Source organism: Spiroplasma endosymbiont of Anurida maritima (genome assembly GCF_042465095.1).
Taxonomy (GTDB): domain Bacteria; phylum Bacillota_I; class Bacilli_A; order Mycoplasmatales; family Mycoplasmataceae.
In genome coordinates, this window is sequence record NZ_CP102059.1 from 5,001 (window position 1) to 120,343 (window position 115,343).

Genomic DNA, 115,343 nt, shown 5'->3' on the forward strand with positions numbered 1-115,343 from the left:
CTTTTAAGTATATAAAATATAAAAAATTAAGCAAGCATTTTTTAAAAAAAACTTTTATTTTTTTTAAAAAATTTGCTTAATTTTATCAATGGCTTTTAAATAATCAAAATACCTTATTCTAAGGAGTTAACTCGTTCTGCAATTATTTCGTATATGATACGATCGTTTTCGCTTTTACTATAGCTTTGTAATCTACCTCGAACAGCAACTATGTTACCATCAAATATTTCATCTAAGTCAATTAATGCAATTCATACTTTGACGCAAAGAACATCATACTCAAAAATTCCTTCTTTTGATTTAAAGGGTCTTTTAACACTCACTTTAAACTCAATTAATTTATTATTTTTATCTTTGTTGCTATAAACAACTTTATGGTCACCAACAATGACACCACAAAATATTATTGAATTCATTTTATATTCTCCATCCAATTATTTTAATAAAAAAGTGGAATTAATAAATTTCGACATTTAAAGTTCTTAAATAAATTATTAAACAAGAATCGCCTAAAATGCTTTTTTTATGCAAAAAAATTTTACAAAATAAAGTTTTTTCCTTTTTGGTATTCAAATAATTCTAAGTTTTCAAAATCTAGTTGTCTAACAACCTCATAGGCCACAATACTTACAGAAACAGCTACATTTAAACTTCTTACATCTTTATGCATTGGAATTCTAAATGATGTTTCTTTATTATTAATGATAATGTCTTTTGGAATACCTGTTGATTCCTTGCCAAACAAAATATAGATTTCTTTTTCACTATCAATTTGTTTTTTATAATTAAAATCTGTATGTTTTTTTACACCATATCTAGTAGAACAAAATAAAACTGGATTATTATTTTTATTAATAAATTGACTTCAATCATCATATAAAACAATGTCTGATTGATCTACATAATTAACACTTGCTCTTTTTAAAAATCTGCTATCAAATATAAAACCTGTTGGTTCTATTATGTGTAACTTAGCATTAACAGCTTTGCTTGTTCTAATTATTGCTCCAACATTTTGGGCAATTTCTGGTTCATATAAAACTATATTTATTTTTTTCACAATAACTCCTTATTTTATACTTTTATAAAGCAATATATCATTCTAAAAAACTATTTATTGCTTTTGCTCTATGTGAATATTTATTTTTTTCCGCAGTTGAAAAATCTGCAAAAAATTTATTATGTTTTTCTAAAAAAAANNAGATAGGATCAAAACCAAAAGCATCAGTATATTCTTTATCATTATTTTTTAAAGTTCCAAAAACTTCACCGGTGAATGGTTTTATAACTCTTCTTAGTGGATCAGCATAAGAAATAACACACACAGCTTTGGCATCATAGTTATTAATTTCTTCACATCTTTTTAACAACATTTTATTTTTCACAGAATCATCAAATATTGGATCTGCCCACCTTTTTGTTTTAATCCCGGGAAAACCATTTAGTTTTATTATTTCTAATCCAGAATCATCAGCAATCACAGGTTTTCCAATTAGCTTGCTTAACATTAATGCTTTAATGTTAGCGTTCTCAATATATGTTGAACCATTTTCTTTAATATCTTGAATTTTTTCTGGTAAATCCAACAATGATTTAACAGTTATATTATGATTTTTAAAAAAATATTCAAACTCTTTTACTTTCTTTTTATTGCTTGTGGCAACTCAAATTTCTTTATTCATATCTAAATTTTTCCTTTAAATTATTAATATCTTTATTATAATACATATAAATAAATATTTATAAAATGAGCAAGGCTTGAAACAAATGAAAATAAGTAACCAGGGATTAACGAATAAAATATTAATAGATACAAAAAATAATTTATTCATTAAAGAATCCATAAATAATAATATAAAATTTCTCTTTAAAAAAAATCAAGAAATTTTTTGAAACATTTCAAAAAATGATTTTAAAACTTTACGTCCTGTTGCTTTTTCATTAAAAAATGATTCTTATTGAGAAAAATATACTTTAGAAAAAGACATAAAAAACTTATACGAAGTAAAAATTACAAAAAAAATCATTGAAGATGTTTTCTGAGAAATAAATAAACTTCATAAAATTAAAACTAATGGAAAAATTAGTATTTTTAACCCAAAAGAATATTTAAATATCTTTATAAAGGAAATTAGTAACGATAAACAATATTCAATTATTAATGAAATGGTCAAAAATATTAATTGACAAAAACTTGAAGACTCACAAAAAAGTGAAAACTTAGTTATTTCTCATAATGATTTAAATAGAAACAATATAGTTTTATTAAATAGCAAAATAATGATTATTGATTTTGAGTTTGTAACAATAAATTCAAAATATTTTGATATTGCTTCATTTATGTCTGAGTCTCTTGTGGAACTTGATGATATAAATTATTGAATTCAATTAGGTAATTATAATGAACTAGAAAAAGAATATATAAATGCATGAGTATATTATCAAAATGTTTTATGAAGCGCTTGAGCTTTATACTGTTTTAAAATAACTAATAAAGAAATCTTTTTAGATATATATAATGAAAAAATTAAGAAACTAACTAGTTAGGAATATCAGATTTTTTTAATCTAAAATTTCTTATTAAATTAGATAATATCGAACCGATTAAAGCCGTAATAATTAATCCTAAAATCGAAATTAATGCACGATATATTAATTGATCCAAAGATAATCAAAAACTTGTAGTATAAAATAAAACCAATGTACATATTGTCGCAAAAACATATGTTATCTGATCTTCTTTATGAAAATTAAAAAATACAAAAAGTATTGTTAAAGCTGTTGTTAAAAAAATTAAAAGAAATGCAAACCCAATTGATGCCCCTACTCCATAATTTTTAATTAAGGCAATATCGTTTGATGTTGTTATATAAAGTGCCACAAATGGTAATATAGCTTCTAAAAATAAAAAAATTATACTTTTTCAAAATGGTGTTCTTTGTTTATTAAAGTCATCATTTTCTTCAATATAATTTTTTAAATATTCTTCTTTATTTTTCATGCACACACCTTTTATCTATTATTAATTATAATTTAAAATTACTTTAAAAATAAAAAAAATTGTTTTAAAAAACAATTAATAATGGAGCGGGTGAAGGGAATCGAACCCTCACAGTCAGCTTGGAAGGCTGAAGTTCTACCATTAAACTACACCCGCATATATAATTTACTAACTACATTTATTAAAATACACTAATAAAATAATGTTGTCAATNNAATTAATTTAAAAAAAATGGTACCCACGGCCGGACTTGAACCGGCANNCAGCCAACGACCGACAGATTTTAAGTCTGTTGTGTCTACCTATTCCACCACGTGGGCATGGTCTCCTGTGTAGGACTTGAACCTACGACCCACTGGTTAAAAGCCAGTTGCTCTACCATCTGAGCTAACAAGAGATTTATTGGCTGGGCTAGCTGGATTCGAACCAGCGCATGATGGAGTCAAAGTCCATTGCCTTACCGCTTGGCTATAGCCCAATAANATGGTGGAGGGGGAGGGATTCGAACCCCCGAACCCGAAGGAGCTGAGTTACAGTCAGATGCGTTTGGCCTCTTCGCTACCCCTCCATTTATCGTTGTTTGGTTGTTTTTTAAAAAATTGTATTTTTAAAACCTTTTTTATTCTATAAAATAGAAAGTCAAATGTCAACTAATATTTTAAAAAAAATTAAATAGTATGAAGTTTTTTTAAAAACATATAACTATATAGGGGTTAGTAAATATGTTATATTATTATTATAACTGCATACATTCGTAGTTAGAAAGGAAAATAATGAAAAATTTTAAATTTAGAAGAGGATTTATTGCTGTTATGGCCATTTTTGGATTAATAGTTGGTCTCTTCATGATTGGTGGTTATTTAGATGCATTAATCAAATATACAGACAGTATTGAAGCTCAAGACCCTATGGCAGCATTCTTTGAACAAATCATTATAAGATCTTATGATGAATTAGGTGGTTGAAAAGTTACCGTGTTATTGTTTGTTGTATTTACATTTTCTGCATCAATTATATGTAACTTTGGAATGGCTAAATATGCAATAACAAGTTCAGATGAGGAATTAATTAATAATAAATGAGTTTTAGCTGTATTAAGCTTAAGCATTGGTTCAATTTGAACTGCATTTTTAATAACTGGTTTACCAAACCAAAGCTCAAAGAGCACAAAAAACCCTAGAGTACTAATAGTTAGATATTTAGGGGGTTCATGAATGGCTGGAGCAATAATGTCATTGGCATTTATCGCAATCGTTATGGCTATGTTGCCAGAAGCAAGTAAACAATTTACTAGCGCAAGTTCAGAACAAAACTTTACAATTGTAATGGCTGTATTAGGAGTTATCTCAGCTATTAGCTTAATGTTTGTTGGACCGTTTTATAGTAAAAACATCATTAACCACTTAAAAGCTAAAGGTTTTATTGGAGGATATTTAAGATTTATTTCAACTGTTTACGCAGTTATTGCTTCTTTCTTAATGATATTACAAGTAATTAGTGCTTTCTTACAAATATTTGGAGGAAGAAACGAAGGAAGTAATGGCGGAATATTTGCCTTAATGTATTTAATCGCAAGATTTGCTTACTTCATGATGATGATGTTTATCGTTGGTCAAATACTAAAAGGAATTTGAAGCAAGGAAGATGATTATGAAATAAACATCCCTGTTTACGAATCAACATTATCACAAAACCAACACGCATAATAATAAAAACTTAAACTTTATAAATAAAAAAATCCCTTTCGGGATTTTTTTTATGTATTAATGTTTAATATCAATTGATTGATTACGTATCATAAATAAAGATGTCTTTTTTCAAATGTTAAAGATTTAAATCCTTTGTGATCTAAAAACATACGATATAAGAATTTATCAAATTTATCTACGTGAGATAAACTTGTGACAACAACAATTTTCTTTGTCTTTTTAATAGCTTTTTTATATATTTCATGAATTGTATGATTATCTTGACCAGAAACCAACAGAAAAATAATGTCATTTTCATTAAGTTTTGGCACAACATCAAAATCGTAAGCTCTTGTTACGTTAAAAATTGTGTTAATTTTATTATTAATTAATCACTGATTGAAATATGTTGCAATATCTTGATTTTGATATGAAGATAGTAAAAATACGTTACTTTTACCGCCTTTTATCCCTTTTAATAACTCAGCTGTTCCAATAACGTCATCTTTAAAAACATCAACATAATTTATTAAGTCAATTATTGTGTTTTTTACTAAATGAAAATTTTCATTAATAGAAATGTTTTTTGCTTTTAATTGCTTTTCATAATAAGTTTCAAATTCAATTTTCATTCTTAAAACAAGTTCACGGTACCCACTATATCCAATTATTTTAGAAAATTGTGTAATTTGTGACTCTGAAACACTACAACGAAGACTTAAATTTTTCATACTTAAAAATTTATTCGCATCATAGTTTTTCAATAATTCTTCTGCTAATGTTTTTGTTGTATCTTGCTTTTCTTTTCGACAAATTTCTAATAATTTTTCTCTAATAGATACCATAAAAACCTCTATTCTTCGTGTAAAAAACTTTCATGTTCATTTTCATCTGTTAAGATCTCAATTTCAAACATTATATTTTTACTTGTTAATTTATTTGTTGCTTTTTTATTTATTCTAAAAGCAAAATTTTCATAAACAAAATCTTCTTGATTATCAAAATCTATTTCAATAATTTTTTTACCCGTTACCTCTTCAAATCAAGCACGCAAATTTTTTGCTTTTGATTTTGGTAAAGGTAACTCTAAATATTTTCTAAAAACTGTTTTAAGTGGTGTATTTCCCATAATTCAAAACATGTGATGACCAATTTCTTTAACTTTACCAGCCTCATCAAATTCATCATAAATTTCACCAACAAGTTCTTCTAAAATATCTTCTAACGAAACTATTCCCAAATATTCATTACTATCTTTATTAGGTGTAACAATTCCTAAGTGAAATTGTTCTTGTTGAAACAATTTTAAAGCTTCATCTAATTTAACGTATTTTGAAATAAATAATGGTTTGGACATAATAGATTGAATATCAATGTCCGTGTTTTTGTTTTCTAAAACATTAACTAAAACATCTTTAATATTAATAATCCCTATTATTTCATCTTTACTTTCATCAATAACAGGCATTCTCGTAAACTTATGTGTTTTAAAAAGAGATACCAGATCTTTTCAAGTAGAATCACTTTTAATAACTTCTACTTTATTTCGATTTTGCATAACATTCATGATGTTTTTTTCATCAAATGTAACAGCAGCTGATATTAGTTCTCTTTCATTTTTCTCTAAAACACCTTCAGATTCAATTGTTGATATTAACTCTAGAAGTTCGACTTCTGTTGAACTTACTTGTGACACTTTTTTTCTTGAACCAGCACTTAGAATTCATGCTAGCGGATATACTAAAAATTTAAAAAATCATAAAACAGTATTAGTTATTAGCGCATATTTTTCTGCATCTCTTTTTGCTATTTGTTTTGGCAAAAGTTCTCCAACAAATAATGTTATAAGTCCAATAACAATTGTAGCAACTCATGTTGCAACTCCCTCATTACCTATGACATATATAAAAAATATGGTACCAACGGTCGCTATTGCCGTATTTATCATTGTGTTCATAATCAGAATAACTGCCAATGTGTGATCAAAGTCTTTTACAAGACGATATACCCTTTTAGCTTTTTTTCTAGCTTTTGAAACTTTAAAAGATTTATTTTGTAAATCTTGCTTAGCCATAGATTTTAATCTAATAATATTTATTGATGATAGTGCAACTTCTGAACCTGAAAAAAAGGCCGAAGAAAGTAATAATAGTAATATTGCAGGCAAAAGTATGCCATACGCGGTAAAACTGTCCATTTAATTTCCTTTTCTTAACTTATATTATTTTTTTTATTATATCATATTTGCAAAATTAAAAATTTAGCATAATACATTTTTAGTTTCCATCGTTTGTATGAGTAATAACTACTTCTTTAATGTTTACCATTTGTGGTAAAGAATAAATATAATAACAAAGATCTGCAGTGTTATCAGTTGTTAATCCACCACCAATTGATCATTTTTCATCATTATAATCTTTTAAAATTTCTTTATCATCAGTTCTAGATAAAATATCAGTGTTAACCATTCCTGGTTCAACAGATGAAAATCTAACATTTGAACCAGCAACTTCTTTTCTAACACCTTCTGTTATAGCATTAACAGCAAATTTTGAACCATTATAAATAGCATGATTTCTAAAAATTCATCTTCCACCAATTGATGAAATATTAATAATAGTTCCATCTTTTCTCTTTAACATATCGTTTAAAACAGCATCAATCCCATTTATGACTCCTTTAACATTTACATCTAACATATCATATTTATGTTGTAAGGGTTGTTCATGAAATAAGTTTAAAAACATAATTCCAGCATTGTTAATCATACAATCCACTGGACCATATTTTTTTTCAGCTAATTTAATTGCATTTTTAATTTCATCAATGTTTTGCACATCAACTTTTGCACAAACTTTATCTTTGATATCAAATTTTTCTAAAATTTCAACACGACGTGCCATTAATAAAACTGGGTGTCCTTCTTTTGCAAATTTATAAGCTAAAGCTTTTCCGATTCCAGAACTTGCACCAGTAATAGCGACTAATTTTTTCATATTTACCTCTTTATTTTAAATAATTTCATTTTTAATGTTATATTTCATTAAAAAACAAAACCTAAAGTTTTGTTTTTAAAACTAATTAGTTTCCATCATTTGTATGTGAAAAGATTATTTCTTTAACATTAACCATTTGTGGTAATGAATAAATATAATAACAAAGATCAGCTGTGTCTTCTGATGTTAAACCACCACCAAGTGCTCACTTTCCAGCATTATAGTCATTTAATACTTTTTCATTTTTAGTTAATGATAATAAATTTGTATCTACAATACCTGGTTCCACTAAAGTAAATCTTACATTTGAGCCAGCAGTTTCTTTTCTAACACCTTCTGTAATTGCATTAACAGCATATTTTGAACCATTATAAACAGCATGATTTGGAAAAATTCATCTTCCAGCAATTGAAGAAACATTAAAAATTGTCCCTTCTTTTCTTGAAATCATGTCATTTAATACAGCGTCCATTCCATTAATAACACCTTTAACATTGATGTCCATTGTACTGTATTTATCTTCTAATGATTGATCTTTGTATAAATCTAACGGCATAATTCCTGCATTATTAAATAAACAATCAACTGGTCCATATTTTTNTTCAGCTAGTTTAACTGCATTTTTAATTTCATCAAAGTTTTGTACATCAACTTTTGCACAAACTTTATTCTTGATATCAAATTTTTCTAAAATTTCCACACGACGTGCCATTAATAAAACTGGGTGTCCTTCTTTTGCAAATTTATAAGCTAAAGCTTTTCCAATTCCAGAACTTGCACCAGTAATAGCAACTAATTTTTTCATATTTACCTCTTTATTTTAAATAATTTCATTTTTAAAGTTATATTTCATTAAAAAACAAAACCTAAAGTTTTGTTTTTTAAAACTAATTAGTTTCCATCATTTGTATGTGAAAAGATTATTTCTTTAACATTAACCATTTGTGGTAATGAATATGTGTAATAAGTTGTATCAGCAACAGCTTCTGGTGATAACCCACCTTTTAATTCCTTTTTAAGGTTTTTATAACCATCTAAAATATCTTGATTTTTTGTTAATGATAATAATTCAGTATCAACAATGCCTGGTGCAATTAATGTAAATCTAACATTTGAACCAGCAACTTCTTTTCTAACACCTTCTGTAATTGCATTAACAGCAAATTTTGAACCATTATAAACTGAATGTTGTGGGAAAACATATCTTCCACCAATTGAACCAATGTTTATAATTGTTCCTTCTTTTCTTGAAATCATGTCGTTTAAAACAGCATCAATTCCATTAATAACACCCTTAACATTGATGTCCATTGTACTGTATTTATCTTCTAATGATTGATCTTTGTATAAATCTAATGGCATAATTCCTGCATTGTTAATCATACAATCTACTGGTCCATATTTTTTTTCAGCTAATTTAACTGCATTTTTAATTTCATCAAAGTTTTGTACATCAACTTTTGCACAAACTTTATTCTTGATATCAAATTTTTCTAAAATTTCCACACGACGCGCCATTAATAAAACTGGATGTCCTTCTTTTGCAAATTTATAAGCTAAAGCTTTTCCGATTCCTGAACTTGCTCCAGTAATAGCTATTAATTTTTTCATATATTCTCCTTGTTTATTTTAATCTTTGCCATTAATGATTTTAGGTTTTTTTGAATTAAACCTTAATTTAATACAGCATTATTACTATGTTAACATATGATATATTTTATTTTTTCTGTTTGAAAAAATTATAAACTATATATTAATCAAAATTATGGGGAGCAAATGGTGTAACAACAGGCGAAACAGCTACATCTTCTCTTTTACCCATCATTTCATTTACATTAAAGTAATTTTTTTCATCAAGATAAATTTTGTCAATAAAAGTATTAATCTCATCAATTTCTTCATAATAATCTTGTAAAAATCAATTATAAAAATTATATGTTAAATGATCTTGATTTTTCATTGCAGATTCACATAACTCATTTGTTAGTTTTAAAAATTCTGTTCTTTTTTCTAAATATTCTTCTAGACAATCTAAACCTGTTTTTTTCTTTGAAAAACTAAATTCAATTCCTTTGCGATATATTTGTTCACTATTTTGTAACAAATAATTTGTTATACGCCTTTGATGCAAAGCCTCATCGTGTGATTGCAATTGAAAAAAGTGCGACATTCCTGATAGTTTTAATTCATCTAAATTCATTGCTAAATTCGAACAATAAATTTGCATTTCTAAATGTTTTTCTAAGTAATTTTCTAAATCTTTTTTTTATAATATTTTTTAACATAAAACACCTCTTTTTTATTCTATCATTTTTTATTTATGTTAAAATAAAAAAGATTTTAAATAAGAAAACAAATATAGGAGTATTAAAATGAAAAAAATATTATCGGTTTTATCTTCATTAACAATTGTTGGGGCAACTGTGGCAACTGTTATCGCATGTAGCACTACTGATTATTTTAAAGACTTTGAAAAAAAAGTTAACAATGATGAAACATTTATCATGGCTGTAAGTTCTTCTGAATGCCCTAATTGCCAGATTAATGATTTAACATTAGATTTAATGTATGATAATAAATCTAGTTCAAGTGAAGTTTTTAAAGATGAATTAACAAGTGGAAGTAAATATAATGTAAAAGAATACTATAATTCAAATGGAATCGATGAAGATATCGATCACATAGTTAACTCGACTCTTTTATATACTGGTTCTAACGATGAAAATGATGTTTGAAGTGATTCTTGAGGGGAAGAATTAGGTGATTGAATTCTTAACCAAGAAAGAAATAGAGAAGAAAATTTATTAGAAGACGGAAAAGTTGATCAATCAATTACTAAATCAACTTTAGGAATCGATGGAGTTCCATTCTTTATATATATTCGTAAAGGTGAATATGTTGGTTTTGAAAAAGGAGCTTTTGGTAGCGAACAAGGTGGTGGAGAAGAAGGAAAAGTTCCCTTCTTAGATGCTTTTTGAGAACATATTGTTTTAGGACAATGAATAACACCAGGTAGATAATAATTGTAGATAATAATTTTAAAATAAATATAGAAAAAAGCGCTTATATTAAGCGCTTTTTTGTTTTACATAATTTTTTAAATAAGAAGAAATATAAGAAAATACAATATTGATTTGCAAGTCTTCATTAAATAATTCAAAATCTTTATCTAAAAAAATAAAACGTTCTTTATTTTTGTAATCTGATAAAAAAACATTATGTTTATATATAAAAAATGAATAGTTTATATTTTTAAATATTTTGTGAAAAATATTTTTATTATATCAATCTTCATATACAAAAATAAAAACTGAATTATTTGGAGATACCACTTCTTGATTACAAAATTTTAAAATATCATTAAATTTATTAATTTGTACATTAAAATGCATTTTTTTTAAGTCATCATAAAAGTTTAAAATTGTATTTAAAAACTTACCATCATTAACAATGATAACTTCTTTTGATAAAAGTATTTTGTTTATAACATCGTTTATAGTATTAATATTTTGATAAATTATGTTTTTAAATGCAAAAATGTTTTTAGACAACATATTATTCTTAATAAACAAATTTATATAATTATTATTGATGTGTTTATTTTGTAACATTTTTAAAACATAATGCAGTTCTTTTCATCCGGTAAAGTTACAGTTTTTACAAAATTTAGTTATTGAAGACACACTTGTATTTGAATGTTTTGCAACTAACTTAATATTGATTTTTGTTATATCTTCTTTTTCATAAAAGTGTAATAAACTTGTAGCTATTGCACACTTAATTGAACCCTCTTCTGTATATGTTATATTTTTTAAAACATTTATTATATTATTGTCTTTCTCCATAAATATCCCCTTTAATATTAAAAGTATAAGGGACTAAACAATTTTAAAAATAAAAAATTATTTTTATATTATATAATATTTTCCAAATAATTTTTTATTAAATTTGCCTTAGTTTTAGAATTAATAATTTTAGTTATTTCTTCTAACGAACTTTTTTTAATGTTTTCTGTAGTTTTAAAGTGGTTATATAATTTTTTAACAGTTTGTGGACCAATTCCTTTCAAACTTTCTAAGATAGATTCTAGACTATTTTTATTAAATTTATTATTTAATTTGCTAACAGAAATATTGTGCACTTCAGTTTGCATATAAGATAGAAAATTGTAAAGAACTTTATCATTTTTGATCTCTATTTTTTTATCTTCATAAAGTAAAAATTCTGTTTTGTGATTCTTATCTTTTTGTAAAGCACAAACAGGAATATTAAACTTTGATTCATTTATAGCTTGCTTGGCAAAATCAAGTTGAACTTTACCACCATCTATCACTATTAAATCTGGTAAATCTAATAGCTCTTTCGTAGTTTTTTGATATGAATTTAAGCGTTTTTTAACACTTTCTTTAATTAAATGCACATCCCCTTTTATTTGATTATCTAAATTATAAAATCTTGAATCTTTTTTAGAAATAACTCCATTTTTAAAAACACAACACCCACCAATAACTGTGTCACTTCCATAATTGGCTATATCAAATATCTCTATTTTATATATATCATTTTTAAAATCTAAAATACTTTTTAGTTTTAATAAAGCTTGTTGTTTTGTTAAATCTTTTTGTAAAATGATATTTTTTGTTTTAGAAAGTTCTAATAAATTAGTCGTAGAAATTTCAAATAATTTACTATATATCTCAAAATCTATTTTTTTATTATATAAAAGTTTTAATGAATTATTTATTTTTTCTTCTGGAATACTTATCACATTTCCAATGCTGTTAAAATCATATATCGTCATTATAAAATGTGTAAAAATATCCTCTACTTCTGAAATGTCTACATCCATAAAAACTTCATGGTTTTTTAAAGATATTTGACCATTTCTAAAGAAGATAACAATACAATATAAAGTATTGTTATCATATAAATAATCAAATAAATCAAGACTAATATTTTCATTATTTAAATCAACAAATTGTGGTTTGATTAAATTTTCAATACTAAAAATAAGTTGCTTGTATTTATTAGCGTCTTCAAATTGTAAATTTTTAGCAAGACTTTGCATTTTATCTTTTAATTTATTAATCAAGAAATCAGATTCTCCATCAAAAAATTTCTTAACATTTTTAATATTATCTTTATAAAAATTTTGATCTACTTTTTTAAAACAAGCGCCAGAACACATATCTAATAAATAATAGTTACATGGTTTTTCAGATTTATTTAAACAACGATAAAGAGGAAATATTCTTTGAAAAATCTTTATTAACTGAATAGCTTTAGAACCATCAGGCAATGGGCCGAAGTTATATATAGCATTTTTTATTTTTTTTCTAGAATATTTATAATAAGGATCATTTTTTCCTACAATCGAAATATACGGATATGTTTTATCATCATTTAATAAAATATTATATTTGGGACTATACTCTTTAATAAAATTATGTTCAAAGATTAAAGCTTCTAGTTCATTATTAGTTACATAAAAATTAATATCAATAGCTTCGTTTATCATCTTTCGAGTTTTGTTATTTATATTACTTAAAAAATATTGCGATACTCTTTTATTGATGTTTTTGGCTTTTCCCACATAAATTATTTGTTGATTGCTATTAATATATCAATAACAACCTGGTTTATTGGTTAAATTTTTAACTTTATCTTTTAAACTATTCATAACTATATTTTATATAAAAATAATAAAAAAAATCACAAATGTGATTTTTATTTTATTTCTGGCAAAATATATGCTCCAAGTAAGTTTGCGTCGTTAAAGCCTTTTGCAGCTACAACGTTGAAATGTTTTGGAATATTTAATTTTTCATAAAGTCTTTTACACTCTAAATTTATATTTTTGATATATAAATTGTTTTTACTAATACCACCACCAATTACAAATAGTTCTGGATCAATAACAAAAGAAATATTTACAATCATTTTAGCTGCACTAAAAATAACTGCATCTATTATTTTTTTAGCTACTTTATCGTTATCGTATAGCTCAAAAACTTCTTTTGTAGAAATATTAGTATTTTTTTCTTTATTATATAGTTCAGAAATAGTCTTAGCAGAAGCTGATAGTGAAGTATTGATATATTGTTCACCTTTTATATCTTCTATCATGCAGCCAAATTCACCACCTAATAAATTTTTACCTTTATGTAAATTACCGTTAATTATAACGGCTCCACCAATTCCTGTTCCAATAACAACAAAAGCTACATCTTTAAACCCTTTTGCAGACCCAAAGTGATGTTCGTATAAAGCCGCACAATTTGCATCGTTTTCAACGTATACAGGTAAATCATACTCTTTTAAATCTTTTTTAAAGTTAACAAGTTCAAAGTTTTTAACAGCAGACAATCCGCTAATATCACCTGTTGAAGAGTTAATTATTCCACAAGCAGATATACAAATATCTGTAAACTTATAATCTTTTACATATAAGTTAAGCTTTTCTTTAATTTGCTTTAACAAATCTAATCCATTTGTATAATTTGGATATAATATTTCATCTTTTTTAATAATTTTACCGTTATCCACAACAGCTATTTTAGTAGACATACCACCGATATCAAACGCTATACGCATATCTATTTGACCTCTACTTGATTTATAACATTAAACAAATCTTCTTTGGTATTTGATTCTAATAATTGTTTTCTAAAATCATCAACAACCAATTTACGAGCGATACTACTTAAAATTTTAATATGTTGGTTTTCACCACCACTATCAGGAATTGCTAAAGCAATAGCTACTTTAACTTTTGAATCATCAATTGATTTTCATTCAATACCTTCATTAAAAGTTATAACAAAAACTCCAGGTTTACTAATTTCTTTTATTCTTGCATGAGGAATAGCAATTCCATCATTAAACCCAGTTGTTCCCTCTTTTTCTCTTTTAATTAATCCTTTATACGCTTTTTTTTCATTAGAACAAAATCCTAACTCAAAATATTTTTTAGCCAAAAATTGAAATACTTCTTTTTGAGAACTAAAATCTTGTTTTACAAAAACATGTTCTATATTTAATATATCTTTATTCATTTTTCTCCTTGGTAATTATTATTTTCATAAATATATTGTTGCTATTTGATATGGTTTTAATTTTAATTCATTAATGTTTTTTGATAAAATTTCTTCCAATGAATTTGTAATTGAAAAACTTTTTTCTTTATCATTAATTGAAAAAATTGAATCATTATTTGAATTGTTAAATAATCTAATTATATAACCAGTCTTATCATAAGATTCTTTTACAGATTTTACAATAATATTATCATCTTGATTATCTACTTTAAATAAAGTGTCTAAAGATTTAATTTTAATTTTTTCCTCAATCATTAGAAAACGATCAAATCTTTTTTTNNCTAAGTTATTAAAAGACTGATTTTGATAAAATACTATATTGGTATTTTTTTCTTCTGCAATTTTTCAGATATTTTTATTACTTCTTACATTAAATCAAGCAAAATCAAAATTAAGCTTTGTGTTATCTAAACTTGAATAATATGTGTTAATACTGAATTCAGAAGTCCCAGAAGCTCTTCCTGGTCTTCATAATAAATTATTTTTACCTAATACATTTACAGCCCTATATAAAGTAATATGAATTTCTTTATTGTTTAAAATTTCATACTCATTATTACCTTTTGTAACCATTCCAACTTTACCTTTAACAGATTCAAGATAAACATATGATTCATTTGTTTCAATAGCCACAGGTTTTTCTGGTCAATTTTCATTTTTTCAAATACTTAAATCATTTTTTAAATCTACAGGTCTTTTGATTTCTGAATATGCCTGATTAGCAAATGAATATTTATTATCCATATCACTATCAACTGCAATTCTTCAACGAATTTCACTCGCTTTATTGATTGTTTCAATTTGTACATCCATGGGATTTGATTCAAATATTTTAAATGTTAATTTAAATGTTTGTTTAACTAAATCTTCAGAATTAATTTTTTTAGGAACTTCATATGTATTGTTTATAATTATTTCTTTATAATTTGAAAAATCTTTACATACATGATCTGACTTTAATAATTTAGAAATAACTTTATTTTCTTCTGTAAGAGGAGAATAATCATAAGAGTCTCCTCCATCATGATCTGCATATATTCTAAACTGATTTTTTAAATTAATATTATTTTTTTTATCAAAAATATTTAAAGTTCCATTTTCAACTGAAAACTTATAATAATCATTTTCGATAAAGTTATTTGTTAAGATATGTTTTTGATTTATATCTTTTTGTTCAATAAAGTCGAGTTTTATAAAACTCATAGCACTTGTTTTCAATCCTAAAAATCTAATAGTTGTAGAATAAAAACCTTTTGCTTCTTGATATGTTTCTCCATTTTCCGTTGCATTAACTATCATTCCATCATTGTGAAAGTTTTGTTTAATAACTGCAAAGTCAACATTCTTATTATTGTGTTTAATTTTAAAGTTTTTAAATGGTGTAAAAACTTTAATTTCTTTTTGAAGATAAACATCACTAGTCATTGGATTAAATAATAATACAGATAAATCTTTTAATTTGATTTTTTTAGAAATAGTTTTAATAATTTTTGTAATTTCAGAATCAATTAAATTTTTTGCCTTTGATAAACGATTATGAATATCAGAGTTTGTATCATCACTGTTACATCCACCGATACTATCATGGGCTTGTGAAATTAATATTCACTTCATAGCTTGAGTAATAGTTTCGGTAGGGTACCTCCCCCTAAGCTATTNTCAATATACTCCCAATGGTTCTAAGTTATTGTATAAATTATATTCTGTTTCTTTCATTAATTTTTTAATATCATATCTTTGAGAATTAATTGTCTTATGAATTCTAGCCATTGAAGGAGATTTTAACTCCCCTTCTACAACTTTCAATGGCGCATCTTTTACTTGAGCAAAAAATTCATCATAGTCACTCATAATTCATTCATCATCACTAATCTCATTAACTTTTTCAAAAAATTCTGGTGTTAAATTAGCAATTGGGGCTTGATCACCTCCCAAAGGAAGCAAAATATTGTTGTTTGTGTTTGTTGTTTTGTTTTTTAATTGTTCCAAAATAGGTGTAAAGTTTTCTAAAAATGTTTTTGCATCTTTTTTNNTCATAGTTTTTTTATTTAAATTTAAGTATGGAAAAAATGAACCCATAACTCAATATCCAAAATAAAAATTATATGCTGTAATTTCTGTTCCATCAACACCCTTTCATGAGTGCAATGTATTTTTTTTCTATAANNTTTCATTTTTTCTAACACCTCTTCAATAAATAAAATTATCTAAACTAAATGATTTATATATCTGAGGCATTTGACTATTGTGCCCAAACGAATCTGGAACATATGCTGTTTTTAAATAATCAGCTTCATATTTTTTAGAAATATTTATACCGTAAAGTAAATTTCTAATAACAGATTCTGATGTAATGTTAAAAAAGTCTGGTTGTGTATATCACGGACCTACAATTAACTTTTTTGCTTTTGCTAATTTTTTAATTTTATTTAAATCTTCTGGATAGTAATTTATATGATCATCTATCACAGAAATTTGTCCATCATACGTAAAACTTTTGTACTTCTTGTCTTTTCCCAAAATTTTAATGATATTTTTTATATTTGAAGAAAGCAAGATATCGCTATCTTGCTTTGTAAAATATCATTCTTTATCTCAGTGTGTATGAGGCACAATAAAAATTTTTCATTTCATTACTTTTACCTTGCTCACTTTTTTTATTAATTGATTATTTTTTTTTATTAATTGATTATTTTTTTGGTTTTTTAAATATACGTTTAATTCTTAAACCAAAGTCTTTTGTTGCTACTCATTTACCAATAAAGTAATTTTTTGTACCGTTATAAGCTCAAACTCAATATTTTTTCTGTTCACCAAATCAGTTGCTAAATGCTTTTTTAAATCATTGTCCAATTTTTACAAAAACAACATTTGGCTTTTTAAAGAATAATTTTGTATTTTCTCTTAAACGTTTGTTACGTTCTTTTTTATGTTTCTTTTCAAGTAAGAATTCTTCATAATCAGCACCTTTTATTCGACGTTTTGTAAATCCAACAATTAATGCTGTTGTTAGAATACCTAAAGCAATTGGAATAATTCATCCAAATGGTCAACCTAAGAAGCCATCAATTCTAATTAATCCTAAGAATACACCTAATGGAGAACCAATTCCCGCCGCAAATTTAGCGTTCATTAAAGTTACACCAACACCGGCAACAGCTGCCCCAACTACGTTAGCAAAAATAACTCTTAATGGATCTGAGGCCGCAAATGGAATTGCTCCTTCAGTAATACCCATAGCCCCTTGTCCAAGTGCGGCTTTTCCCATAGTTCTTTCACTTCTTGTAAATTTATTTTTAAACATAATAGTTGCTAATCACATTCCTAACGGAGGAACAGAAATAGCAGCTTGTGTTGCTGTTCCTGGCACAAAGTTAGCATCTCAGTAACCTCCACCATTTGCCATAGCAGTTGCTAATGATTGATAGAAGATAACTGTCCCAAAAACTAGAGCAGTTTTATTAAATGGACCACCTAAGTCTAAAGCAATCATAATTGATACAACCAAAGCTATTATGATGGAAGTACCAGCAAACTTCATTTGTAGTTCTGTTAATCCATCAAATAATCCCATAACTAAGTTAGCTATTGGTTCTCCAATAACAAATTTTGTAAATGTTGCCATAATAAATACAGCAATAACTGGAATAATCATTAAAGGTACTACTGGTTTTAAAAATTTAGGTCATGGTAATACTTTTAACAATGAAACTAAGTAACCAGATAATAATCCAATTACAATCGCTCCTAAGAATCCAGCACCTGGTTCAATTACTGAGTTAGGAGAAACAGGAACTGATACACCTAACATTTCATTATCGTTAATAATTCATCCAGCAATTAACGCTGGTGCTATTCCCGGTCTATCAGCAATTGAATAAGCAATGAAAGCTGCAAACAGCGGAATCATTAATTTAAATCCTAATCCCCCAATATCCATTAAAAATTGTGGTAATTTTCTAGTTCATAATACTCAATTTTCTGTATAATCACCAACAGCATCGTAGTATTCTGTTTGGAAGGCAAATAAATTGGCAATCGCCATCAATAGTCCCCCAGCAATTGTTAATGGTAAAATTCAAGATATACCTGTCATCATATGTGAAAGTACACCTTTTTTCTTTGTAGCTCCAATTGTGAAAGCTCCAACTTTTGTTCCTTTTGACCCCTGAATAATACCTTTTTCTCAAGCTGTATTAATTAATTTTTCAGGATTTTTTATTGCATCATTAACACCTGTTAAAAATACTTTTTTNNTACCGTTAAAACGAGATACATCTATTTTTACATCAGCTGCAATAATAATTAAATCAGCTTTTGCTAGTTGTTCATCCGTTATAACATTTTCAGAACCAATAGTACCTTGTGTTTCAACGTTAACATTGATGTTCATTTTTTTAGCTGCTTTTTCAATTGAATCAGCGGCCATATATGTATGAGCTACTCCAGCTGCACAAGCTGTTATAGCCACAATGTTATTCAATCCACTTATAGTACTTTGGTTTGAATCTATAGAATTATCATCTGTACTTGTATCTTTAAGTTCTTTGATGTTATCTTCTTTACTCATAACTATTTCCTTTCTAATTGCTTATAATTTTACATATCTACAGATACATAAAAAGCAACTGGTTCTGAATCTTTATGAATTGATGTATTTGGGTTAAAAGAAATTAAAAAATAAGCTTTTGAAATTGTTCCTTCAAATCCATATTCATCAGTTACATAATGATCTAGTTGATTTTGATTAATTATTGATACATTTTCCGCAGTTTTAATGTTACTTCCATCATCTAATTTATCACTATTAGTAAAACTTGCGTTTTTTAATTGTTTTTTATCGTCCCCGTGACCAAAGTCCGCTTCCTCAACATAACTATTTTCTTCAGTATCATGTGTTGAAAGTCATTCTGTTGCTAATGTTTCTGAACCCGAATCAGGTAATGTTATTTGATAGTCAGCCAATCTCGCTGTAAAATAAATTGAATTAAATACTTCTAAATACTTATACAAATCATTGTCTTCTTCAATTAAACTTGTTTCTCCGTCAAATGAAATACCTGACATAACTAATGATGTAAAACTAGTTGCAATTGCTGCATTTATTGGATCAACAATATTTCTTGAAGCTTCTGAAATAAGTGATTGATCAACATTTTCATCTTTTAGTTTACGTAAGTTAACAATTGAATCTGTTGAAAATGAAGCCCCAGTACCTTCTAATGAAATTACATCTGCACTATTTTTGGCATCTTCACTATATACTTGTAAAATATCTGTAATTTTATCAACTGGTATTGGAGGCACTTTATAAGAAGCACAAGCAACAACCGTTGCAGCTGATATAGCTGTAATTCCTAAAGCTCCAAATATCGATAATAATTTTTTCATATATACACCTTTCATATACTTAATAAATTGTTACTACATTTATATTGTATATATAAAAAAAAAATAAAAAATATGTTCTTCATATTTTTTATTTTTTGGAATATTATTCTAATTCTTTTCATATATTCAAGAATGCATTTCTTCACGGAAATCTTTAATAGTTTTATACTTTTCTTTATTCATTATATACAATAGTGTTTTTATGTAATTATTAAAAAAGATAAATGAATTTAAAGGAGACAATAATAGATCTTTGTCTAAAATATCAATTCTCTTCATAATGTTATCGATTTCAATATAACTATCAACAATTTTAATTAATTGCGATTTAGTATTTGATGTAATTAAAAATATTTTTACTTGATTCTCTGTAAGTTTTTTAATTCTTTTTGTTCAATTTATTACATTTTTATCGATCCCACGTAAAGAATAAACTATTACAATATCTCCTTTTGTAATTTCTTTGATTCTTGTTGCATCTTCATATCGTTCATTGTTTACTAAATTGAATGTAATGTTTAATTTTGTAAATAAGCCTGAAATATCTTTGATCGCTAATTTTGAATAGCCAAATCCCAATCCATAAATATTATTAGCTTTTGTAATGTGATTTATTAAATCAGTTATTTTATCAAATTGTTTTTCTAATAGTAATCTGTTAACAATATTTGATTCTTTAGTTATTTTGTGTAAAGCATAATTGGGATTAATGTCTACATTTTGATTATTCATTTTTTGAATAAATTCTTCACCATTATTAAAACCTAAATAAAATATAAATTCACGAGAGTTATTAAATCCTAACTTTTTAAAAAAAGTATATACAAAACTAACACCAACTCCATATAACTTTGCAATTTCTGGAATGGGTTTTTCTAAAAATATATTAATATTCTTTGTCGCAAAATTATAAAATTCTATTTGATTTTTATTTAAAGAACCTAAATTAATTTTTCTATCTTTATCAATGTTCATTTTACTCCTCAAAAAATATTAATTTAATATAAAAAAAATCATCAATGATGATTTTAGTTTTTAATGTTTAAAACTTTTTTCACTTCATCAACAATACTTTTAAATTCTGTTGGGTTGTGAATTGCTAATTCAGATAACATTTTTCTGTTAATTTCAATGTTAGCTTTGTGAATTCCGTCCATGAATTTTGAATATGATAATCCATGTTCTCTCACAGCAGCGTTAATTCTTTGAATTCATAATGATCTGAATTCTCTTTTTCTTTGTTTACGATCTCTATAAGCATATGCTAAAGATTTCATAACTTGTTCATTAGCTTTTTTATAAAGTTTAGATTTTGCACCATAATAACCACTCGCTTGTTTAATTATTTTTTTCTTCTGCGTCTAGTTTTATAGCCACCTTTTACTCTTGCCATAATTTATTACTCTCCTTTTTTTCTTAAACTAAATCTTTTAATCTTGATTGATCAGATTTGCTTACCAATCCCGCTTTACTTAAGTGACGTTTTTGTTTAGTACTTTTGTTTTGTGCTAAATGTGATGTAAAAGCATTGTGTCTTTTTCACTTACCAGTTCCAGTAACTTTAACTCTTTTCTTTAAAGCACTTTTTGTTTTCATTTTAGGCATGATAAACCTCCTCTTATAATTTTATATATTTTACTATTTGCTAGTTTTAGGTACGATGTACATATCCATGAAAGGTCCACTTAATTTGGGAGCACTGTCAATTTTTGCAATATCTTCTAAATAAGAAAAGAACTTATTCAATGTTTCAATACCATATTGTGGTTTAGCAATTTCTCTACCTCTGAACTTTAAAGAAATCTTTACTCTAGAACCATCTTCAATAAAACCACGAACTTTTTTTGCTTTAAATTCAATATCGTGATCACCAATTCCATTACGTAAACGCATTTCTTTGATATCAACAACGTGTTGATTTTTTTTAGATTCTTTTAATTTCTTTTTACTTTCATATTTTCATTTACCGTAATCTAATATTTTAGCTACGGGCATGTTTGAGTTTGCCGAAACAATTAATAGATCCAATCCTAGTTCACCAGCTATCGTCATAGCTTCTTGTTTAGAAACAGGACCTTTTCTTTCACCATCAGGTAAAACAATTAACATTTCTTTAAATCTAATATTCTCATTTACAAGATCTTTATTTTTAACGTTTTTAACGTTTTTCTGCACAGTTAATATACCTCCATAAAAAAAGAAAAGCATTATCGTGAAGATAGCTTTTCTTTTTTTATTCAAATGAATAAAATTTGAAAACAACCAAATACCACATTTAAGGGCTTATAGGCGAGCTATACAGCTTCTTCATATTTAATTCCTTTTAATAATAATATAATAATTAATAAAAATCAATCTTTTTAGATTAAATAAAATAAAAGATTTTAAACAAAGTTTAAAATCTTTTATTAGTTCTAGCGATTTTTTTTAAGTGCTTTTAACTTATAAATGCGCTTTTCTTTTTTTGACATAAAGTGCTCTCTTTNTTTAGCTTCTTTTCTTTTTACAGAAGAGATTTTACTAAAACGTTTCAAAGCTTTGTCTAGCGTTTCGCCATCTTTTACGATAACAGTAGCCATTTTTTATCACCCCAATATCTATTAAATACTTGATAATAATAACATATTTTTTTAAAAAATAATATTAATATGATACTTCTTTATTTGAAGTTCCAACTTTTTCAAAAATGTCATTTTCGAATTTTTTAGTTCCATTAATAACACATAGTAATGGTTCATCAGCTACCCTAACTGGTAATGAAAGAGTTTCTGAAATATAACGATCAATATTTTTGATTTTAGCACTTCCACCACAAAGTGTAATTCCATTACGGAAAATGTCTCCAGCCAATTCTGGTGGTGTTTGTTCTAATATTTTAACAATTAACTCAATAATTTTTGTTATCGGAACTTTTAATACTTCTCTAATTTCACTTGGTGAAACTTCAATTTCTCTTGGTAATCCAGAAACAACATCACGTCCATAAACTTTAATTTTTCTTTCATCATTATATTTAACTAAAGAACCAATTTCAGTTTTAATTTGTTCAGCTGTTCTTTCACCAATTTCCAATCCGTGTTGTGAACGAATGTATTTTAAAACTTCTAATGTTAAGAAATTACCAGCAACTTTTACAGAATCAGAAACTACTAAATCACCTGATGTAATAACAGCAATATCAGTTGTTCCCCCACCCATATCAACAATAAATTGTCCTGTTGGTTTATTAATATCAATGTTAGCTCCTAAAGCTGACATTTTTACTTCTTCTTCAATATAAACATGTTTTGCTCCAAAACTATGTCCAATTTTAACTAATGCTTTTTTTTCAAGTTCTGTACAAACAGATGGACTAGCCATTAAAATCACTGAATTTTTTAAATCTTTTTTTAAACCTAATCTTGTGAAAATATAGTTTAATTGCGCTTGAGTAGCTCTAACATCTGTAATAACACCATCAACCATTGGTCTTACAACTCTAATTGATTTATTACCTTTACCTACTAATTTTGCAGCTTCTTTACCTACTGCAAAAATTTTGTTTTCTTTAATATTATAAGCAACAATTGATGGTTCATTATAAATAACACCGATTCCACTTAAATAAACAAGTGTATGTGCTGTCCCTAAATCAATTGATATATACTTCATTTTGTTACTTCCTGTATTTATTATAGCCATTTTATCTCCTTACATGCTTAAAAACTTCTACAACTATTATTATATACAAAATTTATTTTTTTTACATAGAAATTTTATAATTAGATATAAGTTTTAGTATAAAAATTCTATATTTTTAACATCGAATTCCCTTAAATAAACCAAAAAGGAAAGTTTATGTAGTATTATTTTTATAGAGTTTATAAAAATAAGAGGTGTAAAATGAACAAAATAATTAAGGAAAATATTAAATTAGAAAAAATAAGACAAAACAAACACATAGAACTTATAGCTTCTGAAAACTATACATCTAAAAGTGTAAGAAAAATTACAGGAAGTATACTAACTAATAAATATGCTGAGGGTTATCCTGGAAGACGTTATTATGGTGGATGTGAATTTATAGATAAAATTGAACAATTAGCAATTGATAAAGCGAAAGAATTATTTAATGCAGAATATGCAAACGTACAACCCCACTCAGGAACTCAAGCAAATACAGCAGTTTATTTAGCTGTATTAAAACCAAAAGATAAGGTTGTTGGAATGAGTTTAAATTCTGGTGGTCACTTAACACACGGAAGTAAAGTAAATATTTCTGGAATATTATATGATTTTGCAGGATATGATGTTGATCCAAAAACACAAGAACTTGATTATGAACAAGTTGAAGAATTATGTTTAAAAGAAAAACCAAAATTAATTATTGCTGGAGCAAGTGCGTATTCATTAAAAATTGATTTTAAACGTTTTAGAGAAATTGCCGATAAATGTGGCGCATATTTAATGGTAGATATGGCGCATATTGCGGGATTAGTTGCAGCTGGATTACATCAAAATCCATGTGAATTTGCTGATTTTGTAACAACCACTACTCACAAAACTTTAAGAGGTCCTCGTGGGGGATTAATTTTAGCTAAAAAAGAACATGCAAAGATGATTAATAGCGCAGTCTTTCCGGGAACACAAGGTGGGCCTTTAGAACATATAATTGCTGCAAAAGCACAATGTTTTATTGAAGCTTTAGAACCTGAATTTAAAACTTATCAACAACAAGTTGTTGATAATGCCAAAGCCTTTTGTGATGAGTTTACAAAATTAGGTGTAAAAGTTATTGCTAATGATACAGAAAACCACCAATTTTCTGTTAATGTTAAATCATCTTATGGAATTACTGGAAAAGATGCTGAAGATTTATTAACTGAAATTAATATTATTTGTAATAAAAATATGATCCCGTTTGATGATGAAAAACCAGCTAAATGTTCTGGAATTCGTTTAGGAACACCAGCAATGACAACTAGAGGAATGAATGAAAATCATTTTATAAAATTAGCTAATATAATGAATGAAACATTAAAAAATCATACAGATAAAAACATTATTTTAAATAATAGAAAAGCTGTTGATAAATTAATTAAAAAATTAAAAACTATAAAATAAAAAAAGCACTTAAGTGCTTTTTTTATTTTAATTTATTTTGTTATATTACCCTTTTTTTACTAATCAAAGAATAGCTCCAATTAATGTAATAATGTATGAAATTAATAATACTACTAAAATACCTGTGTTTGTTCCGTTTGGATTTGGAATTAAAACTCCTAAAAATGATAATACTAATCCTACTAAAACAATTATTGATGCTACATATTTTGTAATTCTTCCTTTAAAAAGAATTGCAAAGATAATTTGTACTAATGCGATAAATTGTATTGCTCCTGTACCCTTTGCTCCACTTAATCCGAATCATGAAACGTTACTAAACATTCCTCCAAATAAAGCTGTTAAAAGAGTTAAAACTCCTCCTAAAAAGATTAATCATGCTCCAGCGCTTAATCCTAATGATAAATTTCCTAATTTTCCTTTTGCCATAAATTTATGCCTCCACTAATAATAGAATACCAAAAATATTATTATTTTAAAATAAAAGTTAGTAAAAAACACTTTTTTTTAAGTTAGTAAAAAAAAGAACCATTTATCGGTTCTTTTTTATGCTTTTATTTTTTAGCTTCTGTAAATATTTCATCATATACTTGGTTGTATTGAGAAACTGGGATAATTTTTAAATCTTTTTGAACTTCTTTTGGAATTTCATCTAGATCTTTTAAGTTCTTTTGCGGAATTAAAATTGTTTTTAATCCACTTCTATGAGCTGAAATAGATTTTTCTTTTAATCCACCAATTGGTAAGACATTCCCACGAAGAGTAATCTCTCCTGTCATTCCAACAAAGTTTGATACTTTTTTATGGGCAATCGCACTAATTAAAGCTGTTGTAATTGTAATTCCAGCTGAAGGTCCATCTTTTGGAACAGCCCCTTCAGGAACGTGAATATGAATGTCATTGTTATCAAAAAACTCATTTTCAATTTTAAACTTCTTAGCGTTAGCTTTAATATAATCTAAGGCAATTGAAGCTGATTCTTTCATAACTTCTCCCAATTTACCAGTTAAAATTAAATTTCCTTTACCAGCAAATGTGTTAACCTCGATTGGTAAAATGTCTCCACCATATTGAGTATAAGCTAATCCAGTTACAACACCGATTTGTGATGATGATTCTTTATCAGTGTGTTCATATCTTCTTTTACCTAATAAATCATTTACAACTTTTGCATCAACAACTAAGCTATCCATTTCTTTATTTAACATTTTAACAATAAACTTACGACAAATAGCATTTAAGTCACGCTCTAATTGACGTGCTCCAGCTTCTCTTGTGTAATATTTAATAATTTCCATTACAGCTTCTTCTTTAAAAGTAACTTGTTTTTTTGTTAAACCATTGTTTTCTAAAACTTTTGAAATTAAATGCCCTGTTGCAATATTTAATTTTTCAATTTCTGTATATGATGATAAGTTAATAATTTCCATACGATCAATTAAAGCTTCAGGAATGTTTTCATAGTAGTTAGCAGTCGCAATAAACATTACATCTCCTAAGTCATATGATTCTTCAATATAGTGATCACTAAATGCCGCATTTTGTTCTGGGTCTAATACCTCTAACATTGCACTTGCAGGATCTCCACGATAATCTGATGCCATTTTATCAATTTCATCTAATAAAAATAGTGGGTTAACTGTTTTAGCTTTTTTCATTGATTGGATAATTCTACCAGGTAGTGCTCCAATATATGTTTTACGATGACCACGAATTTCTGATTCATCTTTAACACCACCTAAAGCAACTTTAACAAAGTTACGACCAACAGCTTCAGCAATTGCTTTTGCTAAAGAAGTTTTACCAACACCTGGAGGCCCTACTAAACAAATAATTTGCCCTTTTACAGATTTTGTTAAACTTTTTACAGCTAAGTATTCTAAAATTCTATCTTTAACTTTTTCTAAACCAAAGTGGTGCTTATCTAAAACTTTACGTGCAGTTTTTAAGTTATAGTTTTCTTTAGTTTTTTCATGTCAAGGAATACTAAACATTCAATCAATATATGTTCTAATAATGTTTGATTCACTTGAAGCTTGTGGTAATGTTTCATAACGATCAATTTCTTGTGTTAAACGTTCTTTAATAACTTTCGGGAATGGTTCTTTTGCTAAACGATCTTTATATTTTTTCATTTCGTTTGAAGAATCATCCATTTCCCCTAATTCTTCTTTAATAGCTCTTAATTTTTCTCTTAAGTAATATTCTTTTTGTTGATCATCAACTTTATTTTTTATTTTTAAGTTTATTCTGTCATCAATTTTGTTGTTGTTATCCATGTCCATAAAATTTGTCATTAAAAGTTCTAATCTTTTTTCTACAATTAATTCTTCTAACGCTTTTTGTTTTTTATTAACTGGAATAAATTGTAAATATTGAAAAACAATATCAACAGCTTCACTTGGATCTTTAGTTTCATCAATTGCTGATAAATCACTTTCAGGTAATCCATCATAGCTATTTTTAAAACGTTTCATCATTTGTTTAATCATTGCAAAAAACTCTGTTGGTTTTTCTGATGTTGATTTAACAACTTTTCCAATAGCTTTTATGAATTCTTTTTCATCAGCTTTATTAGTAAATATTTCAATAGTTTTAGCACTAAAACGATCTAATGATTTAAAAGTTGCTGTAATACTACCATCTTCTCACTCCTTAGTGATTTTAACAGTAGCTAATGTTCCGAACTTATAAATATCTTCTAATTTTGGTTCATCTTCTAATGGTTTTTTTTGACTTAGTAAAATAATTTTACCTTCATGATCTTTGATTGACGCTCTAACTGCATCAATTGACATTTGTCTTCCAATTTCTAAAACCTGTGAAAATGTTGGATAAATATAACTTCCCCTTGTTACTAAAACCGGTAAATTTAAATCCTTAGAATTACTTATTAATTTTTTTCTTCCATATTGTTCTCCTATATTATTCTTAACAAAATTATAACAAAAAAATTAGCACTTTCAAGAGGAAATTGCTAATTTTTATTTTTATCCATTGTTTTCGTATAAGAAATCAAATAATTTAGTTTGTTTAACTTGATCTTTAATTTGTGATTCAGAAATTAAGTTTAATTCTTTTAATTTTGATCCTTCAATTCCGTATTGTTTACCTAAGTTATCAAACTCTTGTTCAATATCTTTATCAGTAATTTCAAATGTTTCATTGTTGTTAACGTGTTCAACAATTAATCCATTTTCTAAACGAACTTTAGCATCATTAAATAATTCACTACTAATTTGCTCATCTGTTAGACCAGTTCTTTTTTTGTAAGTTTTTAAGTCAATATTTTGTTGTTTAACTTTTTCTTCAAATTCTTTATATAATTTTTGTGCTTCTTTTTTAATAATTGATTCTGGAATTACTATATTTGAATCTTTAGCTATTGTTCTAAATATTTCTCCAATAAAATCATTTTTACTGTTTGAGATTATTTCTTTCATAACACTATCTTCTGTATATTTAACAAGTTTATCTAAAGTATCAATTCCTTGTAAATTTACATCTTTTGCTAAGTCATCGTTTAATTCAGGTAATTCTTTAACTTGAACTTCTTTAATGTTTAGTTTAAAAGTAGCTGGTTTATTAGCTAATTTTTCTACTTGGTATGTTGATGGGAAAGTAACTTCAATTTCTTTTTTGTCACCTTTTTTCATCCCGATCATTTGTTCTTCGAATCCTGGAATGAATTGTCCACTACCAATTTCTAATACAAAATCTTTTCCAGCTCCACCGTCAAATTTTTTGCCATCCATATAACCTTCAAAGTCAAATTTTACACTATCGCCAGCAGCAATTGCGCCATCTTTATTTTTGAAAATTGCAAATTTTTCTCTAATTTGTAATAAATGTTCTTCAACATGTTTTTTATCTAATACTGGTTTTACTTTTTTAACATTTGTAAATCCTTTGTATTTTTTAATATTTACTTCTGGTTTAATATCAAATTTTATTTCTAAAATATATTCTGTAATGCTTAGCATTTTAACTGATAAATCTGGTGTTGAAAATGGTTGTACATCAGATTTTTGATCTAAAGCAAATTGATATGCTTTATTAACAGCCAATCTATGAGCAGAATCTAAAATTCTACTTTCTGTTAAATGTTTTTTTACTAGGTTTTCTGGTAATTTACCTTTTCTAAAACCTGGTACTTCTATTTCACTTTTAGCTTTACTTTCTGCTTTTTTAATTATTTCTTTTCACTCATCACCCGAGATTTTAACTTCTCAAGTTCCAATACCTTTATTTTCTAATTTAGATGCATTAAATTTCATTTTTATCTCCTTACATAATTAACTTTATTATTATAGCAAATTATTTATTATATTACTTTTTCTCTTGTGAAAAATTCTAAAAATGGGTTTGTTTCAATATTCCCAATATTATTAAAGTGTTTGTCTTTAATTTCTGCAAAGTCTTCTTGTAATGAAAACATTAGCAATATTTTATATACCAAAGCTGATGTAAAAAGAATTTTTTCTTCAACTTTAATAATTTTAGGAAACATCTTATAGTAGTAGTTTTGCAACAAAATTGTTGATGCATTATATAAAGATGCATTATCTACCAAAAATATATCTTCTAACATTTTTTCAATATTTTGATAGACACTATCATCATAAAAAATATTAATATTTTTAGGATTTACCTTAAAAATACCATGGTTTTTAACAACACTTAATTCTTTATCATAATTACTTTTGTTTAAAGCAAATAATAAATTTGTCTTTAAATCATCTTTAAATAATTTACTTTCCAAATAAAACTTAATTTCTTTTTCCAAGGCAAAGGGATTTAAATTTTGTAAATGATAGAAAGCTGCTAAATGAATTTCTTCATCAAATGGAGATGATAAAATTTCTTTTATATCCTCAACCGATCATTGGTTATGTTTAAATGATTTTTCACTAATTTTAGAATGAACCAATTTAAATAAATCTGTTAATTGTTCTTCTACTTCACTTGGAACATATGGTAAATTTAACTCTTCGTTTATTAAATTTAAAGCTTTTTCTAATGAGTTTTCATTTACTAATTGTTCAATTTCTTTTATTACTTCTTTATAATAATTATTCATTATTTCTCCTGTTGTTAAAATAAAAACTATAAACAAATAAAAAAATGGCACCCATGAAGGGATTCGAACCCCTGACCCTACGCTTAGAAGGCGTATGCTCTATCCACTGAGCTACATGGGTATATTGCCTTAATTATAATATCATAATTTATTTTTTTTTCTAATATATAAATAAAAAAAACAAGAATTCTTGTTTTTTTTATTTATATATTTTTAAAAAGTCTACTTTATAGCAGCTTTTGCTACTTTTACAACTTCTAATAATTTTTCACATGATATTTCAAATTTCTTTTGTTCATCATCTGTAATGTTTCATTCAATAATTTTTGTTCAACCATGACTATTAACAACTGCTGGAACACCAACGTAAAGCCCTTTGTATTTTCCACCATATTCATGATTTAATTGTGCCCCAATAATTAAAGTGCTGTTTTCGTTTCTTAAAATAGCTCTAACAATTTTTGCTAAAGATACACCAATTCCATAAAATGTTGATCTTTTTTTCTCGATTATTTTATAAGCCATATGAATTGCATCATAAGCCATAGTATCTAATTCTTTTTGTGTTACTCTATTTTCTAACATATATTGTTTAATTGTTTTACCCATAATGTTTGACATTGATCAAACAGGAACAGATGAATCTCCATGTTCTCCTAAAATTCACGCATTAATTGTGTTTGGATTAACATTAAATTTATCAGCTAGCAATCTCATAAGACGACCCGAATCTAATAAAGTCCCTGAACTTATAACTTTATTTGGTTCAAATTTTGTTACTTCTTGATAAACATTTGTTAATACATCAACTGGGTTAGAAGCTACAATTGTTATCCCATCAAATCCAGACTTCTTAATATTTAAAGCAATTTCCTTCATAATCTTTGCATTGTCGGCAACCATTTCTAATCTAGTTTCTCCTGGTTTTTGTGGTCTACCTGCTGTAATAACAATTATATCTACATCTTTAAGGTCTTTATAATCCCCTTTTTGAATTGAATTAAATGGTAAGGGTAAATTAGCCATAGTATCCGCTAAATCTAATGCATTTCCTTCAGCTGCATCTTCAAATTTATCAATTAAAATATAATCTTGGGCTAAACCTTGATTAATTGCTGCATATAAAAAACTAGTCCCTACTGCTCCAGCTCCAATTAAGGCAATTTTATGATTTTTAATACTCATATCTTATTCTCCTTTTTTTGTAATTTATTCTTTTTTTTCTTTTTACTCTTATATTTTACTCCTATATTTTTATTTAAATAAAATTACTTTATAATTTTATTTAAATAAACTGCAAATAACGTAAAATATGCGTAATTTTGTATTAAAATATAGATATAAATAACTTAAGGAGAAATATGAAAAATATTTATAGTTTTTTTAGAAAATTAAAAATAATTTTTAATATTACAACTATTCAAAAAATAGATGTTTTTCATAATGAAATATTAAACTTAAGTGAAAACGTTATTAAAGAAAACTTTAAAGAAGAAATTATAGATGAAATCAAAATAAAACATGACGATTTTAATGATGCATTAATAATTAACAATAATAAACAAAACAAAAATATTATTAAAAAAATCAGTAAAATAATTAAAAATAAAGGATCAAAATTATTCTGTTTATTGAAAGCTAATAATTTAGTTTATAACTAGCTTTTATTATTGAATAAATTAAATACTTAAATAAATAAAATAACTTAAATACTTAATATAAATAAAATAACTTAAATACTTAATATAAATAAAATAACTTAAATACTTAATATAAATAAAATAACTTAAATACTTAATATAAATAAAATAACTTAAATACTTAATATAAATAAAATAACTTAAATACTTAAATAAATAAAATAACTTAAATACTTAATATAAATAAAATAACTTAAATACTTAATATAAATAAAATAACTTAAATACTTAATATAAATAAAATAACTTAAATACTTAATATAAATAAAATAACTTAAATACTTAAATAAATAAAATAACTTAAATACTTAAATGATAAAAACTTAATATAATGTACATAGAAGATAAACCCTTATATTATAAATAATCTTAAAAAATAATAGTATAAAACAAAAAACAAAGCATCGTTGCTTTGTTTTTTTTATTTATTTATGTTTATTTTTTAATATTCAATATAAGGACAATCAGGATCATCACAATAATGTTGTTCACTAAACGCTTGATAACCATTATGAATTTCACATGATGGATCATCACACTGCATTGAATTATTTACAAAATTATTTGGTTGACTCATTGGAGGCATTGGTGGATTAAAATAATTTTGATAAGGATTAAACTGCGGATACATCGGATATGGTTGTGGCATAAACGGATATGGTGTCATTTGTGGTGTTGGTGGAGTAATTATAGGAAAAGAAAAATAATTTGGTGCTGGTGGCATAATATTATATGTTGGTTGTTGTTGTGGCGCCACATATGTTGGTTGTTGTTGTGGTGGCGAGTAAGGAGAATTGTTGTTTTGATTTCCTTTCAATAGTTCAAGTTCTTTCATACGTAAATCTGTTTTATAATTATCAATTTCACGCTCCAATGAAGAGATTTTAAACTGTGACTCTTTAGCTTTAGTAATTTCAGCATTATTATCTTGAATTATTTTTTTATAATTCTCAATTTCTTTTTCCAAAAGCTCAATTTGTTCTGAACTAATTCCAGAATCTCCGCCAGCAATTATTTTTTTTCTTAAATCTGCAATTTCTTTTTCTTTATCGCTATTCATAGCTTGTAAATCATTGATTTTTTTTACTAAATCAGAATTATCTCCGCTATTATTTTCGCCAAAACCACCAATTGTTTTTCTAATTTCTTCTCAATAATTTAAACCATTTTCCTCGCGAAAATTTTCGTCTAAATCCATAGTGAATTTTTCAGCTTCAGATATTGCTTGATTACTTTGCAAATAAATGTTTAATTGCTCATTACCTTCAGCATATGGTGAAGTTGTAGTTGAATATGGTGAACTACCGTTTGCAGTTATTTTTTTGTTTTTAGCCATTTTATATACCTCTTTTAAAATACTACTTAATTATACTACATTTTTATGATTATTTAAAATAAAATATATAATTATACTAAAATATAAATAAAATAAAAGGGATTTATTGATTTTTTTAAAAAAAATATAGAAATTTTTCTATATTTTAAATATTTTATTATGTCAAGGAATAACATTATATCCCGCAAATTGTTCTTTAATTGAAGCAAATTTATTTGTTAAATCCATGTAATTACATAAAATATTACCTTCATTTAATAATATCTTACTTGATGTACTTCCAGTTGTCACAATTTTTATTTCTGGTATTTCAAAGAATTGTGACCCTTTTAAAATTTTATTTGTAATAAAGATTTTAATTTTTAATCCGATTTCTTTTACAATTGTATTATTTTCTACCAAAATTAAATTATTGATTTTTTCTGTAATAATTGGTTTTATTATTTCGCCAGAAACACTATCAACCTCTTTAGCTGTTAATAGCTCTAACCCTTCATGATTAATATAAACATTTACTAATGGAAACTTTTGTAAAACATCATCAATCCCTAATATGTGATCAAAACTAGGATAGCCAATAAAAATTGCTCTTAACTCAATATTGTGTTCTTCTAAATAATCAAGAATAACTTTTGAAGCATGTCCAACATCCATTAAAATAGCTTGTTTATCATTAACAATTAAAGTTGAGTTCTGAAAATTGTTGTTTTTTTCAATAAAGTTTTTTAATTTAATCATTTTTAAACTCCATTTCTTGAGCAAAGTAACTATTAGTAAAAATAAAGTCTACTAAAGGTTTGATCAAAAGATATATTTCATAATTTTTTTTCTCAACAGTATTATTCGATAAAATTATTTCTCTAATTTTTTCATTGTTCTTGGCAATAAGGTTATACAAAGAATTATAACCATTAAAATTAAATCCAAATCATTTATTAACAGCTGTTAAAATCGTGATAATAACCTTGTTAAATAGTTCCATTTCCTCAATTTTAATGTCTTGATTTGTTAAAAAGCTTGTTTTGAAAAAATTATCAACTGTCAAATTAGCAAATAGTTGAGAAATTAAATTTTCATGTGATGTTACTTTTGTAAATTCTTCAAAGTCTTGTGCTTCTAGATTTTTTAAATATAAAAAATGTTTAAAAAATGCATTATATAAGTTGGGATATGAAATCATTTTACTAATTTGTTCATCCGATAAAACATTACCTTTATTTTTTTCATCTAAAAATAATTTTTTTAATGAAACTAATACAGTATTATAAATGTCTTCAAAAACAACTTGCTCAACTTTAATTTGACGAAAGCGTAAAATGTATCTTTGCCTTACTTTTTCAAAGTTACCTTGCATCTCGAAAAAAAGCTTTGTGTTAACAAAGTTGCTTTCATAATCTGTTAAAGTTGCATTTTTTGTTAATATTTTTATAACAAAAATTGTATTTTTCATAAACTCATCCTTATATAAATTAAATTATCTTCTTGGTACAAATTTTTCTGCTTTTGGTTTTTCAGGTTCTGTCACTTTTGTGTTATTAANCAGTTTTACCATCAAGATCTTTTGTATTTTTTGCGTTTGCTTTGTTAATTTTGCTTTGTTTTTTTTCTTCTTTAAGTTTTATTTTTTCGTTTTTAAAGTTTTCTTNNTACTTTGAATACGTTTTTGTTTCAACTCTTCTTTTGTAAGTTTAACTTTTTTTTCAATAATATCAATTCTTCTTTGTGTTTCATCTAAATCTAATCTTTTATTAACAATTCATGAAGTTTCGAAGTGTTTTTTTGAGATTTTTTTTGAAACCCCTTCTATTTCATAAGCTCTTTTTTCAATAAAATTATTTTTTTTAGCTTCATATATTTCAATAACAACATCGAATATATCTCTAAATTTATATTCTTTACCTTTTCTTGAAATAACTTTTTCAAAATCAATACGGATGTTTCTTAAACTTTCTTCTTCTTTAATATGTTTTTTAATAACATCCCTTACTTGTTTCTTTCTTTTTTCTCTTTCAGCTTTTTGGGCTTTTTTACCCATAACAGATGAAACAATCGCAAAGATAATTACCCCAACAATAATTACCCCTAAGATTATATTCATCAACATACTACTTTCGCCTAAACCAGACATACATACCTCCTTATATTAATATTATTATATATATTAAAATCTTTATTCATCTAATTTTAACACAGCCATAAATGCTTCTTGCGGAATTTCTACAGAACCGAAGGCTTTCATCCTTTTTTTACCTTCTTTTTGTTTTTCTAAAAGTTTTTTCTTACGAGTTATATCTCCACCATAACATTTTGCCAAAACATTTTTACGCATAGCTTTAATAGTTTCTCTTGATATAATTTTACTATTAATTGCTGCTTGAATTGGAACCTCAAAATTCTGACGAGGAATAATTTCTTTTAATTTTGCACATAATAATTTACCTCTATTATAAGCAAAATCTCTATGAACAATAATTGATAAAGCATCAACAATCTCACCATTTAACATAATATCCAATTTAACTAATTTATTAGCTTTATATCCAATAAATTCATATTCAAATGAAGCATATCCCTTTGAAATAGATTTTAAACGATCAAAAAAATCAAAAACAACTTCATTTAATGGCATATCATATACTAAATTTCGGCGTGAATCATCATAATACTCAATGTTTACATATGACCCTCTTTTTGTTTGACATAACTCCATTAAAGGCCCTATAAATTCATCTGGTGTCATAATTGAAATTTTCACATATGGTTCTTCAATTCTTTCAATTTTTTGAACATTTGGAAGGTTTGCTGGATTATCAATTGCCACCATTTCACCATTTGTTTTAAAAACATTATAAATAACTGATGGCGCTGTCGCAATTAGTTCTAAATTATGTTCTCGTTCTAAACGTTCTTGAATAATATCCATATGTAAAAGACCTAAAAATCCACATCTAAACCCAAACCCTAAAGCTTGTGAACTTTCAGGCTCATACACCAATGAAGCATCTGATAACTGAATTTTTTCTAGAGCTTCTTTTAAATCTTTGTATTTTGAAGAATCAATAGGAAATAGACCACAAAATACCATTGGATTCATTTTTTTATATCCACTTAAAGGAGTTTTTGTTGGGTTATTTTTTAAAGTAATGGTATCACCAACACGAACATTTTTAATATTCTTAATTGCCGCTGCAACTCAACCTACTTCTCCAGCTACTAACTCTTGTTTTTTAACTTCTTTTGGAGTTTTAATTCCAACTTCTGTAACTTCATAAGTCGCATTTGAATTCATAAATAAAATTTCATCACCTATTTTTATTTTTCCTTCTAATACACGAATAGAAGCCATAACCCCACGATACTTGTCATAATAAGAATCAAAAATTAATGCTTTTAATGGCATAGTGTCATCAGCATTTTTAGGCGCTGGTATATGAGTAATAATTTTTTCTAATACATCGCTAATATTTAAACCAGTTTTAGCGCTTATCATCGGTGCATCATCACAAGGAATTCCAATAATTTCTTCAATATCTTTTTTAACTCTATCAGGATCAGCTGATGGTAAGTCCACTTTATTAATAACTGGTAAAATTTCTAAATTATTTTCAATCGCCAAATATACATTAGCTAATGTTTGCGCTTCAATTCCTTGGGATGCATCAACAACTAATAAAGCACCTTCACAAGCTGCTAAACTTCTTGAAACTTCATAAGAAAAATCTACATGTCCCGGTGTATCAATTAAGTGAAAAATATACTCTTCATTGCTTTTTGAAATATATTTTAATTGCACTGAATTTAGTTTAATAGTAATTCCACGTTCACGTTCCAAATCCATTGAATCTAATAGTTGATTTTTCATATCTCTTGCATCAACAGAATTTGTAGCTTCTAAAATACGATCAGCTAATGTTGATTTACCATGATCAATGTGGGCAATTATACAGAAATTTCTTATTCGTTTTTTTATCATATATTTCCTTAATAGATTTTAAATAATAATTTAAAAACACTCATTTATTATAAATATTTTTATTACTTTTTTAAAGTTATATTTTAAAAAAGTAATAAAAATAAAAAAAGGCATTGCCCTTTTTTATTAGAATCAAGCGCCGCCAAGTGGTAGTGTTGATCCAATTATTAATGCTCCAAAACATATAACGGTTACCGCTAATAATAACATTCATGAAGCTTTAATAAATTTAATATAGTCTACTTTTGCAATTGTTAATCCAGCCATAACAATAACACTAGTTGGTGATACTAAGTTAACAATCCCATTTGCAAATACAAATGATGTAATAGTTCCAGAAACTAAACCAGTAGATGTTGCTTCCGCTAACCCTGTCATTGTTGGGAAAACAGCTCCCGCAAATCCAGATGTTGATGGAATTAATATTGATAATGGAATAAATACAATGAAACTAACTGCAGTAAATCCAGTTGCTCCAAGTGATTGCATTGGTCCAGATAATGATGAAACTAGTTTATCACCCATACCTGTTTTTTCTGAACTTAAAATAAATCCAATACCTGCAGCTACAGCAATAACTAAAGCAACAGATAACATATCTTTTGTACCTGTTGAAAACTCTTCAATAAAGTTTTCTTCACCTTTTCAAACTATAAATCCAATTATTAAAGTTGCTATAAAGAATAATGTTCCTAATTCAATAAAGTATCATTCACCAATTGGTGCAATATATTTTGTTAAATATGGTACATGTGTTGTTAATGTATCATGTAAATCTGCAAATGCTGATACACCGAATGCAGATTCTCATGGTAATAATCCAAAGATCATAATTACAAATGATAATGCAAATATCGAAATAATTGCTTTTCTTTTTCTATTAAATTCAGGTAATTCTGTAACTACCGCAAAATGTTCTAAGTGAAAATCTCTTTGACTAAATACGGGAGATTTTTCAGGATTAGATTTAACTCTTCTTGCGTATCACATAATAAATACACTAGACACTGTAATTAATGCTACTAAAGTTAAAACTCTAATTAAAATACCAGAACCGATTGAAACATCAGCTCCAGCTGCAACGGCTGCATCAACAGCTGCTCCAATTGCAAATGGGTTAACTGTTGAGGCTGTAACACCAACACCAGCTCCAAATAAAATAATCATAACAGCTGTTAAGACATCAAATCCAGCTGATAAGAAAAATGGAATTAGCACTAAATAAAATGCTAAAGTTTCTTCTGCGAAACCAAATGTAGTTCCTGCAATCGCAAAAATAGTAACGATTATTGGAATAACTCAAATTTCTTTACCTTTCATTTTTGCTACAATACGACCAATAGCTGCATCCATTGCTTGTGACTTAATCACAAAATGAATTAAAGCTGACAGGATTAACAAGAAGATAATAATTGCTGCTCTATCTGCAAATCCTTGGATTGGTGCTATGAATAAATCTAAAATACCCGCTGGACCATTTGTAGTTGTTCCCGGTATTCAAGATATAAGAATAATTAATAAAGTTAAAGCAAATAAAATTGTGTATACTGACGGCAATTTAAACTTTGATTTACTTTTCTCTTTTTTTTGAGAATTAGACATAATACCTCCATCTTTTTTTTATTAAATAACTAAAATATAATAAAAATATAATATTTTTATAATGTTAAATTTTTATTATAAATACTTTGATATTACTTATTTTAAATAAGCATATATATTTAGTAATTCGAAATAATACTTAAAAATACTCTGAAATACATAAATTTATATTTTTATTATATATAAATTTTATAAACGAAACAATTAAAAATTAAATTAAAATCATAAAAATGTGCTTGTTTTTATGCCTGAACCTAAAATTAATAATAAAAAACAAATAATAAATATTGAAATAGTTAATTTTCATGTGCTTTTAATAAAGTTTTTATAAGTTATTTTAGAAATTGAAAGAGTTGATAATAACACAGCGCTTGTGGGAGAAAATAAGCTGGCAATCCCATTAGCAAATGAAAAACTTGTAATTGTTCCCGAAACCATTTCTGGAGCTATTTCATTTGTTAATTTAGCAATAGTTGGAAAAAAACCTGAAATAAAACCTGAAGTTGTTGGGATTAAAAAAGATAAAAATATAAAAGTAAAAAAGTTTACAATTATATATAAACTATTATTTGCGTTTTCTGTATTTTTTAAAACACTAGCAACAATAACACTTCCCATTCCTGTATATTTATCCGACATTATAAGTCCTATCCCAGTAGATAATGCAATAACAAATACAATGTTAATGATGTTTTTTGTTCCTTGTAAGAAATTGTTAAAATCCATGTTGTTGTTATTAATATTAATGACTCCAATTATTATTGAAGAAATTAATAAAATAGCTGAAAATTCTATATATGATCAATTACCAAATTGGTTAAATATAGTTAATAAATACGGCATTTCTTTTAATAGTGTTTTATGAATATTTAAAAAAAAGTTATTGTTAAAAATGAAGTCTCAAGGTATCATACCCAAAATAATAGACATTAAACTTATAAAAAAGATTATTAAAATTATTTTATGACGCTTTGTATATGGTTCCTTATCAATTAAAGGAAAATTTGCTAAAAATAAAGATTGTTCATTATAAAAAGTAGAACTTTTAGGATTTTTCTTAATTTTTAAAGCATACAATATTATAAAAATGCTTACTGTTAAATTTAATAGTATTAAAGAACAAAATCTTATAATTATTCCATGAATAATTGAGATGTCATTAACACCATTTTCTAGAGCTGCATCTACAGCGGCTTTTATAGCAAATGTATTAAATGTAGAGCTAATAACTCCAATAGTAAAACCAAAGAAAATAATCATAGCCCCTACCATTACATCAAATTTTAAATTTAAAAATATCGGAATTAAAAAAGCATAAAAAATTAAAACATTTTCTCCAAAACCTAAAAAACTCCCAAAAATAGAAAATACTGTTACTAAAATTGGAATTAACCATATTTCTTTATTTTTAAATTTGTAAAATAATTGACCTAAAGATCTTTCAAAAGTTTCTGATTTTATAACAACAAAAATAAATCCAGAAGCTATAAATAAAAATACAAAACGATCAGCCTGTAAAACAAACCCTTCAATTGGCGCAGAAATTACTTGCACAATACTTGCGGGTCCATTCTCTGTGAGACCTGGAATTCATGATAAAAAAATTATTATGGCTGTAATAAAAAATAATATAGTCAAAAGAGAAGATAATTTAAATTTAGTTTTATTTTTTTCTAATTTTTTCATATCATTTCTCCTTATATATTTAATATTAAATTAAAAAAACACATTAAATGTGTTTTTTTTGATAAAGTTAATTTTAAAAAATTAAGATTGTCATCTCATTTTTCAACTTGCTAATCCAACATATGCTCCCAAAAAGGCGATTGATACAGGAATGTATATGTAGTATTCCATTTTCATTGTAAATCCACCTTTTCAAGCGTGCAAGAATGGTTCTAATGCATATTTAAAGGGATTTATATATGTAATATATTTTAACACATCACTATTATTAATTAATTCAACTGGCAAGAATGCTCCACTTAAGAACGCAATTGGCATATAAATAATATTTGAGATTGCTATTAATGATGTCATTGATTTACAAACTGAAGCAATAGCCATTCCGATTGCGATTGATGAGGCAAAAACAATTAGAATAAATGGAATTGATGCTAGAATGTTTTTTGGTAAAGCTACATTACTTCAACCAAATTGAGTTCCGAACATAATTCCCCCTCACAACATAGTTCATAAAAATGCTATTATGATAAATAATAATCCAACCAACATAACAGATATAACAAAAGTAATCGGTTTAATGTTTGTGGCTCCAATTCTTTTCATTAAAACACTTGTTTTAAATTCTACAATTGTTTGTGGAATAACAAATATTCCAACTGACATAGCTTGAACCATAGCAATTGATCCAATAATTGTATGAACACCAACAGCTCCTTGTGATTCAAAGGCAAATCCTTGTAAGAATAAAATAATAATTGGAAATACAAACATAAAGAATGGAACAGCCACCCCTTTGTAATAATATTTCATCATTAAGTTGATTAATGGGCGATTCTTACCTTGTGATTTACCATTATGAATAATTCTGTCTATTTTATTTTTAGAAGAATTTTTTAAATCAGCTTCTTTTTCTTGAGCTTCTTTATATTGTCGTTCTAAATCTGATTTTTTGTTTTTCTCAAACATTTTTCATGTATATTCATGAACTGATCCATATTTTTTAACTAAATCTGCAACCATTCCAGTTTCTAAAATTTCTCCGTTATGAATGTAAATATACTTTTCACAAAACTCTTCAATTTCTGACATGTTGTGAGTTACAAGTAACATTGCTTTATTCAACTTAACAATGTTATCTCTTAGAAAATCAAATATTTCCGCTTTAACTTCAATATCTAAACCTGTTGAAACTTCATCCAAAATAACTAAATCAGGATTGTGAATAATTGCCAACAAGATATTTAAACGTTGTTGTTGTCCACCAGATAAAGACTCGATAAATTTATTTTCAAATCCAATTAATTGATATGTGTTTAACAATTCTTGTAGTTTTGTTGCTGACATTTCTATTTTAAAAGTTTGTAAATAATATTTAATCATATCGATAACTGTAATTCCGATAGGATATTTTGATTCTTGAAATTGAATACCAATAGTTAAATTATCTTGTGTAATTACTTTCCCTTTTGAAGGTTGTCTAATTCCACCTATAATTTCACTCATAGTAGATTTTCCACCACCATTAGCTCCAATTATTCCAATACGTTCACCAAATCCCACTTTAAAATTAATGTTCTTTAAAGCTGCATTTTTTTTATAGTATTTTGAAACATTTTGTAGTTCTACAAATGGTTTTGTAATATCTATACTTGGTTTTTTATCATTTATTTTTAATTCTGTGTTTTTTTCCATAAAAACCTCCTTTAGTTAAAAACTATCTACCAAATATTACCTTAATTAAAAAAAATTAGCAAGATAAACTTACTAATTTTGTGGTTGAACTTCTTTGTCAAAATCTTTATTAACTATCATATTTGGATCGAATTCATCTGGATGATCTACTAATTTGTTTTTGTATTTTTTTCAATAGCTTCACAAAATAGGAACTATTATAAAAGCACAAACTAAATCATTTAAACCAATAAAAACATAAAAGAATATTGGATTTCCGGTTGCTATCGATACTCCATACCCTATTGCAATTAATGGCAATACAATTACAAATGATCTTAAACTTGATGTTAAGGTTGCTAAAAAGGAACGATTTATTCCTTGGAATAATGTTAATGAAATATAAGTTAAAGCACAAAATGGATATGTCATAAAGTTAATTACAACTCATCAACGATACTTGTCTAAAAATTGTTCTGGGAATGAAAACAGAGTAATCATTTGCCCATTAAATGCTACAAATATTAAGAGCGTTATAATAAACCATGAAATAATAAGTCATGAAACTCTTTTTAAAACTTGTCATATTCGATTATTTTTCTTAGCACCATAATTATAAGCGATGATCGAACGACCACCTTGGGTCAACCCGATACCCACAGATAAGATAAAGTCCATTCATGGTGATAATGCTGAATATAATTGTTGTAACACAGATACACCCTGTACATTTTCTTGACCGGGCAATTGAACAACTAGCGATGTTGAAACGTAAGAAACAATAACTAAAGCTAATTGAATAATAAAACTTGGTATACCAGCTTTTATAAAATAAAAAACATTTTTTCTTTGAACTTTTAATAAATCAGATAAGGAAAACTTCATAAATGATTTTGTTCTTTTAGAAAATACAAAAATCATTGCTCCAGCAATTTGAATAATTCAGGCCATAAATGAACCTAGGGCAGCTCCTGTTAAACTCATTTTACCAACGGTAATAAACAGAATACTAAATCCAATATTTGATAATATCGAACCGACCATTAAACCAATAATTAAAAGCATATAACCCTCTGCTCTCAATAAAGAAATAAAATAATAACTTAAAAATAATAAGGGAGCTCCCGATATTAATAACCAAACATATTTTCAAGCTAAATCTAACGTTATAGGATTATAAAATTCTCCCATTTGCGAGGTTATCATTACAGAATTTAATTTAGGGTGAACTAATAACATTACAAATATTGAAACAAATATTGAAAAAACAATTGTTGTTGAAAATCCGTTTCCTGCAACTTTTGCCATTTTTTTAACATCTCTTTGTCCATAAGCGATTGAAAAAGCTAATGTACAACCAAACCCTATCATTACTGCAAAAGCAAAAATAAAGTTCATTATTTGTGAAGTATATTGTGTTGCCACATTAATATAACTTCGAATATCCTCTAAAGGAATTCGACTGACACTAGTTCCTTTTATTTCGTTGTATCATTTTACATATTGCTCTAAAGAAGCAATTGTTTCTGGCACAAATGTTAGTGCCAATGTTTTATCTAAAATATTATATAAACCTTGAACAACCATTAGCAAAACTGTTGGTGCACAAAAGTAAAATATTATTTTTCATGGTTTATCATATCTTAGTTTTAATTCTCTTTTTGATAATTCAATCATGACTTACTCCTTTCTATTTTTATAAACTATCTATCTTTTATAAAAAATTAAATTTTAATATCATTTAATAATCTTTTATACAACAAGTGTATGTCTAATAAAATTAATTGCCGGAATAAATAATACTGCATTAATTGAAAACTTAATTAAGTTAAAAGGTATTACAAATGGCACAATTAATTTATTAAAATCATCAATTACTTCTTGCGGAAAGCCTAGTATAACAATATACAATCTGTATATAAATATATAGTTTAAAAATCCCATTACTAAAGATGTAATAATTGTTGAAACAACTAAAGCGATTATACAAGACACAATATCAGCTGATATTTTATTTTTTGTTTTTTTATTATCACTAGTAACTTGAACACTTTCTTCTTTCTTAGTATTTTTAAAAATTAATTTCATAAATACTCTTTCAATAAGCAATAGCGTAAAAAAGAATACTAACACAAATACTCCATCGGCAAATATCAACGATACTCCATCAACGATTGTTTCTCCTAAAATTAAGATTCTAAGAAAAATACTTATTAGTATTTGAAATAATAAATAAAATCATCCTGTAAAAAAAACTGAAATTAAAAATATAAAATCTGAAAATTCTATTTTTAAAAAGTTAGCTGCCGGAAATATTGATAGGTTAGCTAATTTTGATATTCATGATATTACAATATACAAAGCAATCATCATTGCCATTAACACAATTTTTTTAGTATTTATTTTAAAGGTATCTTTTAAAGTAATCATTTTAAATCTTTCTTTAACATTATCTATTAATAAAAGAAAATAATTAATCTAAGATTTTGTATCTTCTACAAAATCCTTATTAATTATTGTCTGAGTTTCAAACTGATCTGGATGATCAATTAGTTTATCTTTATATTTTCTTCAATATGATAATAATATTGGCATTAATATTAACGCACATATTAAATCATTTAATCCTACAAATACATAGTAAAATATCGGATTACCCGTTGCAACAGCAACACCAAAACCTATTCCACTTAAAGGTAACAATACAACAATAGTTCGTAAACTTGAAGAGACTGTTCCTAACAATGATCGATTTATTCCTTGGAATAATGTTAATGAAATATATGTTAAAGCTGAAAAGGGATATGTCATAAAGTTAATTACAACCCATCAACGATATTTATCAACAAACTCTTCTGGGAATGAGAACATTCTAATCATTTGTCCATTAAATGTAATAAAAATTAGTAGAGTGATACAAAATCAAGCAATTATTAATCAAGAACACCTTTTTAAAACTTGCCATATTCGATTAAATTTTCGCGCACCATAATTATACGCAATAATTCCTCTGGCGCCCTGGGTTAAACCAATACCAACAGATAAGATAAAGTTCATTCAAGGAGAAATAGCAGAATATAGTTGTTGTAACACAGATACACCTTGAACATCTTCTTGTCCCGGTAATTTTACAACCAATATTGTTGAGATATAAGAAACAACAACTAAAGCCATTTGAATAACAAAGTTTGGAAATCCTGCTTTTAAAAAGTAAAAGAAATTTCCTTTTTCAATTTTAACCATATCTTTAAGCGAAAACTTCATAAAGGATTTTACCTTTTTATTGAAAACAAAAAGCATTGAAACAATTATTTGAAAAATTCAAGATAAAACTGTACCAAAAGCAGCTCCACCTAATCCTCATTCAACAACAATGATAAAGAAAATAGAAAAAGCAATGTTAAGAATCACTGACACTATTGTTAAAACAATAACAAATAGCATATAACCCTCTGTTCTTAACAATGAAGTAAAGTAGTATGTTAAGAACATTAATGGAGCTCCCAAAATAATTGGTCAAACATATCTTCACGCTAAATCTAAAGTTATCGGATTATAAAAATCTCCCATTTGCGAGGTTATCATCACTGAATCGAACTGCGGTAAAACTAATAACAAAACAACAACACCAACAACTATTGATGCTAATATTGTTACAGAAAATCCGTTCCCAGAAACCCTAGCCATTTTTTTAATGTCTCTTTGCCCATAAGCAATTGAAAAAGCCAATGTACAACCAAAACCTAACATGACACCAAAAGCAAATAGAAAGACAAATACTTGTGAGGCGTACTGGGTAGCAACATTTATATAGCTCTTTAAATCATTAAACGGAATCTCTGTAACATTTGTCCCTTTTAATTCGTTATATCATTTAACATATTGATCTAATGAAGCAATTGTTTCTGGTACAAATTGTAAGGCAATTGATTTATCTAAAATATTATACAAACCTTGAACAACCATCAACAATACTGTTGGAGCACAAAAATAAGCAATGGTTTTTCATGGCTTATCATATCTTAATTTTAATTCTCTACTTGATAATTGAATCATGTTTTCCTCTTCACTTATATACAAATAAATATTATATTATTTTACAAAAAAAGAATATTGTAATTGGCAATATTCTTAAAATAATTTTTTTAGTTTTTTACCTCTTGAAATTGGAGTTTTTTTTTCTAATTTCTTTTTATTATATTTTTCAACAAAATTAGTTAATTTTTTTAGCTTTCAACCAATTATGTGACCAGAAATAAATACAAAAAATACAGTTCCAAATAATAAATAATTATTAAAGAAGTCCATTTTAACGCCAAATTGTGATCCATTAACCAGAACTACAATTATCCCTGCTCCAGCTAAGATAACATCTATTATCACTCTAGAAAGAGCATAATTAATTCTTGTTAAATTATGAAGTCCACTTGAAACAGAATTATATGGACCTAAAAACATTTTACTGTAAACAACAAAAGTAAATCCTGTTGTATAAAGCAAGAATCCACCAATGAATATTCAAGTTCTAAAGAATACTTCCAACTCTCCAATAGCATCTAACGGTATGTATAATTGAGATAATTTTATGTAATAAGGTCAAATAAATACTGGAATTATATCAGAAACAATTCTAAGTAAATATTTAGAAATAATTTGTTTGTTTTTTGTAATTTTATAGTCTCTAATTAATAATAAAATATTAAACAGGATTGCAAATGTTAGAATTATCAAATAAACAAAAGTTAAAAATTGTGAGTAATACTGGTCTAGGTTGTGAGAAACTGAACCACTATCGCTTGTTCCGTGAATTGTTTTTAATAATGCAAAAACTAAAATATCTAAATGAGATGCTCCCACTTTTGTATTCATATATATTGCAATACCTAAACCAAAAAGGAATACCCCAATATTATAAATAATAAATCTTGAAGTTAGATTTTTCCAATTTTTTTTCAAATATATAGATGTATCTTTATAAAAAGTTTTCATATAATTATTCTCCTTCGATTAGTTTTTGTCTTTCTATTGCTTTCGCTTTTCTAATTTTTTTAATTGATTCTTTAATATGTTGTCTTCTAATATNCTTTTTTCAAGTTATCAATTTCTTCATTCATTTTCTTTTTTGAATTAGGTTTATTTTTAAATTTCTNNTTAAATTATACTTATTTCTAATTTTTTGAATTTTTAATTGTAACTCTTCGTTGTGTGGTTTGCGATGTTTTTTCTTTCTAATTGGTTGTGATAAATTAGATTTATATTTTTCAAATTCTATACCTCATTTTTTTAGGTAAAAAAGTTCTTTATTGTTTGAATCTGACGTAATACAAATACTGATTCCTTCGCTTTTATATCTTCCAGTTCTTCCGCTTCGGTGAATATAATATTCCATATTATTTGGAAACCCTAATGATATAACATGAGAAACTGCTTCTAAATCAATTCCTCTTGATGCTAGATCTGTTGCTACTAAAAAGTTAAAATCATTATTATTCAATCTTTTTAAAATCTTTTGTCTTTCAGAAGATTTTAGTTCTCCGTGTAAAGCAACTGCATTTTTATTGTTTTCTAATAATATGTTCATAATTTTATTAATATCATTTCTATTATTAACAAAAACAATAGCCAAGTAAGGGTTTATATCCCCAATAACCTTTTTAAAAGCCACATCACTATCACTTGTATTCAATAAGAAATGTTTTATATTTTGGTTTGCTATTTTTTTATCAACTTCAACAACTTTAGCATCATTTAAAAACTTTTTTAAAAAATTTCTTAAGCTATCATTTATGGTTGCCGAAAAAGCTGAAATACTAGTGTTTTTTTCTTTAAAAAAAGCCATCATTTTAATAATTAAATCTTGAAAACCTAAATCTAATAACATATCACATTCATCTAATACAATATAATTAATATGAGTTAAGTTAATGATAGATTCTGAAATTAAAGATTCTAATTTATTTGGAGTACAAACTAATAAATGTTTGTCCGTTGCGTTTGTCATTTCACTATTAGAACTAACTAATCCTATTTTTAATTCTGGATAAGTTTCATTAAACATTTTTGCAACGTTATAAATTTGTTGAGCCAACTCCTTAGTTGGAGAAATTATAATTGCTTGTGTTGAAACAAACTTAATTTTAATATTATTTATAATTGGAATTAAAAAAGCGTGAGTTTTACCAGAACCCGTTGGAGAGGCACAAACAACATTTTTATTTTTTAAAATATGCGGAATAACATTTTCCTGAACTTTTGTAGGGTTGTTAAAGTTTATTTTTTCTAATGTTTTTAAAATATTTTCTTTTAAATTATAATTAAATGCCATTTGGTACTCCTGTTAATCTATTTATAAAATTTATAAATTGTTATTTAATATCAATATAACATTATTAAGCACAAAAAACTACAAAAGTAGTTTTCATATTTATAACTGTTTAATTTTTAAATTGATCTATAGATAAATTTGTTCTAACAATAGCTTTAGTATTTCAAGATGTTAAGTAATCAAATCATTTAAAACCTGGTTCAAAACTAATTTTAATTTGATTTGATTCTAAAATCTCATAGTTGAATTCATAATATGTTTTAGTGTTATAATTTCTTTCTACAGCTATATAATAGTCATCACCTGGTTTTTTATCTTCAAGATAGAAGTCTAAACTATGTGATTTTAAAGAAGAATCAATATGTACTTTTGTTTTGTCATTTAAAGTAACATCTTTTCCTACAAATCAAGAATTATAATTTCTAAAATCTTTATTAATTGTTCGACTGGCAATACCATCATTGTTAAACAACAACCCAGCACTTATTGCTAGAAAAATAATACTTCAAGAAAAAATAATAAGTGTTATTATTTTAAATACTTTTTTATTTAAAAATTTAATAATAGATATTTTTTTAGCTTTTTGAATTTTTAAAGATTTTTTATTATAAATAAGAACATTAAACATTCATAAACCTTTTAAAACCGATAAATTAATAGAAGCTAAAATATAAAATATAAAGAATAGAATAATTGCAACACCCATTGTACCAAGTCATAGACCAAGTGCATCTACACCATTTAATGATAAAAAGTATGGAACAGCAGTAGCTAAACTAGCGGGCAAAATAAGTATTGAAGTTAAGAAGAAAGAAACAAAAAGAGATGCTGTTATTGAACCAATTATGACTCAAACAAAAAACATTATTATTGTTGCAAAAATTTTGCTAGTTGTTTTGGCTTTATAATGACTTTTTTCTCATTTTAAATATTTTGATTTATAAAAATCTTCTTCAAAGTCTAATTCTTTAGAGTTTTGTTTTGCTATTTCGTAAGGAGAATCAAGAGACTTAATAATTTCATCTTCTGTTAATCCTTTTTGATAATCATTGTAAAATTTTTCTTTATAATCTGAAATAATTTCAAGCCTAAACTTTGTTGGCAAAAAACTAATATACTTATCTAGATCTTTTAATCATTTTTTTCTGCACTTCTGTTATAAATAATTTTTCTTTTCAATCATTTATTTTTTCTGTAATACTTGTACTAATTTTTTTATTAAAATTTTTAATTTTTTTTATAAATGTGTTATCTTTATTTTTATTTTTTACATCAGTTGTTAATTGATGCTCTTCTTTGGTAATTTCATCTGTTGATTTGTTTTGTTTTTCTTTATTATCTTTTATCATTTACTTTTTCTCCTAAAATTTCATTTACACTTGATATGAATTGTTTTCATTCTCCAATTAAATTTTCTTTTCTTTCCTGACCCTTATCTGTTATTGCGTAATATTTTCTAGCTGGGCCTTCTGAAGACTGAACTAATTTTGTTGTACAATAATCATTTAAAACCAGTTTTTTTAACAAAGCATATATTGTGCTTTCTGTAGTATCAATTTTTTTGTTAATTTCTTCATTTAATTGGTATCCGTATTTTTCATCACCTTCTAAATATATAAGTACAATTAACTCTAAAATTCCTTTTTTAAATTGTGTATCCATATTGACCTCTTACAGTACTATATTAAACATAGTAGTTTATTAAGTCAAGTATTATTTGTAAAAAAAAAAAAAAAACAATATTAATTGTTTTTTAATAATTTATATTCTAATAAATATTTTTCTTTTTCTTTAGAAAAAGTTGTTTTTGCCTCTTGTAGCATTTGTTTAGCTTCATCAGACTTTGCTTTTTTAAAAGTTTTCTTTGATAATATATAATTATTTTTTGCATCTAATAAAGATAATGGAAAAATTAATTTTGTTTGTTTTCTAACTTTAAAAATAACAAATAAAATTGTAAAAAATATTATTGGCAATGCAATAAGTGCTACTTTTAAAATACCAGAAACAACAAAAATAAAGTTTGCCCCATCCATTGGCACAGGAGCATGACCCTCAGTTATTTTATGAGGAAATCAAATAATTGTTGAAATTGAATTTGAACCAAAAGTAATAACTTCTTGAAAACCTAGGTTTTTAATTAGTGAAATACCGTTACCAGAAAAATTAATAATTTCTGGATTAACTTCATCTATTCAATACTGTGTCTCATAATTTATAAATAATCCGACCAATATTAAAATTGTCAAAATTATAAAAATTAAAAAAAGTGAACCTAAAGTGATTCTATAAAAATTTTTCATAAAATTTATTTTTTAACAAATTTTTGTAATTTTTTATATGGTTTATTCACTTTAACTTCATTATCAGATTCAGTTACTTTTCATGGATTTTGACCCGGAATATATTCACGACTTTGGTGAGAAATAACACCAAAAACTTCTACTAAACGATCTCCGATTATTTTTTCTCCAGTTTCAAATTTACCATCAGCTAAACCATCATGTTTTCTATAATCATGTGCAGTTTTAACTTCATCTGTTTTTAAAGCTTGATTAATAGCAATTTCTGTAGCTGGAGATGCATCTCTTAAAGCTTCATTTCTAATTGCTATTCAAGTTTCTAAAATTTCTTTATTATCTTTCATATATTGACCTCTACTTGTTGAACTCTTCTTATTATAACATATGGTTTTAAATATTTATTGATAAAATGGCATAAATTAATTTGAATAAGGTTTTCCCTTAAATATAAATTTATCTAAAAATATTTCGTTTATTTCATTACTTTTAAACTTTTCTAATAAAAATATTTGACTTGCTTCAATGAAGGCATACTCCATGTTATGGCCAAAGTTTATAACTGTTATATTTTTATTTTTAGCAACAATTAGTTCATTTCACTTAATTTCTCCGGTTAAAAGTAAGGAGTTTTTTTTCATTTTATTTACTAAATAACCGCAAGCACCTGATCCTAAAATAGTTTGTGTAAAAATACTTTCGGTATTTTTTATATTATTGTTATTGTAAATTAATGCGTTTGATAAATAATTATATTTTTCAGATTCTGTAATTATATTTTTAATATTAGCATCCCTTAATAACAAAGAATAATTATCATAACTTGTTTGACCTTTTTCAATATTTAGTTTTTTAGCTAAGTAATTATTAATTCCAAATTTTTTATCTTTATCAAAACAAGTATGCAATGAAATTACTGATATTTTATGCTTTAGTAATTCTTTATAAACATTATTTTTAAACTCTAATTTTAACTCTTGTTTCTTCTTGGCGAAAAAAAATGGATGATGAGTAATTATTACATTACAATTTTGATTTATGGCTTCTGCAACATTTATTTCATCTAAATCAAGGCAAATATAAATATTTTTTACTTGTTCCTTCTTGAAAATAATTTGTTTTCCATTATTGTCTCATTTTTCTTGTTTTCTAAAATTAAAGTATTTGTTTAAAATGTTATAAAAATTTTTCACTAACATATTTCAACCTCTTACTAATTTGCTTGTTTATTTTTTTTAAGTTTTTATAACGTTTATAGTCTTTTTTCTTTAAAATCTCAATTAGTTTTTTATTTTTCAATAATCTTTTATTTCATAATTTTGAATATATTTCAAAATTAAAATCTTTTTGACTATGACTTTTACCCATTAATAAATCTAGTTTGCTATTATTAATATTTTTAAGTTGTTTATTTATAACAAGGCATTCATAATACTTGTCATTTTCATAAATAATTTTCTCAGTTAAAATTTGATAATTATTTACTTTGGCTCACATTCTAATGTCTGCAACATTTGTATTCGAACATATTATATATTTGCTAATATTGTTTTTATCATGCTTCAAAATATCTAAAATTAAAGGTGTCCCAAGTCCAGCAATAATTGCATAATCAAAATTTTCGTCCGGTAAACTCTGTAGTCCATCAGATTTTATTGTTTTAATATATGAAGTTAATTTTGCTTCATCAATATTTTTTTGCGCTGTTTTTAAAGGTTTTTCATTTATATCACAAGCATAAGCTTTTTTTACAATCTTGTTTTGAACTAAAAAAATTGGAACTAACCCATGGTCTGTTCCAATATCGCATATAATATTTGATTTTTGTACTAAATCAACTATTGTTCTTAAACGTTGCGAAATGTTTATTATCATAAATTTATCCTTGGAAAAAATCGCGTAAAACTTTTGCTTTCGAATTTGAACTATTAGGTTTAAATTTTCTTAATGTTTTATGCTCAATTTGTCTAATTCTTTCTCTTGTGACTTTAAATTCTTTTCCTACTTCTTCTAAAGTTTTTTGTGAATCATATTTTGATAATTGAATATCTATCACTGGATTTTTCTTTAACTGAATTCTTTCGATTGAAGTATCTAAATGTAACTCCATACTTTTTACTGTATTTCAAAATAATTCATAATCAGGATCATCACAATCTTTTGAAAGCCTTAATAAAGTTCTTATCTTTGTTGGTAAAATTCCAAATCGCATTCTAATTACTTTTTCTTCTCTAGCTGAAAGTACTTCTTTAAAAACTTCATCTATTACTTGACGTAATTCTTGTTGTTCAGCTGACTCATCTGGTGCAGACATATCTTTATCGTTTACAAAATCCCCAAAATGTGTGTCATCTTCATCACCAATAGGTTTTTCTAATGAAACTGGTTCAATTGAAAGCTTTTTAATTTCACGAACTTTATCACTTGTGATTCCGTTGTCCATTTCAATAGCTACTTCTTCATAAGTTGGTTCTCTTCCCAACTCTTGTGTTAATTGTCTTTCAATTCTAGTTAATTTATTTATTGTTTCTACCATATGAACCGGAATCCTAATTGTTCGCGCTTGATCAGCAATAGCTCTTGTTATTGCTTGACGAATTCATCATGTAGCATATGTTGAAAATTTGAAACCTCTTGTATAGTCAAACTTATCAACAGCTTTCATTAATCCAACATTCCCCTCTTCAATTAAATCAGCAAATTCTAAACCACGATTTAAATGTTTTCTAGCAACTGAAACTACTAATTTTAAGTTAGAAGTAATTAATTTATTTCTACCATGTGTTCTGACTAACTCATCATCACTTTCTAACATTTTTGCATATTTAACCTCTTCTTCACGGGTTAAAATTTTGCTTCCACCAAGAGTATTAAAATAAGATTTAATGATATCTTGAACTTTAGTTTCGTTTGAAATTCCGGCTACTTTATATTTTGAATTAGCTTTTGGTTTTTTTTCCTTTATGCTAATTAAATGTTTTGTAGGTTTTTTTATTTCTTTAAAGCTAATTTTTGATTCTTCCACGTATTTAGTTAAATATTCATCGCTATTTGTTTTGTTTTCAAAAACAAGATTATTGTTTATAAACGTTAATACTTCTTTTTTATTGATNNATTTTCTTTTTTTTTCATTCAAAAAAGTGTCTAAATTATCTTTAAACTCATTATATTCTGTAATTTTTAATTCTTTATTTTTAACCATTTAGTTCATCCTTCTATTATTCAAGTTTATTATCATTATACCAATTTCTTTTAAAATTTTTAGGGATTTGTCACCCTTTTTAATTTTTTTGTATTTTTCTATTAAATCTATTTCATGCTTATGACAAGATAATTTTTGACCATAATCTTTTCAAGCTTTTAGCTTTATTTCAGACGTTGGAGAAATGACGTTTTTAATATGCTTCAAATCAACTAATAAATTATTTGAAATATTATAATGTTTAATAGATTTTTCATCCAATATAGTTTCAAATGATAAATTTATACCTGGATTTTCTTGATAAAATTGTTCTATTATTCTTGCCCAATCTCTTGCATTGTGATTAATGAAAGAACCGATGTGTTTTTTATAACCTTCAAAATCTTCTTTATTCATAATCATGTGTTTTAAAATTAAATATTCAATATTTTTTATATTTTCCTTGGACCTATTATGTCTTTTTCAGATACTTAAATAACTTTCTTCTAAAGAACTTTGGTAATTTTTAACAATTTTTGGATTTTCTTTTTTCAAATTCTTCAGTAAAAAAATTATTGCTTGAATTTACACTTGAATTTGTCATCTCACTAACAAAATCATCTAAGAACTTGTCATCTAAATGAGCATCTATTGTTTCAACATCGTTATCTAAGAACTTTGGTTCATCAAAATTATGATTATAACTTATTGTGTCTTGGGTAAAAAAATCATGCGAAGTACTGTTTAAACGTTCAAAAGTTAATGTTTTAGGTTTCTTTTTTTGAGAATAATTTTTTTTGAAAATTTCATATGAATTTTTGATAATTTTTTTGTCAATGTTAATCTTTGATGATAATTCAATAATTGTTGATTCAATTTCAATTTCATCTTGTAAGTTAACAAGATATTCAAATACAAGATTTGAAACTTCTGTAGATTTATTTTGTAAAAATTTATTGTTTTCTGAATATTTAAAGATAATAAAATTTAAAAAACTAAATTTGCGATTAGTAATATCAATAAGAGCTTTTTTTCCATGCTTTTGCAAAACTTCATCTGGATCTTTTTCAACATCATTAATAATTAAACTTACATTTAAATTATTTTTAGCCAATATAACTGCGGCATTTTTTGCCGCTAAAAAACTCAACATCATCGTTATCATAAAAAAGAACAACGTTTTTAGTTAACTTGCTTATTTTACTAATGTGTTTTAATGTTAGAGCTGTCCCCATAATAGCTACACTGTTTTCAATTCCAACAGTTTCTAATGCAATAACATCCATAAACCCTTCACAAATAATAATGAAGTCTTTTAATTTTATTTTGACCATAGCATTATCCAAATTGTAAAGAATTTCATCTTTTTTAAAAACATCAGTCTCTTTAGAATTTATATATTTGGCAGATTCATCATTTGGTAAAAATTTTCTAGAGGAAAAAGCAACTATTTTTTTATCTTCATTTTTAATTGGAAAAATTATTCTATCACTAAAAAAAGAGTATTTTGAGTTATTCTTTTCGATGATTATATTGCTTTTTCTTAAATCTAAATCTGTAAACTCATGTTCTTGTTTTTTAACATCTAAGTAATTTAAAAAATTTTTATCATTCTTAAAAGCAACACCAATTTCAAACTTTTTAATGATTGAATCTGGTATTTTACGTGTATTTTTTAAATAATCATTTGCCTTATTGGAAAGATCATTGTTTGTAACTAATAAATTTAACTTAAAATAATCATTTGCCAATTTATTTATTGTTAAAAGCTTTTTATCTCCAGAAGAAACATATGCTTTATTATTTTGAAAATTACTATTATAATCAATATTTGCTTCTTTAGCCAACAACCCTAGAGCTGTTTTAAAATCCACTTTATTATATAAAGATGCAAATTCTATAATATCACCACCAGCACCACATGGAAAACACTTAAAAATTTGTTTACTAGTGTTTATTGATAAAGAAGGATTTGTATCTTCGTGAAAGGGACAAACCGCAACATGTGCATTACCTTTTTTTGATAAAGTTAGGTATTTACCAATATAATCTACTATGTCTAATTTTTCTTTAATTTTTTCAATAATATTATTTTTCAAATTAACCTACTTTTCAATAATAGTTTCTTTTTCTCACACAACTTTCTTCAGATTGCTTGCGTTTGAAAATTGAGATATATCTTTTTGATTGTTATCTATTTTATTTTTAGTGATATTTATATTTTTGTTATTGTTGTTAGTTTCATTTTTATTAATTTTATTCTTACTATTAACATTGTTTTTATGATTAGTATTAGTATTATTTTTAATAGTGTCATTTTTACTTTTTACTTTTTGATTAGTTAGCCCAACTTTAACTGATTCTACTTTTTCTGTAACAACTTTTTTTTTCGACCAATGGTAATTCAGTTTTTACATTGGTTTCATTTTTATTAGTTTTATTCTTACTATTAACATTGTTTTTATTGTATTAGTATTTTTAATAGTTATTATTTTTTAATAGTGTTATTTTTAATAGTGTTATTTTTTACTTTTTACTTTTTGATTAGTTAGCTCAACATTAACTGGTTCTACTTTTTCTGTAACAACTTTTTTTTCGACCAATGGTAATTCAGTTTTGACATTGGTTTCATTTTTATTTAAAGGTTTTGTAATAGTTTCTTTATTTTTAAAAACTTTTTTTATTATTTGTAAATTTTTTTCTTTGACCAGATTTTACATTTAGATTATCTTCATAAAATTCTTTTAAATTATTTCCGGCATTTTCAATGTAATTGATAATTGTTTCAATATTTTTAGATCTTTTGTTAAAATCTTTTTTTCAAATCATAAAATTCTTTAGTTAAACNNTATCTTTGCTCGTTAATACACCTTCTAATTCTGAGTAAAACTCTCAATTATTTTTTGGCAATGATGACATATTAGTAAATTTTAAAACTAATAATAATATTGGACCTAAAGTTGAAGGAGATGTTAAAAATATTTTTTTGTGAAATAAACTACCCATTAATTTTTTTTCATCCAAAATTTCAACATAAAAATTATAAAGAGCATCTGACGGTAAAAACATTAATACATAATCTAATTTATTTGTGCTATTTATATACTTTTGTAATGAATCTGCTGTTTGCAAAATTTTTGAAATAATTGCATCTTTATGTTTCTTTTTTTTGTGNNTATTATCTTTAGTTTCAAAAAACAATTTGTATTTATCAAGTGCAATAAACTTTGAATCTATTCCAATTAAAGAATTTTTATTGGTAGTTTTTATAATAGCATCAATAATATATTCTTTTTTTTCACTTTCATTAAACATCTTATATTGTGATTCTCATAAATTTACATTAGTACCAAAAAAACTTTTTAAAATATTTTCTAAAAAGTATTCACCAATCTTACCTTTTTCATTGCTGTTTGAAAAAACAGAACTTAACTTATTAACATTCTCATTATTTTCATTAATTTTAAAATTATTTTGTACCATCTTCTCGTTAAGTTCATTCAACTTAGCTGAGTCTTGTTTTTTATGTTTAAATAATTTAGCCACAATAATTATTAAAACAAGCAACAATAAAAGCATTGCTCCAAAAACTGATGAAATTATAATAATTAAATGTAAAGTGTTCATATATAAGTACCTTGAATTCTATAAATTTTTGTTAAAGAAAGTTTCTAATTCCGAAATTTTAATTCTGTCTTGTTTCATAGAATCTCTATCTCTAATTGTTACACAACCATCATTTTGAGTTTCAAAATCTATTGTTAAACAATAAGGTGTTCCAATTGCATCTTGACGACGATATCTTTTACCAATATTTCCACTGGCATCATATGTGCAATCAAATTTATCTGATAAAGTATCAAATAATTTTTCCCCTTGATCAAAAAGTTGTTTACTTAATGGCAATACTGCAATTTTATATGGCGCAATTTTTTTTGCTAACTTCATAACAATTCTTGAGGTTTCGTTTTCTAAAACTTCTTCGCAATATGCACTTTCCAAAATAGCTAACATTAATCTTTGCACTCCAACTGATGGTTCAATTACGTGTGGAATGTATTTTTCCTTACTTTCTTGATCTAAAAATTTTAAATCTTGCTTTGAAAACATTTCATGTTGATTTAAATCAAAGTTTGTTCTATTGGCAATACCTCAAAGTTCTCCACGTCCAAACGAAAAATCAAACTCAATATCAACAGTTCTTGAAGCATAATGAGCTAACTCTTTTTTATCGTGTTCTCTAATGAATAATCTATTTCGATCCACTTCAACTAAATCCAAAAATGAATTAACTTGATTTAATCAATAATCAAATCAATCAGTTGATGCTTTAGGATCAAAAAAGAACTCTAACTCCATTTGTTCAAACTCTCTTGTTCTAAAAATAAAATTACCTGGAGTTATTTCATTTCTAAATGATTTACCTATTTGACCAATTCCAAATGGAATTTTTTTACGACTTGTTCTTAAAACATTCTTAAAATTAACAAATATTCCTTGTGCTGTTTCAGGTCTTAAATGCACAATATTATCATCATTATGAATAACCCCTTGATGTGTTTTAAACATAAGCTCAAAGTGTCTAATATCTGTAAATTCCATTTTTTTACAATTAGGACACTTAATACTATTTGTTTTCAAAANATTACTTAATTCAACATCAGTTCACCCACCAGCATTCAGTGAACTATCAAAGTCTTCAATTAATTTATCTGCTCTAAATCTATTTTTACAATTTTTACAATCTACTAAAGGATCTGAAAAATTATCTAAATGTCCAGAAGCTTTTCAAACATTATTATTCATTATTATGTTTGAATCAATTCCCACATTATATTTGTTTTTAGAAACAAAAAAAGATCATCATAAATTTGTTAAATTTCTTTTAAGAGCAACCCCTAAAGGACCCATATCTCATGAATTAGCTAACCCTCCATAGATTTCACTACCCGGAAATACAAATCCTTGTACCTTTAAAAAACTAACTAAATCTTCAAATTTATTTTTTGCCATAACATTACCTTTTCCCTACTATATATAATACATTTTGTTTTTCTTTAATTCAAATATTGCATAAGAAAAAATACCAATTTTATTGATATAGTAATTTGTTAAAGAAGTAAAAAATAATTTATACTCTTTCATAAATAGTTTTTCAAAAGCAATATCTTTAAAAGTTTCTTTTCTTTCGTTTTCAATAAGATACTTTAAAAAGTTTGCGCTGTAAAAGTAGTCTTTTTCATCTAAACAATTTACACAAACAAGTCCTTCGTTGATAAAACTAAATGTTTTAATTTTGCTTGTTGTTTTACAAACAACACATTGTTGAAAGTTAAAATTAGAACCATAAAAAGTTAACATCTTTAAAAGGAAAAAGATAATAAAATGAATATTATCGACTTCATTATTTAAATTATCTAATATTTCCAATAAATAATTAAATATTCTTAGATTTGGTACTTTATTTTCTGTTGCTTGATCTGTAATTTCGCATATTAATGTAGCTAATAAATAGTCATTATAAACATTTTTTAAATTATCAAACCTTTTAATTAAATTTCCAGTCTTTAACTTACTTAACTTATCTGGCATACTAGATAAAAATATTTCAAAATCGCTATAATCTAGAAATTGCGTAGAAAATTTGTTTTTAGAAGTTGGTTTTTTAACTCCTAAAGCATAAACCCCTATTTTCCCGTGTTCCTTAGAAAAAACAGTTAAAATTTTATCAAAATTATTATAATCTTGTGTCTTAATAATAATTCCCGATAAAAATTTGGCCATTACTTATAACCCATCTTTGCTAAAATATTTGGTTTATTTCTTCATTTTTCTACAACTTTAACAAATAGTTCTAAATGAATTTTTTCATCAAAAATAAATTTTAATTCTCGTCTAGCGGCTGTTCCGATTTTTTTAATCATTTGTCCACCTTGACCAATTATTATTCCTTTTTGCGATGATCTTTCTACACAAATAGATGATGTAATATATAAAACATCATCTTCATGTTCATATTCATCGATTAAGATGGCCACACTATGAGGAATTTCTTCGTGAGTAAAATATAATACTTTTTCCCTAATTATTTCTCGAACTAAAAACTTATCTGGTTGATCAGAAAAAACTCCATCTTCATAAAACTTTGGACCTTCTTTTAAATAACTTTTTAAAATGGTTTTTAATCGATCTAAGTTAAATTTTTTNNTCATACTTGAAACTGGAACAATTTCTGTAAAAGAAAACTCTTTTGAAATTTGATCAATAAACTGTATCAGTTGATTCGAAGAAATTAAATCTATTTTTGTAACAACACAAATAACAGGTACTTCTTGTTCTTCTAAAGACCTTAAAATATGGCGATCATTTTCTGAAATATATTTATCACCCGGAATCAAGAATAAAATAGCATCACTACCTTTTGATGACTTGTATGCTGTTTTATTCATAAATTTTCCTATTTCTGTATTTGTTTTATGAATACCTGGTGTATCAATAAATACAATTTGTGAATCTTCCTCTGTTAAAATACCATTAATTTTATTTCTGGTAGTTTGTGGTTTTGGTGATGTGATTGCTACTTTTTTACCAATAAATGCATTCAATAAAGTTGATTTCCCTGCATTTGGTTTTCCTATAATAGATACGAATCCTGACTTAAACATTTTATTCTCCTTAAAAATTAAACCTTATTTGGCTATCTTCATCCAAACTAGAAGTTATTTTTAACTTATTAAAAATTTCTAAGTTGGTTTTGTTAATTCTTGTACGATTTTTTAAATCTGTTATTGATTTAAAACTTCCGATTTTTCTTTCTTCAATAATTTTACTTGCAACAGAATCTCCAAGTCCATCAACTGATGAAAATGGTGGGATAATAGTTTTTTCCTTATTTTCATTTTGAACAACAATGTAGTTCTTACTATCACTTAATTCTAATGAAATATTTGAAAAAGTAATATTTCGAGCATACATTTCTAAAGCAACTTCATAAATTGTAATTAAATCTTGCTCTTTAGCTGTTACAGAATTTCTCACACTGTATTCTTTTGAATTTAATTTATCTTTTATTGCTTTGTATTTAGCTTTAATAGCATTTGGACCACTTAGTATTGTTTCAATATCAAAAACACTTGTTCTTGTTGAAAAATATGTTGCATAATACTCAGCTGGATAATATACTTTAAACCAAGCAATTCTTCAAGCCATTAACACATATGCTGTAGCATGTGCTTTAGGGAATAAATACTTTATCTTTTGACAAGACTCAATATATCATTCTGGAATATTTTTTTCTTGTAATAAAGTTTTTTCCTCAGGTGTAAGACCTTTACCTTTACGCACACTTTCCATAATTTTAAACGCAGTGTTTGGTTCTATGTTGTTGTGAATTAAATTAATCATAATATCGTCTCGACAACTAATAACTTCTGATAGCTTAATGTTTTTTTTCTTNNTAATTAATATTTGAGCATTACCAGTTCATACATCTGTCCCATGTGATAAACCAGAAATTTGCACTAATTCTGCAAATGATTTTGGTTTAGTATCAGCTAACATTCTTCTAACAAATGGAGTTCCAAACTCTGGTAAACTAATAGCTCCAGTTACTTCCCCCATTATATCTTCTTGATTAATATTTAAATTAGTTAAACTTGAAAACAATGATAATACTTTTTCATCATTTGTCGGAATTTCTTTTGGATTAATTTTTGTGATATCACTTAGCATTTTTAAAGCTGTTGGGTCAACATGCCCTAAAATATCTAACTTTAATAAATTATCGTGAATGGCGTGAAAATCAAAATGTGTTGTTAATCAAGACGATTTTGTATCATCTGCTGGAAAGTTTACAGGAGTAAAATCCTCAATTTCATAGCCTTTTGGCACAACTAAAATTCCCCCTGGGTGTTGACCAGTTGTCCTTTTAACTCCTTCACACTCTTGTGCAATTCGTTCAATTTCTGTTTTTTTAATATCGTATTGATTATTTTCAGTAAAATAATCTCTAACATAAACAAACGCTGTTTTTTGAGCAACTGTTGAAATTGTCCCCGCTCTAAAACAATTTTCTTCTCCAAACATTTTTTTAGTTAAATTATGGGCTTGCGCTTGATAATCCCCAGAAAAGTTTAAATCAATATCTGGTACTTTATCTGCATTAAATCCTAAAAATGTTTCAAACGGAATATCATGACCTTCACCAATTAACTCTGATTGACAATCTGGACAAGTCTTTTTCGGTAAATCATATCCTGACTTATATTCACTATTTTCAATAAACTCACTATACTTACACTTTTTACAAATATAATGCGGAACTAATGGATTAACTTCTGTGATTTCACTTAATGTTGCAACAAAAGAAGACCCAACAGAACCCCTTGACCCAACTAAATAACCATCATTCAATGATTGTTTTACAAGTTGATGAGATATTCAATACACAACACCAAATCCATGCTTTATAATGTTATCTAACTCAAATTTTAAACGCTCTTCAACTATTGTCGGCAATTTATCACCATATACTTTTTTAGCATTTTCATAACAAAGATTTGTCAGCATTTCATCTGAACCTTCAATTACCGGTGTAAATAACCCATCTCGAATAACTTTAATCTTAGAAAAATTGTCTACAAAATTATTAATGTTATCTATAACAATTTTTTCAGCAACTTCACTTGGTAAAAAACTAAATTCTTTTAGCATTTCATCGGTTGTGCGATAATGCTGATCTGGATAATCCGTAATTCTATTTTTAAAATCATATAAAGGGTGAGGTTTTTTACCAATCCCTTTTGAATGAATATAAACTTCGCGATATTTTTTTTGTGCTTTGCTTATATAATGAACATCCCCTGATGCTAAAACTTTATTTGTTCCAGCAAGTGTAATAATGTTTTTAATAACATCATTAACTCTAGGTTCATCAAGCTCTTCTCTTTGTCACAAGTGTTTGTAAACAGATGGAGGTTGCACTTCAATATAATCATATTTTTCAATAGCTTGTTTTAATAACTGATCATTTTTATTTCTTGCAATCTCAAAAACATCTCCATTAACACAAGGAGAATTAACAACTAAATTTTTACGATTATCATTTATATCATCTCAAAATAATTTTGGGCTATTATAAAAAGATTTTGTATGAGCCTTTGAAACTAATTTAAATAAATCTTTTAAACCATTTTGGTTTTTAGCATAAACTGATACATGATATCCCCTTTGTAAATTATAAACTTTATCATCAATTATTTTTTCAATGTCAAAAAGGTTATCAATTCCATAATTTTCTGATAAATCTTTTAATTGCTTTTTAAAAATATCTTTTAAAACATTTGCATCATAATCCGCTCTATGGGCATCAATTTCGTTGTATTCTAATTGATATTTTTTAGCAACTGTTCCCAAACGATAGTTCTTGCTTACAGGAACTAATATTCTTGATAAGGCCAAGGTATCAATAACCGGATTTTTTAATAACTCTTTTTTATTTTCTAATAATTTTGTTTGAATAAAATCAATATCAAAGCTAGCATTGTGTGCCACCAAAATTGCATCATCAAATAACGAAATAACCTCATCGATTCTTTCGTTAAAATGTTTTTCTTTGCTTAAAAGCTCATCTGATAGATTGGTTAAATCTTTTGTAAACTGAGATAATTTACTATTTGATTTAAATAATCAATCAATTTTTTCTTCAGTATTGTTTTTGAAGTCTAAAATTACAGCCCCAATTTCAATTATTTCATCGTACTTAGCTGATAAACCAGTTGTTTCAATATCAAATATTACAAACTTTGCTTCATTTAAATTAACTTTTTGCTTATTTCTAACTAAGTCAATGTTTTTATTAATAACATTAAACTCAACCCCATAAAGAACATTTAATTCTGGATTAGCTAATGCATGTTTGTAAATTTCTGGAAAAGCTTGTACATTATTATGATCTGTAAAACCAATGGCACGATGTTTAAAATCAATAGCTGTTTTAAAAGCTTGTTTAACACTAACAACACTGTCCATTGCACTCATTTTTGTATGAACATGTATTTCTGATCTTCTTTTTTCACTTGAATCTAGAATTTTATCAACTTTTACATCATGTTTTTGAATTTTTTTTAGAAATAATACTTGTTCTTTAACAAAATTGTCATAGCGCAAGTCCCCTGCCGCTCACACATGGTCCCCCTCACTAATCATTTCTAAATCACCATCTGGTTGTATTTCTTTTCTAAAAGATTTTGCTTGAATTGAGTTTGTATTATCAGTTATAAAAAATGTATAAATATAAGAACCATTTTTTGTTCTCATAATTGTTTTCTTAAAGACTAAACCATGAATTACAGCATTAGGAAAGTCTTGATCAATATCGTTTAAGGTTTCAAATGATTTTTTACTTAAACTTATTTTTGAATTATACTTAATTAATTTTGGTTCTGGTGCAAAACTTTTTGGTTCAAAGTTCATATTACTTACCAAATTGTTTATTTTTTCATTTTTAATTTGTTCTATATCATTTTCTTTTTTTTGTAAGTTGATTGATATTTTTAAATTATTAAAACCATATTTTTGTAATTGATTTTCATAGTAACTTAAATGTGTCAGTATTAATGACTCTTCAATTTTGCTAAAGGCTGTTACTTCAAGTTCATTATTTTTTAAAGTGAAACGGTCTTTATTTAATTTACTGAAAGCTGAAGATTTTAATAGTGAATGATTATCAATAATATAATTAATATAGTTAAAAATAATATTTAAATTATACTTTTGAACCTTGCATTTGAAATGAAATTTAAATTGAAATGTATCATTTTTGTTAATTGCAGTTTCAAATTGTTTTAAAAATTCTACATTAAAAAAATCTTCGATTACCAATTCTACAAGATATTGTTTTTTTTCTAAAATGTAAATTGGATCACTAATTATTTTAGCTGAAGCTAAAATTGGGTTATCATTTACAAAGTTAATTTTTTCTAACAATTGATTTAATTTTTGATCGTGAATTTTCATAGTGTTTAGTCCTTTAAACTTTATTGCATTATATCATTACCACTAAAATTATTGGTAACGGTTTTTAGCTAAAATTTTTGCTATATTATCTTTAATATCGTTTTTTAAATTTAAAAGTTCTGCTTCATTTTTAATGACAATGTTTTTATCCATAATTAAAACTTCATCAATTACATCAACTATTTGGTAAAACTTTACCTTATTTGCTTTAAATAATTTTCTCAACATTTCGTTTGCTAATAAAATAGTTACGGCAAAAGAGTTATTTTTTTCAAAAGAACTGTAAGCTCACTTAAGTGGAAAAATTTTATTAATATCAGCTTTTTGTAAGTCTAATTTTAAATTACTATCAAAGTTTAATATTTTGTGATTTTTTAAATAAAATCTTTTCTTATTAAACAGGCCATAATTTATAGGTGATTTCATATCGGGAGTTGAAGCAATAAATTTTATTGTTCCATCAACAAACATAACTCCTGAGTGAATGATAGATTGCGGATGAATTAACACTTCAATATTTTTTGTGTTAAATAAATGATAAGCCTCTATTACCTCAAAGCACTTATTTATCATTGTATTAGAATCAATTGTGATATCAATGCCCATATCTCAATTAGGGTGAGAAATATTTTCTAATTTAATATCAGTATTTTTAAGTTCTTGTCTTGTAAAATTATTAAATTTACCACCTGATGCTGTTAAAAGAATTTTTTCAATTGCATTGTTTGTTTCTGTTGCTTGTAATATTGCATTATGTTCAGAATCAATAGAAATTAAATTTACTTTGTTTTTGTTAACAGTTTGTAAAAATTTTTTACCAAAAGCAACAATTGTTTCTTTATTCGCTAGCAAAAATTGTACTTTTTTAAAGTTAACTATTTTTAAAGAAAATGGTATTCCTGCAACACCACTAACAGCATTGATAAAAATATTTTTTTTGTTTTTATTAAAAAAATTATCTAAATTATCTTTTTCAGTATAAACCTGTAAATTAGGATTAATACTTATTACTTCTTTTTTACAGCACTAGAACAATAAACATATTTTAAATTTAAGTGGTTTTTATTAATTTTTTTAAAAAAATCAATATTTTTTCAAAAAGAAATAGCATTAAGAACAAAGTGCTCTGAATTGTTTTCAACAACTTCTAAAGTTTGTTTTCCAACAGAACCACTTACCCCTAAAATGCAAACCTTTTGCCTTTTCATATTAAACCAATGCGATTGTAGAAATTAGGAACATAACAAAGAACACAAATGAGAATGAATCTAAACGATCTAAAATCCCTCCGTGCCCTGGTAGTAAATTACTAAAATCTTTTATATTTGCTTTTCTTTTAATTAAAGAAAATAATAAATCACCAAACTGTGTTGCAATTGATAAAACAATTGCCAACAATACATAAACTACAACTCTTAATGTTGTTTCATTTGAGTTAAAAAAATCAAAAACATGAGTGCTTGTATTATCATTTAAAAAGAACATCAATAAAGCGTATGTTAAAGGAATTAAAATACCAAATGTTGAACCAATAATTGAACCTTCTCAAGTTTTATTTGGCGAAATACTTGGTGCTAATTTATTTTTTCCAAATAAAACTCCCCCGATAAAGGCAAATGAATCTGTAAAAATAATAATAAGTGATAGTCAAATAACACTACTTCACCCATACTCTGGATTAAGCATAAATGTTGTCATCCCTTTTATAGCAAAAATCATGTAAACAATAAATATTAAGTATAATAATGATTTTGAAAATTTTACTTTAAAAATAAATATTAGATATAACAATAACGCTAATGCTGTAACTAAGAATATGACAACTACTAAATATGTTGTTAGTCATGAAAAATCTATCATTGTATAAAGTGGATAGTTAATTGAATTATTACCACCATAAGCCGTTGAAATGTTATTAGTATGAGGTAATAAATAAAATACTACAACAAATAAATATAATGGAATAATTTTTAAGACTTTTTCTTTATTAANATTTAAAAGCTTTATAATTTCCACATTAACTAACATTAATATTCCAATGTTCATCAACATAAAACCAGCGTTAAACAAATAAGCCAACTTTAAATAAGCTAGTTCCGTTGACATAACACCAATAGCAAAATAAAACGCAAAAATAGCAATTAAAATAATTGCGGTTGTAAATCTTTGATTATATTTTTTAAAAAAATTTACATTTGAATTTTGAATTTTTTCTTCTAACTTTTTCTCTAATTTTTGCTTTGACATAGACTAAACTTTCATTAATTCTTGTTCTTTTTCTTTTCCTAAAGAATCGATTTGTTTTACAAAATTATCTGTTAATTTTTGTAAGTTTGTTTCAAAAGATTTCTTTTCATCTTCTGCAAATTCATCATTTTTATTAATAGCATTTTTTGCATCACGTCTTTCATTTCTAATTGTGATTTTATAGTTTTCAACTTCTTTTCACATTTTTTTAACAAACTCTTTACGACGCTCTTCAGTTAATGCTGGTACTTTAATACGAATGATATCTCCTTCAACTTGTGAAGATGAACTTCAATCAGTCTTATTTAAACTTGCCATTATATTTGCAATTACTGATTTATCGTATGGCTTTATCACTAACTGTTGTGCATCTGGCGATGAAATGTTGGCTGTTTGACTAATTGGTGTCATTGAACCATAATAATCAACCATTATATGACTAATCATTGATGGATTTGCTCTTCCGGCACGAATTTTACCAATTTCTCCTTTAAAAGATTCTAAACTTTTCATCATTTTATCTTCGGTTTTTTTTAAAATATCTTGCATGTTATTNNCTCCTTTTACAACTGTTGCAACAGCTTTTCCATGAGCCGCTTTATATATGTTATCTTTTTCGTTAATATCAAAAACTATTAATTTAATTTTACCTTCTAAAGCTAATGATGATGCTGTTAAATCCATTACTTGCAATCCTTTGCTTTGTAGATCTTTTAAACTAATACTGCTAAAACGTTTTGCGTTTGTGTTTACATTTGGATCACTATCATAAACACCATCAACACCATTTTTAGCCATTAATACAACATCAGCTTCTAATTCAATTGCTCTTATTACTGCTGCTGTATCTGTTGTAAAGAAGGGTTGTCCTGTTCCCCCGGATAAGATAACAATGTTATTATTATCTAAATCTGATTTTGCTTTTTTAAAAATATATGGTGATGCGACTTCTGGAATATTAATTTTAGAAAAAACTTTAATTTTATCTGTTCCTGCATGTTTAATAACATTTTCTAATGCTAATGCGTTCATCACAGTAGCAATCATTCCCATATAATCTGCATTAGAAGCATCCATGTCTATTTCGGCAGCTCTTCTACCTCTTCAAATGTTACCACCACCAATTACAATCGCTATTTGGCAATTTTCCTTGTGTAATTTAACTATTTGTTCGGCAATATTTTTCATGTTGTCTGCACAATAAATTGAGTTATTTCTACCTAATGCTTCTCCTGAAATTTTTAATAAAATTCTTTTTATATTTTAATCCCATACTTACTCCTGTTTTTTCTTAATAATTATATAATTTTTTTAGTGTTTTTTATAATGTTTTTATATAAAAAAGAAAAAAAGTCTATATGACTTTTATATCAAAGAATCCAGACTTCATAAATGATAAATCAATCTCCGTTGGATTTAAAGTTAAAATAATAATGTTATTTTTTAAAGCAAAAGCAAACATGTTATTTATTGCTAAATGATTATGAACTTGTAATTGAATTTCATTTGTAGCAACGTTGTAACGATGTCTAATTTTGTTTTCAATTAAGTAAGTTAAGAATAATTTGTTATTTGTTGATTTTAAAGTATACACTTTATCAATTTCTTGCTCTTCAATTGGACCTGTAAAAATAACTTCCCCTTTTTGAATAATTGTACACTCATCAATCATGTCTTTAACCTCATTGATAAGGTGAGTTGTTAAAAGAATTGTTTTTCCAGCAGCTTTTTCATCTCTTAAATATTGATTTAAAAATTTACGACCTTCAGTATCTAAGTTAACCCCAGGCTCATCCAAAATAATAATTTCAGGATCGTGAATTGTTGCTTGAATCAACATAATTCTATTTTTCATCCCAGAAGAATAAGAATTTAATGTTTTATTCCTGTGTTCTCATAAACCATAAAGGTTAAACAGTTCTTCTAATCTATTTTTTAAACTTCGCCCTTTTAAACCAGTAATTCTCGCTAAACTTTGAACAAAGTCCATAGCTTTCATCCCAATTGGAAAAGCTTCCAAGTTCATTGAAAACCCAATGTTAAACTTAGATTTTGGATTTGTCGATTTTTTACCTAAAATTACTATCTCACCTTTGTAAGATGTAATTGACCCAATAATTGATTTTAAAATAACACTTTTACCACTACCAGAAGGACCAATAATAGCATGAATTTTATTTTTACCAATATTAATGTTTGTGTTTTTTACTCTAAATCTACGAAATCTTTTTTCATAATCTTTAATAGTAATTGCTGATTCAGTGGCGTTTGTTCCATAATTTACTTTCATAATTTATCGCTCCTCTATTAACTAATACTTTTTTTATTTAATGTGATAAATCCACTTAATAGTAATATAACTGATAATCCAAGATAGACTCCACCAATTATATAATCATCTTGAACATATGCAAACTCATCTTCAATGAATGCATAGTTTTTAGAAGCATAGTTATATTGGGNNCATAACTAAATAATTCATTTTCTTGAGAACTCATGTCAATATCTCTTGATAATGGTTCAAATCAGAAATCACCATAAAAACCATTAAATGTAGTTCATAATCTGTTTCAATGCTCAATAACATTTGCAAATGAAATTGTTTTGTAGTTTCCTAAAATTGCTTCAAATGTTTCAAATTCTTTTTTTGAAATTGTAAAAGGATTTTTAAATAGACCATAGTAGTATCCAAACTGTTGTCTCATTCCTTGTTCCAATAATGAAATAGTGTTTAAAACAGGATTTGTCATATCAGCAAAATATGTTTTTCTTAATAGTGTTTCTGTATCTAAAGAAACACCTGTAAATTTTAAGTCAATTGTATTCATTCCACTACTTTGAAGGTATGCATCCATTAAAGCGTAATTTGGTAACTCGTGATATAAAGTTTTACCTTCAGATTTTGTTATTACATATGATGTGTTTGTTGGTTCAGTTTCTTTACCAGCTTCATCATATCTAGAACCACCATTATAAATTTCCATTAAATCAATATTATTTCTATTAAAAGTAATAAATTTTTCTTCATCACCTTTCATTAATTCAATATTCATGCTATTTAATTCTACAAGTTCTTCTAATACAAGTTTTTTAGTGTCATCAGTTTCAATTTTTGCCATATTTTCTAATTCATTAGTTTCAACAACACTAAAGTTTGAAGCAATATTTAACCCAATAAAGTTTGCTTGTTCAATTTTTGAAGGTGGATTACTAAAACTATCTAAATAAATAAACATTGCATCTGGACTTGGGTCCTCAATTAAAATTCTTTCATTGTTAACTTCATTTTTTAAGATTCCTAAGCTTGATCAAATTGCTAAACGCGGGTCTCTTGCAGCTTTAAATGAAATTGATGATAAAAATTCATTACCAGTTCCTGAAAGATTTTCATCATAACTATCTTTTAATCATTTAACAAGATTTGGATATTTTAATTTTCCTGTTTCAATATTTTTATAAAATTTAATTGAAGAATCAACAACATCCCCTTTGGCATTAATTAAAGCACCATTATTTAACATGATATTATTTAACTCAATCTTCATTAATCTATATGGTAAACTACCTAAAATAAATAAACTACACATAACAACCATGATTAAAAAAGTTGTTTGAGATGTTACTAATATTGCTAAAATAGCCGATCCAGCTAAAACTAATATTCCAAAAACTGTTGAAAAAATTGCTAATTTAATTATTGTTTCAAAATAAAAACTAAATATTTCAGATTGCGAACCAATACTTAAGACAAACGCCCCTAACATTGATGCTCCTAATGAAAATAATATAAATACTTCTGTTGCAATAAAAATTGTTAAGTATTGAAAAATAATAATTGTCGATCTTCTAAATGGCTTTGTCAAAACTAATAAAAATGAATTATCAACCAATTGTGTGTTAAACAACTTAACAGCATTAAACACAATAAATAAAAATAAGGCAATAAAAACAAATACTAAAACAAAGTATTGAAACATTGCTGAAAATTTTTCACCTTCTAAATTTAAAGCAAAAACAACGACAGCTGCTGCAAGCATTGTAAAAATACCAATAGTAAAAAAAACTAATGTTAATACAGAATAAAAAATTTTCTTTGTTAAGTAAGCCATTAATGATAAAAGTGATGGCTTACCTCTTTTTGTATTAGATACAAACTTAACTTGTTTATTTTGATTAACTGCAATATCGTTTGCGTTAATAATTTCTTTTTTTCCATATACTTAACTGCTTTTTCCTTTAAAATCTTTATACACTTATTATACTACAAAATCATATTTTTTTTAATAATAATAATACTCTATATTATAAAAAAAGTAAAGTTAATATAGTCAAAAAATATAATAAAAAAAGCACTTACGTGCTTTTAGTTTATACGGATCATAACCCACATTCTGTCTAGTCTAGTCATTTATCTTTTATTTAAATTTAAATAAATCTTGTTTCACTTGATTTAGTTTACAAGATGCCCTTACCAAAATTTAGGTTGCTCGCTTGCGGAGTTTACCCGTTTCATAATGTAATTTCTTACATCTCGTCTCTGTGGCACTTTATAGTATATTGCATATTAATGAAATTAACTTAGCAACATTGACCGTCGTGTTATATACCCTAATCTTATTTTTTCGATTAGCACAAACCTTACAATCATCTCAGATTGTGCGAGTGTGGAGTTTCCTCTACATTTACATGTAGCGACTAGATCACCGTGTTTTTTATTATATACATATAATTAAAAAAATCAAATAATTTTATTTAATAATATTTATTATACTTTTTACCATAACTCCAGTTGATTTATTATGTAAAGCTGAAGAACCAGCTATATCTAAATGTAATCAATTGTTACCTTCAATAAATTCTTCTAAAAATGCTGGAGCAACACTTAATCCATAAGTTAAATCTGGTGTTGCATTTTTAAGATCAGCAACGTTTGATTTTAATAATTCTTTACATTCTTGTTGTAATGGTAATCTTCAAATATCTTCATTTTCTTCTTGTGATTTTTCTAAGAATAAATTATATAAATCTTCATTATTACTAAAAGCTCCAGTATAGTTAGCTCCCATTGCCATTTTTACAACACCAGTTAAAGTCGCAATATCAATTATATTTGTTGGTCCATACTCTTTAATTGCATATGTAATAGCATCAGCAAGAACTAATCTACCTTCAGCGTCTGTATTTGTTATTTCTACAAACTTACCATTATATGATTTATAAATATCTCCAACAAGTGAAGCGCTTGGCCCAACTAGGTTTTCTGTTAATGGAGCAATAGCTACAATATTTTTATTAGAATTTAGTTCAGCTGCTCCTAAGATTGCATTAGCAACAATTGAAGCTCCCGCCATATCAAACTTCATATCAATTTGTGATCATTTAGGTTTAATTGAATAACCACCACTATCCATAATAATCCCTTTTCCAACAAGAGCATAATCAATAGTATTTTTAGTATTACCCATATATTCCATTACAAGCATTTTCATAGGTTTTGAACTTCCCTTATTAACAGAAAGCATTAAATCCATTCCTCTTTCCTCTAATTCTTCTTTTTCAACAACCTTTATTTTTATTTTATCTTTTAAGGCTTTATTTTGATTTAACTTTCATATAAAAAAGTTACAAAAACATTCAGCGTCAATTATGTTTGGCGGACCATCTTGTAAATATCGTGAATTAGAAACATATTTATATTTAATGTTTTCTTCCACTAACATTTTTTCAAGTTCTTTATAATTGTTAGTTTTTATTATTGTTTTATATTCAATTCCATCAATGTTTTCAATTGCATTTTTGTTTAAAACAAATGATGTATCAACTGCAAATAATATTGCTCCATATATAAGCTTAATCACTTTTAATTCTTTAACATTTTCAAAATTTAAAATAATATCTTTATTTTTAAATTGTGAAAAAGATTTTCTTAATTCTCTAATTATGCGATTTTTATTTTTATTATAATTTTTTGTACATATATTAACTTCATAAATAAGATTTTCCTTATTTTTTGTTTCAATATCAAAACTGTAAAAAGTATTATAAGTACTTGTATTGAACTTAAATTCAATTAAATTACTATATTTTTTATTTTCATATTTTAAAACTTCCATTTATGCTCCTTTGTTGTTAAATTTAATTTATAAACTATTATTTAATTATAATATAATTATCAGCAAATAATAATTCTTAAATGAAAATGGAGGAAAAATGATACTTAAAAATGTAAAAGTTGTTTTAGAAAATGAAATTATCGAAAATGGTTTCATTGAAATAGAAAATGAAATAATAAAAGATTATGGGCAAAGTACAAATAAAGATGGATTAGATTTAAAAGGTAAAATTGTGATGCCAGGTTATATTGATATTCACTCGCACGGTGGATATGGATATGATTTTCAAGACGGAACAATTGAGTCTTTTTCTGGCCTATCAAAAAACTTAGTTAAAGAAGGAGTTACAGCTTTTTGTCCTGGAAATGTGGCAACAGAAATGTCTAGATTGAAAAATATATATCAAAATTTTTCAAACTTTATTGAAAGCAAAAATTATCACTCAATCCCTTTGGGAATCTATGCTGAGGGACCTTTTTTAACTTTAAAATACAAAGGAGCACATGATCCAGCACTAATTAAAGAGTGCAAGTATGAAATATTAAAAGAAATGCTTTCATCGACAAAATATATTAAGTATTTAGTGTACACACCAGAAGCTAAAGAAGATAAATTTATAGAATTAGCNACAAAAAATAATATTATTTTATCAATGGGACACTCAAACGCTACATATCAACAAGGTTTGAGTGATGTTAAAAAATATAATATTAAGCACTTAACACACCTTTATAACGCTATGTCACCTCACCATCATCGTAATCCGGGTTTAGTTACATTAGGATTAAGTCATAATAATTTACTATCAGAACTTATAACTGATGGTATACATGTAAATGAAGATGTTTGCAAAATGACATATGACATATTGGGACCAAACAATATTACAATCATTACAGACGCTATGAGTGCCAAGGGATTAAAAGATGGAGAATATAAATTAGGTGAATTAAAGGTAACAAAAAAAGGTAAAACAGTTACCTTGGAAGATGGAACAATCGCTGGAGCTTCATCAACATATGATCAAAATGTTAGAAATATGTATAGAATAACAAACTGTAAGTTAACAGATTTAATTAAAATGACTTCCATTAATGTGGCCAAAGAAATGAAAATTTATAAGGAAATGGGAAGTATTGAAAAAAATAAATTAGCAAATTTAGTAATAACAGATAAAGATTTAAATGTAGAAACAACAATTGTTAAAGGAAAAATATTATTTAGCAATAAAAAAGATTAGGCAAAAGTCTAATCTTTTTTATTATTTAATTTATTTTCTAAATCATGGATTCTTGAAATCAATTCAGATTTAGAGTAACTTTTTTCTTCAATTATATCTTTTTGATGTGTAACACTTTCAAGTTTACTTGTTAAAGAATTATTGTTGTCTTTTAATGCTTCAATTGTTCTTTGCAAGTTAATAATTTTTACATCTTGTTGTTCTAAATATGCTTCAAGTTTTAAATAATAACCTCTTAGTTCATCTAAAAACATATCAACTTCATGCATTTCATAACCATGTGTGTTGATTTCAAATTCTTTTTTAAAATTAATTCCGATATTTGTTTAAAATTTTTCATATGCACCTACTTTTGAATTATACAATAAATTTTATTAAAAAAATATTAGCGAAGGAGAATAAATGAAAAATAATATAACAAACAAAAATATAGAAAAACTATTTAATGAACTGTTCCATAAACTATCTTTAAAAAATAAGTGTTTGGTTTTCAAGGTTGAACCTCGAAAAATATTTTGAAAAAATATTGTCGTACACACTAAGGACAATAAAGGTGTTTGTGATTATGTCGGGGTGTTTCAAGGAAGATTTATTGGAGTAGAAGTCAAACAAACAAAACAACACTTTTTTTTGTTAAATTCTATAAAATATTCTCAATACAACTTTATGAAAAAGTGTGAAAAAAATGGAGGTTTTACTTTTATATTAATATATTTTTCTAATTTTAAAAAAATGTTTTTGTTACCATTTAGTATTTTATACTTATTATTTAATGAAGAAATTTATCGTATTTCATATGAACTAATTTCTAAAATAGGATTTAATATTAAATTTAATTTAAAAAATAATAGTGCTAATATTACAGTTATTCTTCATCAGCTATTCAATTAAATTTTGTAAGTGATGATGGCTTTTGTTCAAGCTCTTGTTCAAATGATTTTAATACATTTAAAAAATTTTTATCAACTGTACTTAAACTATTAACAAATGAGATTAACTCTAATATATCTTCTTCTGTTTCAATGTTGGAAAAAACTCAATCTTTTTCTACAGAGTTTAAAGTTATATTAAAAGTTTTTTCAACTTCTAAAATATAAGAATTGTTTTTTCCGCTCTTTTTATTCGAATTTTTCTTAACTGGTGTTTCTTCAATTTTTTGTAAAATTAAAGAAAATAATGGTGATAAATCCATTTCTAATTTATCATTATTCATTTTTATATTTATGATATTTAAATCTGTTAAATCTTCGATCATTTTATCCACTTTATCAGCATCAAAGTTTGAAATTCTAGCAATTTCAGTTGAAGAAATAAACCTTTTATAGCTATATGAACTATTCATAATTAATAAAATCAAAACAAGTTGTTCTTCAGATAAACCGATCAACATATAGTTACTAATTAATAATCTTCATTTGTTTATATAATTTTTATCAAATAAATTTTTTAACATTTTAATCCTTTTTAATTTTTATACTAATAACCTATATAAATATTTTACATATAAGTTCTTACATATTTTATTTTACTTTAATTAAATAAAAAAACTAATTGTTTTAACAATTAGTTTTTACATAGCATTAATAATCTAGTTATTAATATATTTATAAAATTAACATTTATAGCAGTTCACTATAAAACAGAATCTTTAAAAGCATTTGAAAATTTAAATTTCGGAATGTTTTTACCATCTTTATGAATTGGTTCCCCAGTTTTTGGATTTCTATAAACTGCAGCATCTTTGTATGATCTTTCGAATGTTCCAAATCCATTTATAGCAATTTTGTTACCTTCTTTAACTTCATCAATGATTGTTTGTAAGAATTCTTGAACAACACTTTCCGCTTCAGATTTAGTAATTTCGCATTTTTCAGCTACCTTTACAATTAAATCTTTTTTAGTTAGTTGTTTTGTTTCGTTTGCCATGTAAACTCCTTTTTTAAATGTTTAATAACATTTGTATAATACTACCATAAAATAACAAAAAGTTAAATAAACTCACATTTTATAGAGTATGTTTTGGATTCTTCGGGATCCAAAATATTAATATGTTTTTTTGAAAAAATATTTATGTTATTTTCATATGTTTTATCGACACTACCTGCTCACGGTTCAACACAAATATAATTACTCTGATTTTTATTTTTTCAAATTAAATATGTTGGATAATTATTTGCAAACATATTTATTCTGTTTTGATTATCATAAATTGAAAAAGCACTTGCTTTATTGTCTTCAGAACCATAAGAATTAGAATTCGAGAAATCTAAATCAGATAATGCAATTTTTTGTACTTTATTTTTATTAGTGGGTTTTACAGATGGATTTAACTCATATAATTCATTTTCAATATCAAATTCAACAAAACTATTTTGAGAGCTAATATTAAATGCTGGGTGCCACCCAAATTGAAATGGCATTTGTTTATTGTCCAGATTTTTTACTTCAAACGTTTGTTCCATTATGTTCTTTTTCAAAATAATATTGATACTTATTTCAAACATAAAAGGATAAACATTAGAAAATTCTCCATTATGTTTATAGTAAAAATTAAAACCATTTTCTAATTTAGTAATTTTTCAACTCACAATACTACGAAAAAAACCATGACCGTTTAACTCATAGAAATTACCATCATATTCATATTTATTTTCTTTAATTCTTCCGACAATTGGAAAACAAAGTGGTCAAGATTTTAATCAACCATCTTCTCTTTGATAAATAAACTCTTTTCCATTTTTTGAAATAATTGATGAAATTTCAAAAGGATTTGCATTAATTTTTAATGTTAAATAATCATTTTTATATATTAGAACATTAGTATGGTCTTTCATTTGCTTCACCTTTAACAATTTGAACACCACCACTTGTTCCAATTCTATCAGCTCCAACAACTATCATATCAATTGCATCTTGGCGAGTTTTTACTCCTCCTGAAGCCTTTATACACATATCATTTCCAACTGCAGCTTTCATTATTTTAATATGATGAACTGTTGCCCCACCACCATTAAAGCCAGTAGATGTTTTTACAAAATCTACTTTAGCTTCTTTTGCTAACTCACACGCTTTTTTAATTTCTTTATCATTCAGTAAAGATGTTTCTAAAATCACTTTTAGAACTTTATCTCCAACAGCCGCTTTGCATTTTTTCATATCGTTTATAACATAATCATAATCGCTAGATTTAAAAGCTGAAATATTTAAAACCATATCAATTTCTGTTGCTCCATCAGATAATGCTTGACTAATTTCTGCAACTTTTGTTTCACTAGTAGAAGCCCCTAAAGGAAATCCAACAACAGTGCAAACTTTTACGTCGCTATCTTTTAAAATTTCATTACACTCTTTAACAAAGTATGAATTTACACAAACAGATGCAAAGTCATGCTCTAAAGCTTCTTGGCATAAATTTCTAATATCATTTAATGAAGCTTCTGGTTTTAATAGTGTGTGATCTATATATTTATTAAGTTTTTTAGCTAGTTTTTTCATATTATTCTCCTAATTTTTTATCTATACCTTCTAAAACTCTGATTGTTTCAATTGTATTTTGTAAATAATCCTTCATTAAATCAAAGTCATTATTTTTTATCATGGATATCATAGTATTAATTTCGTAGTTCATAATGTGTTTTTCAGTATTTTCATTAAAAGTTTTAGACTTTTTAGTAACACGATCTTTTATTGTTAAATCAATCATAGAATTAACGTTGTTAATTTCTAGAGTTTTATCATATGATAAAAACTCACAAATATTACTACTATTAGCAGCTTTTGAAACTGTTATACTAGATAAAACACCGTTTGCATGGCGCAACATTATTAAATTATTTATATCAACATTATTTTTTAATTTATGACTTAGACATTTTACTTCTTTTACTTTTCCAAATAATGAAATAGCAACTTCCACTGGGTAAACGGCAGCATCATATAATGTTCCCTTACCTAAATTTTCATCAAAAATAGAATCTTTATAAAAATCTTCATTAATTATATTGTTCATTCTACTACTATAATTACATCACATAAAATTAGCTAAAAAATAATTAGTATTTTTTACTTCTTGTTTAATCAAATTAAAGTTTGGAGTATGTACTGGTTTCATAGCTTCCATTAAAATAACTTTATTTACTAAAGCAACTGATTCTAAATCCTTAGCTTCCGCTTCTGTAAACGCTAGCGGTTTTTCTAAAATTACATTTTTTTGGTTTTGTAAAAAATACTTAGCTTGTTGATAATGCAACCCATTTGGTGATGCAATATAAACAATATCCATTTTATCCAACATATCATCAAAATTATCAACAACATGCACTGATAACTGTGATTTTAAGCTAAATAACTTACCTTTTTCTATTGATCGTGAATAAACAACATTTATTTTACAATCCTTACGTGACTTAACAGCTTCTACAAACTCAGTTGCAATAGCCCCTGTCCCTATTGTTCCAATTCTTAACATATTATATTCTCCTTTACTTTATTAACTTGTAAATCTAACTTACAAGTTAATTATCTTTTTTAAACAAGTTTGTCAATTAACTATTTACTTTGTTATATATTAAAATATTTTATATTTGCTATTTTTGCATACATATGAAAAAAACAAAGTAATTACTTTGTTGTTTATTGTATAAATAAATATATTTTTAATTTATATTTCTTATGAAGTTTTTAAATCAATTATAATTTCGCTGTTATTTTCAAAAATAAGACCTGTCCCCACAGTTACTGTAAGGTTTTCAGTTGTTTCTGTAAATGTAAGGTTTTGACTTGTTAATCAAGTAGCATCTGCTGCGTTTCCAAAAATAAATTTTGCTAATTTTTCATTCTTTTCAGCTTCAGTTAAATCACCACTTCATTCAATGGCTCTTTTAGGTGTATCTTTTCTGTTAAAAAAGTTTTTTAAACTAACTCTTAAATCAGATTCTACCGTTTCAAAAGAACCTTTGTAATAAACACTATCAGATTTTGCATCTGCACTAACTTTTACATTTTTTAAACTTACATCTTTGCTATATTCTGAAATAGAAGTTTCAAAATCAATTTGATTTCAATCCATTACAGTAGCTGTGTTTGCTTGAATTGCATTTTGAAATCCAGAAACTAAGTTTACATCTCTATCATAGAAATCTTTTGGCAAATCGCCAATGCTTTCTGTCATATTATTATATCTTAACAAATAAAATGAAATTTCTGGTTTTTCATTAAACTCATTATCTACACTTAAAAATTCTCCCAAGTCTAATCTATCTCCAATTAAAGAGTTAACTGGTGGTGCACAAGCAATAACAGTTGCTGTTGTTGAACCAATTATAGTAATTGACCCAAGAATACTTAATATTTTTTTCATTTAAAGGCTCCTTTGAATATAACTTATTTTAACACATTAAAATAAATTAACTTAATTAAAAATATCATCTTTATCTTCTGGTTTTTTATCAAAAGTTTCATCAATAACATTTAATTTTTCTTGTTCTTCTAATTTTTTTACATATTCTTCTGATGCTTTTCAATTTTCTTTAGCAATAAATATTTTTTCTTCAATTCTTACAATGGATTCTAAGACTGTAACAAAAATTGAAGCTAAAAATGTAATTGGAAAAAAGACATATCACACAATTCTAGTTGAATCAGAATTTAATGCTCCTGTATGAATTAAAATTACAAAGATAATTGCCATAAAATATAATATAGCTTGGCCGATATAAAAAATAATTGTATATGATATATGTTTTCTGGTAAGTTGAAATGTTGTTTTTTTAATTTCTAAATACCTTACAAAATCATAAATAATAAGTAAAACTAAAGCGCCAGCCATTAAAACATATGAAATATTTATCGCTGTTTTTCACTCTATATTAGAATAATTTAAACCAAAAAATAAGAATATTATTAAATATGTTATATACATAAATAAATTAGCGATACTGACTAGTGATTTTATTGTTATAAATTTCATATAATTCTCCTATAGATCATAATTATAAATTAAATTACTTAATGCAAAAATAGTTGCAGTTTCTGTTCTTAGTATTCTTTTACCAATGTGACAAACTTTGTATTGTTTACTAACAAAATATTCTATTTCTTTATTAGAAAATCCTCCCTCAGGACCAATAACAATTGTTATTTCTTTTATATTTTTAATAAGATTATCTTTTAAACTTTTATTATCTTCAGCCTCATATAAAACTATGTTTAAATCAGACATATATTGGTCTAAATCGCGTATATTCGAAACAGGTTTTTCTATTGTTGGTATAATATTTCTTCTTGATTGTTCTGCAGCTTCCAAAGCTATTTTATTTCATCTTTGAATTTTATTGTCATTTATTTTGCTTATACTAACAATAGATCTTTCACTTTGAAAAGGAATTAATTTATGAACACCAATTTCTGTTGCTTTTTGAATCATTAATTCAAATTTACTATTTCTTGTTAAGCAATTTATAAGGTTTATTTTTATTTTAGGTTCATTGTTTATTTGTAATTTTTCAATTATTATAAAATTATTTAATTCCTTATTGAACCAACAAAAATAAAAAGTTTTATCATAAATAGCAACAATTTTATCTTGATGTTTTAATCTTAAAACATTTTTTAATTGATGACTTTGTTCATCTGACAAATCAAAAGAGTCACCTTTTTTGTCTTTTACAAAAAAGTGATGCATGTTATTTACCTAATTTTTTCATATATTTATTTATATAAAAATTAATCATTTCATATAATTCTTCTACAATACCACTTGTTTCAATTTTAATTTCTGGTAATTTTTTACGATCAAATATTTTTTTCTGAATTTTTAATATTTGATATACTTCTTCTTTTTTTCAAGTTTTATTTCTTTTAAATAACCTTTTAAAGATAACTTCTTTTGGCGCTTTTATAAAAAATACTAAGTCAAACTCAATGTCTAAAGAATTAAGACCAATAGACTCAATAACAAAGTTACTTTCTCCAGATTCTTCAATTATTTCCACAATTTTTTTATTTACAATTGGTCAAAATGCTGTAGTAAAAATTTTATTTTTATCAGCGTCTTGAAATACAATTTCTTTTAATAATTCTTTATTAACTTTTTCATCTACAACAACCTCAGGGAATGTTTCTTTAATTACATTTATTGACTCTTCTGAGTTAATAGTTTGTTTTGCAACTTCATCTGCGTTGATGTGTTTAAATTTAAATTTTTCTTCAATATATTTAGAAGCGGTTGATTTACCACTAGCAATATACCCGTAAATACCTATAATCATATAAACCTCAAATTCATATTAGCTAATAAATTCATTATATATAACATTAGCTAAAACATCACATTTTTTTTGTGTGTAGTGCAACCCATCATAATTTATAAAATCTTCTTTACTTGGATCACACTTGTTTTCCAAACCTATAAGTTTTATATCTTTAATACTAATATTTTTAACTACATATTCGTGAAAACCTAAAAACTTTTTTTCCATTAAAGTATTTACAATTGGCGGACATATAATTATAAAATCTATATCTTGGGTTTTACTTTTAATAATATTTATTAATTTTTCTAATCCAATTAGTATTTTATTATAAATTTCTTCTTTTTTACAAAAAATATTTTTTATTTTATTTAAAGATTCTTCAACAATAAAGTCATTTGTCCCTAAAAAAATTATGCATGTGTTAAAATCTTCATTATAAAAATCACTACTTGAAACAATATCAATTCCATTTGTTTTTAAAAATCCTAAATCTTCTTTATATGGATATATTGTTCTTCCGGGATATGAATCTATTAATAACGTAAGGTCTTGCTTATAAAAGTTATTCAATTTTTGTAGCAAAATATTTGGTCAATTTTCATTTTTATTAATAATTCCTTGTCCAAATGGTTTTAACCCATAAGTTAATGAGTCACCTATTATTTTAATTTTTTTCATTGTCAATTTTTTATTTTATCTTCATCGGCTATAGCAACATAAGGAAGATTTCTTAATCTTTCTTGATAATCTAATCCAAACCCAATTAAAAACTTATGCGGAACATCAAAACCGTACCAATCAGCGTGAAGATCTACTTTTCTACCTTCTTTTTTATCAAATATTGTACAAATTTTAACTGACTTAGCGCCCTTACCAAATAAATATTCTTTAATTAATTTTAAAGTTCTACCGCTATCAATTATATCTTCAACAATTAAAACATCCCTATCAGAAAAGTCTACATTGCTATCTGCTGTAATTCTCGGAACTCCAGTTGCTTCAATATTTCCTTCAAAAGATGCAACTGACATATATTCAGTTTGACACTCTAATTTTGTTAATTGTTCAATAAACTTAGCCATAAAAGGGACACTACCCTTTAATAAACCTAAGCATAAAACTGTATTTTGATTTAAATCCTGATGTTCATCATAATAGTATTTTTCTATACTTTTCGCTAATTCTTTAATTTTTTTATTTATTTGTTTCTTTGATATGATAACTTTTTTAACCAATGGATGTTTTTTCATGAAACCCTCTCACATATTATGATTTCTATTATAACAAAACATTTAGCATAATAAAATAAAAACAAAATAAAACTCTTTAAATTAATAAAGAGTTTTATGATTTTATCTAAAGTTTTTTTAAATTATAAAAAGTTTTTGAACCGTCATATTTTGCAGATTCACCAAGCTCAGCTTCAATTTCTAGCAATCTATTATATTTTGCTATTCTATCACTTCTTGACATACTACCAGTTTTAATTTGACCAGTATTTAATGCAACAGCCAAGTCAGCAATAGTTGTGTCTTCGGTTTCTCCAGATCTATGAGAAACAACTGCTGTTCAGTTAGCTTNTTGTGCTAATTGAATTGTATCTACAGTTTCAGTAAGTGAACCAATTTGATTTAACTTAATTAAAATTGAGTTAGCAGCTTCTCTTGTTATTCCTTCAGCAGTAATTTTAGGATTTGTTACAAATAAATCATCTCCCACGATTTGAATTTTGTGACCCATTTTTTTAACTTGTAATATAAATCCTTCTCAATCAGCTTCTGCTAAACCATCTTCAATTGAAATAATTGGATATTTATCTACTAATTTGTCTAAGTAATCTACCAACTCAGGTGTAGTCATTGAGTATTCTTTACCTGTTATTTTTTCTATTTTTTTAAAATGATATTTTTTATCTTTTTCATTATAAAGTTCTGATGATGCACAATCCATAGCAATCATAACTCCATTTTTATCAGCTGAATATCCTGATTTTTTAATTGCTTCTATTATTAATTCAATAGCAACTTCAGCTGGACCATGTGATTTAAACGCTTCTAAAGTATTTTTTTTATAAGCTCATTCAAAGTTAGGTGCAAATCCACCTTCATCTCCAACAGCTGTAATATCCCCTTTAGAATGTAAGATGTTTTTTAAATTATGAAATATTTCTGAAGCTCATCTTAACCCTTCTTTAAATGAAGGTGCTCCAACAGGCATAATCATAAATTCTTGAAAATCTACTGCACTTTCTGCATGTTCTCCACCATTAATGATATTTAACATTGGCACTGGTAATTTTTTGGCATTAATTCCTCCAATGTATTTATACAATGGTAATTCTAATTCAGCTGCTGCAGCTTTAGCAACAGCTAAAGAAACACCCAAGATAGCATTTGCTCCTAAGTTTTTCTTAAAATCATCTCCATCTAAATTAATCATAGCTTCATCAATTTTAACTTGATCTAAAACTTCCATTCCTACAACTAAGTTTGCAATTTTATTATTTACATTATCTACAGCTTTTAAAACACCTTTACCATGGTATCTTTTTTTATCTCCATCTCTTAATTCTAAAGCCTCTCTAGAACCAGTTGATGCTCCAGAAGGAACCATTGCTGATCCCACTCCCCCAAATTCAGTTTTTACAACAACTTTAACTGTTGGGTTTCCTCTTGAATCAATAACTTCACTCGCAATAATTTGCTCAATTCTTGACATATATATACTCCTCTTTTTTTATAATTTTATTTTCTTTTATACTATTTCATTATAGAATTAATAATAGAATTAGTAAATAAAAAAATATGATTTATAGGAGTAAATATGGACGTAAATAATATAAAAAATAAAAGAATACTTTCTGGAATAACAGCAACAGGAGTTATAACGTTAGGAAATTATATTGGGGCTATANNAAAAAACTTTTTAACTTTACAAGATAATAACGACCTTTATATCTTTGTTGCAAACTTACATGCAATTGTATCGCCAATTGATAAATTAACATTGCGTAATAATATAAAAAGTTTAATTGCTATGTATTTTGCTTGTGGTTTAGATCCAAATAAATCAACTATATTTATACAATCTGATGTTTTGGAGCATGCACAATTAGGGCATATTTTATTATGTCATACAACAATTGGGGAATTAAGTAGAATGACTCAATATAAAGATAAATCTTTTAAAGCGGGAAATGGTAGTGAGTTTATTCCAAGTGGTCTTTTAACATATCCAACACTTATGGCTGCAGACATTTTGTTATATGATGCTGATTATGTACCTGTTGGAAAAGATCAAAAGCAACATATTGAATTAGCTAGAAACATTGCAAGTAGAATGAATATAAAATATGATCAAGAATTTTTAAAGGTTCCTGAAGACTTTGTTCCTAATGTTGGTTTTAAAATAAAAAACTTACAAAATCCATTAGAAAAAATGAGTAAAAGTAGCAATGAAATTAAATCATATATTTCAATGTTAGATGAACCGAAGATTATTATACAAAAAATAAAAGCTGCTGTAACAGATTCTGAAAATAAAGTTTATTATAATGAAAAAAACAAACCAGGCATTAGTAATCTAATGTCAATTTATGCAGCACTAAATAATAAAGATATTAAAGCTGTTGAGTTGGAATTTGAAAATAAAAATTACGGAGAATTTAAACAAGCTGTATGAGAAACTATCATAGATTGTTTACAACCAATACAGGAAAAATACCATCAACTTTTAAAAAGTTCAGATTTAGATGATTATATTGAATTGGGAGCAAAAAAAGCTAGAAATGTAGCTTATAAAAAATTANNAAAAAAGATTCAAAATGCTATTGGCATAAACTATAAAAGACAATAATTATTCAATTACATACTTTATGTTATAAGACTTTGAAAATAAGTCTTTATTTTTTTGTTTAAAAACAATATTCATAATGTCTTCATGTTTATATGATGAGTCAAAACTTTTAACTTCAAAAATTAATAAAGTATTTAAATATTTATAAAAATGGTCCAAATTATTTATTTGTTCTAAATTGCTAATATTAAAAAGTAATCTTATTTGATAAATTTCTTCTAAAAAATATTCTAAAAGTTCTTCTTGTGTTGTATCCATTTTAAAACTTAGCGGAAAAATAACATCTTTTTGACCTAAAAATTCATCTGTGTTTCTAGTATTTTCAGCGAATCAAAAATCATCTCTTATAATATTAATTGTTTTATAATACATTTTTATTTTCTCTGGTTTGGCAGATTTTAAATAATCTCCTTCAAATATATCCATTTCAACCATTCCTACTGAAACTGAATATTCTTCATAACTTTCTAAATAAGGAAAGTTATTAACTGTTCGTTTAATGTGAGCATTGTCAGGAAGAGAACTTTCTTCATCAGAAATATATAGTCTTAAAATATTTTTATTATTTTTTCATGAATAGATTAAATCATCAGTATTATTATCGAGACTACTATTCATTAATGTTTTTACTGTATGTGACTCAGATCCTTTACTATATTCTGCAAAAATTGATGCATTAGATGGATTATCTTTTATTTGATAATAATCTTTACCAGAAACATCTTGGCTAAATCAGTATATTTTATAATTACTTATAAAACTTTCTATTTCTACATTATTATCATTATCAACTGGCGGTTCATATTGTTGACCACAAGCAACAACAGTAAGCGCCGATACAACTAATATTATTTTAACTCACATTATTTTAATTATTTTTTTCATTTATAACCCTTTTGTTTTAGTTAAATTATACATTAAAAAAAGCAAGTAAAACTTGCTTTAATAATTAAATATATAATTGTTATTTTTTTATTAATTCTAAAACATCATTGCAAATCATTTTTTCTTCGTTTGTTCTAATTGCATATATCGGAACTGAAGAATCTTTTTNTGAAATAATTTTATAATCATCATATTTTTCTTTATTTCTATCATCACAAATAGATAGCTTCATAATACTAATTTCATTAATGATCATCTCACGCATTGGTGCTGAATTTTCTCCAATACCAGCTGTAAAAATAATTGCATCAATATCCGAACCAATTTCATTAATATAAGAAACAATATATTTAGCAACTCTTTTTGCCGCCATTTTAACTGCAAGAACAGCTCTCTTATTTCCTTTATCAGCTTCTTGCATTACTTGTCTTAAATCAGATGAAACACCAGAAATACCTAATAAACCTGATTTATTATTTAGTACATGTGTTAGTTCTTCACCATTCATTTTAAGATTTTTTTCCATGTAACTAAAAACAGAAGGATCGATATCTCCACTTCTAGTACCCATAACTAAACCTTCTAATGGTGTTAATCCCATTGAAGTATTATATGATTTACCATTTTTAACTCCACAAATACTTGCACCGTTACCAAGGTGACAAATTATAGCGTTAATATTTTCTTGTTTTTTATTTAATATTTCAGCTGTTTTTTCTGTAATGTATCTATATGAAGTACCATGTGCCCCATATCTTCTAACAGAATAATCTTTGTATCATTCTAATGGTGCAGAGTATAAGTAATTCTCTTCTGGGATTGATGTATGAAATGATGTATCAAAAACAGCAACATTTGGTACGTTTGTTAATTTTAAAAATGAATTAATAACACTTAAAGCTGGCGGGTTGTGTAATGGAGCCAAAGGAATAACTTTATCTAATTCTTTTAAGAAAACATTATCAATTAATACAGATTTTGTAAATTTTTCTCCCCCATGAACTACTCGGTGTCCCACACCTTTAATTTCACTAAAATCTTTTATAACTTTATGTGCTTTTAATGATTTAATAAGTTGCTCAACAGCATCTTTATGATCTTGTAAATTTACTTTTGTTGTAAATTCTTCACCTTTGTATTCTAAAGTAAACGAACCATCAATAAATATTCTTTCAGCTAACCCTTTACAAATACTTTCAAATTTATTATTTTTTTCTTGAAATACCTGGAATTTCATTGAACTACTTCCAGCATTAATTACTAATATCATATTATCTCCTTTTAATTTCTTTATTTAATACTTTTAAGTGCAGAAAATGCTGTAATTGCTATTGTATTATAAATATCATTTTCTGTAGCCCCTCTTGATAAGTCATTAACCGGTTTATTTAAACCAACAATTATTGGACCAGCGGCTGTAAAACCACCAAGTCTCTGAGCGATTTTATAACCGATATTTGCAGATTCCAAACTAGGAAAAACATAAATATCAGCTCTTTTTTTCATTGGTGAATTTGGAGCTTTTTTTTCTCTAATTTCATCATTGTATGCAGCATCAAACTGAAAGTCTCCACCAATAACACAATTATTTAATTTTCTCTCTTTTAAAATGTCTCATGTTTTTCTAACTTTATCAGCCGGAGCCCCTATACCAGAACCCATAGTAGAGTATGATAACAATGCTACATTAGGGTTTTCAAATAGAAAAACTTCACTTGCTTCAATAGCTAACTGTGTAATGTCAGCTAACTGTTCTGCTGTTGGGTCTACATTTAAAGCACAATCTGTAAAAATATATTTTTCATTATCTTTTAACATTAAAAATAGCGATGAAGCTAAACTAACATCAGATCTTTTTTTAATTATTTGTAATGTAGGCTTCACAATATCTTTTGTTGCGTATTCAATACCACCAACTACACCATGACCATATCCCATTTCTAGCAACATAATTGAAAAATAATTTCTTTGATTTATCAAGTTTTCTGCCTCAACTTTTTCCAGTTTACCTTTTCTTTTTTCTAAAATTTTACTTAACATTTCAGTTTTATCAAAAGTATCAATTGAAAAAGTTTCAAAATTTTCTTTAATGTTTTTAGTAATTTCAGATTCTTTATCAAAAATTAAAATTGGTTTTACTTGTAATCCTTTAAATTTCTTTGCTACATTTTGGATTTTAGCATTTTTACCTTCTGGTAAAATAATTTTTATTTCTTGTTTAGTATTTTTAAGATTTTCTATAATTTTATCTAATATATTAGAACTCATTTAAAATACCCCTTCCTTATAAAATTAATTATAAAACAAAAAATAACTATTTTATAGGTATTTAAAAAATTATTTTTTGTATATCGTTTATAATAATTGTTTTTTTACCTTTATATTCATTTGAAGAAACTATTGATATGTAATATTCTTCTTCAAACAAAATATCATTAAATCTAGAAAAATCTTTAGCAAATATTGTTCCTTCCATTTGTTCCGTATCATCCATTACAGTTAAAAAGCACATTTCACTTCCACTTTTATCTTTAATTATTTTTATACTTTTAATTTTAAAGATAACCTTTTGACTTCTAACTGTATTACCATTTAAAATATCATTTAACTTAGTTATATTTTTATTCAATTTTTTAAAATCAATTATTAAAGATATAGGAGAACCAAAAATATAAAACCCAAATAAATTATGCGCTTCTTCTAAAATATATATTCAAATTTTTCAATCAAATAAAATATCTTTTGTATTTGCTGGTTGATGTACAATATCAGGAACTCAACCGTTTAATGTTGTGTTGGTTTTAATATCATAAACACTTTTAAATGTAGAAATATCATAACTTTCTAGACATTTTAATACTGTAGCTGGATTCATGTTTAAAAAATTAAAATATCCAGATAAAGTTAATTTTTTAAATAAATCAATATTTCAGTCTATGGTTGTTATTACTTTTAATAAAAAATAATAAGGGTTAATATTTTGTGTTTGTTCTTTTCTTATCGCTACTAGTTTTTGATAGACCTCTAAATCTAAGTTAATGTATAGATTAAGTGGAATATATAAAATATTATCTTTTATTTCAAATTCATTATAATTATTATCAGTAAAATTAGAAGATTTAAAAAGAATGTTTTTTTCTTTAGCTTCATCAAAAATAGCTTCTCTATCTTTGTGGGTTGAGTTATCTAAAAATAATGTTTCAAAATAAATGGCAGGATAAAATAATTTAAAATAAACAAAATAGTAACTTATTAAAGAATATGAAATAGCATGACTTTTATTAAATCCATAACTGGTAAAGTTTAAAATTATATTTCAAACTTTTTTAATTACATCCATGTTATATCCATTGTTCAATGCGCCATTTATAAAATCTTTTTTCTAAATTAGAATTTNTTTAAATCTATTTTTTTTACTTATAGATCTTCTGATGACATCAGACTTTGCTAAAGAAAAATTAGCAACTAATTGAAATAAATTTATTATTTGTTCTTGAAAAACAATAATTCCATAAGTTGGACTTAAAATATTTTTAATATTGTCATTTATATAAAGAATGTTTTTATTAGAATATTTACGCTCTATATACTTTTCAATAAACTGAATTGGACCAGGACGAAATAAAGCTGAAACAGCAGCTAACTCTTGAATAGATTGTGGCTTAACCTTTTTTAGGGTTTCTCTCATTCCAGGAGATTCAAATTGAAAAATATAATTAGTTTTTCCTAACGAAAATTCGTTAAATACTTGTTCACTATTTAAAGGAATTTTTTCTAAAGAAAAACTATTATTAATTTTTAAAACTTTATTTAACATTTGAGATAAAATTGTTAAATTTTTTAAAGCTAAAATATCTAATTTTAAAAGACCAATTTCTTCTAAATGACCCATTGTATAATTTACAATATTAAAATTATCTTTCTGATGATAAGGCACTTTGTCTTCAAATGGTTTATCAGATAATAAAATACCGGCAGCATGAATTCCAATATTTTTAGGTAAATTTATAACTAAATTTAAGAGAAAAAACATAACTCTATATTCGACAACATATTCTTCTAACTTTTGATTATTAATTATTTGGCTATAATTAAAATTTTCTTCATTCTTAATTATTTGATTAATACTTTTTTTATCTTCAGGTGATAAGTTGTTTATTCTGAAATAATCAGAAATAAATTGTTTAGCCCCCACTTTTTGCACAACAATTATTTTTGCAACATTAGAATCAGAATATTTGTTTTGAAGATATTTTAATATTATGTCTCTTTTAGAATGTTCAACATCAAGGTCAATATCAGGCAATTGTTTTCTTTCTATATTTAAAAAACGCTCAAAAATCAACCCATATTTTATTGGATCAACTTTTGTTATGTTTAGCAAGAAACAAACCAAACTACCAGACGCACTTCCCCTACCAGGACCAACTAATATATTTTGAGAATTTGCATAATTTACAAAATCATAATATATCAAAAAATAATATTCCAAATTCATTTCGCTTATTACATTTAATTCATGGTGTAATCTTTTTATATAAACTTCATCTAAATTGTTGTTTAAATATTTTTTTAAATTATTCATACATAAACTTTTTATATCTATATTTTCAACTTTAGGTAATTTAAANNACTTAATTCTTGATTGTAGATTTTTTTTTTGAAAATTGTTTAAAAAATAATTAGATACTTTTGGAAAAACGTAATCTTTTAATGAAGTGTAGTTACCTGGGTTTAAATATTGTAAATTGATTAATGACTCTAAATGTTCACGTTCTACCTTTTTTAGTAAATTATATTTTATAAAATCAATTGTATTATTATCGTAATTTGTACCTTCAACATTATTTTGCCCCAAATATAAATTAGTTATTTCATAATATTCTTTTGACAACAATGTTTTAAAAAACTTTTGGTTATTTACAACAAGTAAATTTGTATTTTTAAAATTTAAGAATTTTTTATTATTTAATATAATTGAAAATACTTCTTTAAAAGTAGAAGTAATTTTTTTAGGATTTTCAGAACGCAACAAATTATGTAAATTAACTAAAGAAAAATAACCTTCATTATTTAGCGGAAAAAAACTTAATTCTTCTCCTATATCTTTTAGAAAAATAGTTAATCCAATATGCAAGTTTAAATTATGTTCATTAGCTAATTTTATTTTAGTTGGTAAGTCTATTAAATTATTATCATTGATAAAAACATCTTTTATATTATTGTTTTGACAAAAAATAAAATAATCTCTAATAGAAATTAGTGATTCATTAAAACTGTATTCAGTTTTTATATTTATTGGTCCAAACATAAAAAAATCCTTTTAATTTTTTGTATCAAAATCTGTTTTATAAACACCCTCTTTTGAAATAACGTACTTTTCTACATTATTTTCTATGATTTTATCTATAATTTCTTTTCACATTATATTGTTTTCTTGAAACTCAGCTTCACGAATTTTTGGTTTTATAACTGGATTTTTAGGAACAAATAAACTACAACAATCATCAAATGGTTTTATTGAAGTTGTATATGTGTCAATTGATTTTGAAATTTTAATTATATCTTCCTTATCATAGCAAATAAGCGGTCTTAGAATTGGCAAAGTTGATGAATTTTCAATTGTAGTAATACTTTCAATTGTTTGTGATGCAACTTGACCCAAAGCTTCTCCTGTTGCCAAACATTTGGCATCAATTTTTTCGGCAACAATATTTGCAATTCTCACAAACATTCTTCTCATTATAGTAATTCTGTATTCGGGTTTGCTTAAATGCATAAGCTCATTTTGTAATAGTGTAAAATTAACAACATATAATTTTAAAGCTCTTCCATCGCTATATTTAAACAAGTTTTTAGAAAGGTCGAATACTTTTTCAAGACTCTCTAAAGAAGTGTGTGGAGGGGTTGTAAAGTGAATATAACTTAAATTAAGGCCTCTTTTGTAACATAAAAATGATGCTACTGGCGAATCAATTCCTCCGGATAACAATGATAATGCGTGCCCTGATGAATTAACTGGCAATCCACCTAAGGCCATATTTTTATTAATATATATTGCAATATTAGAAAACCTAACTTCAACATTTAAGGAAATATCAGGATTCTTTACATCAACATTTATCATAGGGTATTTTTCATAAATACTTTTTGCTAAATTGACGACCATTTCAGATGAAATTGGTTGAAAATTCTTGTCTATTCTTTTTATGTTAAGTTTGTATGATTTATTTTTAAAATCTCCTATTATTTCTACAATTTTTTCATTTAAAGTATCAAAATTTTTATCAACAAGTAAACCTGGAGAAATTGAAGAAATACCAAATACATTAAGTAATTTATTATACACTTCTTGATATATGTCTTTATCTGGCTTTATCATAATTCTTCCGGGATCATTCTTTAATATATATTTTCCACGATAATTAGAAAGGTGATTTTTAATATTAGTTCTAAGCAGACTAATAAAGTGCTGCTTATTTTTACCTTTTGTAGATAGTTCTGAATATCTAACAATTATATGATCAAAGTTCATTTTAACCCTTTCTTCTGCCGTCATTTAATATTTTTAATGTTTCATGAATAACAAAATCAAACTCACCTTTATAATAAAAGTTCTCAGCATTGTTTATAGCGTTTAAATAATTATCACTGTTAATAGAGTGAGATTGAGCGTATGTTAATGATTCTTCAGCTAATAAAATCATAAAAATATTATCTAAAATTGAATTAAATAATAATGAAATATCTCTTGAAGCTTCAGTTAAATCTAATTTAAAATTCTTAAACACTTCAACATCTTTTAAGTTTGAATATTTATTTTTTATTTTTTCTAATTTATTTCGATAGAATTCAATCTCTTGTTTGTATTTTGATAAATGTTTGCTATATTTTACATTATTAATTCTAGTTTCTGCTTGAATTAAAGTTATCTTTAAGTGATGAACTTTTCTTCTTGCATCAACTTCATATTTGTTTCTTCTTTCAATAAAGTAATTAACACTTCCAATCAATTTGTAAGATATGATAATGTAACTAAATAAATCAGCTAATTCTTTATTAAGATCAAAGTAATTTAAAACAGCTCCTTTTTCTGACATTTTTTTTGATAAACTACTTCAAGCGGCTTTTAAATTATTAAAATCACTTTTACATGTTAGCAACACTTCTTCTTCTTCTGAAGTTAAAGAAGATGTAATTTTTAAATCTTCAATTTGATTTATAACAGTAGTATAAGTTTTTTCAATATAAGAAATAATATCTGGCATCATATTATAATAATTATTAAAAATATCCATTATATTTTTTTGATTAGAAAAATCATTTATATATTTATAAAAACTAACTATTATTTCATATACTATAAGCGGAACTTTTTTATATTGTATAGCTTTTAAATATTTATCTAACAGAGAAACCTTTTTATTTATTTCTTCTTTAAATAAATCGTAACTTAAAGGTATGTAATCTTTTTTAAAGTTATCTGCCAAAAACTCGTCGCGCATTTCTTTTGCTTCAATAATTTTTTTTGGTAATACTTTTTCTAGGAAAAGATAAGATTGTGGAATAACTTTTAGTATATCTAAAAATACTTTTAGGCCACTATTTATATCATTAATTAGATCTTCGTTTTTTAGAAAATCCCCTACTCTAATATTCTTTTCAAAATCATTAAAAAGGTTTTGTAATGAAAATATAAAATTATTCATAGACTCTTTTTTCATATACCCCATAAAAGTAAATTTTTTCAAATCACTTAAAAGTTCATTAAACATCTTTTTTTGAGATACTATGTAGTTTCTTTGTAAAAATTCAACTTTTAAAGAACTATTAATTTCATCTAACATTAATCTTGATTCTTGTTCAATAATTGTAAAATTCTTTAATAGCATATTTAAATTTTTTCTATAAACATCTTGTGATGGTTTTTCAGTTTTTTTATCTTTGGACATAGATTGTATTAATTTATTAAATTTTTCTATATTAGTTATATACATATTTTCAATAAATTTTTCGTACTTAGTTCTTCAAATTACTAAAAACTTTATAAAAAATGTATTTTTATCTGCAATGTTAGCGATTCTAAAAATTTTAAATCTTAATGGTATTCTTTTAATAATTTCAATTTTTCTAAAAACTTCAATTTCTAAGTTTTTTAAAACAATTTTTTTCTTTCAAGACAATAAAAAAATTATAAAAGCACAAAGCGTTAATAACAAAATTGATGAAATTATTATCAAGTAGATAACTTTTGTATTCATAAATAAAAATTCCTTTTTTTTCTATGTTTATTATAATTTATATTATTACTTAAAACAAACATATCTGTTAACAATATTTAATCTTTATGTAGTAAATTATTAATAAAATTGATATAATTTGTTTGGCAACATTAAGAACAGCAAATAAACATGTTATGTAATGCGTTTACTTATTAATAATGTAAAAAGTAACCGTTGCTGTATGGCGAAATGTAAACACAACATAACAGAGTTTATTTCTTCTTGTCGTCAGAAAAGGAGATATTTTTATGTCAAGATATAGAGATAGTATTACAAAAAAATCTAGAAGATATGGATTTAGTATTTTAGAAAACGATAAAGAGTTTTCAAAAGGTAAAAAAAGAACTTATGCACCTGGTCAACATGGGCAAAGAAGAAGAAAATTAAGTAATTATGGTGAACAATTACAAGAGAAACAAAAAGTTAGATTTATGTACGGTATTACTGAAAGACAATTTAGAAATACATATGCTAAAGCTAAAAAAATCAAAGGGATTACTGGTACTAACTTCTTAGTTCTTTTAGAATCAAGATTAGATAATATTGTTTATAGAATGGGTCTTGCAGCAACAAGAGCTGGAGCAAGACAAATCGTTAATCATAATCACGTAACATTAAATGGTAAAAAAATGAATATTCCATCTCACATTTGTAACCCAGGTGATGTTATTGTATTAAAAGAAAAAGCTAGAAAAAATGTTAAAGTTTTAGAAAGCTTAGATGGACAAGTTTCAACATTAGAATTTGTAAAATTTGATAAGAAAAACTTTAAAGGTGAATATGTTAGACACCCAGAAAGAAATGAATTAAACCAAAACATTAATGAATCATTAATCGTAGAATGATACAACAGACTTGTTTAATAAATAATTAAATATAAATAAAAAAAACAGATATATTATTATCTGTTTTTTTTATTTATTATTTTTACCTTTTTATTTTAATAAAGATGCAGCATCTTCATCTAATACAACAACTGCATTGTCATGTTTAATTAATGATGTACATGGTCAGTTTTCATCATAATCATTTCCTTGTAATTTTGAAATAGCTTCTGCTTTATTTTTACCAGTTGCAACCAATATAATTTGTTTTGCTTTCATGATAGAACCAACTCCCATTGTTAATCCTTGTCTTGGTACATCAGATTCTTTTTCAAAAAATCTTGCATTTGCTTTTATAGTATCTTCTACAAGATCTACTATTCCTGTTTTACCATCAAGTGGTGCTGGTGGTTCATTAAATGCTATATGACCATTAACCCCTACTCCTAAAACTTGCAAGTCAATTGGTCCGTGCTTTTTAAGTAAATTTTCATATTTTTCAGCTTCTTTTTCAAGATCTTTTGCTACACCATTTGGAACAAATGTGTTTTTTAAATTAACATTAACATGATTTAAAAGTACATCATTCATAAAATAACGATAACTTTGTTCATGCGTTTCTTCTAAACCTACATATTCATCTAAATTAAATGTTACAACTTTACTTCAATCTGTATTATTTATTGCGTGGTCTTCTACCATTTTTTCATATGCTGGAACTGGTGAAGAACCTGTAGCCATACCTAGCACACTATTTGGTTTTTTATTTATTTGATCAATAAACATTTTTGCTACATAATTTCCTACTTCTTCTTGATTTTTTAAAACTATAAATTTCATAGATTTTCTCCTGTTTTTTTACTTTTTATATAAATATCTTATCAAATATTTTATCAAATACTTATATAAAAAGTAAAAAACTAGCAAAAGCTAGTTTTTTATTAATATTTATAAACTAATAAATATTAATTAATAAATATTAAAATGGTGGTTCAGGACAGAATTGAACTGCCGACACTTTGAGCTTCAATCAAATGCTCTACCAACTGAGCTACTGAACCATGGCGGTCCTGACGGGACTCGAACCCGCGATCTCCTCTGTGACAGAGAGGCATGTTAACCACTACACTACAGAACCATGGTTGCGGGGGCAGGATTTGAACCTGCGACCTTCGGGTTATGAGCCCGACGAGCTGCCATGCTGCTCCACCCCGCGATATAAATAATAATACTAAAATAGTATATCATAATTTTAAAATAAATAAAATAAATGGCGGAAGATGAGGGATTCGAACCCCCGCGCGGGTTTCCCCGCCTCTCGGTTTTCAAGACCGACCCCTTCAACCAGACTTGGGTAATCTTCCAACATGTTTTATAAATTTAATTTAATTTTAATGGTGAACCCTGCTGGACTTGAACCAGCGACCGTCCGGTTATGAGCCGGATGCTCTAACCAACTGAGCTAAGGGTCCGTTGGTAGCGAGAGAGAGACTTGAACTCTCGACCTCACGGGTATGAGCCGTGCGCTCTAACCGACTGAGCTATCTCGCCAAAAATNATAAATATGGTGGACTCGAACGGGATCGAACCGTCGACCTCCTGCGTGCAAGGCAGATGCTCTCCCAGCTGAGCTACGAGCCCTAATGGTCGGAAAGACAGGATTTGAACCTGCGACCTCTCGGTCCCAAACCGAGCGCTCTACCAAGCTAAGCTACTTTCCNNGAATAATGGCGCGCCCAGGAGGATTCGAACCCCCAACCTTTTGATCCGTAGTCAAACGATCTGTCCAATTGATCTATGGGCGCATTGGTATAATATATTGGTTAAATAATGGAGGCACTAGACGGGTTCGAACCGACGATCGGGGAGTTGCAGTCCCATGCCTTACCAGCTTGGCTATAGTGCCATATTAAAACCTATTTAATAATACCACATTAATATAATTATTTGAATAAATTCTATAAATTATTCAATAGCAATTAATAATTGATATAAACTTTGTTCACCATCTATAATTTCATACTCAATATCGAAATTTTCATCCAAATATTTCTTAATAAAATTTATTGTTGAAATTTCTACATCTTCTCCATAAAAAATTGTAATGATTTCTGAGCTTTTAGAAATAAATTTATCAAATAAACTAACAATAACTTTTTTCATTGAAGCATTAGAGATAACAATTTTTTTACCATCTAACCCTATATAGCTGTCTTTAGTAATTTTAACACCATCCATTGTTGTAGATTTAGATGCTGTAGTAATAGCTATGCTTTGAACTAATTTTGTTGCTTGTTTTAAAATACTAAAATTCTTTTTAGGTGTTTCTTCATAATCATAAGAGATCATCGAAACCATTCCTTCTTGAATTGAAATTGTTGGAACAACATATATTTTTGATTTTTTTTCTACCTTAGCTGCTTGTTGTGCTGCTAAAATTGCGTTGCTATTATTTGGAAATAAAAACACGTTTTGTGCGTCGACTTTTTCTATTGCTGATAGGAAATCATCAGTAGATGGATTCATTGAAAATCCCCCATTTATAAATTCTGCTGCTTTTAATTCTTGTTTAAAGTAATTACCAATAGCAATTGATGGAACAACACTTATTAAAGCTTCTTTATTAACTAGTTTTCTATCTTTAACATAATTAACATGTTCTTCTGCTTGTAATGTCATATTTTCTATTTTAACTTTTTCAAATTCTCCAAATTGTTGCAAGAATGTTAAAGCATTACCCGGAACCAATGTATGAACATGTATTTTCATAATATCACTATCAATAACAGCCACAACAGAAGTTCCACCTTGATCTTCTAAAGATTTTCTTACATGATTAATGTTTACATTGTTAACGTCTTTTTCTTCAAAGATTATTAAAACTTCTGTACAATATCCAAATTCTTCTTCATGGTTTACTAAATTAATGTTATTACCAGTGTTTTCTTCATGTTGTTTAACTTTTGAAATTACTTTATTATTTTTTAAATAATAACTCATTCCTTCAAATATTTTAACAAGACCATAACCACCAGAATCAACAACCCCCACTTCTTTTAAAATAGGCAATAGATCAGGTGTGCCTTTTAATGAAACTTTAGAATAAGCACATACTTTTTCAAAGAAATCTAATACAGGCATTTCATTATCTAATTCATCACACTTTTCAGCAGTTTCTCTAATAACAGTTAAAATTGTTCCTTCAACTGGTTTCATTACTGCGTTGTATGCCACATCACGAGCTAGTAAAAGTGATTTTTTTAAATTTATTGTAGTAAATTCATTATTCTTTTTAAAGCCATTTGCAAAGCCTCTAAAAATTTGAGATAAAATAACACCAGAATTTCCTCTTGCTCCCATTATTAAATCACGAGCAAAAGCATCTAACAATTTGTCTAAACTTTGTTCATTATTTTTATCTTTATTTTCAAGATTAGCAACAGCGTTTTTCATAGTTAAAAACATATTTGTCCCAGTATCTCCGTCAGGAACAGGAAACACATTTAATTTATCTATTTTAGGATAATTATTAAATAAGTTATTAAAACCACTTATCAATAAATTTACTATATTTTTATTAGTATAAAGCATAATTATTCACCCATCTATTTCTATTTTTTATATTACTTAATATCACAAACCACTACATTTACTAAAAATGCTTCGTTTATAATTCCCTTTGATTCCAATTCATATTTCACTCTAAATTGGACTTCTTGTGCTATGTCATTTATATTCACACCACTAATTAAAATAATGTAAATATAAATTTCCAATAAATCAGGCTCTCTTAATATTTTTATTGAATTTTTGTATTTTTCTTCAAAATTATCATTTTGATTTTCGATCTCATTAAGATTAGCAAATCCGGCAACACCAGGAACTGTTATCATTGATGAGTAAACTACATTATATATTTTAGAAACATTTAATTTATTCACAAAAACTCCTTAAAAAACCATAAGTAAATTATATTACTAACAAGAAATAATATCAATATATATTTATAATATTTGTAACTTTATAAGAAATAGTTTATATACATAATAATTTATATTTTATTTATTATAAAATATTTTCAGTATTTTTACTAATATATATATTTTTTATAATTAAAACCTTAATTAAGGGTAATATTTAATTTATTTTAAATTATAACTTGATTTTGACATGTATTTTGTTTATTATTATTAAGTAATATTAAGCAAAGTGAGGTTATTATGTCAAGAAAATGTGCAATTACAGGTAAAGGTAAATTATCTGGAAACAATAGATCACACGCTTTAAATGCTACTAAAAGAAAGTGAAATGTAAACTTACAAAAAGTTAATATGTTTATTGATGGAAAGTATAAAACAGTTAGAATTTCAGCAAGAACTCTTAGAACATTAAAGCGTAAAGGGGATATTGTAGCTTAATAGTTTTTATAAACTAAAACTAAGCCCGTGTGGCGGAATTGGTAGACGCAGCAGACTCAAAATCTGCCGAAGAAATTCGTATCGGTTCGAGTCCGATCATGGGCACCAAAAAAAAATAAGATCATTGTTTTTAAAGTAATTTACTAATAATGATCTTATTTTTTATTTTGTTTTAATTTGTAAATATAGCTATGATATTACCTTTTTTAACGTTAATTTTACCTACTTGGTTTTCTAATAACTCATTGCTAATAGCGTTTGTACCAATATTTTCAATTACTAAATCTTTTGCTTCATACTTGAAGTCTGTAATGTCTACTAAAGATTTTTCTACTGAAAAAAATGAAACATATTTAAAGTTTGTTTTTTTAATTGAATAAATACTTCCTTGTTTGAATAAGTTAACAAAACCACCCTTATTAAACAGTTTAACATTATATTTCAACACTAAAGCTATTGAAGCTAAATTCATATCAAATCTTTCACCTTCTGTTACTAGTGTAATATTTGATGAGTATTTTAAAGCTTCAAGAATTGCTTCTTCCCCATCAATTAAATCTTTATTTGTTGATAGTTTTTTAAATGATCTAGCTGCTAATTTTATTTGTGCTAATTCATCATCAGAAACATTATCAAAATCTGAAATTGCTAAATCAATATTAATTCCTTGGCGAATTAATTCTAAACAACCTCTTTCCACACCTATAAAAAATGCATTTTCATAAGATTTGAAATCTATTTTTGTATTTTCTTTACATACGATCACAACTTTATTAATCATAAATTAAACTCTCCATTCTTTGCTTAATATCTTTTTGGCCAAACAAATAACTCCCTGCAACCAAAATATTTGCTCCTAAATTTTTACATATTTTCGCAGTCTTATCATTAATACCACCATCAACTTGAATTAAAACATTTAAGTTGTTAGCAACAATAAACTCTTTGGCTTCTTTTATTTTTTGTGCGCTTTGCTCAATAAAACCTTGTCCACCAAATCCAGGATTAACTGTCATTATTAATATAATATCAAAATTATCAATTATTTTAGCAATTTTGCTAAAAGATGTTTGAGGACTTATAGCAATACCAATTTTACAGCCATGCTTTTGTTTAAAATTGTAAAGTTCTTTTAATTGACTTTTTGAAAAAGCCTCATAATGCACTGTAAATGAATTACACCCAGCTTCTAAAAATGGTGTAAAGTATTCTTCAACTGTGCGATTTTTGATGTTTACCATCATATGACAATCAATATACAAATCTGATATTTTTCTAATATCAGCCAATATTTTGGGTCCAAAAGTTAGATTTGGCACAAAATCTCCATCCATAACATCAAAATGAATTCATTGTGCCCCATATTTTTTAATAGTATTTAATTCTTTCTTTAAATTACCATAATCTGCACTCAAAACACTTGGCGCAATAATTACTTCCTTTTTTACTTTATTTTTCATTGTAAACCTCATTATATATTTCAANNTATAATTTTCATATAATTTATTAGAAAATTCAATATCTATATTTTTTTTAACAAAACAATTTGGTTCATTTATATGTAAGCAATTTCTAAACTTACAATTACTTGATAACTTATTAAATATTTGTAATAAATTTGCAAAATGTTCTTTTTCAATATCTGTTATTTTAAATGATGAAAAACCTGGAGAATCAGCAATTATAAAATCTTTAAATATGTAAGACTTAATATCCGTTGTTGTATGCTTTCCCCTATTTAAAGCTTTAGAAATTTCTTGAGTCTTAATTAAATCTTCTCCTAAAATATTATTCAATGTAGATGATTTACCAGCACCTGTTTGGCCCATAAAAATTGAAAATTTGCTATTTAAATAAGGAATTAAATTGTTATTAGAGGTTTGTAAATTGTTATTAATAAATACTAAATTATAATTTGTGTTTCTAAAAACATCTTTTATATCCTTTAAATCTTTTTCAGTAGCTAAATCTATTTTAGTAAACAATAAAACAATATCAATTTTCATTGTTTCACAAATCATTATTTCTTTTAAAAGTAATTTGTAATTAATTTTTGGTTCCAAAATAGATGTAACAATTACTACTTGATCAATGTTTGCAACCCTCGGCCTTTTAAGTTCATTTTTTCTAGCATGTATTTTTGAAATAACAGCCTCATATGATAAATCACTGTTTTCTGGAATTAATTGAATATCTACAATATCGCCAACTGTAATCTTTTGATTATTATGCCTAAAAAGACCTTTTGCCTTACAAGAATATTTTTTTTGAGTTTTCTTATCTATGACATAAATATATTCACTTACAATGTTAAATACAACCAAATTAAATAACATATAAACCCACCAACAAAATGACAGCCAATATAAATAATGCTGCAAAAATAGCTGCTGTTATGTAAAAGAATTTTTTAGTTAAAAATACAGGAACTGTATTATGTGGTTGTTTGCTTAGTTGTTTTTTATTTTTTATATAAACGTATTTTAATTTTTTATCTAAATTATAATTAATGTCCTGTGTTAAAACTTTATTTAAATCATTATATAAATCTTTTACTGATTGATATCTATCTTCCGGATTTTTTAAAATACATTTTAAAATGATATTTTCTAAACCAGGATTTATATCCTTATTTATCGCAGAGGGATAAATAGGAATTTCTTTTACGTGCTTAATTGCAACTTGTGTAGGGTTTTTACCAACAAAAGGTGTTGCTCCTGTTGATAGTTCATACAACATTATTCCTAAAGCATAAATGTCCGATGACCTTGATGGGTGGTATGCTTGCACAATTTCTGGCGCCATATATTTAGATGTACCAATAATTTTATTTTTTTCTTCGTCATTAGTTTCATTTTCCAAAATTGCCACACCAAAATCAGCCACTTTAATTTTTCCATCGTTGGAAATTAAAATATTTTCTGGCTTAATATCACGATGAATAATAGAGTGATCATGAGCATCAATAATTGCACTACATATGTCTTTAAAAAAATAAACAATTTCCTCTGTTGAACAAGGTCCATAGTTTATTAGTCAATCTTTTAAGGTAAAGCCTTTAACTAATTCTAAGCTAATACATTGTCTATTTTCTTCAATAAAATAACCTTTAACCTTTACAACATTATCATGTTCAAAGTTTGAAATAGCTTCATATTCTTTTTTAAATCTTTCTACAGCTTCTTGATTATCTGATAAAACTTTAGACATCATTTTAATAGCAACATTTTCTTTGGTATATGTATCGTAAGCTTCAAAAACTTCCGCCATTCCACCATCAGCTATTTTATCAATGATTTTATATCTTCCATTATTTATTGATTTAAAAATATTTTTTTTCATTCATAACCCCTTAGTTAACTTCTAAAATAATCCCTGTTAAATTATCTGTTGATAAATTTTCTAAAGCTAAATCGATTAGTTCTTTTGCCTTATCATTAAGTCTTGTCTTTTTTCTTAATGTATCTTTAATATCAGATTCATCAATAAAATCATGAATTCCGTCAGTTGACAACAAATAAGTTCCTTTTAAATCTTCAATTAAAAAAATATCAATTTTTAAATTTTTATTGGGGCCTAAAGCACTTGTTAATACTTTTCAAAAAGTGTCACTATTATATATTTTTTTATATTGCCCTTGAAATTCATATTCTTCTCTTTCTTCTGGTGTAGAAGTGTTATAAATGTTTTGATCAACGGTAATCTGATAAACTTTATCATTGTGCAATTTATATAGTCTCGAATCTCCAACATTAGCTACAAACATTTTATCATTTACAATTAATGCGCAAACTAATGTTGTACCCATATCATTGGCACTATTATTAATTTTTGTGTAACTAATCATCTGATTTTGAATCATATGGATTGCATTGTGAATCCATTTATTAATTTCATGTTCTGTTTTTAAATTAAAATTTTCTTTATAAAACATTTCCATAAAACTATTAACAGCCATTCTGCTGGCAATATCTCCACCAAAATGTCCACCCATTCCATCACAAACAATTGCTATATAATTATTGAAACTATTTTTACCAAAATTGCAGTAATCTTGATTTGATGTTCTGTAATTTCCTATATTTGTTTTTCATCCAAATTTTATTTTCACAATATTAATATCCTCACATATCATTGTATCATTTATTAAAATTGTTTTAATCAATAAAAAAATAAAACTGAAAAGGTTTTATTTTTTTATTGATTATTTAAAGTGTTCCTTAGTTTCTAATTCTACTTTATTTTTTAATTCTTCTATAGTAATGTTTTCATTATTATACAAAATTGATAATAATAATCCTTCTAAAAAAGGTGCTTTAAGAATTTTAATTAAATTATTGTGTTTATTTTCCAACATTTTTATAGCAAGTTTTACATTCATAAGGGAAGAGCCTAAATCATATATAATTAAGGCATCATTATTCTTTAAAATATTTGATAGTTTTTCTTTTATTTCAATGGTGCTAGTCCCAAAATCTATTCCATCATTAATTCCAGCACAAATGTGAACAACGCTTTTATTTGGATTCATTTCTTTTGCCAATTTTAGAGCTGCCTTAGCTAAATTAAGAGAATGAGATACCAGCATTATCTCTGTCATTAAATTACCTCAACAATAGCTAAAAATATTAGATAAATAGAATAAGAACCGGGGTCAATATGACCAATTGATCTTTCTTTTAAATAAGAAGCACGACCTTTTTTAGCTACAACATCCACAATAGACTTATATCCTTCTTCAGCTCCCATTAAAGCAGTTTTAAATAAACTTTGTATAGATTTATCTTGCAAGCTTTTCATATTGTTTATTGCTGGAATTAAACTATCCACCATAGTTTTATCATTAAGGTCAGCTCCACCCAATGCTTGTAAAGAGATTAAAGCTTTATCAAAACTTTCAATAATATTGTCGGTTGAACCTGTGTTTATATTTTCAGATATAGTTAAAATAAACATTCCTAACAATGGACCTGAAGTTCCACCAACTTTATTCATTAAAGCAAAAGCTAATTTTTCTAACTTATCTTTTAAAGCCAAACCTTTAAATTGTTCTATGTTATTTTTATACTCATAAAATCCCCTATTAATATTTGTTCCATGATCTCCATCTCCGATTTTTTGGTCCAAATCATTTAAAAAACTTTTGTTTTTTTCTAACACACGACATATATTTATAATAATTTTTTCAAACATATTTTAAACCACCAATGCATTTGTTAAAGCAGGAAAAAGCATTAATCTTTCTGTTTCTTTATCTAAATTAATAATAGATATTGAAAAACCTGGCATATCAATTGAAGTCATATAGTTGCCAACAAAAGTTTTTAATACTTGTACACCTTCAGTTTTTAGTGTTTTAATTGTGTGTCGAGCTAATATATTTAATTCCATTAATGGTGTGGCTCCTTTACCATTAATTATTAATCCTATTTTTGAATTAGAGTTTAATTTTAAATATGATTTTATTTCTTTTAAAATTAAATCTACGCATTCATTTGCCGATTTTAGTTTTTGTTTACTAACACCAGGTTCACCATGTATACCTAAACCAACTTCCATTTCATCATCTGGAATTGAAAATCCTTTTTTNNTTCCATTTGCAGGGATTGTACAGCCATCTAAGCTAATCCCGTATGAAGCAATGTTTTTTACTAATTTTTCCGCCAAAACTTTTATATCATCTAATGATTTATTACTTTCAGCTGCCGCTCCTAAAATTTTATGCACAAAAACAGTACCAACAATACCCCTTTGCCCTGTTGTATAAGTTGAATTTTTTAAAGATATATCATCATCTACAACTATCATTTCTACTTTAATATTTTTTGCTTTAGCCATTTTAGCGGCCATTTGAAAGTTTAGAACATCTCCTGTGTAGTTTTTTACAACTAAAAAGACCCCTTTTTCTGTAGCTACTTCTTCAATTGCCGCTAATATTTGATCTGGTGTTGGACTTGTAAAAATTTCTCCAAAAACAGCGGCGTCAATCATTCCTTGTCCAATGAATCCAGCATGCGCTGGCTCATGACCAGAACCACCCCCAGAAATTATAGACACCTTATTTTTATTTATATTTAATTTTGTAACTACATTAAAGTTACCAACTCTTTTTAATGTTTGTGGATTTGCCAAAACAATCCCTTCTATCATTTCATCAACAATATCATTTACATTATTAATAAACTTTTTCATGTAAACCCCCTATTTAAGGTTATTATATAATTAATTTTAAATATTTTCTAATTAAAATTAATTTATTGGAAATAAATTACAAATAAAAAAAGCCTTTTCGGCTTAAATTATGCTTTAATATCTTTTCTATTAAATACTGATGAAATTCCAACAATACCAGCAGTTGTTAGTCCACCTTGAATAATTGGTGAAGCAATAAGTAAAATTTTGTTAGCTGGTGTATATACACCATAACTTGCCTTTAAATTAGGAATACCCGGAACAGGCACTTCTTCTTTTCCATACGCTGATCCAAAAGCTAAAAATTTAGGCATTAATGATTGTAGTGCTATAAATTCAACGAAATTTAATTGTTGAAAGTCAAATGTTTTATGAAAAAACATTAAAATTTCTGTTATTGCAATGTAACCAATTATTGCTCATGAAAGAGATGTTGATAGTCTTTCTTGATTTGAAAATATAACAGCTAGAAAGAAGAAAGCAATTGCAACAAGAACATTCATTAAGTAGAAAAATATCCCTTGCAATATTACTTTATCTAAATATAAATTAGCATCGCGCGCAACAGAGCTAAATATTATAGTCGGAATAAATACTACTAAAAAAGCAACAGTTATTATAGCTATTACAAATAATAATTTACTCATAATAATTTGATTTCTAGTTGAAGGAGTAGCCATTCATATAGACATTTTATTTTTCTTTAACTCAGATGTTATTACAAATCCAGTTAGTAATAAAGAAAATATACTAAATATCAATGTTCCAAATGAACCAAAAACAAAGACAGCAATAATTGGTCCAAGGCCAAAAACACGAGCATCCGGTCCTCTTCCAGTATCTAATACCCAGTGAGCTTCAACAGTACCAATATATTTAAATTCTGATCAAGAGAAAGGAATTAATATTGCTAAAAATGATACCAAAAATATTCCGAATATAAATGGTAAAATGATTTTTCAATTAGATTTAAAGTGTGAAATAAAGATGTTTTTTGTTGGTGTTAAAAAATTACTTTTCATTATAATGTATCTCTATCATCTTTAAATATTGCTTTAAAAGTTTCAATTGTTTTTTGTACATCTTTACCTTTAATATCAAGCTCTTTTACTAATTTACCATTTTTAATTACACCTACACGGTCCGATAGTTCTACTACTTCTTGAAAAATATGTGAACAAATAATTATTGTTGATTTAAAATTTTCTTTTAATTTTTTTACTAAAATTCTAAATTGTTCTTGCATGATTGGATCTAAACCAGATGTTGGTTCATCAAAAACTACAAATTTTGGTTTATTCATAACCGATGCAATAATTGCTATTTTTTGCTTCATTCCTTTAGACATTTTTTTAATTTTAGTTGATGTATCAATTTGAAAATGTTTAATTAATTGAACAACAAAATTTCAATTTGTTTCAGGCTTTAATTGTTTAACAAGCTTTAAAAACGCTAATCCTGTATATTCTTCATATAAACTAACTTCTCCTGCCACATATCCTGTAAATTTCATAATATCTTGTCTATTTTTTCAAGATGATAAACCATTAACATTTATTTCTCCGCTATCTGATTTAATGAAACCTAAAATTTGGCCAATTAATGTAGTTTTACCGGCTCCATTTGGTCCAACAATCGCATAGGTTTCACCTTCCTTAATATTTATATTTATATCAAAATTTCCTACATTTTCTTTATATTTTTTTGTGATGTTTTTTATTTCTACCATAAATAACTCCTTTTTAAAATTAATTTTATTTTTAAAATATTTTTTTAATAAATTATTATGCTGCTATATCTACTTTATTAAACCAAACACTAGTTAATGAAATTGAACCAGTAATTATTCCAACTGATAAAATTGGCGATACTATTTCTCATACTAAATTTGGTTTTCTTATTCCTAAATAAAATGTTACATCTTCTGGAAAACCAGGTCTATTTATACCTTCAAATCCTTCTTGAAAAATAAGAGTGTTAGGCATCAGAGAATATATTGAAAAATAATTTAAAATTTTTGCTTCATTTATATAACCAGCATTTGCCAAAAACAAATAAGCTCCAAAAATCGCCATCATATAAGCAATAACTATAGAAGAAATAGTTGTTCCCAAAACTCCTTTTCCTTTATTTGCAAAGAAAGCTGATATTAAACACATTAACGAAACAAGAGCTGTTGTTGTCAATATAAAGTAGAAAGCTTGCAAAATTACAGCTCCCATATTTAGATAAGCATCAATACTAATTGCAGAAAAAATGAAAGCTGACAAAATTGATGGCGCCATAATGATAAACGACGAAATAATTACAAAAATAATTTTTGAAAATATAATTTGATGACGACTTAGATAAGAAGAAAATCATATACCAATTTTACCTTCTTTAATTTCTTTTGTAATAAATATATGTATTAAAGGTAAAACAGATAACATTATAAATATTATTGTTGGCCCCCCAAATGCAAATCATCCAAAGTAAGTTCCAAGTTCTGAAAAATTTAAATAATCTTTTCCAAACTCAGGATCTGGTTTTTCACCAAAACCTGGTGCTATTGAATGTATATCTGTATTTTCGCCTAATAATAAAAATATTCCCGTTGCTAATATTAAGAATACTAAGGCAAATGATAATATTATTTTTCAACTACCTTTTAAATGATTGTTAATAACTATTCTACTAGGTAAAAAATTTAACATTTTCATTATAAATAATCCCTCTTTTCTTTTATTAATTTTTTTATTGTGCTAATTGATTTTTGTTTATCATTTTTATTGATTTCTACCTCGTTTATTAAATAACCTTCTTTTAAAATTCCGACTCTGTCGGCCAGGTCAACAACATCTTGATAAACATGTGTGCAAATTACTGTTGTAATGTTGCAAATTTGTTTTAATTTATCTAATAATTTAGAAAATTGTTGTTGCATAACAGGATCAAGACCACTTGTTGGTTCATCAAAAATTACTACCCTTGGTTTGTTTAAAACAGCAGCAATTATTGCAATTTTTTGCTTCATCCCTTTAGACATTTTTTTAATTTTAGTTGATACATCAATCTTAAAATGATCAATAAGTAATGTTACAAAGTGTCAATCTGTTTGATATTTTAATCTTGCAATAAGTTTTAAATATTGTAATCCAGTTCAATTAGGGTACATAATAAAATCTGTTTGCAAAAAACCAGTAAACTCCATGATTCTTTCTCTACTTTGTCAAGTTTGAAAATCATTTAGCCAAACTTCTCCACTGTCCGATTTTAAAAGACCTAATATTTGACTTAGTAAAGTAGATTTACCAGAGCCATTTGGTCCAACAATGGCATAAGTTTCACCTTCTTTTACAGAAAAAGAAATGTTGAAATTACCTTCTGCAGCACCGAATTTCTTTGTAACATTTATTACTTCGATCATTAAAGTAATTCTCCTTTTTTAGTTTTTAGTTTTATTTTATATTTTATTATTATACAATCATATGTTAAAAAAACAAAACTAAATTTTTACATTAAGTTTCTTAAATATTGAAGTTGACAAAACAAAGGAAGAACAAATTATAATAAAATTTAAAAAAGGCGAAATTATTACATGCCATAAATTTATAAATTTATGGGTTCCCGGAATAAATAACGCATAAACATCGTCTGGTAATTCTGGTAGCTGCTCTGGATTTGTAAAGGTTAAAACATTTGGATATAAAGCATTCAATGATAAAAAATAAAAAATATATCAATCATTATATGCTCTTTGAATACTTTCAGAATCATTATGATATATTTCTGGTTGTAGCACTGAAGGTATAGCCATTAAGATAATTAAAATTGTATAAATAACATAACTTACATATTTTTTTTCGATAAAAATATGAGATATTAAAAAAAATAAAGATGCAATTGATAATATAGCAAATAGAAAATAAAAGTATTGTAAAAAAAGATAACCAATATTTTGTTTTGCATCTCTCGCAAAAGCAAGTGTAGAAACAGTTGATATAAATGATGGCGCTCATATAATAAATATACAAATTATTAAAAATATAAATTTAGAAAAAACAATATTAAGTCTGCTTGTGCTTGTTGATAATCAAATTGTAACTTGCCTGTTTTCAACTTCTTCTCTAACAATAAAATTTATAAAAACAAGTGTAAAAATCCCAAACAAAAAAGCGCAACATTACCTAGAATAAAACTAGAAAATATTGGACTAGAAAACCCACGAAGCACATTTACAAATTCTTCTTCTCCAAAAGAGGTTTCTATAATTGTTATTTGAGAAATAGAAAACTCAGTTGATGTTAAAAAAAATAAAATAAAAAAAAGTGAAATTGTCAAATAAATTAACGTAAAAAAAAGTAATAAAATTCAGTGATTTTTAAAGTAAGTAAATAACATATTTTTATTTACTTTGAAAGGATTTTTTTCAAATAATTTTTTCATAATTTTCTCTTTCATTTTCCTAGAATTATCTTTGTTATGAAAATTATAGCACTTTTCATAAATTTAAAAAACACTACATGAGAGCTTAAATATTACCTCTTGTTTTGTTATAACCTTGTTCAAAAGAATTGTATAATTCAANTATATTTTTTTCTTCTCTGTCTAATTCGTCTTTTGAATTTAAAAGAAAATATTTAAAAAGAAATTTATTTCCTTCATAAAAATCTCTATTAAATTCTTGTCTATTAGATTCACCATTTTTAAAATGCGATAACATTCTTTTGCCCATATTTTTACTTTGCCCTACATAATATAAGTTTTTAGTAGCATTTTTAATTATATAAACACCTTTAACTCCCAATATATCTTTATAACCATACAAAGATGCATCAATAACATTGCTTCACCCGTCTTCTTTTTTAACTAATGTAAATTGTTTTTGTTCTATAANGTTTAATTTGTGAATTATATTTTTCAATTTTATTGTCAATCAAAAAATTATGTTTATCAATTTCTAATGATAAATTTTTATTGCACTGATCAATTTTAGCTTTGTGATTATCATTTCACAAAGTAAGCTCATCATNNTATGTTTTTGATTTATTAAAGATTTTTTCTTAGAAATATAACCAATAAATGACAAACCTAAAGTTAGAAAAGCGAAAAATAAAACTAATCAAAAAGAACTTGGTATTTCTTTTAAAAAGTTTTCTTTGTAATTATAATTTTGTTTTTCTTTTTCAAAAACACGTTTTTTTCTTAATAATTCTAAAATATTATTATCGATATTGGCTATTTCTATTTCTTTTTCTCTTCACAATGGGGTTTCTTGAAAAAAATCTACTAAGTCAATTTTTAAATCATGCTCAATGTCTAAGTCTAGAATATCTACATTTAAAAACTTTTTAACATTAATTGTTTTATGAAAATTCATAAAAATTTTTGATCTTTCTGAAAAATCTTCGTAGATGGGTGTTTTTTCGTAGTTGCTTGTAATATAGCGGGTAATTTTAGGTTTTTTAACAAACCTTTTAACGATGAAATGTAACTTATTTGTACGATCATCAAAAGATAATTTATCAAATTCAAATCATGTTATTGAATCATCAGGGTTTAAAGAGTTTTCTTTAATTAATTTATGTGCTCTTTCTCTTCTTCTTTGATTTGAAGAAGTTGTTAGCATTTTTAACAGTGAGTTCATATTTTCCTTTGCAAATAAAAAACAAAATCTTAAAAGATTTTGTTTAACTTATATAATTATATCTTAATTATTTGTATTTAATTGAGCTTCTTTAATTTTTTTAGCTTCTTTTAAAAGATCTTTCATATGTGGTTTTAGAACTTCTTGTTCTCCACCATAAACTGCTTGTACAGATGTTCCTTTAACTAAAACACCATTACATCCACCAAGGGCTATAATATCATCTTTTTTAACTAAAGTATTATCAACAACAGTAACTCTTAAACGAGAAGCACATGAATCAACGTTTGTAATATTTTCATTTCCACCTAAAGCTTCAATTATTTTACGTGATTTTTCAATAGTTGCTTCTTGAGCTGATGATTTAGATTTTTTTCCTCTAAAATCAGCTTTTGTATATAATTTTGCATTTTCTTCAGTTCTGCCCGGTATTCCAACATTTCTTCATTTTATTAAGAAGAAGAAGGCAAAGAAATATGCTGCTCCCATTATTGGTCCAATTCAGAAAATGTGGTAGAAGTTTGTTCCTTTTGCAAATGGAATTACTCCAAATACAATTAAGTCGATAAATCCACCAGAAATTGTTTGTGTTACGTGAACATTTAAAGCTCCCATTGCAAAGAATGAAATAGCAGCTAAAGGCATATGTACACCATAGAACAATCAAGGTGCTACAAATAAGAATGTATACTCAATTGGTTCTGTAATTCCTGTTAAGAAACTAGTGAATGCAGCTGAGAAATAAATTCCCATTACTTGTTTTCGACTCTCTTTTGGTACTGTTAATCACATAGCAACAGCTGCTGCTGGTAATCCAAACATCATGAATGGGAACTTACCTGTTTGGAAACGACCTAAGTTTAATCCCATTTTTTCAATATCTGTAAATGTTAGTATGTTATTTGAAAGAACAGCGTACATTGCAAATTGGTCCCCAGCTTGCCCTTCAAAATGACTTCTAATGTATTCCATGTGATCAGCTAAGAATTCTCCATTTTCTAACTTAAAGGCTGAGTTAGCAGCTAATGCTTGTTCAGCTGCTGAAATAACATCTCCCCCAGCTGATGATCATCATAATGGCGCATAAAACACATGGTGTAATCCAAATGGTACAAGTGAACGTTCAAAAATTTCAAAAATTAATGAATCAACACCGTTTGGAAGTTCTCCTGATTTGTTTCCAAATCATTCTAACCCAATTCCAATTGGAGGTCATATGATTGTAAATAATAATGATAATGGTATTACTGCTACAAATGTTATAATTGGTACTAATTTTGTTCCACTAAAGAAACTAATTGCTTGTGGTAATTTTGTTTTGTGAAATCTATTAAAACAAAAAGCTGCAATTAATCCAATAAAGATAGCGGCAAATACCCCTGTACTTAATGAACTAATCCCAATATTTTGGGTAACTAAATTAGCACTTAAATCTTTTCATCATAATAAATTATATGTTCCATCTGCGTTTTGTTGTAATAAACCGGCATGCATTCCGTTAAAAACAGCAAATCCAATTACAGCTGTAATTGCTGCAACTCCTGAATCATCTGTATACGCAATTGCTACAGATATACAGAATAAAATTGGTAAATTAGCAAAAGCAACATTTCCCATTTGATTTAAAACATTACCAAAAATTTGCGCTGCACTACCATCTGCAGTTTCTGCAGCGATTGTAGCTCCAACTGCTAAGAAAATCCCAGCAATTGGCAATAAGGCAATTGGTAATAAGAAAGCTTTACTCATCTTACTTAAGTTAGACATAGTTTTACTTCCCATACTTTTAAATCATTTTCCGGGAGACATCTTATCTTGCTTAGCAACATTTTGTTGTAAGTTATTCTTTGTATTCATTTTTCCCCTTTAAAATTTTAATTTAATAGATAAACAAAGCAACTTTATTTTTTTTATAAAAACTGGATTAATCCAACTACCCCTATAACAAAAAATAAAATTGATAACATTAAAAAGTAATCTTTTTTTACACCGTCTAAAAAACCTTTTCTATCAAGGTGTTCTAAACTTTTACTTTTTTCTCTTTTATGTTTTTGTACAAATCAAACCGCTAAACATATAACAGCTATCAAAGTACCAGCAATAAACATGCTTAAATATGTAATATCATTTACACTCATTAGTACCCCTATTTATCTATCTATTAATAATGTATATTATTAAAAAATATTATGCAAGAAAAAATCTAAGATATTGACCAAAATTGGAAAAAATATCTTAGATTTATCTTATTTTATACTTTTACCATGTTTTCAACGTATGATTCAATAACATCTCCAACTTTAACATCATTGTAGTTTTTAACTGTTAAACCACATTCTGTATTTTGACGCGCTTCTTTAACATCATTTTTAACATGCTTCAATGAAGCTAAAACTCCATCATATATAATAATACCTTCACGCAATATTCTAATTTTAGCATTTCTTAAAATAATACCATCAACAACAAAACAACCTGCAATTGTTCCAATTGCTGAATGTTTAAAGATTGTTCTTACTTCCGCTTGTCCTTTAACAACTTCTTCAAAAGTTGGATCTAAAGTTCCTAAAGCGGCATTTTTAATTTCATCAATTAAATTATAAATAACATTGTATAATCTTATTTCAATATTTTCATCATCTGCTTTTTTTCTTAAAGATGCCAATGGACGAACATTAAATCCAACAATAATAGCTTCACTGGCTTTTGCAAGTGCTAAATCACTTTCAGTAATTGTTCCAACTGAGGCACGTAATATGTTAATTTTTACACCTTCAACTGAAATTTTATCTAAACTTCCTTTAATTGCTTCAACTGTACCTTGTACATCAGCTTTTAAAATGATGTTTAATTGCTTTAAAGAGCCATCTTTTAATTTTTCTGATAGTTTATCTAAAGAAAAACCAGATTGTTTATAACGTTTATTTTCTTCATCAAGTTTTTTTCTTTGATCCGCAACTTGACGTGCTGTTTTTTCATCATTAAAGACCATAAATTTATCCCCAGCAAAAGGAACAACATCTAATCCATGAATCATTATTGGTGTTGAAGGTCCAGCAATTTTAATTTTCTTACCATCAGCACTTATTAATTCTCTAACTGTTGCCAATGAACTACCAACAACTAAAGTATCTTTAATTTTTAATGTTCCTGATTGAACAATTAAAGTTGCTACAGGACCTAATCCTTTATCAACATGAGATTCTAAAACAGTTCCCATAGCAAAACGATCTGCATTTGCTTTTAACTCATTCATGTC

At 25.9% G+C, this 115,343-nt stretch carries 113 protein-coding genes, 17 tRNA genes, 1 other RNA gene and 1 pseudogene (1 of these 132 only partly in view); 11 read left to right on the forward strand and 121 right to left on the reverse strand.

Annotation, left to right across the window (positions count from 1 at the left end):
* Positions 1-113: 113 nt before the first annotated feature.
* From NPX79_RS00020 to rdgB, 3 genes are all read right to left on the reverse strand, one after another.
* Positions 114-416 carry a single-stranded DNA-binding protein gene (locus NPX79_RS00020; protein ID WP_381415107.1) on the reverse strand — a complete coding sequence of 101 codons (303 nt, stop codon included), beginning with the start codon at positions 414-416 and terminating at the stop codon, positions 114-116.
* 122 nt (positions 417-538) lie between these two features.
* Positions 539-1,063, reverse strand: a complete 525-nt coding sequence (locus NPX79_RS00025) for a tRNA (cytidine(34)-2'-O)-methyltransferase (RefSeq protein WP_381415462.1) — start codon at positions 1,061-1,063, stop codon at positions 539-541.
* Positions 1,064-1,082: 19 nt separating this feature from the next.
* Positions 1,083-1,682: an RdgB/HAM1 family non-canonical purine NTP pyrophosphatase gene (rdgB, locus tag NPX79_RS00030; protein ID WP_381415108.1), complete on the reverse strand. Its 600-nt coding sequence runs from the start codon at positions 1,680-1,682 to the stop codon at positions 1,083-1,085.
* 85 nt (positions 1,683-1,767) lie between these two features.
* On the opposite strand from rdgB, the gene NPX79_RS00035 reads away from it, so the two are divergent.
* Positions 1,768-2,547 carry a phosphotransferase gene (locus NPX79_RS00035; RefSeq protein WP_381415109.1) on the forward strand — a complete coding sequence of 260 codons (780 nt, stop codon included), beginning with the start codon at positions 1,768-1,770 and terminating at the stop codon, positions 2,545-2,547.
* On the opposite strand, the gene NPX79_RS00040 is transcribed toward NPX79_RS00035, so the two are convergent.
* The 6 genes from NPX79_RS00040 to NPX79_RS00065 form a co-directional block, all read right to left on the reverse strand.
* Positions 2,540-3,001, reverse strand: a complete 462-nt coding sequence (locus tag NPX79_RS00040; RefSeq protein WP_381415110.1) for a DxFTY motif-containing membrane protein — start codon at positions 2,999-3,001, stop codon at positions 2,540-2,542. The two genes, NPX79_RS00035 and NPX79_RS00040, sit on opposite strands and share 8 nt — an antisense overlap.
* 82 nt (positions 3,002-3,083) lie before the next feature.
* A tRNA-Gly gene (locus NPX79_RS00045) sits at positions 3,084-3,157 on the reverse strand.
* Positions 3,158-3,233: 76 nt separating this feature from the next.
* Positions 3,234-3,321: transfer RNA gene (locus NPX79_RS00050), tRNA-Leu, on the reverse strand.
* Position 3,322: 1 nt separating this feature from the next.
* A tRNA-Lys gene (locus tag NPX79_RS00055) sits at positions 3,323-3,398 on the reverse strand.
* A 6-nt stretch (positions 3,399-3,404) separates the two neighbouring features.
* Positions 3,405-3,479: transfer RNA gene (locus NPX79_RS00060), tRNA-Gln, on the reverse strand.
* A gap of 6 nt (positions 3,480-3,485) precedes the next feature.
* Positions 3,486-3,569: transfer RNA gene (locus NPX79_RS00065), tRNA-Tyr, on the reverse strand.
* A 205-nt stretch (positions 3,570-3,774) separates the two neighbouring features.
* Here NPX79_RS00065 and NPX79_RS00070 point away from each other — a divergent pair.
* Positions 3,775-4,707: a hypothetical protein gene (locus tag NPX79_RS00070; RefSeq protein ID WP_381415111.1), complete on the forward strand. Its 933-nt coding sequence runs from the start codon at positions 3,775-3,777 to the stop codon at positions 4,705-4,707.
* Positions 4,708-4,757: 50 nt separating this feature from the next.
* On the opposite strand, the gene NPX79_RS00075 is transcribed toward NPX79_RS00070, so the two are convergent.
* The 6 genes from NPX79_RS00075 to NPX79_RS00100 form a co-directional block, all read right to left on the reverse strand.
* A complete protein-coding gene (locus NPX79_RS00075; RefSeq protein ID WP_381415112.1) occupies positions 4,758-5,534 on the reverse strand; it encodes a hypothetical protein in 777 nt (258 codons plus the stop codon).
* Between the two features lie 8 nt (positions 5,535-5,542).
* The gene (locus NPX79_RS00080; RefSeq protein ID WP_381415113.1) at positions 5,543-6,886 is read right to left on the reverse strand and encodes a hemolysin family protein; all 1,344 of its coding nucleotides are present in this window, start codon (positions 6,884-6,886) and stop codon (positions 5,543-5,545) included.
* A 79-nt stretch (positions 6,887-6,965) separates the two neighbouring features.
* Positions 6,966-7,685: an SDR family oxidoreductase gene (locus NPX79_RS00085; protein WP_381415114.1), complete on the reverse strand. Its 720-nt coding sequence runs from the start codon at positions 7,683-7,685 to the stop codon at positions 6,966-6,968.
* Between the two features lie 85 nt (positions 7,686-7,770).
* The gene (locus tag NPX79_RS00090) at positions 7,771-8,490 is read right to left on the reverse strand and encodes an SDR family oxidoreductase (RefSeq protein WP_381415115.1); all 720 of its coding nucleotides are present in this window, start codon (positions 8,488-8,490) and stop codon (positions 7,771-7,773) included.
* An 86-nt stretch (positions 8,491-8,576) separates the two neighbouring features.
* On the reverse strand, positions 8,577-9,296 hold the full coding sequence (locus tag NPX79_RS00095; RefSeq protein WP_381415116.1) for an SDR family oxidoreductase: 720 nt from the start codon (positions 9,294-9,296) through the stop codon (positions 8,577-8,579).
* 142 nt (positions 9,297-9,438) lie between these two features.
* Positions 9,439-9,942 (reverse strand): ferritin-like domain-containing protein, encoded by a 504-nt coding sequence (locus tag NPX79_RS00100; protein WP_381415463.1) that lies wholly within the window; start codon positions 9,940-9,942, stop codon positions 9,439-9,441.
* Positions 9,943-10,057: 115 nt separating this feature from the next.
* Between NPX79_RS00100 and NPX79_RS00105 the strand changes: the two genes are divergently transcribed.
* Positions 10,058-10,705: a lipoprotein gene (locus tag NPX79_RS00105; protein WP_381415117.1), complete on the forward strand. Its 648-nt coding sequence runs from the start codon at positions 10,058-10,060 to the stop codon at positions 10,703-10,705.
* 48 nt (positions 10,706-10,753) lie between these two features.
* On the opposite strand, the gene NPX79_RS00110 is transcribed toward NPX79_RS00105, so the two are convergent.
* The 14 genes and pseudogenes from NPX79_RS00110 to NPX79_RS00175 all read right to left on the reverse strand — a co-directional run bounded on the left by NPX79_RS00110 (position 10,754) and on the right by NPX79_RS00175 (position 23,854).
* Positions 10,754-11,530: a hypothetical protein gene (locus tag NPX79_RS00110; RefSeq protein ID WP_381415118.1), complete on the reverse strand. Its 777-nt coding sequence runs from the start codon at positions 11,528-11,530 to the stop codon at positions 10,754-10,756.
* A gap of 68 nt (positions 11,531-11,598) precedes the next feature.
* Positions 11,599-13,365 (reverse strand): excinuclease ABC subunit UvrC, encoded by a 1,767-nt coding sequence (uvrC, locus tag NPX79_RS00115; RefSeq protein ID WP_381415119.1) that lies wholly within the window; start codon positions 13,363-13,365, stop codon positions 11,599-11,601.
* Between the two features lie 47 nt (positions 13,366-13,412).
* Positions 13,413-14,279 carry an ROK family protein gene (locus NPX79_RS00120; protein ID WP_381415120.1) on the reverse strand — a complete coding sequence of 289 codons (867 nt, stop codon included), beginning with the start codon at positions 14,277-14,279 and terminating at the stop codon, positions 13,413-13,415.
* A 2-nt stretch (positions 14,280-14,281) separates the two neighbouring features.
* Complete coding sequence (locus NPX79_RS00125; RefSeq protein ID WP_381415121.1) at positions 14,282-14,740, reverse strand: PTS sugar transporter subunit IIA; 459 nt, start codon at positions 14,738-14,740, stop codon at positions 14,282-14,284.
* 18 nt (positions 14,741-14,758) lie between these two features.
* Positions 14,759-16,396, reverse strand: coding sequence for a glycoside hydrolase family 38 C-terminal domain-containing protein (locus NPX79_RS00130; protein WP_381415122.1), 1,638 nt, complete (start codon positions 16,394-16,396; stop codon positions 14,759-14,761).
* 546 nt (positions 16,397-16,942) lie between these two features.
* Complete coding sequence (locus NPX79_RS00135; RefSeq protein ID WP_381415123.1) at positions 16,943-17,416, reverse strand: hypothetical protein; 474 nt, start codon at positions 17,414-17,416, stop codon at positions 16,943-16,945.
* Between the two features lie 55 nt (positions 17,417-17,471).
* Complete coding sequence (locus tag NPX79_RS00140) at positions 17,472-19,211, reverse strand: PTS fructose transporter subunit IIC (protein ID WP_381415464.1); 1,740 nt, start codon at positions 19,209-19,211, stop codon at positions 17,472-17,474.
* A 170-nt stretch (positions 19,212-19,381) separates the two neighbouring features.
* Positions 19,382-20,173 carry a lipoprotein gene (locus tag NPX79_RS00145; protein WP_381415124.1) on the reverse strand — a complete coding sequence of 264 codons (792 nt, stop codon included), beginning with the start codon at positions 20,171-20,173 and terminating at the stop codon, positions 19,382-19,384.
* A 108-nt stretch (positions 20,174-20,281) separates the two neighbouring features.
* The gene (locus NPX79_RS00150; RefSeq protein WP_381415125.1) at positions 20,282-21,148 is read right to left on the reverse strand and encodes a MurR/RpiR family transcriptional regulator; all 867 of its coding nucleotides are present in this window, start codon (positions 21,146-21,148) and stop codon (positions 20,282-20,284) included.
* A gap of 53 nt (positions 21,149-21,201) precedes the next feature.
* Positions 21,202-21,566, reverse strand: a pseudogene (gene rplT, locus NPX79_RS00155) (50S ribosomal protein L20).
* A 23-nt stretch (positions 21,567-21,589) separates the two neighbouring features.
* A complete protein-coding gene (rpmI, locus tag NPX79_RS00160; RefSeq protein WP_381415126.1) occupies positions 21,590-21,778 on the reverse strand; it encodes a 50S ribosomal protein L35 in 189 nt (62 codons plus the stop codon).
* A gap of 33 nt (positions 21,779-21,811) precedes the next feature.
* On the reverse strand, positions 21,812-22,348 hold the full coding sequence (infC, locus tag NPX79_RS00165; protein WP_381415127.1) for a translation initiation factor IF-3: 537 nt from the start codon (positions 22,346-22,348) through the stop codon (positions 21,812-21,814).
* Between the two features lie 239 nt (positions 22,349-22,587).
* Entirely contained in the window at positions 22,588-22,752 is a 165-nt protein-coding gene (rpsU, locus tag NPX79_RS00170) for a 30S ribosomal protein S21 (protein ID WP_381415128.1), read from the reverse strand.
* Between the two features lie 64 nt (positions 22,753-22,816).
* Positions 22,817-23,854, reverse strand: coding sequence for a rod shape-determining protein (locus NPX79_RS00175; RefSeq protein ID WP_381415129.1), 1,038 nt, complete (start codon positions 23,852-23,854; stop codon positions 22,817-22,819).
* A 201-nt stretch (positions 23,855-24,055) separates the two neighbouring features.
* Between NPX79_RS00175 and glyA the strand changes: the two genes are divergently transcribed.
* On the forward strand, positions 24,056-25,276 hold the full coding sequence (glyA, locus tag NPX79_RS00180; protein WP_381415130.1) for a serine hydroxymethyltransferase: 1,221 nt from the start codon (positions 24,056-24,058) through the stop codon (positions 25,274-25,276).
* A gap of 45 nt (positions 25,277-25,321) precedes the next feature.
* On the opposite strand, the gene NPX79_RS00185 is transcribed toward glyA, so the two are convergent.
* The 6 genes from NPX79_RS00185 to NPX79_RS00210 form a co-directional block, all read right to left on the reverse strand.
* Positions 25,322-25,705, reverse strand: a complete 384-nt coding sequence (locus tag NPX79_RS00185) for a hypothetical protein (RefSeq protein WP_381415131.1) — start codon at positions 25,703-25,705, stop codon at positions 25,322-25,324.
* Positions 25,706-25,830: 125 nt separating this feature from the next.
* Positions 25,831-28,152 carry an endopeptidase La gene (lon, locus tag NPX79_RS00190; protein WP_381415465.1) on the reverse strand — a complete coding sequence of 774 codons (2,322 nt, stop codon included), beginning with the start codon at positions 28,150-28,152 and terminating at the stop codon, positions 25,831-25,833.
* Between the two features lie 114 nt (positions 28,153-28,266).
* The gene (gene tig / locus NPX79_RS00195) at positions 28,267-29,553 is read right to left on the reverse strand and encodes a trigger factor (RefSeq protein WP_381415132.1); all 1,287 of its coding nucleotides are present in this window, start codon (positions 29,551-29,553) and stop codon (positions 28,267-28,269) included.
* Between the two features lie 47 nt (positions 29,554-29,600).
* Positions 29,601-30,356 (reverse strand): DUF3196 family protein, encoded by a 756-nt coding sequence (locus NPX79_RS00200; RefSeq protein ID WP_381415133.1) that lies wholly within the window; start codon positions 30,354-30,356, stop codon positions 29,601-29,603.
* 45 nt (positions 30,357-30,401) lie between these two features.
* Positions 30,402-30,477: transfer RNA gene (locus NPX79_RS00205), tRNA-Arg, on the reverse strand.
* A 101-nt stretch (positions 30,478-30,578) separates the two neighbouring features.
* A complete protein-coding gene (locus tag NPX79_RS00210; protein WP_381415466.1) occupies positions 30,579-31,535 on the reverse strand; it encodes an L-lactate dehydrogenase in 957 nt (318 codons plus the stop codon).
* 182 nt (positions 31,536-31,717) lie between these two features.
* Here NPX79_RS00210 and NPX79_RS00215 point away from each other — a divergent pair, with 182 nt between their 5' ends.
* Positions 31,718-32,017: a hypothetical protein gene (locus NPX79_RS00215; protein WP_381415134.1), complete on the forward strand. Its 300-nt coding sequence runs from the start codon at positions 31,718-31,720 to the stop codon at positions 32,015-32,017.
* 481 nt (positions 32,018-32,498) lie between these two features.
* Here NPX79_RS00215 and NPX79_RS00220 read toward each other — a convergent pair whose 3' ends face one another.
* From NPX79_RS00220 to NPX79_RS00395, 36 genes are all read right to left on the reverse strand, one after another.
* Positions 32,499-33,392 carry a hypothetical protein gene (locus tag NPX79_RS00220; RefSeq protein WP_381415135.1) on the reverse strand — a complete coding sequence of 298 codons (894 nt, stop codon included), beginning with the start codon at positions 33,390-33,392 and terminating at the stop codon, positions 32,499-32,501.
* Between the two features lie 138 nt (positions 33,393-33,530).
* Positions 33,531-34,130, reverse strand: coding sequence for an MBL fold metallo-hydrolase (locus tag NPX79_RS00225; protein ID WP_381415136.1), 600 nt, complete (start codon positions 34,128-34,130; stop codon positions 33,531-33,533).
* Entirely contained in the window at positions 34,123-34,842 is a 720-nt protein-coding gene (locus NPX79_RS00230; protein WP_381415137.1) for a hypothetical protein, read from the reverse strand. The genes NPX79_RS00225 and NPX79_RS00230 overlap by 8 nt, the downstream gene beginning before the upstream one ends.
* 720 nt (positions 34,843-35,562) lie before the next feature.
* Positions 35,563-37,365 (reverse strand): translation elongation factor 4, encoded by a 1,803-nt coding sequence (gene lepA, locus NPX79_RS00235; RefSeq protein WP_381415138.1) that lies wholly within the window; start codon positions 37,363-37,365, stop codon positions 35,563-35,565.
* A 126-nt stretch (positions 37,366-37,491) separates the two neighbouring features.
* Positions 37,492-38,967 (reverse strand): YfcC family protein, encoded by a 1,476-nt coding sequence (locus tag NPX79_RS00240; RefSeq protein ID WP_381415139.1) that lies wholly within the window; start codon positions 38,965-38,967, stop codon positions 37,492-37,494.
* Between the two features lie 216 nt (positions 38,968-39,183).
* On the reverse strand, positions 39,184-40,653 hold the full coding sequence (locus NPX79_RS00245; RefSeq protein ID WP_381415140.1) for a hypothetical protein: 1,470 nt from the start codon (positions 40,651-40,653) through the stop codon (positions 39,184-39,186).
* Positions 40,654-40,734: 81 nt separating this feature from the next.
* Entirely contained in the window at positions 40,735-42,345 is a 1,611-nt protein-coding gene (locus tag NPX79_RS00250; RefSeq protein ID WP_381415141.1) for an ATP-binding cassette domain-containing protein, read from the reverse strand.
* Between the two features lie 72 nt (positions 42,346-42,417).
* Positions 42,418-44,001 carry an MATE family efflux transporter gene (locus tag NPX79_RS00255; protein ID WP_381415142.1) on the reverse strand — a complete coding sequence of 528 codons (1,584 nt, stop codon included), beginning with the start codon at positions 43,999-44,001 and terminating at the stop codon, positions 42,418-42,420.
* Between the two features lie 75 nt (positions 44,002-44,076).
* Positions 44,077-44,754, reverse strand: coding sequence for an ECF transporter S component (locus NPX79_RS00260; RefSeq protein WP_381415143.1), 678 nt, complete (start codon positions 44,752-44,754; stop codon positions 44,077-44,079).
* 48 nt (positions 44,755-44,802) lie between these two features.
* Positions 44,803-46,380: an MATE family efflux transporter gene (locus NPX79_RS00265; protein ID WP_381415144.1), complete on the reverse strand. Its 1,578-nt coding sequence runs from the start codon at positions 46,378-46,380 to the stop codon at positions 44,803-44,805.
* Positions 46,381-46,455: 75 nt separating this feature from the next.
* Positions 46,456-47,313 carry an SPE_1075/MLC_0560 family membrane protein gene (locus NPX79_RS00270; protein WP_381415145.1) on the reverse strand — a complete coding sequence of 286 codons (858 nt, stop codon included), beginning with the start codon at positions 47,311-47,313 and terminating at the stop codon, positions 46,456-46,458.
* 4 nt (positions 47,314-47,317) lie between these two features.
* Positions 47,318-48,649 (reverse strand): DEAD/DEAH box helicase, encoded by a 1,332-nt coding sequence (locus NPX79_RS00275; RefSeq protein ID WP_381415146.1) that lies wholly within the window; start codon positions 48,647-48,649, stop codon positions 47,318-47,320.
* Between the two features lie 109 nt (positions 48,650-48,758).
* Complete coding sequence (locus tag NPX79_RS00280; RefSeq protein ID WP_381415147.1) at positions 48,759-49,754, reverse strand: DUF1700 domain-containing protein; 996 nt, start codon at positions 49,752-49,754, stop codon at positions 48,759-48,761.
* Between the two features lie 13 nt (positions 49,755-49,767).
* The gene (locus NPX79_RS00285; RefSeq protein ID WP_381415148.1) at positions 49,768-49,998 is read right to left on the reverse strand and encodes a hypothetical protein; all 231 of its coding nucleotides are present in this window, start codon (positions 49,996-49,998) and stop codon (positions 49,768-49,770) included.
* On the reverse strand, positions 49,985-50,311 hold the full coding sequence (locus NPX79_RS00290) for a PadR family transcriptional regulator (RefSeq protein ID WP_381415149.1): 327 nt from the start codon (positions 50,309-50,311) through the stop codon (positions 49,985-49,987). Before NPX79_RS00290 ends, NPX79_RS00285 begins: the two co-directional genes overlap by 14 nt.
* Before the next feature lie 80 nt (positions 50,312-50,391).
* Positions 50,392-50,952, reverse strand: coding sequence for a hypothetical protein (locus NPX79_RS00295; RefSeq protein ID WP_381415150.1), 561 nt, complete (start codon positions 50,950-50,952; stop codon positions 50,392-50,394).
* Positions 50,953-50,957: 5 nt separating this feature from the next.
* Positions 50,958-51,296 carry a hypothetical protein gene (locus NPX79_RS00300; RefSeq protein WP_381415151.1) on the reverse strand — a complete coding sequence of 113 codons (339 nt, stop codon included), beginning with the start codon at positions 51,294-51,296 and terminating at the stop codon, positions 50,958-50,960.
* A 75-nt stretch (positions 51,297-51,371) separates the two neighbouring features.
* Positions 51,372-52,148 (reverse strand): Nif3-like dinuclear metal center hexameric protein, encoded by a 777-nt coding sequence (locus NPX79_RS00305; RefSeq protein ID WP_381415152.1) that lies wholly within the window; start codon positions 52,146-52,148, stop codon positions 51,372-51,374.
* Complete coding sequence (locus NPX79_RS00310; RefSeq protein ID WP_381415153.1) at positions 52,126-52,824, reverse strand: class I SAM-dependent methyltransferase; 699 nt, start codon at positions 52,822-52,824, stop codon at positions 52,126-52,128. Before NPX79_RS00310 ends, NPX79_RS00305 begins: the two co-directional genes overlap by 23 nt.
* A 4-nt stretch (positions 52,825-52,828) precedes the next feature.
* The gene (locus NPX79_RS00315; RefSeq protein ID WP_381415154.1) at positions 52,829-54,151 is read right to left on the reverse strand and encodes a sigma-70 family RNA polymerase sigma factor; all 1,323 of its coding nucleotides are present in this window, start codon (positions 54,149-54,151) and stop codon (positions 52,829-52,831) included.
* Positions 54,152-54,685 (reverse strand): hypothetical protein, encoded by a 534-nt coding sequence (locus NPX79_RS00320; protein WP_381415155.1) that lies wholly within the window; start codon positions 54,683-54,685, stop codon positions 54,152-54,154.
* Entirely contained in the window at positions 54,657-55,244 is a 588-nt protein-coding gene (locus NPX79_RS00325; protein ID WP_381415156.1) for a hypothetical protein, read from the reverse strand. Before NPX79_RS00325 ends, NPX79_RS00320 begins: the two co-directional genes overlap by 29 nt.
* Positions 55,237-56,229 carry a DNA primase gene (dnaG, locus tag NPX79_RS00330; RefSeq protein WP_381415157.1) on the reverse strand — a complete coding sequence of 331 codons (993 nt, stop codon included), beginning with the start codon at positions 56,227-56,229 and terminating at the stop codon, positions 55,237-55,239. Before dnaG ends, NPX79_RS00325 begins: the two co-directional genes overlap by 8 nt.
* Positions 56,230-56,797: 568 nt before the next feature.
* Complete coding sequence (locus NPX79_RS00335; protein WP_381415158.1) at positions 56,798-56,959, reverse strand: hypothetical protein; 162 nt, start codon at positions 56,957-56,959, stop codon at positions 56,798-56,800.
* 12 nt (positions 56,960-56,971) lie between these two features.
* Positions 56,972-57,757, reverse strand: coding sequence for a DNA recombination protein RmuC (rmuC, locus tag NPX79_RS00340; RefSeq protein WP_381415159.1), 786 nt, complete (start codon positions 57,755-57,757; stop codon positions 56,972-56,974).
* Between the two features lie 18 nt (positions 57,758-57,775).
* Positions 57,776-59,143: a glycine--tRNA ligase gene (locus NPX79_RS00345; protein WP_381415160.1), complete on the reverse strand. Its 1,368-nt coding sequence runs from the start codon at positions 59,141-59,143 to the stop codon at positions 57,776-57,778.
* Positions 59,144-59,161: 18 nt separating this feature from the next.
* Complete coding sequence (gene recO, locus NPX79_RS00350; protein WP_381415161.1) at positions 59,162-59,914, reverse strand: DNA repair protein RecO; 753 nt, start codon at positions 59,912-59,914, stop codon at positions 59,162-59,164.
* Entirely contained in the window at positions 59,914-60,795 is an 882-nt protein-coding gene (gene era / locus NPX79_RS00355) for a GTPase Era (RefSeq protein WP_381415162.1), read from the reverse strand. The genes recO and era overlap by 1 nt, the downstream gene beginning before the upstream one ends.
* A gap of 10 nt (positions 60,796-60,805) precedes the next feature.
* Positions 60,806-65,146 carry a PolC-type DNA polymerase III gene (locus NPX79_RS00360; protein WP_381415163.1) on the reverse strand — a complete coding sequence of 1,447 codons (4,341 nt, stop codon included), beginning with the start codon at positions 65,144-65,146 and terminating at the stop codon, positions 60,806-60,808.
* A gap of 48 nt (positions 65,147-65,194) precedes the next feature.
* Positions 65,195-66,154 (reverse strand): 1-deoxy-D-xylulose-5-phosphate reductoisomerase, encoded by a 960-nt coding sequence (locus tag NPX79_RS00365; protein WP_381415467.1) that lies wholly within the window; start codon positions 66,152-66,154, stop codon positions 65,195-65,197.
* Positions 66,154-66,354 carry a hypothetical protein gene (locus tag NPX79_RS00370; protein WP_381415164.1) on the reverse strand — a complete coding sequence of 67 codons (201 nt, stop codon included), beginning with the start codon at positions 66,352-66,354 and terminating at the stop codon, positions 66,154-66,156. The genes NPX79_RS00365 and NPX79_RS00370 overlap by 1 nt, the downstream gene beginning before the upstream one ends.
* Before the next feature lies 1 nt (position 66,355).
* Positions 66,356-67,393 (reverse strand): phosphatidate cytidylyltransferase, encoded by a 1,038-nt coding sequence (locus tag NPX79_RS00375; RefSeq protein WP_381415165.1) that lies wholly within the window; start codon positions 67,391-67,393, stop codon positions 66,356-66,358.
* Positions 67,394-67,396: 3 nt separating this feature from the next.
* Positions 67,397-68,653 (reverse strand): UMP kinase, encoded by a 1,257-nt coding sequence (gene pyrH, locus NPX79_RS00380; RefSeq protein WP_381415468.1) that lies wholly within the window; start codon positions 68,651-68,653, stop codon positions 67,397-67,399.
* A gap of 94 nt (positions 68,654-68,747) precedes the next feature.
* Positions 68,748-69,683, reverse strand: a complete 936-nt coding sequence (locus tag NPX79_RS00385; protein WP_381415166.1) for an ABC transporter ATP-binding protein — start codon at positions 69,681-69,683, stop codon at positions 68,748-68,750.
* Between the two features lie 2,085 nt (positions 69,684-71,768).
* Positions 71,769-72,100: RNase P RNA component class B (rnpB, locus tag NPX79_RS00390), an RNA gene on the reverse strand.
* A gap of 41 nt (positions 72,101-72,141) precedes the next feature.
* On the reverse strand, positions 72,142-73,506 hold the full coding sequence (locus NPX79_RS00395; RefSeq protein WP_381415167.1) for a M17 family metallopeptidase: 1,365 nt from the start codon (positions 73,504-73,506) through the stop codon (positions 72,142-72,144).
* Positions 73,507-73,603: 97 nt separating this feature from the next.
* Here NPX79_RS00395 and nagA point away from each other — a divergent pair, with 97 nt between their 5' ends.
* A complete protein-coding gene (nagA, locus tag NPX79_RS00400) occupies positions 73,604-74,746 on the forward strand; it encodes an N-acetylglucosamine-6-phosphate deacetylase (RefSeq protein ID WP_381415168.1) in 1,143 nt (380 codons plus the stop codon).
* 8 nt (positions 74,747-74,754) lie between these two features.
* Here the strand turns inward: nagA and NPX79_RS00405 are convergent, their stop codons facing one another.
* Complete coding sequence (locus NPX79_RS00405) at positions 74,755-75,015, reverse strand: hypothetical protein (RefSeq protein ID WP_381415169.1); 261 nt, start codon at positions 75,013-75,015, stop codon at positions 74,755-74,757.
* A gap of 133 nt (positions 75,016-75,148) precedes the next feature.
* On the opposite strand from NPX79_RS00405, the gene NPX79_RS00410 reads away from it, so the two are divergent.
* A complete protein-coding gene (locus NPX79_RS00410) occupies positions 75,149-75,637 on the forward strand; it encodes a Holliday junction resolvase RecU (protein WP_381415170.1) in 489 nt (162 codons plus the stop codon).
* Here NPX79_RS00410 and NPX79_RS00415 read toward each other — a convergent pair.
* The 12 genes from NPX79_RS00415 to eno all read right to left on the reverse strand — a co-directional run bounded on the left by NPX79_RS00415 (position 75,612) and on the right by eno (position 84,717).
* The gene (locus NPX79_RS00415) at positions 75,612-76,199 is read right to left on the reverse strand and encodes a DnaD family protein (RefSeq protein ID WP_381415171.1); all 588 of its coding nucleotides are present in this window, start codon (positions 76,197-76,199) and stop codon (positions 75,612-75,614) included. The two genes, NPX79_RS00410 and NPX79_RS00415, sit on opposite strands and share 26 nt — an antisense overlap.
* A gap of 179 nt (positions 76,200-76,378) precedes the next feature.
* On the reverse strand, positions 76,379-76,672 hold the full coding sequence (locus NPX79_RS00420) for an HU family DNA-binding protein (protein WP_381415172.1): 294 nt from the start codon (positions 76,670-76,672) through the stop codon (positions 76,379-76,381).
* Between the two features lie 62 nt (positions 76,673-76,734).
* The gene (locus tag NPX79_RS00425) at positions 76,735-77,580 is read right to left on the reverse strand and encodes a hypothetical protein (protein ID WP_381415173.1); all 846 of its coding nucleotides are present in this window, start codon (positions 77,578-77,580) and stop codon (positions 76,735-76,737) included.
* The gene (gene deoC / locus NPX79_RS00430; RefSeq protein ID WP_381415174.1) at positions 77,564-78,241 is read right to left on the reverse strand and encodes a deoxyribose-phosphate aldolase; all 678 of its coding nucleotides are present in this window, start codon (positions 78,239-78,241) and stop codon (positions 77,564-77,566) included. The genes NPX79_RS00425 and deoC overlap by 17 nt, the downstream gene beginning before the upstream one ends.
* A gap of 1 nt (position 78,242) precedes the next feature.
* A complete protein-coding gene (locus tag NPX79_RS00435; RefSeq protein ID WP_381415175.1) occupies positions 78,243-79,214 on the reverse strand; it encodes a Gfo/Idh/MocA family protein in 972 nt (323 codons plus the stop codon).
* 201 nt (positions 79,215-79,415) lie between these two features.
* A complete protein-coding gene (locus NPX79_RS00440) occupies positions 79,416-80,105 on the reverse strand; it encodes a lipoprotein (protein ID WP_381415176.1) in 690 nt (229 codons plus the stop codon).
* Positions 80,106-80,156: 51 nt separating this feature from the next.
* Positions 80,157-80,714 carry a hypothetical protein gene (locus NPX79_RS00445; RefSeq protein WP_381415177.1) on the reverse strand — a complete coding sequence of 186 codons (558 nt, stop codon included), beginning with the start codon at positions 80,712-80,714 and terminating at the stop codon, positions 80,157-80,159.
* Between the two features lie 9 nt (positions 80,715-80,723).
* Complete coding sequence (locus NPX79_RS00450) at positions 80,724-81,428, reverse strand: RsmE family RNA methyltransferase (protein WP_381415178.1); 705 nt, start codon at positions 81,426-81,428, stop codon at positions 80,724-80,726.
* 1 nt (position 81,429) lies between these two features.
* Positions 81,430-82,014 (reverse strand): dephospho-CoA kinase, encoded by a 585-nt coding sequence (gene coaE, locus NPX79_RS00455; RefSeq protein WP_381415179.1) that lies wholly within the window; start codon positions 82,012-82,014, stop codon positions 81,430-81,432.
* An 18-nt stretch (positions 82,015-82,032) separates the two neighbouring features.
* On the reverse strand, positions 82,033-82,677 hold the full coding sequence (locus NPX79_RS00460) for a hypothetical protein (RefSeq protein WP_381415180.1): 645 nt from the start codon (positions 82,675-82,677) through the stop codon (positions 82,033-82,035).
* Entirely contained in the window at positions 82,659-83,249 is a 591-nt protein-coding gene (gene hpt, locus NPX79_RS00465) for a hypoxanthine phosphoribosyltransferase (RefSeq protein WP_381415181.1), read from the reverse strand. Before hpt ends, NPX79_RS00460 begins: the two co-directional genes overlap by 19 nt.
* A 106-nt stretch (positions 83,250-83,355) precedes the next feature.
* Positions 83,356-84,717 carry a phosphopyruvate hydratase gene (gene eno / locus NPX79_RS00470; protein ID WP_381415182.1) on the reverse strand — a complete coding sequence of 454 codons (1,362 nt, stop codon included), beginning with the start codon at positions 84,715-84,717 and terminating at the stop codon, positions 83,356-83,358.
* 105 nt (positions 84,718-84,822) lie between these two features.
* On the opposite strand from eno, the gene trpS reads away from it, so the two are divergent.
* Positions 84,823-85,854 carry a tryptophan--tRNA ligase gene (gene trpS / locus NPX79_RS00475; RefSeq protein ID WP_381415183.1) on the forward strand — a complete coding sequence of 344 codons (1,032 nt, stop codon included), beginning with the start codon at positions 84,823-84,825 and terminating at the stop codon, positions 85,852-85,854.
* On the opposite strand, the gene NPX79_RS00480 is transcribed toward trpS, so the two are convergent.
* The 7 genes from NPX79_RS00480 to NPX79_RS00510 all read right to left on the reverse strand — a co-directional run bounded on the left by NPX79_RS00480 (position 85,855) and on the right by NPX79_RS00510 (position 95,000).
* Complete coding sequence (locus NPX79_RS00480; RefSeq protein ID WP_381415184.1) at positions 85,855-86,739, reverse strand: hypothetical protein; 885 nt, start codon at positions 86,737-86,739, stop codon at positions 85,855-85,857.
* A gap of 79 nt (positions 86,740-86,818) precedes the next feature.
* Positions 86,819-88,009 carry an acetate kinase gene (locus NPX79_RS00485; protein WP_381415185.1) on the reverse strand — a complete coding sequence of 397 codons (1,191 nt, stop codon included), beginning with the start codon at positions 88,007-88,009 and terminating at the stop codon, positions 86,819-86,821.
* Between the two features lie 20 nt (positions 88,010-88,029).
* On the reverse strand, positions 88,030-89,007 hold the full coding sequence (locus tag NPX79_RS00490) for a phosphotransacetylase (protein ID WP_381415186.1): 978 nt from the start codon (positions 89,005-89,007) through the stop codon (positions 88,030-88,032).
* 61 nt (positions 89,008-89,068) lie between these two features.
* Positions 89,069-90,079: a hypothetical protein gene (locus tag NPX79_RS00495; protein WP_381415187.1), complete on the reverse strand. Its 1,011-nt coding sequence runs from the start codon at positions 90,077-90,079 to the stop codon at positions 89,069-89,071.
* A gap of 42 nt (positions 90,080-90,121) precedes the next feature.
* Positions 90,122-92,050 (reverse strand): hypothetical protein, encoded by a 1,929-nt coding sequence (locus tag NPX79_RS00500; protein ID WP_381415188.1) that lies wholly within the window; start codon positions 92,048-92,050, stop codon positions 90,122-90,124.
* A gap of 12 nt (positions 92,051-92,062) precedes the next feature.
* Positions 92,063-93,274 carry a tRNA uracil 4-sulfurtransferase ThiI gene (gene thiI, locus NPX79_RS00505; RefSeq protein WP_381415189.1) on the reverse strand — a complete coding sequence of 404 codons (1,212 nt, stop codon included), beginning with the start codon at positions 93,272-93,274 and terminating at the stop codon, positions 92,063-92,065.
* 1 nt (position 93,275) lies between these two features.
* Positions 93,276-95,000: a septation ring formation regulator EzrA gene (locus NPX79_RS00510; protein ID WP_381415190.1), complete on the reverse strand. Its 1,725-nt coding sequence runs from the start codon at positions 94,998-95,000 to the stop codon at positions 93,276-93,278.
* A gap of 269 nt (positions 95,001-95,269) precedes the next feature.
* Here NPX79_RS00510 and rpsD point away from each other — a divergent pair, with 269 nt between their 5' ends.
* Positions 95,270-95,884 carry a 30S ribosomal protein S4 gene (gene rpsD, locus NPX79_RS00515; protein WP_381415191.1) on the forward strand — a complete coding sequence of 205 codons (615 nt, stop codon included), beginning with the start codon at positions 95,270-95,272 and terminating at the stop codon, positions 95,882-95,884.
* 72 nt (positions 95,885-95,956) lie between these two features.
* Here the strand turns inward: rpsD and nagB are convergent, their stop codons facing one another.
* The 13 genes from nagB to NPX79_RS00580 all read right to left on the reverse strand — a co-directional run bounded on the left by nagB (position 95,957) and on the right by NPX79_RS00580 (position 99,786).
* On the reverse strand, positions 95,957-96,685 hold the full coding sequence (nagB, locus tag NPX79_RS00520; protein ID WP_381415192.1) for a glucosamine-6-phosphate deaminase: 729 nt from the start codon (positions 96,683-96,685) through the stop codon (positions 95,957-95,959).
* 145 nt (positions 96,686-96,830) lie between these two features.
* A tRNA-Phe gene (locus NPX79_RS00525) sits at positions 96,831-96,906 on the reverse strand.
* 1 nt (position 96,907) lies between these two features.
* A tRNA-Asp gene (locus NPX79_RS00530) sits at positions 96,908-96,983 on the reverse strand.
* A gap of 1 nt (position 96,984) precedes the next feature.
* Positions 96,985-97,061, reverse strand: a tRNA-Met gene (locus NPX79_RS00535).
* Between the two features lie 55 nt (positions 97,062-97,116).
* Positions 97,117-97,209 (reverse strand) — tRNA-Ser (locus NPX79_RS00540).
* A gap of 31 nt (positions 97,210-97,240) precedes the next feature.
* Positions 97,241-97,317 (reverse strand) — tRNA-Ile (locus NPX79_RS00545).
* 2 nt (positions 97,318-97,319) lie between these two features.
* Positions 97,320-97,396, reverse strand: a tRNA-Met gene (locus tag NPX79_RS00550).
* 14 nt (positions 97,397-97,410) lie between these two features.
* A tRNA-Ala gene (locus NPX79_RS00555) sits at positions 97,411-97,486 on the reverse strand.
* 3 nt (positions 97,487-97,489) lie between these two features.
* Positions 97,490-97,565 (reverse strand) — tRNA-Pro (locus NPX79_RS00560).
* Positions 97,566-97,573: 8 nt separating this feature from the next.
* Positions 97,574-97,650 (reverse strand) — tRNA-Arg (locus NPX79_RS00565).
* Positions 97,651-97,676: 26 nt separating this feature from the next.
* A tRNA-Cys gene (locus tag NPX79_RS00570) sits at positions 97,677-97,751 on the reverse strand.
* A 59-nt stretch (positions 97,752-97,810) separates the two neighbouring features.
* On the reverse strand, positions 97,811-99,436 hold the full coding sequence (locus NPX79_RS00575; RefSeq protein WP_381415193.1) for a DAK2 domain-containing protein: 1,626 nt from the start codon (positions 99,434-99,436) through the stop codon (positions 97,811-97,813).
* 32 nt (positions 99,437-99,468) lie between these two features.
* Positions 99,469-99,786 carry an Asp23/Gls24 family envelope stress response protein gene (locus NPX79_RS00580; RefSeq protein ID WP_381415194.1) on the reverse strand — a complete coding sequence of 106 codons (318 nt, stop codon included), beginning with the start codon at positions 99,784-99,786 and terminating at the stop codon, positions 99,469-99,471.
* A 279-nt stretch (positions 99,787-100,065) separates the two neighbouring features.
* Between NPX79_RS00580 and rpmB the strand changes: the two genes are divergently transcribed.
* Both rpmB and NPX79_RS00590 read left to right on the forward strand, forming a co-directional pair.
* A complete protein-coding gene (gene rpmB / locus NPX79_RS00585; protein WP_381415195.1) occupies positions 100,066-100,263 on the forward strand; it encodes a 50S ribosomal protein L28 in 198 nt (65 codons plus the stop codon).
* Between the two features lie 23 nt (positions 100,264-100,286).
* A tRNA-Leu gene (locus NPX79_RS00590) sits at positions 100,287-100,371 on the forward strand.
* Positions 100,372-100,435: 64 nt separating this feature from the next.
* Here NPX79_RS00590 and NPX79_RS00595 read toward each other — a convergent pair.
* The 17 genes from NPX79_RS00595 to infB all read right to left on the reverse strand — a co-directional run.
* A complete protein-coding gene (locus NPX79_RS00595; protein ID WP_381415196.1) occupies positions 100,436-101,044 on the reverse strand; it encodes a thiamine diphosphokinase in 609 nt (202 codons plus the stop codon).
* Entirely contained in the window at positions 101,037-102,599 is a 1,563-nt protein-coding gene (gene rpe, locus NPX79_RS00600; RefSeq protein WP_381415197.1) for a ribulose-phosphate 3-epimerase, read from the reverse strand. Before rpe ends, NPX79_RS00595 begins: the two co-directional genes overlap by 8 nt.
* Positions 102,589-103,605 carry a serine/threonine protein kinase gene (locus NPX79_RS00605; protein ID WP_381415198.1) on the reverse strand — a complete coding sequence of 339 codons (1,017 nt, stop codon included), beginning with the start codon at positions 103,603-103,605 and terminating at the stop codon, positions 102,589-102,591. Before NPX79_RS00605 ends, rpe begins: the two co-directional genes overlap by 11 nt.
* Positions 103,606-103,615: 10 nt before the next feature.
* Positions 103,616-104,374, reverse strand: coding sequence for a PP2C family protein-serine/threonine phosphatase (locus tag NPX79_RS00610; RefSeq protein WP_381415199.1), 759 nt, complete (start codon positions 104,372-104,374; stop codon positions 103,616-103,618).
* 93 nt (positions 104,375-104,467) lie between these two features.
* Positions 104,468-104,863 (reverse strand): PTS-dependent dihydroxyacetone kinase phosphotransferase subunit DhaM, encoded by a 396-nt coding sequence (locus tag NPX79_RS00615; RefSeq protein ID WP_381415200.1) that lies wholly within the window; start codon positions 104,861-104,863, stop codon positions 104,468-104,470.
* Entirely contained in the window at positions 104,863-105,456 is a 594-nt protein-coding gene (dhaL, locus tag NPX79_RS00620) for a dihydroxyacetone kinase subunit DhaL (RefSeq protein ID WP_381415201.1), read from the reverse strand. Before dhaL ends, NPX79_RS00615 begins: the two co-directional genes overlap by 1 nt.
* 3 nt (positions 105,457-105,459) lie before the next feature.
* Entirely contained in the window at positions 105,460-106,455 is a 996-nt protein-coding gene (dhaK, locus tag NPX79_RS00625; protein WP_381415202.1) for a dihydroxyacetone kinase subunit DhaK, read from the reverse strand.
* A gap of 107 nt (positions 106,456-106,562) precedes the next feature.
* Positions 106,563-107,477 carry an ABC transporter permease subunit gene (locus NPX79_RS00630; protein ID WP_381415203.1) on the reverse strand — a complete coding sequence of 305 codons (915 nt, stop codon included), beginning with the start codon at positions 107,475-107,477 and terminating at the stop codon, positions 106,563-106,565.
* Positions 107,477-108,184 (reverse strand): ABC transporter ATP-binding protein, encoded by a 708-nt coding sequence (locus tag NPX79_RS00635; protein WP_381415204.1) that lies wholly within the window; start codon positions 108,182-108,184, stop codon positions 107,477-107,479. The genes NPX79_RS00630 and NPX79_RS00635 overlap by 1 nt, the downstream gene beginning before the upstream one ends.
* A gap of 55 nt (positions 108,185-108,239) precedes the next feature.
* Complete coding sequence (locus tag NPX79_RS00640; protein WP_381415205.1) at positions 108,240-109,157, reverse strand: hypothetical protein; 918 nt, start codon at positions 109,155-109,157, stop codon at positions 108,240-108,242.
* Positions 109,157-109,864, reverse strand: a complete 708-nt coding sequence (locus tag NPX79_RS00645; protein ID WP_381415206.1) for an ABC transporter ATP-binding protein — start codon at positions 109,862-109,864, stop codon at positions 109,157-109,159. The genes NPX79_RS00640 and NPX79_RS00645 overlap by 1 nt, the downstream gene beginning before the upstream one ends.
* Before the next feature lie 78 nt (positions 109,865-109,942).
* Positions 109,943-110,608 carry a hypothetical protein gene (locus NPX79_RS00650; protein WP_381415207.1) on the reverse strand — a complete coding sequence of 222 codons (666 nt, stop codon included), beginning with the start codon at positions 110,606-110,608 and terminating at the stop codon, positions 109,943-109,945.
* The gene (locus tag NPX79_RS00655; protein ID WP_381415208.1) at positions 110,578-110,883 is read right to left on the reverse strand and encodes a hypothetical protein; all 306 of its coding nucleotides are present in this window, start codon (positions 110,881-110,883) and stop codon (positions 110,578-110,580) included. The genes NPX79_RS00650 and NPX79_RS00655 overlap by 31 nt, the downstream gene beginning before the upstream one ends.
* 85 nt (positions 110,884-110,968) lie before the next feature.
* Positions 110,969-111,361 (reverse strand): GIY-YIG nuclease family protein, encoded by a 393-nt coding sequence (locus NPX79_RS00660; protein WP_381415209.1) that lies wholly within the window; start codon positions 111,359-111,361, stop codon positions 110,969-110,971.
* A gap of 786 nt (positions 111,362-112,147) precedes the next feature.
* On the reverse strand, positions 112,148-113,941 hold the full coding sequence (locus NPX79_RS00665; protein WP_381415210.1) for a PTS transporter subunit EIIC: 1,794 nt from the start codon (positions 113,939-113,941) through the stop codon (positions 112,148-112,150).
* A 53-nt stretch (positions 113,942-113,994) separates the two neighbouring features.
* Positions 113,995-114,222, reverse strand: a complete 228-nt coding sequence (locus tag NPX79_RS00670) for a hypothetical protein (RefSeq protein ID WP_381415211.1) — start codon at positions 114,220-114,222, stop codon at positions 113,995-113,997.
* A 113-nt stretch (positions 114,223-114,335) separates the two neighbouring features.
* Positions 114,336-115,343 carry the 3' portion of a translation initiation factor IF-2 gene (gene infB, locus NPX79_RS00675; RefSeq protein ID WP_381415212.1) on the reverse strand. It continues 864 nt past the right edge of the window, so the window shows 1,008 of its 1,872 coding nt (coding positions 865-1,872); its start codon lies off the right edge, out of view — the gene reads right to left on this strand; the stop codon is at positions 114,336-114,338.